The following is a 112,014-nucleotide window of genomic DNA, read 5'->3' as shown; positions in this document are numbered from 1 at the left end:
AAGGCCTCCAGATCGGCCGTCAGCGCGGTGGCGGCCTCATCGAGAAAGCGCGCCCCAGCGGCCGCTGAGGCCAGATAGGGATCGGAGCCCATGCGCCCATCGGGGTGGCGACGCCGGAAATCCTCCGGTCCGTGGATCGGCCCGGCCGGTGCCGGCTCCGGCAGGGGCGTTGCTTGGCCTCCAGGCTGGGCTCCAGGTGCAAGGTGAGGGCGATTTCGCTGGGGGTGGCGTGGTGTCCCTCGCGCTCGCCGTAAAGCTCCCGTGCCGTGTGCATCACCGGGCCGGCCATGAACCAGTTGGCCAGCTTGCAGCGCAGCCGATCCGCGTTGGACAGGCCGCGACTGGCGGCGCTGGCATGGGCCTGGGCAAAGGCCGCCCGGGCGGTGGCGATGTTGCCGCCGTGGCCGTTGATCACATAGATGCGCTCGAAGCCGTGCCGCGCCAGGGACAGCACCACATCGTGGAGCAGGGCCAGCAGGGTGGAGGGTTGGAGGCTGATCGTGCCGGCGAAGCCCAGGTGGTGTTCGGCCATGCCGAAGGCCTGGGTGGGGGTCACCAGCACGCCGGTGCGGCGGCCCACCTCCAGGGCCACCGCCTCGGCGGTGAGGGCATCGGTGCCGATGGCGCCGGTGGGGCCGTGCTGCTCGGTGGAGCCCAGGGGCACGATCACCCCCTTGTGGCGCTCCAGGTAGGACTCCACCTCGGGCCAGCTGCGCAGTTGGAGGCGGATCGTTTCGGTGCTGGAGGGCAGAGAGGGTTCGGGCACGGCAGGTGTGGGGAGCGCGCGGCTGAATCGGGCGCGAATCAGTCCATCATCCCTAGGATCAGATCCGACCGGACTGGATCCGGACGGAGCCGTGCAGGCGCCGGAGGCCCCATGCTTCACCGCAAGCTCCATCGCTTCTGCTGCGAGAAGCGCCCGGTGTGGGTGTTCCTGCGGGACCAGCAGCGCTGGATTGAAAAGGCCCTCGTCGTCGAGCTCGAAGGGGACCTGGTCACCCTGCGCTACGACGCCGAGGAGGACGACGAGCTGCACAGCTGGGAGGAAAGCGTGCGGCTTGATTCGATCGGTGCCGTGAGCACCCGGCTGGCCTTCTTCAGCCGCACGGCCCTGGCCGAGGATCTGGAGACGGCCGAAGACTGCCCGGAATCAGAGCAGCTGCGCAGCCGGGGCTGAGCGCAGGTAATCGGGCGCCGATCAGCAGGCTCCGATCAGTGGGCCGTGCCGTTGCCGTCGTAGTCGTCGGTGTCGTAGTAGCCGCCCCTGGTGCCGAAGTAGACCGTGGCCAGCACGAACAGGCCGCTGCCGGCCAGCAGCACCGTGCCGAGATTGAAGCCGGAGAGGGCGAGAGACACAGAACCTGTAGCGAGGTCACCCCATTCTGGCCCCCACCAGGGGCTGCGGCGGCCCCCCTGGGGTCGGCCTCAGTAGGGGCGGTACGACTTCTCCTCGATCAGGGCTGAACCATGGCGCTCGTTGAGCTGCCGCTTCAGTGCCGCCCGCCGGTCGTTGGTGACATACACGGCACGGGCCAGGGCGATGAAGGCGTCACCGAAATCCTGCCGGCGTTCCTGCTCACGGATCTCGTCTTCGATCCTCCAGAGCTCCAGGTTCACCGCCTTGAGCGCCCCAAGCAAGGCCGGATCGATCGCCAGGCCACTGGCGGCCAGGGTGGCGTTCAGCAGCGCCAGTTCCCGCTCCACATTGGTTTTCCCCGCCCCACCGAGACGCTCGGCCTTGATCTCCAGGATCGTGATCTTGTCGATCAGTTCGCCGATGGAGACGGGAATCGTGATCAGGGCGGGATCAGGAGCTCCCATGCCGATGGCTCCGGGCGCAAGCATCATGGCCCCGTGAGTCGTTCCATCCCCGCCGCTGCTGAACAGGCGCTGCCGCTGGCCTTCTTCGAGCGTGCCGCCGAGCAGGTGGCGCCCGAGCTGGTGGGCTGCCTGCTGGTGCGCCGGCTCGCCACTGGTGACCATTGCTGGGGTGTGGTGGTGGAAACCGAGGCCTATGACCAGAGCGAACCGGGCTGCCACGGCCACCGTCGCCGCTCACCAGGCAATGAGACGCTGTTCGGAGCGCCCGCCCGCTTCTACGTTTACGTGAGTTACGGGATCCATCACTGCGTGAACGTGGTGACCGCCCACAGCGACTGGGCCAGCGGCGTTCTGCTGCGGGCCATTGCCCTGCCGGAGGGGGTGAGCGCCGCGCCGCAGGCCCCGGTCTGCTGGCGCGCTGGTTCGGCTTCGATCGCTCCCATGACGGGCTGCCGGCCACGCTGGCCAGTGGCCTCTGGCTGGCCCCCGCACCGCAGGGTTGCCGCAGCCCCTGGATCTGGTGCAGACCACGCGGATCGGGGTCTCCCGGGGCCAGGAGTTGCCCTGGCGCTGGTACCTGCGGGCGAGCCGGAGTGTCAGTCGCCGCGCTCCGGGGGATCGTCCCCCAGCCCCCTCCCAGGCCTGGAGTGTTCAGGGGGCCATGAACCCATGAGCCGCTGGAGCCACCGCCATGTGCTCGATCTGGCGGCGTTCAGCCGAGACGATTTCGCCACCGTGCTGGAGCTGGCCCAGCGCTTCCGCAACCTGCCGAGCAGCGGCTCCCGCCGGCTGCCGGCCCTGCAGGGGCGTCTGGTGGTGTCCCTGTTTTTCGAAGCCAGCACCCGCACCCGCAGCAGCTTCGAGCTGGCGGCCCGGCGCCTCTCCGCCGATGTGCAGAGTTTCGCTCCCGCCTCCAGCTCCCTCAGCAAGGGGGAGAGCCTGCTGGACACCGCCCGCACCTATGTGGCGATGGGGGCCGATGTGCTCGTGGTCCGCCATCGCTGCGCCCATGTGCCCGCCAGCCTGGCCCGGGCCCTGGAGGCCAGCGGCGAGCGGGTGGCGGTGCTCAACGGCGGCGACGGACTCCACAGCCACCCCAGCCAGGGGTTGCTGGATCTGTTCACCCTGGCGCGTCACTTCGCCCCTGACGAGCCCACCCTTGAGGCCCTCTCGGGTCGCCGGATCGTGATCGTGGGGGACGTGCTCCATTCCCGCGTCGCCCGCTCCAACCTCTGGGCGCTGACGGCCTGCGGCGCCGAAGTGGTGCTCTGTGGTCCGGCCACCCTGCTGCCGGAGTCCTTCGCCGCCTTCGTCGAGGCGCCGCCGCCCGGTCAGGCCGAGGATCCGGTGAGCGGCCGCGGTCGGGTGCGGATCGAGCGTGAGCTGGAGAGGGCCTTGGAGGGAGCTGATGCGGTGATGACCCTCCGCCTGCAGAAGGAGCGCATGCACCAGCACCTGCTCACCAGCCTGGACACGTACCACCGCCAGTTTGGGCTCGACCATGCCCGCCTGGCACGCCTGCGTCCGTCGGTGCCGGTGCTGCACCCTGGGCCTGTGAACCGGGGCGTGGAACTCAGTGGCGCCCTGCTGGAAGACCCCGAGCGCAGCCTGGTGGAGGAGCAGGTGCGCAATGGCATCCCGGTCCGCATGGCCCTGCTCTATCTGCTTGCCGCCGCCGATCAGGAGAGCAGCAGGGAACCGCGCTGACGGGCTCAGAGCAGCTTGAAGCCCTCCAGTAGCAGCCCGTAAAGCAGGCCGATCCGGGCCATGTCAAGCAGTTGCAGAGTGAGGGGATCTCCTCCCGCCTGCAGCAGGGGCCGACGCAGGCGGATGGCAGACTCCACCAGGACCACAGACACCAGGGCCGCCACGGGATCGAGCAGGGCCAGGGCTCCGGTGATCGTGGCAACGGCATTGCCGCAGGCGAAGGCGCTCAGCAGCACGATCAGCAGCAGAGAGGCACGCCGCCAGGGGTTCTGAGCCCAGCGCTGCAGCCGTTGGCCCGATCGGGCCAGGCTCAGGTGCAATCGGGTCTGCTGCGCTCGAACCACGACCCTGGGTGGGAAGAGGGGGCAGGACAGCCCCCAGGATGATCCCCATCACCCGGCCCGGTGCCCTGCCGGCCCTTGTCTACACCATTTCTGGCGTACTGGTGGCCTTCCTCCACCACAGATAGGGGATTCCAATAAAACAGCCCGGGCGAAGCCCGGGCCGGAATGATGGGGACAGCTGCAGAAAAGCCTGGGGGTCTCGCTCAGGCAAGCCGTCAGATGCGGCCGGATTTGTCAAGGGCTGGACGGACGCTTTCAGCCGTCGGCATCCTTGTTCTTGCGGGAGCCCTTGCCCTCGAGCAGTTCCAGCAGCGCTTCCATCTGGGCCATCACACCCCGCACCTCACCGGCCTCCGGCAGCAGCCCGTCGTCCATCACGCCCTGGTGCATCTCGCGCAGCTCCTGACGGATGTAGCGCAGATGGCTGACCACCTGTTCGCGCTTGGACTGCGACATGGAGAAACGGAGCCTCGATCGACCTCTCTTTTACCCCATCGCCGTCCCGGGCCGTTTTGCTGTCGCCCCAACGCCTTCGGCAGGGACCTTCACTTCTGGCCGAACTGACGCTTGGCTGATTCGTAAAAGCTGACGTAAATCAGCTCCAGGCCGGCGTCGCCGGCGAGGGCCTCGATGCGCCGGCGAACCGCCGGACGGACGAAGAAGGGGATCTCCTTGAGCTTGATTTCCGCTTCGGGGGTCCACGGCATGGGCTTTGAGCTGGTCGCATGGGGTGGATCAAAGGATCTCAGCTGGCCGCTGGAAAACCCAGGGGGGCCGACCTTCGCCGGTTTCGGTGCTCACCGCTCCTCCGCAAGGGCATGCTTCCCGATCGCGGAGCCGCCTGGGACGGCGAGGTCTCCCACCTGCACCCGAATCGGCACCTATGGCCGATCCGAAGGCCAGGATTGGGGAGCGCCTCAAGACGGCGATACGTCCCTCGGCCACTGGGTTGTGCGGTCGCTCAGATGGAGAATAGGGGACTCGAACCCCTGACCTCTGCAGTGCGATTGCAGCGCTCTACCAGCTGAGCTAATTCCCCCTGGGCGAAACTTATCACTGAAAACTCACGCCCTCCCGCCTTGGTGGACCCCACTGCCGACTCCTCGGTCCAGATCACCCCTGAGCTCCTGGAGGCGTTCGACGAAGCGGCCACAGCTGAGTTGGCTCAACGTCTTGATGAGGACGACTACCCCACCCCGTTCGGAGCGCTCCAGGACTGGCACCTGATGCGGGCGCTGGCGATCCATCGCCCGGAGCTGGCCCGGCCCTACGTCCACCTGGTGGACCAGGAACCCTTCGATGAGGAGTGAGGCCGAAGGCCCCATCCCGCCACCGGCCGACCCCCTCGCCGGTCGGCGCATCCTGGTGGCGATCACCGGCAGCATCGCGGCGGTGAAACTGCCCTTGGTGGTCAGTGCCCTGGCCCAGCGCGGGGCCGTGGTGCGCTGCGTGCTCACCCCCAGCGCCGAGCGGCTGGTGAGCCCGGTGGCCCTGGCCAGCCTCAGCCGCCAGCCGGTGCTGCTGGACGCGGATCAATGGAGCCACCGGGCGCCGCGGCCGCTGCACATCGAACTGGCGGAGTGGGCCGAGCTGATCCTGCTGGCGCCCCTGAGTGCCACCAGCCTCGCTCGCTGGGTTCATGGCCTCGGAGACACCCTGCTGGCCAGTGTGTTGCTGGCGGCCGAAGCCCCGGTGCTGGCCGCCGCCGCGATGAATACCGCCATGTGGGGCGCCCCCGCGGTGGGGGCCAACTGGCAGGCGCTGCAGGGATTCGATCGGGTGCTGCCCCTGGGGCCCCAGGCCGGCCTGCTGGCCTGTGATCGCCGCGGAGAGGGCCGTATGGCCGAACCCGAGGCGCTGCTGCTGGCCCTGGAATCATTGGCGGTCTGGGGCTGGCGCCGCGACTGGTGCGGCCGGCGCCTGCTGGTGACGGCCGGACCCACCCGGGAGCATCTGGACCCCGCCCGCTGCCTCACCAACCCCAGCACCGGGCGCATGGGGGTGCTGCTGGCCCAGGCCGCTCGCCTGCGGGGGGCCGAGGTGGATCTGGTCCATGGCCCCCTGGCTGTGGAGCCCGCCTGGCTCGATGGATTGGTCTGCCATCGGGTGGACTCAGCGGCCCAGCTGCAGGAGCGCCTGCACCAGCTGCAGCCGGGGGCCGATGCGATCGCCATGGCCGCCGCCGTGGCGGACCACCGGCCCGCCCAGCCCCTGGCTGAAAAGATGGATAAGGGATCCCTGGCGGCGGCCCTGGCCCAGGGCTGGCAGGAGGTGCCCGATCTGCTGATCGAACTGGTGGCCCGGCGCCCGGCTGGTCAGCGGCTGTTGGGATTTGCCGCCCAGAGCGGTGATCTGCTCTCCCAGGCGCGGGAGAAATACCTCCGCAAGGGCTGCGATCTGCTCTTCGCCAATCCGATCGATCGCCCCGGTGCCGGCTTCGGCTCCGCCTTCAACCAGGGCTGGCTGCTGGGTCCAGGCGGGCGGGAGCAGGCGATCGAACCGGCCACCAAGCTGGCGGTGGCCCACCGGCTGCTCTCGGCCCTGGGGGCGCTGCTGCCGGCCTGAGCTCAGGCCGGCAGGGGGCTGTCTTCGTCTGCGGGCTCCCGGTTGAGCAGATCCATGAACGTGCGCAACTGCAGCCGCGGGATGTAGGGCCAACCGCCGCTGCGCTCCATGCTCTGCAGCAGATCGAACAGGCGCTCGCGATGTTCCGGCAGGCTGGTACGAAAGGGTCCGTCCTGGATGGAGCGGTGCAGCCCTTCGAGCTGGCGCAGCAGGGTCAGCAGGGCATAGGAGTCGGAGGCGCGCTCCTGGGCCAGGTTGTCAATGGCTTCCAGCAGGGGTCCCAGCTGGGACTCGAGGCTGTCGTCGAGGCTGTTGGGGGCGGTCGGCGGGTGGCCTGCGGTGGTCATGAAATGGGGGCGGCAAGCTCCCGCATGGCGGGTTGTTGAGAGCCGCGACATGCTACGCGGAATCACGTTTTTGGACCTGTAGGATCCCGCTCGGGCGCACCCCGATTAGAGGTTTTCTCCTGCCTGTGCGGCTCCCCCCCACCATGCGTTTCCGTCCCTTGCTGGCCCTCGCGCTGGCGCTCTGTCTCACCCTGGTCACCGCCTGTGGCGGGGGTGCCAAGGCCGTCGAACGGGCCAACGTCACCTACGACGACATCGTGAACACCGGTAAGGCCAATGATTGCCCGACCCTTCCCGATTCCGCTCGCGGTTCCATCCCCCTCACGTCCGGCAGCCGTTATCAGCTGCGGGAAATCTGCCTCCATCCCACCGAGGTGTTCGTCAAGGGCGAACCGGCCAACAAGCGCCAGGAAGCCAAGTTCGTGGCCGGCCGGATCCTCACCCGCTTCACCTCCAGCCTCGATCAGGTCTATGGCGACCTGAGCGTCAACGCCGACACGCTCTCCTTCAAGGAGCTCGGTGGGATCGACTTCCAGCCGATCACCGTGCTGCTCCCCGGCGGCGAAGAAGTGACCTTCACCTTCTCGAGTAAGGAGCTTGTCGCTGAGGCCCAGGGCTCTGCCCTGAGCACCAGCACGGATTTCTCGGGGCCCTTCCGTGCCCCCAGCTACCGCACGAGCAACTTCCTTGATCCCAAGGGCCGTGGTTTGACCACCGGTGTCGAGTACGCCCAGGGCCTGGTTCCCGCCGGGGATGAGTTCAGAAGCGAGAGCATCAAGCGCTATGTCGATGGCACCGGCACCATGGAGTTCTCGATCACCAAGGTCGACCCGGCCACGGGTGAGTTTGCGGGCGTGTTCACCGCGGTTCAGCCCTCTGACACCGACATGGGCACCAAGAAGGCCGTCGATGTGAAGATCACCGGCCAGCTCTATGGCCGCCTCGAGCAGGGCTGATCGGCCCTCCCACAGGTGCTCAAAGGGGGCCCTTGGGCCCCCTTCTTCATGGGCGCCCGCGTCGGACGGGCCCCCATGGGGCAGGGGTGAAGACGTCCCACCGCCTCGCCAGCGGTCGTTCTGGGAGAATCCCCTGATGGCCTCCAACCGTTCGCCCTCGACTCGATGATCGCCACCGCCAGCCCAGGCCGCTCCCACGATTTGATCGCCCCCCACGGCGGTGTGCTGGTTGACCTGCGCTTGCCGGACGACCGTTGGGAGGAGCTCAGGGCGGGGGTGGATCACACCCTCGAGTGCTCCGACCGCAACGCCTGCGATGTGGAACTGCTGCTGGTGGGTGGCTTCTCGCCCCTGGGCGGCTTCATGCACCAGGAAGACTATGAATCGGTGGTCGAGCAGCACCGCACCAGCTCGGGCCTGCTGTTCGGCCTGCCGATCGTGATGGACACCAACGACGCCCGCCTCGGCGTCGGCGATCGCTTGTTGCTCACCTACCGGGGCCAGGACCTGGCGGTGATGACCGTCGAGAGCCGCTGGGAGCCTGACAAGCCCGCCGAGGCGCTGGGCTGCTACGGCACCACCTCGATCGAGCACCCGGCGGTGCGCATGATCATGGCCGAACGCGGCCGCTACTACCTGGGCGGATCGCTCCAGGGGCTTGAGCTGCCCAAGCGCGTCTTCCCCTGCCGCACCCCCGCCGAGGTGCGCGCCACCCTGCCTCCGGGGGAAGACGTGGTGGCCTTCCAGTGCCGCAATCCGATCCACCGCGCCCACTACGAGCTGTTCACCCGCGCCTTGCACGCCAGCAACGTCAGCGCCGATGCGGTGGTGCTGGTGCACCCCACCTGCGGCCCCACCCAGGGGGATGACATCGCCGGTGAGGTGCGTTTTCAGACCTACGAGCGCCTGGCGGCAGAGGTGGCCAATCCGCGCATCCGCTGGGCCTACCTGCCCTACTCGATGCACATGGCCGGGCCGCGGGAGGCGCTCCAGCACATGATCATCCGCAAGAACTACGGCTGCAGCCACTTCATCATTGGCCGCGACATGGCCGGCTGCAAATCCTCGATCAGCGGCCAGGATTTCTACGGCCCCTACCAGGCCCAGGATTTTGCCCGCGACCACGCCCCCGAACTGGGCATGGAGACGGTGCCGTCCTTGAACCTGGTGTACACGGAGGAGGAGGGCTATGTCACCGCCGAGCACGCCGAGGCCCGGGGGTTGCATGTGAAGAATCTGAGCGGGACCCAGTTCCGAAAGCTGCTGCGCAGCGGTGAAGCGATTCCGGAATGGTTCGCCTTCCGTAGCGTGGTGGAGGTGCTGCGGGCCGCCTGAGGTCCTGAGCGCCGGTTAACATTCCTTTACCTTTTTAGAGCGGAGATCGCAACGTGAAGAAGCGGTGGCGCAATGCCGGTCTGTATGTGCTGCTGGCGGTCGTGATGATCGCCATCGGCACGGCCTTCCTGGACCGGCCCGATCCAGCCACCGCCCCGCGCGTGCTGCGGTACAGCGACTTCGTCGAGGCGGTCACCGACAACCAGATCGCCCGGGTGCTGATCTCTCCGGATCGGGGCACCGCCCAGGTGGTGGAGAACGGCGGCCAGCGGGCCGTGGTCAACCTGGCCCCCGACAAAGACCTGCTCAAGCTGCTCACCGACCACAACGTCGACATCGCCGTGCAACCCAACCGCGAGCCGGCGGCCTGGCAGCAGGCCGTGGGCAGCCTGCTGTTCCCGTTGCTGTTGCTGGGGGGCTTGTTCTTCCTGCTGCGCCGGGCCCAGGGGGCGGCGGCAACCCGGCGATGAGCTTCGGCAAGAGCAAGGCACGGGTGCAGATGGAACCTCAGACCCAGGTCACCTTCGGTGATGTGGCCGGCATCGAGGGGGCCAAGCTTGAGCTCACGGAGGTGGTCGATTTCCTCAAGAACCCCGACCGCTTCACCGCCGTCGGGGCCAAGATTCCCAAGGGTGTGCTGCTAGTGGGCCCCCCGGCACCGGTAAGACTCTGCTGGCCAAGGCGGTGGCCGGCGAGGCGGGGGTTCCCTTCTTCTCCATCTCTGGGTCTGAGTTCGTGGAGATGTTCGTGGGTGTGGGTGCCAGCCGCGTGCGCGATCTGTTCGAGCAGGCCAAGAAGAACGCCCCCTGCATCGTCTTCATCGATGAGATTGACGCCGTCGGTCGTCAGCGGGGCGCGGGCCTGGGTGGCGGCAACGACGAACGGGAGCAGACCCTCAACCAGCTGCTCACCGAGATGGATGGCTTCGAGGGCAACAACGGCATCATCATCGTGGCGGCCACGAACCGCCCGGATGTGCTCGATTCGGCTCTCCTGCGGCCCGGGCGCTTTGACCGTCAGGTGGTGGTCGACCGGCCCGATTTCGCCGGACGCCTCCAGATTCTCGGCGTTCACGCCAGGGGCAAGACCATGGCCAAGGATGTCGACCTCGAGCGGGTCGCCCGCCGCACCCCCGGCTTCACCGGCGCTGACCTCTCCAACCTGCTCAATGAGGCGGCGATCCTGGCCGCCCGCCGCCAGCTCACCGAGATCTCCATGGATGAGGTCAACGACGCCATCGAGCGGGTGATGGCGGGTCCCGAGAAGAAGGACCGGGTGATGAGCGAGAAGCGCAAGCGGCTGGTGGCCTACCACGAGTCGGGCCATGCCCTGGTGGGGGCCCTGATGCCTGACTACGACCCGGTTCAGAAGATCAGCATCATTCCCCGTGGTCAGGCCGGCGGCCTCACCTTCTTCACCCCCAGCGAGGAGCGGATGGAATCCGGCCTCTACTCACGCTCCTATCTGCAGAACCAGATGGCCGTGGCCCTCGGCGGCCGGGTCGCCGAGGAGCTGATCTACGGCGAGGACGAGGTCACCACCGGTGCCTCCAACGACCTGCAGCAGGTGGCCCGGGTGGCCCGCCAGATGGTCACCCGCTTCGGCATGAGTGACCGCCTCGGCCCGGTGGCCCTGGGCCGCACCCAGGGGGTATGTTCCTCGGCCGCGACATCGCCGCCGAGCGTGACTTCTCCGAGGACACCGCCGCTGCGATCGACGATGAGGTGTCCGTGCTGGTGGCCCAGGCCTACAAGCGCGCCAGGGAGGTGCTCTCGAACAATCTGCCGGTGCTTGACGAACTCGCTGATCTGTTGGTGGAGAAGGAAACGGTGGATGCAGAAGAGCTTCAGGAGCTGCTGATCAACCGAGACGTGAAGGTGGCTGAGTACGTCTGAGTCGGCACCGCTGCTGAGCTCCCTGCGGAGTCAGCCCCTGCTGGCGGTACTGCGCTCACCACAGCCCCTCGCGCTCGTGGACCGGGTGGCCCAGCTCAATGGGCTGGGCCTGCGCCATGTGGAGATCGCCTTCAGCGCCCACCCGGCCTGGGCCGAGCAATGCCGTGAACTGCAGTTGCGCTTTCCGCAGGTGCTGTTCGGTGCGGCCTCCGTGCGCTCAGCAGAGGCCCTGGCCAGCGTCGCCGAAGCCGGCCTTGGCTATGCCATGGCTCCTGTGCTCGAGCCGACGCTGATCGAGCAGGCCGGGGATCTCGGCATCCTCCTGGTGCCCGGGGTGATGACCCCCACCGAGGTGCACCAGGCGATCACCCTGGGCTGCGCCCTGGTCAAGCTGTTCCCCGCCGCCAGCGTTGGAGCCACCTACTGGCGATCACTCCTGGGGCCGATGGGGCCGTTGCCGTTCTGCATCGCTGCCGGTGGCCTGAGGGTCGTCGACGTGCCGGAGTGGTTGCGGCAAGGGGTGGATGCGGTCGCCCTTGGTCAGGGTCTCTTTGCCGATCCCCTGGATGGCGCGGCCCAGGAGCCGTTGCTCGATCCCCGCCTGGGCGAACTGATGCGGGGGCTTGAGGAGGGCCAGAAGCCTCCCAGGGGGAGAAGATTTCACGCTGATCGCAACCGCTGCGGTTGTCGATCAGTTGTCAACTCTGAGTCCAGGTGTTAGTTATACGTCAGCCTCGTCACGTACATGTCCCAGATCACCATCAAGCTCAGCGATAAGGCCGACGCCCTGATTGCCCAGCTTCAGAAGGAAATTTTCAACCGGCGTCGCAAGAAGGTCTCTGCCGCCGGGGTGATCGAAACCCTCGTCGAGAGCGGTGCCAAGTCACAGTCCGACAAGCGCTTCGCCACCTCCTGGACCAACCTGGTCGCCGACATCGAAAAGGCGGCGAAGGTCGCCGATGCCCATGGCAGCAAGCCCGCCAACCTCACCGACGCTGAGTGGGCGATTGTGCTCAGCCACCGCACCCGCTCCGGTGGGGCCGCCAGGCCGTCGGCTCGCAAGGCTCCTCTCGCCAAAGCCAAAACCAAGCCGACCGCCAGCAAAGCAGCGGCCAAGCCCTCCGCCGCCAAGTCCACCCGGGCGAAGCCAACCGCCACCAAGACGGCGAAAGCGAAGTTGACGACCACCAGGACCAGCGCCGCCAAAGCGGCGGTCACCAAGACCGCCACCGCGCCGTCGGCGCTCAAGAAGCCTGCCGCCCGCAAAGCCACCTCCACCAAAGTCACCACGACCAAAGCAACGGCTTCCAAGGCAACCGCTTCCAAAGCAACCATGACCAAGCCCGCCGCCGGCAAGACGACAACCCGCAAAACAGCCACAGCCAAGCCCGCTGCCGCCAAGACCGCCCCGGCCAAGACCTCTCCGGCCAAGACCCCCCGGCCAAGACCGTAGGCAAGCCTGGGGCTGCCGCCAAGTCCACGGCCAAGACCGCTCCGCGCAAGGCCAGCCGTTCCTCGGTGGCCCAGCGCATGGCCAAGGCGGTCACCCGACTGGGCAGCACCGGTGCGGCCCCGAGCCCCAATGGCGTCACCGCCGCCAAGATCACGGCGCCCCCTGCTGAGTGAAGGCCTTCAGGCCCGTCTGTTCAGGTGCAATGGCCGGCGGCGATCACCAGAGACTGCACTGACCCTGCTGCCTCAGCAGGTGGTCCGCCAACACCAGGGCCACCATCGCCTCCACCATCGGCACCGCTCGAGGCAGAACACAGGGATCGTGGCGTCCCCTGGCTTCGAGCGTCATCGCTTCACCGGCGGCATTGATCGTTTGCTGGGCCTTGCGAATCGTGGCCGTGGGTTTGAAGCCCACCCGCAGGCGGATCTCCTCGCCGTTGCTGATGCCCCCCTGGATGCCGCCGGAGTTGTTGCTGGCGGTGTGCAGGCGGCCGTCGTCGCTGGGCAGGAAGGCATCGTTGTGTTCACTGCCCTTGAGCAGGGTGCCGCCGAAACCCGAGCCGATCTCAAACCCCTTGGTGGCCGGCAGCGACATCAACGCCTTGGCCAGGTCGGCCTCGAGCTTGTCGAACACCGGCATGCCCAGACCCACCGGGGGCCGCCGGACCACGCATTCGATCACGCCGCCGCAGGAGTCGCCTTCCCGGCCGATCGCCTCGATGCGCTCGATCATCTGATCGGCCACGGCGGCATCAGGGCAGCGCACAATCGTGGCCTCCACCGCCTCGCGGCTCACGGCAGCGGCGTCGATCGCCGCCTCGATGGTGTGGATGCGCTGCACCCAGGCGATCACCTCCGTGCCATGGGCTTTGGCCAGGAGCTGGCGGGCGATGGCGCCGGCGGCGACGCGTCCAATCGTTTCCCGGGCCGAGGCGCGGCCGCCGCCGCTGCTGGCCTGAATGCCGTACTTGGCCTGGTAGGTGGCATCGGCATGGGAGGGCCGGAAGGCGATCTGCATCTCCCTGTAGTCGCCAGGGCGCTGGTCCTTGTTGCGCACCATCAGGGCGATCGGCGTGCCCAGGGTGACCCCGTCCAGCACACCGCTGAGGATCTCGACGCGGTCGTCCTCCTTGCGGGGGTGGTGATCTTGCTCTGGCCGGGTTTGCGGCGATCGAGTTCGGCCTGGATGGCGCCGAGATCGAGTTCCAGCCGGGGCGGGCAGCCATCGACGATCACACCGACACCGCCGCCGTGGGATTCACCGAAGGTGCTGATGCGAAAGAGCTGCCCGAAGCTGCTGCCCATGGCTGAATCCCGTTGGCTGGAGCCTACAAAGTCGGGGCTGTCGAAAAAAAACCTCGCTGCCCCCTGGTGCCGGAGCTCCAAACTGCCGACGCTCCGCCCCCGGCGCCCGCATTTCCCACCGAGGAGGCACCCGGGCCGCCCTGGCGCCTGCGTCACCCCCCCGCACCGCCGGGGAGCCAACACCGCCCACGTGCGCTCGACGGTGCCGCCTCCGTTAGCCACGCGTCTCGGCCGGCGCTCCGGGCGCCCCCCCGTGCGCTCCCTGCCTGCGCGCTCACCGCCGCCGTGCGTGCTCGCACCAGGCAGATGTCGAGATGCACTTCCACCCAGACGATCACCACCATACCTGGGCTTTAGCCGGGAGCTGGCGACAGATGGTGCCAGCAACAGCACGTCCAATCGTTTCCAGACCGGAGGGGGGAGAGAGAAGAAGGAAGAAGGAAGCCCCCCCCCCCCCCCCCCCCCCCCCCCCCCGCGCGCACGCACCCCGCGCGCCGCCCCCCCCCCCCCCCGCTACCACCACCACCCCCCCCCCCCCGTGTGTGTGTGTGTGTGTGTGTGTGTGTGTGTATAATAGTGTGTGTGTGTGTGTGTGTGTGAGCGGGGAGGTGGTGACCCACCGTGCCCCACCCACTACTAAGCACGAATACCATGCACCAACCTAGTAAAATTAACATCCAACATGTCGGAGGGCCCGGAAGGCGATCTGCATCTCCCTGTAGTCGCCAGGGCGCTGGTCCTTGTTGCGCACCATCAGGGCGATCGGCGTGCCCAGGGTGACCCCGTCCAGCACACCGCTGAGGATCTCGACGCGGTCGTCCTCCTTGCGGGGGTGGTGATCTTGCTCTGGCCGGGTTTGCGGCGATCGAGTTCGGCCTGGATGGCGCCGAGATCGAGTTCCAGCCGGGGCGGGCAGCCATCGACGATCACACCGACACCGCCGCCGTGGGATTCACCGAAGGTGCTGATGCGAAAGAGCTGCCCGAAGCTGCTGCCCATGGCTGAATCCCGTTGGCTGGAGCCTACAAAGTCGGGGCTGTCAGGGAGCGCGGCGGTTCCGCTCCCCTGCGGCCCATGAAAAAGCCCCTCTCTCGAGGGGGCCATGCCATCAACCGATAGAGGTCGCGTTGCGAATCAACCGATCGCCGGGGCGGTCAGCGCCACGGGGGTGGCGGTGGCGGCCGCCAGGTCAAGCGGGAAGTTGTGAGCGTTGCGCTCGTGCATCACTTCCATGCCCAGACCAGCGCGGTTCACCACATCAGCCCAGGTGTTGATCACGCGGCCTTGGCCGTCGAGGATCGACTGGTTGAAGTTGAAACCGTTCAGGTTGAAGGCCATCGTGCTCACGCCAAGGGCGGTGAACCAGATGCCGATCACGGGCCAGGCAGCCAGGAAGAAGTGCAGGCTGCGGCTGTTGTTGAACGAGGCGTACTGGAAGATCAGGCGACCGAAGTAGCCGTGGGCGGCCACGATGTTATAGGTCTCCTCTTCCTGGCCGAACTTGTAGCCGTAGTTCTGGGACTCGCTTTCGGTCGTCTCACGCACCAGCGAGCTGGTCACCAGCGAGCCGTGCATGGCCGAGAACAGGCTGCCGCCGAACACACCGGCCACGCCGAGCATGTGGAACGGGTGCATCAGGATGTTGTGCTCCGCCTGGAACACCAGCATGTAGTTGAAGGTGCCGGAGATGCCGAGGGGCATGCCGTCGGAGAAGGAACCTTGACCGAAGGGGTAGATCAGGAACACGGCGCTGGCAGCTGCCACGGGGGCGGAGTAGGCGACGCAGATCCAGGGGCGCATGCCGAGGCGGTAGGAGAGTTCCCACTCACGACCCATGTAGGCAAAGATGCCGATCAGGAAGTGGAAGACCACCAGCTGGTAGGGACCACCGTTGTAGAGCCACTCGTCGAGGCTGGCGGCTTCCCAGATGGGATAGAAGTGCAGGCCGATGGCGTTGCTGGAAGGAACGACAGCGCCGGAGATGATGTTGTTGCCGTAAAGCAGGCTGCCGGCAACGGGCTCACGGATGCCGTCGATGTCGACGGGGGAGCGGCGATGAAGGCAACGATGAAGCAGGTGGTGGCGGCCAGCAGGGTGGGGATCATCAGCACACCGAACCAACCCACGTAGAGGCGGTTGTCGGTGGAGGTGACCCACTCACAGAACTGGTTCCAAGGAGTAGCGCCGGAGCGCTGCTGGATGGTGGTGGTCATAAGAGCGAGAGGGTTGCCCCCGTAAGGGGACGGTTAGGTAGGACGGCACCCGGGGCGGGCGCTGCCTGGGGAAGTGTAACAGAACATTGCGCGATGTGAGGAAAGCTTGAGGGTAAGGATCGGGCGAGGGGGTCGCCGGGGCGGTTGTCCCCCGGCCGCTGCGGCCGGCAGCGCTGGCGGAGTTGTTAGCGTCCAAGCTCGCCTGAGCGCTCGGATGTCGCCGATCGACCCGGCCCAGCGGGTGCTGATCATCCGCCTGCCGTGCAACCCGATCTTCCCTATAGGCCCGGTCTACCTGGCCGACCACCTTCACAAGCGTTTTCCGGAGCTCCCCCAGCGGATCCTGGATCTGGCGGCTCTTTCGGCGCTGGATGTGGAGCGGGTGCTGCTGGCCACGATCGAGGCCTTCCGCCCCAGCCTGCTGGTGTTCTCCTGGCGCGACATTCAGATCTATGCCCCGGTGGATGGCCGCAGTGGCAACCCCCTGCAGCACTCCTTCGAGGTCTTTTACGCCGCCAACCCCCTACGCCGGCTGCGCGGAGCCCTGGGGGGCCTGCGGCTGATGGCAGCCTTCTATGGCGAGCTCTGGCGCAACCTGCGCCTGGTGCGCCGGGGTCTGCGGCGCGCCCGCCGCTTCCATCCCGGGGCCAAGGTGGTGATCGGCGGCGGGGCGGTGAGCGTCTTCTACGAGCAGCTCGGCCAGAAGTTGCCCCGGGGCACGGTGGTGTCGGTGGGCGAGGGGGAGCCCCTGCTCGAAAAGCTGATCCGGGGCGAAAGTCTTGATAGCGAGCGCTGCTTCGTGGTCGGGGAGCCGCCGCGGCCGGGGCTGATCCATGAGCAGCCCGCGGGCCTGGTCAAGACCGCCTGCGATTACCCCTACATCGCCTCGATCTGGCCCCAGCTCGACTGGTACCTCGATGGCGGCGACTTCTACGTGGGCGTGCAGACCAAACGTGGCTGCCCCCACAACTGCTGTTACTGCGTCTACACGGTGGTGGAGGGCAAGCAGGTGCGCGTCAACCCCGTGGAAGAGGTGGTGGCGGAGATGCGTCAGCTCTATGACCGTGGCGTGCGCGGCTTCTGGTTCACCGACGCCCAGTTCATCCCGGCGCGCCGCTACATCGAGGACGCCAAGGAGCTTCTGCGGGCCATCTCAGCCGCCGGCATGGGCGACATCCACTGGGCCGCCTACATCCGCGCCGACAACCTCGATTCCGAACTGGCGCAGCTGATGGTGGCCACCGGCATGGACTACTTCGAGATCGGCATCACCTCTGGCTCCCAGGAGCTCGTGCGCAAGATGCGCATGGGCTACAACCTGCGCACCGTGCTCGAGAACTGCCGCCTGCTGGTGGCGGCGGGCTTCCGCGCCCAGGTCTCGGTGAACTACTCCTTCAACGTGATCGACGAGCGGCCGGAGACCATCCGCCAGACCATCGCCTACCACCGCGAACTGGAGCAGATCTTCGGCGCCGCCAACGTGGAGCCGGCGATCTTCTTCATCGGCCTCCAGCCCCACACCCACCTGGAGCAGTACGGCTTCGAGCAGGGGCTGCTCCAGCCCGGCTACAACCCGATGAGCATGATGCCCTGGACGGCCCGCAAGTTGCTCTGGAACCCGGAACCCATGGGGCGTGTGTTCGGCCGGATCTGTCTGGAGGCCTTCGATCAGGGGGGCAGGATTTCGGCCGCACGGTGATGGCGCTGCTGGAGCGCGACTACGGGGTGGCGCCCCTTGATGAGGCTCTGTCGGCGCCGGTGGAGGGTCGGCGCGCCCTGGCCACGGCCGTGCGCTGAGAAGGTTTAGGCATTCAGCAGCGTGACCCGGCCGGTGGCGATGTCGTAGACGCTGGAGCGGATCGTCAAGCGGCCTTCGCTCACCGCCTGGCGCACCAGGTCGCTCTTGGCGCTGAGCTGTTCGGCGGAGCGCCGCGCGTTGCGGGTGATCGCCTGCTGGAGGTCATCGCCGGGCTGCAGGCTGGCGCGAATCGGCGCCACCAGTTCGCTCAGCAGAGGCGTGAGTGGATCGGAGGCCAAAGCGGCCGTCACCGCTCCGCAGCCGCTGTGGCCCACCACCAGGGCCAGGGGTACCGCCAGGTGATCGATGGCGTACTCCAGGGAGGCGATGGCGTCATCGAAGGCGGTGTTGCCGGCGCTGCGGATCACGAACAGATCCGAAGGGGCCGCATCGAAGATCCATTCCGGGGCCACGCGTGAATCGGCGCAGGCCAGGACCACGGCCCAGGGGGCCTGACCGCCCACCAAGGTGGAGGCAGGCGTGATGCAGTTGTGGCGCCAGAGGTGGTTGAGGGCCCGGCTCCGGGCCAATGGGGTGGTGGCTCGGTCGGCCTGGCTCCAGGCGGCGGCGAAGCGGGCGTTGCCATTGATCAGGGCCTGGAGGGGATCCGCCGGCCGGCAGATCGCCAGGGCATCGCTGGGATCCTCGGCCCCTGCCGCGTCCGCCAAGGCGAACACACCGGCCACGGCCAGGGCGCTCTGGCCAAGAAGCCATCGCCGGCGGGTGATCAAGGGAAGCCTGGATGGGCTTTGGATTCTCGCCCCACCAACGCCGGCGCACAGCCAACAAAGCAGCCAGCCCCAGCCAGCCCAGCAGACCCCCGATCGGGTTGGGGCTGGCGCCTCCAGGGCCCACCAGCCAGAGCGGTGCGCCGGGGGAGAGGCTGATCAGACCGCCCTGGAGCAGGAACCAGCCCCCCACCAGACCGCCATGGAGCCCGACGGCCCCCCAGAGCACACCCCCATCGGAGCGCCGTTGCAGGGCCAGGGCGATCCCCAAAAGCAGCAGGCCGCCCTTGAGGGCCAGCAGCGCCAGCCAGCCCTGGGCCAGGGGGTAGGGATGCACCAGGCTGAAGATCAGCGCTTGGGCCAGCAGGGCCCGCTGGCCGCCAAGACCCAGGGCCAACTCTCCCCAGAGCCAGCCGCGAAAGAGCAGTTCCTCTGCGAAGCCCACCCCCAGCATCAGGGCCAGGGCGTTGGCGAGCTGAGCAGGCGTGATCCCTGGGCCCGTGCGGGCCGCGCCGCCCAGCAGCAGCCCAGCGCACACCAGGGCCAGCAACAGAAGCGCCTTGAGCAGCCCGCGCAGCAGGGCCTGGAGGGCGGCCGGCAGGGGCACAGCCACCCCGAGCCGGCGCCAGGCCCGGGGTTCACCCCAGCGGCGCCGCAGCCAGGCGGGCAGGGTGAGCAGCAGCAGCGCGAAGCTCACCAGCGTGCCTGCCAGGTTCACCTGGTCGGGGCGCAGGCCCGGAGCCAGCAGGGCCAGGGGCCGAGCCAGCAGCCAACCGGAGAGAAGCAACAGCGGCAGGTAGCCCACCGCCAAAAGCCAACCTCCCGGGCGCCGCCCACCGCCATGGGTGACTGGCGCTGGCGGCGGGGTGAGCCCCATTCAGCCCTCGGGCTCGATCGAGCTGGTCAGCCCCTTGGCCTTGAGGCGTTCGCTGTAGAACTCCGCCGGCTCGATGTCACAGACGATCACCAGGCCGATGCCGGTGTTGTGGGCTTCGAGCATCACGGCGATGGCATCCTGCTCGCTGAGCAGGGGCACCACCTCCCGCAGGGTCGAGACCACGAACTCCATGGTGCTGACCGGGTCGTTGTGCAGCAGCACCTTGTAGCGGGGCGATGGCTTGCGCACCCGCTGAAGGTCCTTGTCGAGCACCGTCGCGCCGCCTGGGCTGCGGCTTGGCGTCTCCACCGCCATGGGGTTGAAGGCAATGACGTTCAAAGTCTGACAGCGGCGATGCGGGCCATGGCCTCCTCCACGTTGGCGCGGCTGTTGAAGGCTGAGAGCCGGAAGTAGCCCTCGCCGGCGGCGCCGAAGCCGCTGCCGGGGGTGCCGACCACGTGGGCCTCCTTCAACAGTTTGTCGAAAAAGCCCCAGGAATCGAGGCCTTCGGGTGTTTTCAACCACACGTAGGGGGCCTGCTCGCCGCCATAGACGCTCAGGCCTGCGGCCGACAGCTCCCTTCGGATGATCGCCGCGTTCTCCATGTAGAAGCCCACCAGGGCCTTCACCTGGGCCTGGCCCTCGGGGGAGTACACCGCTTCGGCTCCACGCTGCACGATGTAACTGACGCCGTTGAACTTGGTGCTCTGGCGGCGGTTCCACAGGCCCCAGAGCTCTACCGGTTCGCCCTGGGCCGTGGTGCCCGTGAGGCCCCGGGGCACCACGGTGAGCGCGCAGCGGGTGCCGGTGAAGCCGGCGTTCTTGGAGAAGGAGCGGAACTCGATCGCGCACTGGCGGGCACCCTCGATCTCATAGATCGAATGGGGTAGCTCGGGATCTGAGATGAACGCCTCGTAGGCGGCATCGAACAGGATCAGGGCGCCGTTGGCGAGGGCGTAGTCGACCCAGCGCTTCAGCTGGGCCCTGGTGGCCACGGCGCCGGTGGGGTTGTTGGGGAAGCAGAGGTAGATCAGGTCCACCTGGCCCTCGGGCAGGGGCGCGGTGAAATCGTTGGCGGCGGTGATCGGCAGGTAGGTGAGGCCGCCGTACTGACCGGCGCCGTCGGCGTCGCCGGTGCGCCCCGCCATCACGTTGCTGTCCACGTAGACCGGATACACCGGGTCGGTGACGGCGATGCGGTTGCCCTCGCCGAGGATGTCGAGGATGTTGCTGCTGTCGCACTTCGAGCCGTCGGAGACGAAGATCTCCTCGGCGCTCACGTCGCAGCCGCGGGCCTGGAAATCGTGCTGGGCGATCGCCTCGCGCAGCCACAGGTAGCCCTGCTCGGGGCCGTAGCCGTGGAAGCCCTCGCGGGTGCCGAGTTCATCCACGGCCGCCTTCATGGCGGTTTGGCAGGCCTCCGGCAGGGGTTCGGTGACATCGCCGATGCCCAGGCGGATGATCGGTGCTTCGGGGTGGGCTTCGCTGAACGCCTTCACCCGCCGGGCGATCTCGGGGAACAGATAGCCCGCCTTGAGTTTGAGGTAGTTGCCGTTGACCTGGACCACGGGGGTGCGACGCCGGTTCGGATGGGCGGCATCCTCCTATGGCGCCGCCCCGTCTGGCGGCCCCGGGAGGGCTGCCTAGCATCGGCGTCCGCCCTGCGGCCCTGATCCGATGACTGCCGCAGCCGCTCAGGTCCGCGCCGGTGAGCTGCCCGTGCCGTTCGAGCCGTTGGTGGATCGGGGCATCGCCAAACCCGGTCGCTACCTCGGCAACGAGCGCGGCGTCGAGCCGCGCGACTGGAGCGAGGCCTGGCCGGCGGCGCGGGTGCGCTGGTGTCTCACCTACCCCGAGCTCTACGAGGTGGGGGCCAGCAATCTCGGCCACATTCTTCTGTATTCGATCCTCAACGCCGTTCCTGGGCAGCTCTGTGATCGCTCCTACCTGCCGGCGCCCGACCTGGCCGCTCGGCTGCGGGAGCAGGGACAGCCCCTGTTTGCCGTCGAGAGCCGGCGGGCGCTGGCCGCCTTCGACCTGCTCGGCTTCAGCCTCAGCTACGAACTCGGGGCCACCAACATCCTCGAGATGCTCGATCTGGCGGGGATCCCGATCCGGGCCAGCGAGCGGGGCGATCGTCCCCTCACCGATCCGGCGGCCCCGCCGCTGATCTTCGCCGGCGGTCCCACCGCCACCAGCAACCCGGAGCCTTTCGCCGCCTTCTTCGACTTCATCGCCCTCGGCGATGGCGAGGAGCTCCTGCCGGAGATCGGCCTGGTGGTGGCCGAGGCCAAGGCGGCGGGCCTGGGTCGCCGCGAGCTGCTGCGCGACCTGGCCCAGGTGCCCGGGGTCTATGTGCCCAGCCTCTACGGACGCGGCCCCGATGGGGTGTCGATCGTGCCGCTCGAACCTGATCTTCCCAAGCGGCTGCTGCGGCGGGTGGCCACGCCGATGCCCCACTACGCCATGGGGCTTGTGCCCCACATCGAAACGGTCCACGACCGGCTCACGATCGAGATCCGCCGGGGCTGCACCCGCGGCTGTCGCTTCTGTCAGCCGGGCATGCTCACGCGCCCGGCCCGCGATGTGGAGCCCGAGGCGGTGATCGAGGCGGTGGAAACCGGCATGGAGCGCACCGGTTACAGCGATTTTTCGCTGCTCTCACTCAGCTGCTCCGACTACCTGGCCCTGCCGGCGGTGGGGGTGGAGCTGCGCAATCGGCTGGCGGAGCACAACGTCAGCCTGAGCCTGCCCAGCCAGCGGGTGGACCGCTTCGATTCCAACATCGCCCACATCCTTGGCGGCACCCGCCGCTCGGGCCTCACCTTCGCTCCCGAAGCCGGCAGCCAGAGGCTGCGGGACATCGTCAACAAGGGACTCACCGACGCCGAGCTGCTGCGGGGGATCCGCACGGCGATGGAGAACGGTTACCGCAAGGTCAAGCTCTATTTCATGATCGGCCTGCCGGGGGAAACCGATGCCGATGTGGTCGGCATCGCCAACACATGCCGGCAGCTGCAGCAGAACTGCCGTGATCTGGGGCGGCTGGAGCTCAACCTCACGATCAGCAACTTCACCCCCAAGCCCCATACGCCCTTCCAGTGGCACAGCGTCTCCACAGGCGAATTCCGCCGGCGCCAGGAGCTGCTGCGCCGCGAGCTGCGGGCGTTGCGGGGGCTGAAGACCAATTTCACTGATCCACGTCTTTCGGCGATGGAGGACTTCGTCGGTCGGGGTGACCGGCGGCTGGCGCCGGTGATCGAGGCCGCCTGGCGCGCCGGCGCTGGCCTCGATGCCTGGTTCGAGACGATCGAGCGCACCCACGCCGCCTGGACGGGTGCGATCGAGGCGGCGGGTCTGGGGGGCCGTTACCGGGCCCTGGAGTTGGGGAGCTGGTCGGCCACCGAAGCGCTGAGCGCCGCTGATCTGGCGGCGTTCTGCCGCCAGCCCCTGCCCTGGGATCACATCGACACCGGTGTCGACAAGGCCTGGCTGGCGGATGACCTGCAGCGGGCGCTCGCGGCGGTGGTGGTGCCCGATTGCTCCTTTGACGGCTGCAGCAGCTGCGGGGTCTGTGGCCCTGAGTTCGGCCACAACGTGGTGGTGCCGCCCCCGCCGATTCCAGCCCCTCTGCCGCCACGGGCGCCCGCCAGCGAGCGGCTGCAGCGGTTGCGTTTCCGCTTCGCCAAGACGGGGGATCTGGCCCTGCTCAGCCACCTCGATGGCGTGAGGATGCTGGAGCGCGCCCTGCGCCGCAGCGGCCTGCCTGTGAGCTTCACCGGTGGCTTCCACCCCCTGCCTCGCTTGGAGTTCGCCCTGGCGCTGCCCCTGGGGGTTGAGGCGGCTGGCGATTGGCTGGATCTGGAGATGGCGGCGCCCACCGCCCCCGAGGAGGTGCTCAGGCGGCTCCAGGCCCAGCTCCCGGCGGGGTTTCAACTGTTGTCGGTGCGCGAGGTCCCGTTGGGTGGCGCCAGCCTGTCCCAGGAGTTGGTCGCCTCCACCTGGAGCCTGGAGCTGCTGGATCCGGGCCCGGTCCCGCTGGGGTCGGCCGAATGGCAGCACGCCATGGAGGCGTTATTGGCCGCGTCCCAGTGGATCTGGCAGGACACCGACAAGAAGGGGCGTCCCCGGGAACGGGACCTGCGCCCCTACCTGGAGGAGTTGGCGTGTCTGGAGCCAGGGCCCACGGATCCCCAGGGCACGGTCCGTTTGCGCTACCACGCGCGGATTGATCCCCAGGGGCGCAGCCTGCGGCCGGAGCATCTGCAGGGCTGGTTCGCCGAACGGCTCGCGCGGCCCCTGGCCCTGGGCCGGCAGTGCCGCGAGCAACTGGGGTTGCGGGGCGAGAGCACCCCCGATCAGAGGCCCGTGCTAATTTGACTTCAAGACGGCAGAACGATTGCAGATCACAACCTGCAACCTGCCCTCCGGATCAGCTTTCTTGAATCCACCGTTCCAGAAAGCCGTTTCACTCGGCACCGTTTGGATTTTGGACGCGCAGCTCCTGCTTCTTGCGCCTCATTGATCGATCGAGGGCTCAGGCCATACCGATCGATCCGCTGCGCATGCGGGCTGTCCATTCCCTGGTCCCACCGGCCGTCTTGCTCTGCCGATCAGGCGGGGTTTTCGCAGTCGTCATACCGTCCGGCGTCCACTCTGAGCTTCTTTCCCGCAACGGTTCCCCAGTCCCTCCCCAGCGCCCTCGGAAGCAGCGCTGGGAGAGGGTCAGGTCCGCTTGCATTCCCTCCAGGGGATGTTCCCTCCCGCACGGCAGGGCTCCGCTGAGCCTCCCTCCCTTTCCTCCATGCCCCAGCAGATCGTCATCGCCGAGCAACTGCGCATCGCCGCAGTCCTCAACGACGACCGTGTTGACGAATTGGTCGTGGCCCAGGGGCGTTACCAGATCGGTGACGTCTACCTGGGCACTGTCGAAAATGTGCTTCCCGGCATTGATGCCGCCTTCGTCAACATCGGCGAAGGCGAGAAGAACGGCTTCATCCACGTCACCGACCTGGGCCCCCTGCGGCTGAAGAAGGGCGTCGTCGGCATCACCGAGCTGCTGGAGCCCCGCCAGAAGGTGCTCGTGCAGGTGATGAAGGAGCCCACGGGCACCAAGGGCCCCAGGCTCACCGGCAACCTCACCCTGCCCGGCCGCTTTCTGGTGCTGCAGCCCCACGGCCAGGGGGTGAACATCTCCCGCCGCATCGACAGCGAGAACGAACGCAACCGGCTGCGGGCCCTCGGGGTGTTGATCAAGCCCCCGGCGCAGGTCTGCTGGTGCGCACCGAAGCAGAGGGGGTCAGCGAAGAGTTGCTGATCGACGACCTCGAGAACCTGCTGCGTCAGTGGGAGGGCATCCAGCTGGCGGCTGAAAGCGCCTCACCGCCGGAGCTGCTCAACCGCGACGAAGATTTCATCCACCGCGTTCTGCGCGACCTCTACAGCCCCGATGTGGTGCGCGTCGTGGTCGACAGCGCCGAGGCGGTCGGCCGCGTCAACGCCTTTCTGGGGGCCGACCAGGCCAACCTGCTAGTGGAGCACCACCGCGAATCCAACGAGATTCTCGAGCACCACAAGGTCAATGCGGCGATCCGCGATGCCCTCAAGCCCCGGGTCGATCTGCCGTCGGGTGGCTACGTGATCATCGAGCCCACCGAGGCGCTCACCGTCATCGACGTCAACTCTGGCTCGTTCACCCGTTCGGCCAACGCCCGTGAAACGGTCCTGTGGACCAACTGCGAGGCGGCGGTGGAGATTGCCCGCCAGCTCAAGCTGCGCAACATCGGTGGGGTTGTGATCATCGACTTCATCGACATGGAGTCGCGCCGCGATCAGCTGCAGTTGCTGGAGCATTTCACCCAGGCCGCCCGCGACGACACGGCCCGCCCCCAGATTGCCCAGCTCACCGAGCTCGGTCTGGTGGAGCTCACCCGCAAGCGCCAGGGTCAGAACATCTACGAACTCTTCGGCCGGGCCTGCCCCAGCTGTGGAGGCCTCGGCCATGTGGCCGTTTTGCCGGGCAAGGACACCCTCCAGCCCCTGGCCACCCTCACCGGTCTGGTGCGCTCCGCCGCCTCCGCCCGGGCCGAGGTGCTCAGCCCCTCCGCGGCCACGGAATCCTCGGGCCGCCGCCGCCGCGGCGGGCGTGGGGGCCGCGGCTCCAGCGACGGCTACGACGCCGGTGTCAACCCATTGCCCACCGCCTCGTTCAACAACTCCGACGAGTTCTCCGTCGTTCCGATCCTCACCTCGCTTGAGTCGTCAGCCAACGGGGGCAGCGCCAACGGCGGCTATGGCCATGGCGGCCCCTCCAATGCCGGCGGATCGGAGGGGGGCAGCCGTCGGCCGGAACCTGACCTCGTGGTTGTGCCCATGGATCCCGAGCAGGAGCTTGTCTATGGCTGGCTCGGTCTCAACCCTGCCCTGCTCCTCGATCCCGTCCCAAGCACCGACAACCTGGTGGTGCGCGTGGTGCGTCCGGGCGACGATGCCGAGGCGGTGCTCGAGGAGGCCCGGCAGCAACTGTCCGCCAGCGGCCCCCGCCGCCGCCGCCGCCAACGCGGTGGTGGAGATGGTGCGGCCAACCAAGGTCGTGATGGTGCCACCGAGCCGTTCAGCGGTGGCGATCGCGCCTTCGAGGCCGAACGAGGCGCCTCCCCGGCGGCGCTGGTGGAGATCACCCCGCTGCCGGTGACCAGCTTCGAGCCCACCAGCGCCTACGGTGCCGCCGATTCCAATCTGGCCTCCGTGGTGATCGAACCCGCGGCCGCCCAGCCTTCGCTGCCGGCCTCCAACGGCGCGCCTGCCCCCTCCCGTCGCACCACCACCAAGGTGGTGCCCGCCGAGGAATCCGCCAGCGGTGAGGAAGGTACCGATGGGGAGCCCCGCCGCCGCCGCCGCCGGTCCTCAGCGGCCCGCTGAACGAAGCTCCGCACCCATCGCCATGGGATCCCGGTCTCTGTGCCGGGGTCGACGAGGTGGGTCGAGGGGCTCTGTTCGGTCCCGTTTTTGCGGCGGCGGTGGTGCTGCCTCAGGAGGCGATCGAGCCCCTTCAAGCCGCGGGCCTCACCGACAGCAAGGCGCTCACTGCCCGCCGCCGTCAGCTGTTGGTGCCGCGCATCACGGCCGCCGCCAGCGCCTGGGGGATCGGTCAGGCCTCGGCCCGGCAGATTGATCGGGAGGGCATCCGCGCGGCCACCGAGGCGGCCATGCGCCGGGCCCTGCAGCGGCTGGCGCTGACCCCGACCTTGGTGCTCGTGGATGGAGTTCTGCCCCTTCGGGGCTGGCCCGGTGAGCAACGCACGATCGTGCATGGCGACAGCCGCTGCGCCGCCATCGCCGCCGCCAGTGTGCTGGCCAAGGAGGCCCGCGATGCTCTGATCAAGCGGTTGGCCCAGCGCTACGCGGGTTACGGTCTGGAGCGCCACGTCGGTTATGGCACGCCCCAGCACCGTCAGGCCGTGCTGGGGCGTGGAGCCACCGACCTGCACCGCCACAGTTTCCTGGGCCGGTTGCTCAGTGGATCAGGCACCACTGCTCGAAATCTTTGAGCAGCTGCTTGCTCACCCGGGTCTTCATGCCCTTGAGCAAGCCCCCCAGCAGTGAGCCGCCGGTGGCGCTCAGCACCGAGGCCGGGATCAACTTCAGCAGCGGCGGCCTGCTGACGGTGACGCTCAAGGAGGCTTCCCCTTCCAGGGACCGGCCCGTGGCCATCAACCAGGAGCTCAAGCTGAGCTGGAACTCTTCGATCATCCCGAGGCCCACCAGTTGAGCGTCGATGGCCTCGATGGCGAGTCTTCCCGGAGTCGTTGTCGACTGAAGCTCCACCACCGGCTGGATCTGGAGTTGGAACACCTGCAGATGGGTGACCTCGTAGCGGTAGTGTCCCGTACCGAGGCTGGTCAGCTGAAGGGGATCGAAGAGGGCTTCGATGATCCGCCGCTCATCGGCGAGGTAATCGTTAAGCCGCTCGCTCTGTTCCCTCACCGGGATCACCAAGTGCTGGGAGGCGCTGAAGGTCAGGTTCATCGCCTGAAGGTCGGCGCGGCATGATCCTATCGACCTGAGTCCTGGCCCTCCCCATGCGCCTCGCCTTTCTTGGCCCCGTCGGCACCTACGGCGAACAGGCCGCCGTGCGCCTGGCGGAGCTGAGTGGGGATGTCAACCCGGAGCTGGTGCCCCAGGCAGGCATCCGGGCCGTGATCCAGGCGCTTGCCCGGGGCACCTGTGACGCCGCCGTGGTGCCCGTCGAGAATTCCGTGGAGGGGGCGTCACCGCCTGTCTCGATGCCCTCTGGGAGCATCCGGAACTGGCGGTGGTTCACGCCCTGGTGCTGCCGATCCGCCATGCCCTGCTGGGCAGCGGTCCGATCAGTGGGATCAGCGAGGTGCTCTCCCACCCGCAGGCACTGGCCCAGTGCAGCCAATGGTTGGGCGATCACCTGGGCGGGGCCCTTCAGCTCCCCACCAGCTCCACCGCCGAGGCGGCCCGGATGGTCTCCGGCAGCCGTTTCCGTGGTGCCGTGGCCTCCCTGGAGGCGGCCCAGCAGCATGGTCTGGAGGTGCTGGCGTACCCGATCAACGATGTGGCGGGCAACTGCACGCGCTTTCTGATGTTGCGCCGCGGAGAGCGGGGCCTCGATGGCCCCATGGCCAGCCTCGCCTTCTCGCTCCATGCCAACCGTCCGGGTGCGCTGCTGGAGGCCTTGGGCTGCTTCGCCGACCGCTCGCTGAACATGAGCCGGATCGAATCGCGGCCCTCGAAGCGGGAAATGGGCGAGTACATCTTCTTCGTTGATCTCGAGCCGATCGAGGGTCGCCTGGCCCTGGAGCAGGCGATTCAAGCGTTACGCCCGCTCTGCCAGCACCTGGCGCTGTTCGGCGCCTACCCGCTCACGAACCTGGCCGGCCCTGAGGAGGACACGGCCTGAGGGGCGTTCGGAACCCGGTGATTCAGTCGGCCTTGCGCAGCCGGAACACCCCGAACTGCATCAGTCCGGTGGCGAAGGCCCAATGCATCAGCAACAGGGTGGGGATTTCCCTGAGCCCCTTGAGCACGGCGCTGGGACCGAGGCCCAGGACGGCGCTGGGGCGGCGCACCCCTTCGAGGATCGAATCGATCCAGGAGGGCAGGGTGACAGCGCTCCAGTCGTCGGTGCCCACGGCCGCCGCTGATCCCAGGTGCTCGCTTCGCTCCAGGTGACGCCGGAAGCCATTGATGCTGGCGAATTCCGGGTGGGCCCATTGATCGAGCAGCTGGCGCAGCACCCAGCGCTCGGTGGCCGTGGTGGCTTGGAGCGCGGGATCGCGTCGGTTCCAATCGGCCACAGCCAGGAGACCACCTGGCCTGAGCACCCTCAGCAGCTCATCGGCGTAGCGCTGCTTGTCGGCCATGTGGGGCCCTGCCTCCACGCTCCAGACCGCATCGAAGCTCCCATTGGGAAACTCGAGCGCCAGGGCATCCATCAGCTCGAATCGGCAGGACAGTCCGCTGGGGGTCAGGGACCTGGCCCGCTCGATCTGGCCCGGGCTGATGCTGATGCCCACCACCTGGAAGCCGTAGTCACGGGCCAGGATCCTGGCGCTGCCACCGATGCCGCAGCCCACATCCAGCAGCGTGCTGCCAGGGGGTAGTCGATCGAGGCCGCTCCAGCGCACCAGGGCATGGACGAAGTCCTCCTTGGCGCGGCGAAAATCCACCCGGCGGGGGCTGCCGTAGTGGCCCAGGTGCACGTGCTCGCCCCAGAGGCGCTCAAGCAGCTGGTCGTCTGTCCAGCGGTCGTAGGCCTCCGCCACCGTGGCCGAGCTCTGGAACTGGCGGCCGTGGCGTTGCCACAGCCACAGCGCCAGGGCCAGCGCCAACGCGAGCAGCAGCATGGCCAGCAGGACCTGCCCAGGGAACGCCAATCGCTTGCCTCAGTCGGGGACGGAATCGCCCAGATCCTTGAAGGTGTCCTTCAACACGGTGCGGGCGGCGAGCTGGCGACGGGTGCGATCGAGCAACTCGAACTCCAGCCGCAGCCGTTCACCGGTGTCGGTGATTTCCAGCAACGCCTGCTGGTGGTCGGCCACGGGACCACCCAGGTGGGAGCCGATCCAGAAGGACAGTTCCCGGGGCAGATCGGGCAGGTCGCTGGGCAGGGGTGTGATCTTGCCGAAGAGCTTGCCGGTGAGATCGACCACATCCTGCAGGGCCTGGGTCACCTCCGTAGCGAGCTGCTGGAGATCGTTGTGGCTTTCAGCGGTTTCGTCTTCGATCCAGCTCACCAGGGCCACCCGGAACGGGGCTTCCCGCACCACGTCGAGCACCCGAAAGCGTTGCTGGCCCAGGGTGACGATGTTGCTGCGGTCGTCGTCCTGGGTCTGGCACTGGAGGATCTCGGCGCAGCAGCCCACCTCGGCCATCCGCTGGGTCTGGGGATCCCACCGCACCACACCGAAGCGACGGTCGTTCTCCAGAACCGTGCTCAGCATCATGCGATAGCGCGGTTCAAAGATGTGGAGGGGCAGCACTTCCTGGGGGAAGAGCACCACATCCGGCAGGGGAAAAAGGGGAAGTTCCCTGACGGACAGTTCGGTCACGTGGTCACGCTGCGTGGCTGCAGGACAAAGGAATTGGGCCTGGAGTCAACCAGATGGGAGACCCTGACCAGGCCCTGATGCTAGGAACAATCCAGGCCTTGCAGGGCCGGAGCACGCCTCAGAGCTTCACTTCGATGTCGACGCCGCTGGGTAGATCCAGCTTCATCAGGGCGTCGATGGTTTTCGAGGAAGGGTTGTAGATGTCGATGATTCGCCGGTGGGTGCGAGTTTCGAAGTGCTCGCGTGAGTCCTTGTCAACGTGGGGCGAGCGCAGCACGCAATAGATCTTGCGCTTGGTGGGGAGGGGATGGGTCCGATCGCCGTGGCGGCGGTGTGGTCCGCGGTTTCGATGATCTTTTCGCAGGAGAGATCCAGCATGCGGCGATCGAACGCCTTCAGGCGGATGCGGATCTTCTGCTGGGAGATGGAGGTGGACATGGGGATGGGAGAGAAGCGCGGGGGCGGCACGGCGGCGGTGGCTGCTGAAAGGAAGGGCAGCTGCCGGTCGGCTTGGATTGTCGAGGTGCTGGAAAAGGATCGATCGAAGCGGGGTGGGGATTGGCCCCACCCCGCAAGGCTAGATCAGCCTCACTCGAGGATCTTGGAGACCACGCCGGCACCGATGGTGCGGCCACCCTCGCGGATGGCGAAGCGCATGCCCTGCTCAATGGCCACGGGGCAGATCAGCTCGCCGGTCATCTTGATGTTATCGCCGGGCATGACCATCTCCACGTTGGTGCCGTCATCGGCGGTGAAGGCGGTGATCTGGCCGGTCACATCCGTGGTGCGGATGTAGAACTGCGGCCGGTAGCCAGCGAAGAAGGGGTGTGGCGGCCGCCTTCTTCCTTCTTGAGCACGTAGACCTGCCCTTCGAACTTGGTGTGGGGCTTGATGGAGTTGGGCTTCACCAGCACCATGCCGCGCTCGATGTCTTCCTTCTGCACTCCGCGCAGCAGCAAGCCGACGTTGTCGCCCGCCATGCCTTGATCAAGCAGTTTGCGGAACATTTCCACGCCAGTGACGGTGGTTTCGCGGGTGTCCTTGATACCCACAATCTGGACGGTTTCGCCCACTTTCACCACTCCACGTTCGATACGCCCGGTGGCGACAGTGCCGCGACCAGTAATCGAGAACACGTCTTCGATAGCCATGAGGAAGGGCTTGTCGATTTCGCGCTCGGGCTCAGGGATCGACTCATCGACAGCGTTCATCAGCTCGTCGATTTTCGCCTCCCACTCGGCGTCGCCTTCAAGCGCCTTCAGGCCGGAGACCCTGATGACGGGGATGTCGTCGCCGGGGAAGTCGTAGCTGGTCAGCAGCTCACGCACTTCCAGCTCAACGAGCTCAAGGATCTCCTCGTCGTCGACCATGTCGCACTTGTTGAGAGCGACCACCAGAGCAGGCACGCCCACCTGCTTGGCAAGGAGTACGTGCTCCTTGGTCTGGGCCATGGGCCCGTCGGTGGCGGCGACCACGAGGATGGCGCCGTCCATCTGGGCGGCACCGGTAATCATGTTTTTCACGTAGTCCGCGTGACCGGGACAGTCCACGTGGGCGTAATGACGCTTGACGGTTTCGTATTCGACGTGGGCGGTGTTAATGGTGATACCGCGCTCACGCTCCTCTGGAGCTCCGTCGATTTGATCGTAGGCCTGGGCTTTCGCCATACCTTTCTTGGCCAGCACGTTGGTGATGGCGGCCGTCAGGGTGGTTTTGCCATGGTCAACGTGGCCGATGGTGCCGATGTTGACGTGTGGTTTGTTCCTTTCGAACTTCTCGCGAGCCATGATGAAAAAGAATCGGGGGGTGGATTTAGAGGGTGAAGATCAGGAATTGCCCTGATTCTTGGAGATGATGGCTTCAGCGACGTTCCGAGGGACTTCCTCGTAGTGACTGAACTCCATCGAGAAGATACCCCGACCCTGAGTCATGGATCGGAGCTGGGTGGCGTAGCCGAACATTTCGGCCAGAGGCACCTTGGACTGGACCTTGGACTGTCCATTGTCGATGGACTGGCCTTCGACCTGGCCGCGACGGGAGGAAAGGTCGCCGATCACAGAACCGAGATAGTCCTCGGGGATCTCGACTTCCACCTTCATCATCGGCTCAAGAAGTACAGGATTGCACTTCTTGACGCCATCTTTGAAGGCCAGGGATCCGGCGATCTTGAACGCCATCTCCGAAGAGTCCACATCGTGGTAAGAACCGTCCACCATGGTGACCTTGATGTCGATCATCGGGAAACCTGCGATCACGCCGGATTCGCAGGTTTCCTTCATGCCGTTTTCGGCAGGTCCGATGTACTCCTTAGGAACGATGCCGCCAACGATCTTGTTGACGAAGACAAAGCCTGAACCAGGTTCCCCTGGCCCCATTTCGATCACCACATGGCCGTACTGGCCTTTACCACCGGTCTGGCGGGCGAACTTGCCTTCGCCTTTGGCGCTGCCGCGGATGGTCTCCCGATAGGACACCTGGGGTGCACCGATGTTGGCCTCCACCTTGAACTCCCGCAGCATGCGGTCCACGAGGATCTCCAGGTGCAACTCGCCCATGCCGGCGATCACCGTCTGACTGGTTTCGGGGTTGGTGGAGACCCGGAAGGTGGGATCCTCCTCGGCCAAAGACTGGAGCGCTTTGGAGAGCTTTTCCATGTCGCCCTTGGTCTTGGGCTCCACCGCCACGGAAATCACCGGTTCGGGGATGAACAGCGATTCAAGGATGATTGGATCGCTCTCCACGCAGAGGGTGTCTCCAGTGGTGGTGTCCTTGAGACCGAGCACGGCGCCCAGATCGCCCGCCCGCAGCTCGTCCACTTCCTCGCGGTCGTCGGCCTTGAGCAGGATCAGGCGAGAGATGCGCTCTTTTTGTCCTTGGTGGAATTGAGCACATAGCTGCCTTTCTGAAGCACACCGCTGTAGATGCGCACGAAGGTGAGCTTGCCGTAGGGGTCGGCCATGACCTTGAAGGCAAGGCCGCTGAACGGTGCGCTGTCGTCACAGGGACGGTTGGATTCGGTGCCATCGGGGAGCAGACCGGTGATCGGCGGCACATCGACCGGGGCCGGCAGGTAGTCGACCACGGCGTCGAGCATCAGCTGAACACCCTTGTTCTTGAAGGCGGAGCCGCAGAGGATCGGCACCAGGCCATGCTTGAGGACACCGACACGGATGCCTTTGATCAGCTGCTCATCGGTGAGTTCGCCGTTTTCCAAGAAGGCATCGATGAGTTCTTCATCGGTTTCGGCCACGACCTCCATCAGCTTGTTCCGCCATTGGGCGGCTTCCTCCTTCATGTCGTCGGGGATCTCCGATTCGATGATGTCGGTGCCGAGATCGTTGGTGTAGATGATCGCCTTCTGGCTCACCAGATCGATGATGCCCTTGAGATCGCCTTCGGCGCCGATCGGCAGCTGGATCGGGGCGCCTTTGGCTTTGAGGCGGTCCTTGATCTGCTCGACAACCTTGAGGAAATTGGCACCGGTGCGGTCCATCTTGTTGACGAACACGATGCGGGGCACGTTGTAGCGATCAGCCTGGCGCCACACCGTTTCCGACTGGGGCTGAACGCCACCGACGGCGCAGAAGACAGCGACAACCCCATCGAGCACCCGCATCGAGCGCTCCACCTCGATGGTGAAATCAACGTGCCCAGGGGTATCGATGATGTTGATGCGGTGATCCTTCCAGCTGGTGGAAATGGCCGCTGCAGTGATCGTGATGCCGCGTTCGCGCTCCTGCTCCATCCAGTCGGTGACGGCGGCGCCATCGTGCACCTCCCCCATCTTGTGGACGACACCCGAATAGAACAGAATTCGCTCGGTCGTGGTGGTTTTACCCGCGTCAATATGGGCGGCAATACCGATATTTCTGACACGTTCCAAAGGGTAGGCGCGGGCCACGGGGAGCTTCTCCGAAGGTTGTCAACTAAAATTGCGGAATTGATTCTACAGGGCAGCCCTGCAGAGGCCGGATCCTCGCTTGATCCGGCCGGTTGCGCTCAGTAGCGGTAGTGGGCGAAAGCCTTGTTGGCTTCTGCCATCTTGTGGGTTTCTTCGCGCTTGCGGACGGCGTTGCCGGACTCGTTGGCCGCATCCATCAGCTCGCCAGCCAGTTTCTGGGCCATCGAGCGACCGTTGCGGGCGCGGGAGAAGTTCACCAGCCAGCGCAGGGCCATGGCCGTGCCCCGCTCCTGGCGGACTTCCATCGGCACCTGATAGGTGGCACCACCCACCCGGCGGGCGCGCACTTCCACCAGAGGGGTGGTGTTGCGCACCGCGGTTTCGAACAGCTCAAGCGGGTCGGAACCGGTGCGGTCGTTGATCATGCCGAAGGCGTCGGAAAGGATCCGCTGGGCCGTGGACTTTTTGCCGTGCTTCATCAGCCGGGCCACGATCATCGAGGCCAGGCGGCTGTTGAACTGCGGATCCGGAAGAACCGGGCGCTTTTCGGCGGCATTGCGGCGGGACATAAACCTGGAGGCAGGGAGTCAGGAACGGGTGAGAGAAAAATGCTGGGGAACGGTCGAACCGGACTCAGCCCTTGGGAGTCTTGGCTCCGTACTTGGAGCGGGATTGACGGCGGTCCTTCACGCCTGCGGTGTCGAGGGTCCCGCGGATGATGTGATAACGGACACCGGGTAGATCCTTCACACGGCCGCCGCGGATGAGTACGACGGAGTGTTCCTGGAGGTTGTGGCCGATGCCGGGGATGTACGCGGTCACCTCGAATCCTGAGGTGAGGCGCACCCGGGCCACCTTGCGGAGCGCCGAGTTGGGCTTTTTCGGGGTGGAGGTGTACACCCTGGTGCACACGCCACGGCGTTCCGGGCAGGAGCGCAGGGCGGGGGACTTGGTCTTGCGGGTGAGGCGCTGCCGTTCGGTGCGGATCAGCTGCTGAATCGTGGGCATCGAGGGCCGGAGTGGGGGTCGGACGTCCGACCGTTTCGACAATCCGCCACCTTACTTTGTCGCCGTCCCACCCTCCCCTGATCGGCTGAAGGAGGCACCACAGACGCAGCAACGCACCCCGTCGCCCGGACGGATCAGAAAGCCGCCGCCGCTGAGATCCCCGCGGTAGTCGAGGTTCAGGCCGCTCAGGCGCGTCAGTTGATCAGCGGGGGCATGGAGCGTGATGCCGTCAGCCCGGGCCACGGGCACCCCTGCCAGATGGCCGGGGCGAATGCGCACCACCCAGCGCTCGCAGCTGCCATCCACCAGATCAAGGTGCATCACCCCCGGGGTGCCGGCCACGGCGGCCTGACGTCCAAGCTCCGCGGCGGCGGCCGCGCTCAGGCGCAGACTCTGACCCTTGGGCATGGCGGCATCAACGCAATCCACCCATTCTGACGGGCGGTGTTGGCCAGGTCCCTAGGGCGTCTGAAGCGCCAGGCGCCCTGGGGACCCGTTGAGTTGGGCGGTGCGTCGGGGGATCAGGCCCAGGCCGTTGTGGATCGAGGAGGCCACCCCACGGCCTTTGACGGTGTGGGTCCCGGCGATCACCAAGCCGGTGGAACTGCCACCGTCCAGGTTCAAGGCGTCCTTGAGGCCCATCTGCAGCAGGGCGAGGGCGGTTTCGCCCAGCGTCGGTCCTTCGTGGCCGACTCCCTGCAGGGTGATCAGCCAGAGCTGGCGCCCATCGCTGCCCACCACGGTGCGCGGGGCCCCCTGCTGGAGGAAGGTGGGGCTGAAACCCTCGGCCGTGCCATTGAGCACGAAGCGGCCCTCCAGCAGCAGCAGCGGCCCACCACCGATCACGAAGGGCTGCAGGCCGGTGGGATCCGTCGCTCGGCTGCTGAGCCGCAGGCGCTCGCCCACGCCCCAGGGCAGCAGCGCGCCCGCCCTGCCGATCAAAAGGATGTCATCGCCACCCAGGGGGATGCCCTCGCCGAGCTGCTGGGCTTCGAAGCGCTGCTGAACAACCCCGTTGTTGAGAATCAGACCCGTTTCGGCTCCGCTCAGGGACCGGTAGAACCGCCCCCAGTCAGCGGTGTAGCGGCTGATCCCCCGTTGGACGTAGCCGCTGTTGACACTGCTGATCGGCCAGCGCTGGCCATCTCTGTCAGTGAGGCTTTCATCGAGGCTCAGGCGGCCGAAGCGGGGCAGGTCCGCGTCCTGCCAGGCCATCACCCCCCGGTTGAGGATCGGGCCGGACAGCCAGCGGCCCCCATCGCGGACGGCGCCCAGGGGTAGCCGGTTGACCCGGTTGAAGTAGCCCCCATTGATGGCGACCACCGCCTGGTCCTGCTGGGCCAGCATAGGCAGGCTGGAGAGGCCCTGCATGCCATCGGGACGGGTGAGCGGCCGGAGATCCAAGGGGTCCGGCGCGGATCCAGTCGCACGCTGCTGATCAGCAGGCGCCGCTGGCCCACGCTGCGCAGCTCACGGCTGAGCTGGACCCCTGAGCCCTGCAGGGCCAGCAGGCGCGGATCGCGAGGGTTCGCTTCCGTGGCCGTCTCCGTGGCCGTCGAGCTGCCGCTGCCACCACTGGGGTCCCCTTGGCTGCCCACGGCGACGACCGGCAGGTCGATCACCACCCGGTTCGGACCCCCCAGGGTGGAGATTCGGGTGCCCCCTGCGGAACGGCCGAGGGCCAGGCTGAGGCTGGCTGGTCCCTGACGGATCCCCAGGCCGAGGCGCTGAAGTTGCTGCTGGAGGCCGGCCGTGCTGGCCAGATCGAGGGCCAGCTGTCCATCCCCCTGGCGCAACCAGGTGGGCCCGCTCAGATCCAGCACCACCCTTCGGCCACCGTTGACATCGCGGGAGCGCACCCGCAGCAGTTGCGGTGGCGGCAGGCGCAGGCGCAGCAGGGGGCCCAGCCGCTCGGGCCTCGCTCCGGCCGCCAGCAGGGGACGCGACACCTCAATCGCCACCTCGTCTTGGAGGCTGCGCTGGGCGGCCGCCGGCACCCGCAGGCTCTGGCCGAACCAGTCCAGCTCCAGCTCGCCATCGGGGAGGCTGCGGCTTGAGAAACCCATCTGACCCTGGAGCACTTCCAGGGGGATCCAGAGCTCGGCGGGCTCGGGTCCCTCGCCGTCGAGCCAGCGCCAGCGGGCTTGCAGCCGCTGGCCGTTCAGCTCGATTCCCAGTCCTTCCTGGGCGCCGCGGAATCCTCTGCCTGGGGAGGGGAGCCTTTCGCCGCTGCGCTCGAGGGGCGGCGGTGGCGGTGGGGCCGGCGGCAGGGCCAGGCTCAACAGCGGCAGCGGAAAAAGGCTGCCATTCGGCCCACGGTTCGTGAGCAGCAACTTAGCTCCGATCCATGGATGGTCTGGTTCACGGCCCATGGCGCCGTGGATGCAAGTCCCTAGGATCTGAATCTTCTAGATGCGGCCTGTCCCCTGGCGGGATTGTCCGCGGTTCCAGTTGGTGATCCCGGGCTATGCCACTTCCCTCCCGTCCCGCTTGGCCCCATTGCGACAGCCCTGCTCCGGCGGCGGTCGCTGGCGAAAAGGACGCCTGCGGGGTGGGGTTTTTGGCCCGCTTGAGCGGAGAGGCCAGCCACTGGATCCTGAGCCAGGCCCTGCGGGGCCTCGGCTGCATGGAGCATCGGGGCGGTTGCGGAGCTGACGGGGATTCCGGTGATGGGGCTGGCATCCTCTGCGGAATTCCCTGGTCCTTCCTGGAGGAGGTTTGGCCTGAGGTCGCCGCCGTTCCCCCAGGCCGCAGGGGCCTGGGCATGGTGTTTCTGCCCGCCGACCCGGAGCTGCGGGAGCAGGCCCGCCGTTTCTGCGACGGCGAGGCCCAGCGACTGGGGCTGCGCCCGGTGGGCTGGCGACCTGTTCCCGTCGATCCCGCCGTGCTGGGGCCGTTGGCCCGGACGACGGCACCGGTGATTGAGCAGTGGCTTGTGGAGGGGAGTGAGGGCGGCGATGCGCTCGAAGCCCTGTTGTTTCGCTGCCGCAGGCGCATCGGCGACCGGGCTCGGGAGGCCTGGGGGCCTGGTCCGGTCGACCTCTACTTCGCCTCGATCAGCGGCCGCACCGTCGTCTACAAGGGGATGGTGCGCTCGGAGGTGCTGGCCGCCTTCTACGGCGATCTCCGCGACCCCCGCTTCGAAGTCAGCTTCGCCGTCTACCACCGGCGCTTCAGCACCAACACCTTGCCCCGTTGGCCCCTGGCCCAACCGATGCGGCTGCTTGGCCACAACGGCGAGATCAACACCCTGCTGGGCAACCTGAACTGGGCCAAGGCGGCCGAATCCCACCTCGATGAGGTCTGGGGTGAGGCGGCTCCCGATCTCAAGCCCGTGGTCAACGACGCGTTCAGCGATTCGGCCAACCTCGACGCCACCCTGGAGCTGATGGTGCGCGGCGGCCGTCCGATCACCGACAGCCTGATGACCCTGGTGCCGGAGGCTTTCCGGCTTCAGCCCGAGCTGGAGAACCGCCAGGCCATCCAGGCGTTCTACGAGTACTCGGCCTGTGTTCAGGAGCCCTGGGACGGTCCGGCCCTGCTGGTGTTCAGCGATGGCCGCAGCGTTGGGGCCACCCTCGATCGCAACGGCCTTCGTCCGGCCCGGTACTGCGTCACCAACGACGGACTGGTGGTGATGGGCTCAGAAACCGGCGTGGTGGAGCTCGAGGAGAGTTCGATCATCGAAAAGGGACGCCTCGGTCCGGGCCAGATGCTGGCCGTCGATCTGGAGCAGGGTCGTCTTCTTTACAACTGGGATGTGAAGGCCGAAGCGGCCGAGCGCCATCCCTACGGCACCTGGCTGGCGGAACGCCGCCGCAGCCTGGCACCCCAGCCCTGGGAGGACGAGCGCCACCTGCGTGATCTGGAGCTGCTCCAGCTGCAGACCGCCGTTGGATTCAGCGCCGAGGACCTCGATCTGATCATCGAGGACATGGCCGGAGCGGGCAAGGAGCCCACCTACTGCATGGGCGATGACATCCCCCTGGCGGTGCTCTCCTCCAAGCCCCACCTGCTCTACGACTACCTCAAGCAACGGTTCGCCCAAGTCACCAACCCGCCGATCGACCCCCTGCGGGAAAAGCTGGTGATGACGCTGGAGATGAACCTCGGGCGCCGTGGTTCCGCCCTGCGGCCCCAGGCTGATGGTGCCCAGGTCCTGCACCTGAGCACGCCTGTGCTCAACGAGGCCGAATTGGCGGCCCTCCCCCAGCAGGGCCTGGCCACGGCCACCCTTTCGACTTTGATGCCCGTGCTGGCTGGTCCCAAGGGACTGGAGCAGGCGGTGGGCGAGCTCTGCCACGCCGCGGTGGAGGCGGTGCGCAGCGGCTCCCAGATCCTGATCCTCTCGGACCGTGCCGGGGGGCATCACGGCCGGCACCACCTACATCCCTTCCCTGCTGGCGGTGGGGGCCGTGCATCACCATCTGCTCGATCTGGGACTGCGGCTGCAGTGCTCCCTGGTGGTGGACACAGCCCAGTGCTGGAGCACCCACCACCTGGCCTGTCTGATCGGTTTCGGGGCCAGCGCCGTCTGCCCCTGGCTCACCCTGGAAACCACCCGTCACTGGTTGGTCCACCCCAAGACCCAGGCGCTGATGGAGCGGGGCAAGCTGCCTCCCCTCGATGCGTCCAGCGCCCAGGCCAACGTGCGCAAGGCCCTGGAAGACGGCCTGCGCAAGATCCTCTCCAAGATCGGCATCTCCCTGCTCGCCAGTTACCACGGGGCCCAGATCTTCGAGGCCATCGGCCTGGGGGCCGACCTGATCAAGCTGGCGTTCACGGGCACCACCAGCCGGGTGGCCGGCTTGAGCCTGCCGGATCTCGCCAGTGAAACCCTCGCCTTCCACGCCAAGGCCTTCCCGGAACTGAACCGCACCAAGCTCGAGTTCATGGGTTTCGTGCAGTACCGCACCGGCGGTGAGTTCCACCTCAACAGCCCGGAGATGGCCAAGGCCCTGCATGCGGCCGTGGCCGCTGGCCCCGGCTACGACCACTTCTCCACCTACAAGACCCTCCTGGAGCATCGGCCGGTGACGGCCCTCCGCGATCTGCTGCAACTGCGGCCTGCGCCCACGCCACTGCCCCTTGATCAGGTGGAGAGTGTTGAGAGCATCTGCGCGCGCTTCTGCACCGGCGGCATGAGCCTCGGGGCTCTCTCCAGGGAGGCCCATGAGGTGCTGGCCGTTGCTATGAACCGCATCGGCGGTAAGAGCAACAGTGGTGAAGGCGGTGAGGATCCAGCCCGCTACCACCCCTCAACGATGTGGACGCCAGCGGCCACTCCCCCACCCTCCCCACCCTCAAGGGGCTGCGCAACGGAGACTCCGCCTGCTCGGCGATCAAGCAGATCGCCTCCGGTCGCTTCGGCGTCACCCCCGAATACCTGCGCAGCGGCCGCCAGCTGGAGATCAAGGTGGCCCAGGGGGCCAAGCCCGGGGAGGGCGGCCAGCTGCCCGGGCCGAAGGTGGATGCCTACATCGGCTGGCTGCGCAACAGCAAGCCCGGGGTGGCGCTGATCTCACCGCCGCCCCACCACGACATCTATTCGATCGAAGACCTGGCCCAGCTGATCCACGACCTGCACCAGGTCCATCCGGCCGCCAAGGTGTCGGTGAAGCTGGTGTCGGAGATCGGCATCGGCACGATCGCCGCCGGCGTGGCCAAGGCCAACGCCGATGTGATCCAGATTTCCGGCCATGACGGCGGCACCGGCGCTTCGCCCCTGAGCTCGATCAAGCACGCCGGCAGCCCCTGGGAGTTGGGTCTCACCGAGGTGCACCGATCCCTGCTCCAGAACGGTCTGCGCGATCGCGTGCTGCTGCGGGCCGACGGCGGCCTCAAGACCGGCTGGGATGTGATCCTGGCCGCCCTGCTGGGCGCCGAGGAGTTCGGTTTCGGCTCGGTGGCGATGATTGCCGAGGGCTGCATCATGGCCCGCGTCTGCCACACCAACAATTGCCCCGTGGGCGTGGCCACCCAGAAGGAGGCGCTGCGCAAGCGCTTCACGGGCTTGCCCGAGCACGTGGTGAGTTTCTTCCTGTTCGTCGCTGAAGAGGTGCGGCAGTTGCTGAGCGTGCTCGGTGTGGCGCGGCTGGAGGATCTGATCGGGCGCACCGAACTGCTCGAGCCCCGCTCCATCGCCCTGACCAAGACCCGCTCCCTCGATCTCTCCTGCCTGCTCGATCCGATCGCCGGGGCCGACGATCGCAGCTGGCTCCGCCATGCGCCCGTGGCCCATGGCAACGGGCCGATCCTTGAAGATGACCTCTTGGCAGACATCGACGTGATCGAGGCGATCGAATCCCATGGCCGGGTGAGCCGTTCGCTGGCGATCGTCAACACCGATCGAAGTGTGGGTGCGCGTCTGGCTGGCGAAATCGCCGCCCGCCATGGCAACACCGGCTTCCATGGGGCCGTGAACCTGCGCTTCAAAGGCGCCTCCGGTCAGAGCTTCGGGGCCTTCCTGCTCCAGGGCATGGAGTTGCGCCTGGAGGGTGAGGCCAACGACTATGTCGGCAAGGGGATCAATGGAGGGCGCATCGTTGTGGTGCCACCTCCCGCCGTCAGCGAGGCCGGCCGTCAGGTGATTCTCGGTAACACCTGCCTCTATGGCGCCACCGGCGGCGAGCTGTTCGCCCTCGGCCGCGCCGGTGAGCGTTTCGCCGTTCGCAACAGCGGTGCGCGCACCGTGGTGGAGGGCACCGGTGACCATTGCTGTGAGTACATGACCGGCGGTGTGGTGGTGGTGCTCGGCAGCACGGGCCGCAACGTCGCCGCTGGCATGACCGGTGGTGTGGCCTTCCTGCTCGATGAGCAGGGGGCGCTCTCCTCCCGGCTCAACGGCGAAACCGTCACGCTCCACAGCCTCGAGACCCCCGAGCAGGAGCGCTTGCTCAAGCCCCTGCTGGAGGCGCACCTGGAGCACACCGGGAGCTTGAGGGCGGCCGAGATCCTCGCCAACTGGCCCCAGTGGCGTGGTCGCTTCAAGGTGCTGGTGCCCCCCAGCGAAATCCTGACCGTGGGCCTGGGCCAGCGGGAACCGGTGGTCGCCTGAGGCTGTCGCCCCAGGGGTGCCGGCTTCAGCGGGGGTGTTCGCGCATCAGGCGCTGCACCTCGCCGGCGTGGTAGCTGCTGCGGGTCAGCGGTGAGCTGACCACCTGGAGAAAGCCCAGTTCGCCTTCACCGTGCCGCCGATAGGCGTCGAATTGCTCCGGCGTGGGGAAGCGCTGCACCGCCAGATGTCTGGGTCCGGGGAGAGGTACTGGCCGATGGTGACGATGTCCACCTGATGGCGCCGAAGGTCGGCCAGCACATCCAGCACTTCGCCATCGCGCTCGCCCAGGCCCACCATCAACCCTGATTTGCTGTAAGTGCGCGGCCAGCCCTTACGCACCCGATCGAGCAGTTCCAGCGAGCGCTCGTAGATCCCCTGGGGGCGCACCGAGCGGTAGAGCCGCGGAACGGTTTCGATGTTGTGGTTGAGCACGTCGGGTGCCCCCGCCATCACGGCGGCCAGGGCCTCCCAGTTGCCGCAGAAATCAGGAATCAACAACTCGATCGTGGTGTGCGGGGAGCGTCGCCGCACCGCTTCGATGCAGGCCACGAACTGACGGGCACCGCCGTCGGAGAGGTCGTCGCGGTTCACCGAGGTGATCACCACATGGCGCAGGCCCAGGCGCGCCACCGCTTCACCGAGCCGAATCGGCTCGCTGGGGTCGAGATCTCGCACACTCTTGTCGAAGTCGATGTCGCAGTAGGGGCAGGCGCGGGTGCAGCCCGGCCCCATGATCAGGAATGTGGCGGTGCCGCCGGCGAAGCACTCGCCGATGTTGGGGCAGCTGGCCTCCTGACAGACGGTGTTCAGCTTCAGGTCGAGCAGCAGGTCGGCCACGGCCCCGATGCGTTCACGTTGGGGCGCCTTGACGCGCAGCCAGTCGGGTTTCAGCACGTGCTCAGGGGCTCCCCGGCGGATGGCGTTGGGGCAAGTCTCACTCTAGGAATCGTCGTCCCATGGGTGGCGGCCCCCATCGCCTACACTCCGGCCATCGGGATGTGGCGCAGCTTGGTAGCGCACTTCGTTCGGGACGAAGGGGCCGCAGGTTCGAATCCTGTCATCCCGATTTCTTGTTGATGACTCAGGCCAGCACGGCCCCGGGATAGCCCCGCGGGGTCACCATGCGGCCCTGTTGCACCCTGGTGCTGCTGTTCCCCACCAGCACCAGGGTGAGCATGTCCACCTCCTCGATGGGCAGCTCACCGAGGCTGCTGAGCCGCACCTCTTCTTCGGCACGCCCCAGTTGCCGTGCCAGGGCCACAGGTGTGCTGGCGGGCCGCCCTTCGAGCAGCAGTTCCCGGGCCCGCTCCAGTTGCCACTGTCTCCCCTGGGAGCGGGGGTTGTAGAGGGCGACGACGAAATCACCGCGGGCGGCCCCTTGCAGGCGCGCTTCGATCGTGGGCCAGGGGGTGAGCCGGTCGCTGAGGCTAATGGTGCAGAAATCGTGCATCAGCGGCGCTCCGGCCCGGGCGGCCGCCAGTTGCAGCGCTGAGATGCCTGGATGCACCTGGAAACTTGGCTGTCCATCGACGGGTAGCTCCATCCAGAGCTCAAGGGCCAGCCCCGCCATGCCGTAGATCCCGCTGTCCCCTGACGACACCAGGGCCACGTTCAGGCCCTGGGCGGCCAATTCCAGGGCCTGGCGGCAGCGCTCCTTTTCCTGGGTGAGCACCCCGTCCAGGCGCACCTGATCGGGGCGCCTCAGGGGTTCGAGCAGATCCAGGTAGAGGCCATAGCCCACCCAGACCGTGGCCTCGGCCAGGGCCCGGCGGGCGTCGGGGGTGAGCAGGTCGAGGGAGCCCGGTCCGCTGCCCACCAGATTCAGCGCGCCCTGGTGCGGCGCCTGTTGGCTGGCGCAGAGGGCCACGGCCACCGTGGCAGCGCCCTGCTCGCCCGGTTCGCTTCGCTCGATCCGTTTCTCCACCAGCAGCTGAGCCTCGGCTCCCGCTGCCAGCCGTGCCGCCGCCTCCGCCACGCTGGCGGTGCCCAGTTCCCGCTCGACCACGGCGGAAGGATTGGGTACATCCACCCGGGCCAGCTCGTTGGCCGCGAAGCAGCGCAGCGGCCAGCCCCGCCGCTCGGCCAGGGCCAGCAACGCCGGCTCATCCGCCTTGCGCTCGGCAGTGGCGAGCCCCGCCACCGCCTCCGCTGCCAGCCCATGGGCCTGAAGGCAATGGTCCACGGCCCGCTCCAGCAGGCTGAGGCTCGTGTTCCGTTCGCAGCCCAGCCCCAGCCAGAGGCTCGGGGGATGCCAGCGCAGGCCCTCGCCCAGGCGGTGGCTGATCACCAGCTCGGGGGCCGCCTCGGAGCGGTCAATGTCGATCGGATCGAGCCTCAGGGCCGCCGGCGACTGCCTCCAGAGCCGGGAGCCGCTCTCCTGGCGCAAGCGCAGTCGTTGGCCCTGGCCCATGGACTTCATCAGTCCGCTCCAGTCTCCCTGGCCCCGCTTCCAGCCCCAGGCGGCTCCGAAGCTGTCGAGGGGGAGCCGGCCGCTGGCGGCGCAGGCGCCGGTGAGCACCGCCTCCCCCAGCAGGGCTGCGATCCGCTGGCTGAGTGCTTCGGCGCCGGCGCCGTGGCCACCCAGCACGGGCACCGCATAGCGCCCTTGGGGATCCACCACCACCACCGCCGGATCGAGGGCCTTATCACTCAGCAAGGGCGCGATCAGGCGCACCACGGCGCCGCAGGCGCCCACCACCACAAAGGCGCTGCTCTCCCGCCAATGACAGCGCAGGCTGGCGCCGGCTTCACCGGCCTGGTCGATCACTTCCACCAGGCCCGCCTGCCTGAGCCGCGCCAGCACGGGGTCGGCGGCGGGACTCAGGCCCAGGCCCCGAATCGGTTGGTGATTCATCGGCCGAACTTCGCACGCAGGCGGCCCACCAGGCCCTCGCCTCGGGGCCTGATCAGGGATCCATCGGGGTTGACCAGATCCCGGGCTGCCGTCACTTCTGGCTCGAGCGGCGGGGTCGCCTGGGCTGAAGGTGACTCCTCTCTCTCAATGGGCTCAACATCGGTGGCCGTTGCCGTTGGCGCAGTGGGCGGCTCGGATGGCGGGGCCGAGGCGGCCATCGGGCTTACTCCTTGCTCAGGAGCCAGCGGCGGGGAGAGGGGCGATGCAGGCTGCGGGATCGGGGCCGCAGGTGGGGCTTCAATAGCTGTGCTCGGGACCAGGCCGGTCGGCTCAGGCGAGGGCGCCGCCAGCTCCACCACCACTGGCTCCTCCACCACTGCCTCCACCACCACTGGCTCGGTCTCGGGCGAAGGGCTGGGTGGTTCGGCGTTCACCGCGCTGGGGGTGGCGGCCTCGCCGAGCAGCCGTTGCAGGTCGTCGTCATCGAGGGCACCGAGCTGCCAACCCCTGGGGGGATCGCTCGCCAGCACCATCTCCTGCACCAGGGAGTTGAACGGAGGGTTCAGCGGTTGACCGGCCTGATCCAGCAGCTCCAGCAGCAGGGAGTTGCTGCCGTTGCGCAGCCCACGCAGCCAGAGGGGAGCCTGGCGATCAAGCAGGAAGCTGTCGCCATTGACCGTGACCCTCAGCCGCCAGCGGTCGTCCCCATCACGCAGATGCTGAAGCGGGGCGTCCAGCAGCAACCAGTCGACCAGGGCGGGCTGATCGGCGCTGGAGCGCACCGCCTGAACGGGAACCAGTTGCGGGGTGCCTTCCGCCGGCAGGGCCAGGGGGTTGGGGGCCACCCGGTGCAACTTGATCTGTTGGCTGGCCCCCGGTGCTTTCACGGCCTCACCCCAGGGGAACGCGGCATAGACCGTCAAGCGGTGGCTGCCGGGGGCCAGGGGGCCATGGGCACCTCCAATGGACTGGAGCCGCCTCCCACACGGAGCGGCGGCTCCCCATCGAGCTGCACCACCAGATGGGGGCCGATCCCCAGGGGACCGGCGTCCGCCAGGGGCCAGTCCTCCACGGCGACCCTCAGGGCCCAGGGTCCATCGGGCAGCAGGCTGCCGTTGGCGGGCGCGAGAATGTTCAACCGGGGCTGGCGGCCTAGAAGCTGCTGCTGCAGCTGCAGTACCGCCCCAGGAGGAGCCACTTCCTGCAGGTTGCCGCTGGGGTAGCTGGGGGCCAAGGCAGGTCCCGGGGAGGGGGAGCGGGCCTGGCCCTGGCAGCCTGCGGGCAGGAGGGTGAACACCACCAGCATCAGGACGGTCAGCCCCCGAAGCGCCGCTGCCAGCATGCGGATGTCTCCTCGCGTCAGGGTGACTGTTGGGGGCATTCTGCTGCCCGAGCCGGCCAAGTTCTTGGGCCATTGATTGAGAAGGGCAACTCCTTGACCTGGGTGATAGCAATAGGCCCTAATAAGTCGTTGACTCGCTAACACAAATCCCCACCAAGAGCCCAGTCACAGACTGGGGAAGGGCGGCATTGAACCTTTGTAACTGCCCGCCGATTCGCGTTGGTTTAGCCCCTTATACTTCCGCCAGCGGTCCCCTCATTGGGGCCCCAGCTCCAGTCGTGGCAAGCGTTTTCGGCCTTCGGGCTGCTCCCGCTCCATGCGCTGGTGCCCCATGAACCTCCCGGCTTTTCCGGGGGTTCGTAAGGCCCACCGGCCAGGCCTTCTTGGCCCGGTCGGAGGGGTGGACCTCCACCTCGACTCCGTCCCTCGAGGAACGTCTCGATGACCATCAGCCCACCAGAACGTGGGAAAACGGCGAAGGCCCAAGTTGACCGGAACCCCGTTCCTGTCAGCTTCGAGTTGTTCGGCAAACCCGGACACTTCGATCGCACCCTCGCTAAAGGTCCCAAAACCACCACCTGGGTTTGGAACCTCCACGCCAACGCTCACGATTTCGACAGCCACACGAGCGATCTCGAAGAGGTCTCTCGCAAGATCTTCAGCGCTCACTTCGGCCATCTGGCCGTCATCTTCATCTGGCTGAGCGGCGCCTTCTATCACGGTGCCCGCTTCTCCAACTATTCCGGCTGGCTGGCCGACCCCACGCATGTGAAACCCAGTGCGCAGGTGGTCTGGCCAATCTTTGGCCAGGAAATCCTTAACGGGGATGTGGGTGGCGGTTTCCACGGCATTCAGATCACCTCCGGTCTCTTCCATGTCTGGAGGGCCTGGGGCTTCACCAACGAGTTCCAATTGCTGTGCACCGCCATCGGTGCGCTGGTGATGGCGGGCTTGATGCTGAACGCCGGGGTGTTCCACTACCACAAGGCCGCTCCAAAGCTTGAGTGGTTCCAGAACGTTGAGTCCATGCTCAACCACCACCTGGCTGGCCTTCTGGGCTTGGGATCCCTCTCCTGGACGGGGCACCTGATCCATGTGTCTCTGCCCACGACCGCGCTGATGGATGCGATCGATGCCGGGAAACCCCTGGTGCTCGATGGCAAGACCATCGCTTCGGTGGCGGACATCCCCCTCCCGCACGAATTCCTCAACCAGGACCTGATCGCTCAGCTTTACCCCGGTTTCGGGGCCGGCATCCAGGCGTTCTTCACTGGAAACTGGGCCGCCTACAGCGACATCCTCACCTTCAAGGGTGGGTTGAATCCTGTAACGGGCAGCCTCTGGATGACCGACATCGCCCATCACCACCTGGCGATCGCGGTGCTCTTCATCGTTGCCGGTCATCAGTACCGCACGAACTGGGGCATCGGTCACAGCATCAAGGAGATCCTCGAGGGCCAGAAGGGTGATCCCCTGCTGTTCCCGGCCCCTAATGGCCACGATGGTCTCTATGAGTTTCTGACCACCTCCTGGCATGCCCAACTGGCCATCAACCTGGCTCTATTGGGTTCGCTGAGCATCATCGTCGCTCAGCACATGTATGCGATGCCTCCGTATCCGTACATCGCTGTCGACTACCCCACCCAGCTATCGATCTTCACCCACCACATGTGGATCGGTGGCCTCATCATCGTTGGCGCCGGAGCCCATGGAGCCATCGCGCTCATCCGCGACTACGACCCCGCCAAGCACATCGACAATGTGCTGGATCGGGTGCTCAAGGCTCGGGATGCGCTGATCAGTCACCTCAACTGGGTGTGCATCTGGCTGGGCTTCCACAGCTTTGGCCTCTACATCCACAACGACACCATGCGTGCCCTGGGCCGTCCCCAGGACATGTTCAGTGACTCCGCCATTGAGCTGAAGCCGATCTTCGCCCAGTGGATCCAGGGTCTGCACGCCGCTGCTGCCGGCACCACCGCTCCCAATGCGCTGGCCGGTGTGAGCGAAGTGTTCAACGGTGCCGTCGTTGCCGTCGGGGGCAAGGTGGCCATGGGTCCGATCCCCCTGGGAACGGCCGACTTCATGGTTCACCACATCCATGCCTTCACGATCCACGTCACGGTGTTGATCCTGCTGAAGGGTGTCCTCTACAGCCGCAGCTCCAGGCTTGTGCCCGACAAGGCCAGCCTGGGCTTCCGCTTCCCCTGCGACGGCCCCGGCCGTGGCGGTACCTGCCAGGTTTCGGCTTGGGACCACGTGTTCCTCGGCCTGTTCTGGATGTACAACTCCATCTCGATCGTGATCTTCCACTTCAGCTGGAAGATGCAGAGCGATGTGTGGGGAACGGTGAATGCAGATGGCTCCGTCTCGCACATCACCAATGGCAACTTCGCCCAGAGCGCCATCACCATCAATGGTTGGCTGCGTGATTTCCTGTGGGCTCAGGCCGCACAGGTGATCAACAGCTATGGCTCCTCCTCGAGTGCCTACGGACTGATGTTCCTTGGAGCGCACTTCATCTGGGCCTTCAGCCTCATGTTCCTGTTCAGTGGCCGCGGCTACTGGCAAGAGCTGATCGAGTCCATCGTCTGGGCTCACAACAAGCTGAAGGTGGCACCCGCCATCCAACCGCGGGCGCTGAGCATCACCCAGGGTCGCGCCGTTGGCGTTGCCCACTATCTCCTCGGCGGTATCGCAACCACCTGGGCTTTCTTCCTGGCCCGCATCGTCGCGGTCGGCTGACCTCCACCTGACTTTTCCCAATGGCAACGAAATTTCCTTCGTTCAGCCAGGGTCTGGCACAGGACCCCACAACCCGCCGTATTTGGTACGGGATTGCCACGGCTCACGATTTCGAGAGCCATGACGGGATCACGGAAGAAAAGCTTTACCAAAAGCTTTTCTCCACCCATTTCGGCCATCTCGCGATCATCGGTCTCTGGGTTTCTGGGAACCTGTTCCACATCGCCTGGCAGGGCAACTTCGAGCAGTGGGTCGCCGATCCGCTGCACGTGCGTCCCATCGCTCACGCGATCTGGGATCCTCACTTCGGCCAGGGGGCCATCACGGCCTTCACCCAGGCCGGTGCCTCCTCCCCGGTGAACATCGCCTTCTCTGGTCTGTACCACTGGTGGTACACGATCGGGATGCGCACCAACACCGAGTTGTACCAAGGATCCATCTTCATGATGATCCTCTCGGCTTGGGCCCTGTTCGCCGGCTGGCTCCACCTTCAGCCCAAGTTCCGGCCTTCCCTGGCCTGGTTCAAGAACGCTGAATCACGGCTCAACCACCATTTGGCTGTTCTGTTCGGTTTCAGCTCCATCGCCTGGACCGGTCACCTGGTCCACGTGGCGATCCCTGAAGCGCGCGGTCAGCACGTCGGTTGGGACAACTTCCTCACGGTGTTGCCCCATCCCGCCGGCCTGGCTCCTTTCTTCACCGGTAACTGGGGGGTTTATGCAGCGAACCCCGACGGTCTCAATCAGGTCTTCGGCTCCTCCACTGGATCCGGAACCGCGATTCTCACCTTCCTCGGTGGTTTCCATCCCCAGAGTGAAGCCCTCTGGCTCACTGATATCGCCCATCACCACCTGGCGATCGGCTGCATCTTCGTGATCGCTGGCCACATGTACCGGACCAACTTCGGTATTGGCCATTCGATCCGCGAGATCCTCGAAGCCCACAACCCGCCCAAGGGCACTCCTTTTGGTGGTGCGCTCGGTGCTGGTCACAAGGGTCTCTACGACACCATCAACAACTCGCTCCACTTCCAACTCGGACTGGCCCTGGCCTCTCTGGGTGTGGTGACGAGCTTGGTGGCCCAGCACATGTATGCGATGCCGTCCTACGCCTTCATCGCGAAGGACTACACAACATCGGCTGCGCTTTACACCCACCACCAGTACATCGCCATCTTCCTGATGGTTGGTGCCTTCGCCCACGGTGCGATCTTCTTCATCCGTGATTACGACCCCGAAGCCAACAAGAACAACGTTCTGGCCCGGATGCTTGATCACAAGGAAGCGATCATTAGTCACCTGAGCTGGGTTTCGCTGTTCCTCGGTTTCCACACCCTCGGTCTTTACGTCCACAACGATGTGGTCGTTGCCTTTGGTACCCCCGAGAAGCAGATCCTGGTGGAGCCCGTGTTTGCCCAGTTCATCCAGGCCGCCAGCGGTAAAGCGCTCTACGGCTTTGATGTGCTGCTCGCCAACCCCAACAGTGCCGCCAGCCTGGCCTCGGCCAACATTCCTGGTGATCACTTCTGGTTGGATGCCATCAACGGCAACACGGACGTGTTCCTGCCCATCGGCCCTGGCGACTTCCTGGTCCACCACGCGATCGCGCTCGGACTGCACACCACCACCTTGATCCTGGTGAAGGGTGCCCTGGATGCCCGGGGTTCGAAGCTGATGCCCGATAAAAAGGACTTCGGCTACTCCTTCCCCTGCGACGGTCCTGGCCGTGGCGGTACCTGTGATATCTCGGCCTGGGATTCCTTCTACCTGTCGGTTTTCTGGGCTCTGAACACCGTGGGTTGGGTCACCTTCTACTGGCACTGGAAGCACCTCGCCATCTGGCAAGGCAACGTGGCTCAGTTCAACGAATCCAGCACCTATCTGATGGGCTGGTTCCGCGACTACCTGTGGCTCAACAGCTCCCAGCTGATCAACGGGTACAACCCGTATGGTTCGAACAACCTGGCCGTCTGGGCCTGGATGTTCCTCTTCGGTCACCTGGTCTGGGCGACGGGCTTCATGTTCCTGATCTCCTGGCGTGGTTACTGGCAAGAGCTGATCGAGACCATCGTCTGGGCTCATCAGCGCACCCCGTTGGCCAACCTGGTTGGCTGGCGTGACAAGCCTGTGGCCCTCTCGATTGTTCAAGCCCGTGTGGTCGGTCTGGCTCACTTCTCGGTGGGTTACGTCCTCACCTATGCGGCCTTCCTGATCGCCTCCACATCAGGCAAGTTCGGCTAGACCCATTTCCTCGAGGGACGCACCTCACCTCCCATGCCCCGGCGAAAGCTGGGGCTTTTTTTGGCTCAAGGTTGCAGGTTGGACGTGAGTCTTCCAGCCGGCTGATCGTGGATGGAACCTGCCTTTAGGATTCACCCATGGGGCGAAATCGCGTGAATGCCTGGCTTCCGTAGTCGTGCAGGGTTGGCGGCCATTCGTTGCTCTTCCTTTGGGCTGGTGCGCCGCAGACTGCTGGTTCTCCTGGTGACAGCGGGAGGTGCGCTCACGTTGATCGTTCCCGCCATCTGGCTTCGTGCTTCCGAGGCCGGCATCAACCAACGAACCATCCTGCTGGGACAGTCGGTCCCCTTGACGGGTCCATCTGGACAGCTGGGGCAAGCCTTCGTGGCGGGCTCCTTGGCCTACTTCGATCTGGTCAACTCCCAAGGCGGCGTCTACGGTCGCAGGATTGCGGTCCAAGTGCTTGATGATCAATACGACCCGGTCAAAACCGCTCGCAATGTGCGCGATCTGATTCGATCGCAAAAGGTCTACGCCCTGTTTGGCTTGATCGGTGTTCCCGGTATTCAAGCCGCTTTGCCAGAGATGCGGAGCCAGGGCGTTCCCCTGGTGGCGCCCGTCAGTGGCGCCCAGCTGATTCGGAACCCCACCGATCCGTTGATCTTCAACATACGAGCCAGTTACTACCAGGAGGCCGAGCGGCTTGTTGCTTACCTGGCCCGTTATGGATTCCGTGATGTGGCGGTGTTCTATCAGAACGATGGTTATGGCCGCGATGGGCTGCGTGGGGTTGAGCTTGCCCTTGCTCGGCGCCGGATGAAGCTGGTGAAGACGGCGACTGTGCAACGCAACAGCTTGGAGACCGCAGTGGCGGCACGGCAGATTCATGATGCCAAGCCCGATGCTGTGGTGATGATCTCCACCTATGGAACGGTGGCCAGTTTTGTGCGCAACATCAAGTCACTGGGGTCTGAGGCCCAGCTGATGAGCGTATCGTTCGTCGGTAGTCTTCCCCTGGCCAAGGCCTTGGGACCCCTCGGTCGCAACATCGGCATCACCCAGGTTGTGCCATTCCCCTGGGATGCCACCAAGCCAATCGTTCACGAGTATCAGAGCATTCTGCGCCGCTCGGATCCACGCCTTCGCTTCAGCTTTTACAGCCTTGAAGGCTTTCTTGCGGCTAAGACCACGGTGGAAGCGCTACGTCGGGCAGGGCCTAATCCCACTCGGGCCTCCTTGCGGCGGGGCCTGGAATCGATGAGCAACGTTGATTTTGGGGGTTTTAAACTGTCCTTCTCACCTGCCAATCACAACGGCAGCGACTTTGTTCAACTCACGTTCATGATGGGAGGTGGCGCTAATTTTATTCACTGATCCTGAATCTAGCCATTGCAATCATTTGCCCATTTGAATCATGTTTGCGTTCATCAATCAACTGCTCCCCTTCTTGATCGGAGTGATCCGCATCTACGGAGTCGCCCTGTTGCTGATGTTCCTGGCGCTCAAGCTTGTGTCTTATTTGCGGCGCCGCAAGCTGCTGAGTGACCAGTTCGATCCGATCATGTTGGGACCTCTGGCCAGCATCTACGGATTGGTGACGGCGTTTCTGCTCTCCAATGCCTTCATTCATGTGTTGGAGTTGAATTCCACCGCCACTGCCGAAGCGGTCACCTTGAACAGGCTCGGGGCCCTCGTTTCGGTGCTACCTGAGGAGCAGCGGGTGGAGGCGCGCCGACTGGTCTACGACTACGCCGATTCGATTGCCGAAAGTGAATCCAAGACCATGCGCTCCGGTCAGCGCAGCCCCCAGACCAGTTTGGCCCTTGATGAGTTGCAGCTGTTTTTCTCCTCCAAGGATGCCAATTTACCCAAGATGGCTGATGAGTCACCCTCGGAGACGCTCTACCAGCAGAAGTCTGCGGAGATTCTCTACAACATCATTGATGCCCGGGAAAAGCGCCTATCCCAGGCCAAGCCGAACTTCCAGTCGATTCTTTGGGTTGCAGTTCTTGTGCTCTACTTTGCGATTGCTGTTCTCCTGTTTGCGACCGCCCGAGGCGGGTGGCGCCACAGGCTTAATGGTGGCTCTCTGTTGATCGCCTTGCCTTTGCCGGCTCTTTTCCTTGATTTATTCTCTAATCCATTTACTTCGGGCTTGATTCAGACGGAGTCAATTTTCAGGGCTCTCTTTGAGCGCAATATTTAAATCTCACCCAGGCTGTCGCTGATCTCTCCTCCGCGTTGTGCTGACCGCTGTGCCCCATGCGTACAAAGGAGGATGTTCCTGGTCAACTGGCCTTGCCGAAGTCATGCGACCAGGCCAGATTTCGTGCGCCCATGAAAAAGCCCCAGCTTTCGCCGGGGCCTGTTGATGGGAAGGTGTGAGCCTCTCTCGAGCGACGTGGGCCGATCAACCCAGGGCTTCAGCCACCACTGGCGATCTTCACCAGTGGCGAGATGATGGAGGTGCCGGCCAGCAACCAGGCGAAGGCGGCTCCACCGCAACCACCCAGCCAGAAGCCACTGGCGAACTCGGCCCACCCGGCCTTGGTGAACAGGTCGGCGGGTGGATTGTCGATCGTGGCATCGGGAGGTTGCACGTTGGGGCCGTTGCCGGCGGTCCCGTAGATCGAAAGACAGACCGTGAGGATGGTCACCAGGCCGATGGAGGCGAGAAGGCCGGCTGTGCTGGCGTATTCGGTGGAGCGCAGGGGGCCGGTCAGGGCGAAGGGTCCGTAGAGGAAGAACCCGTGGGCCATGCCCACTTCAAGCCCCCGTCGGTTGGGTGAAAGGGACGGACGGTAGGCCGGCAAGGCGTTGAGGAAGGCCTTGGTGAAGTAGTTGCTGTTGACGGGGTGGCCAGATTGCCGACGCAGGGGTCGGCCACGGGGGTCACGGTCATGGTGGAGGAGGAAGGGTTGAGCGCGAACGGAAGGGCGATCGGGAACGTCAGTCGCTCGCTTCGATCACGTTGAACAGCAGGGCCATCGCCACCGCCGCGCCCAGAATCCCCACAAAGGGAACCAACACCGACGGCAACCAGGCAACGACGAAATCTCCAGTCATCAGCGTGGGCCAACACATCTACCGTCGGTACTGTACGGAGCGCTTCCCAAGCCACTCCAGCCAGCATCGGGCCGCGACATAAAAGTTCAATCCGTCTTGCCGCTGGGACGGCTCTGATCGGTCTTTGACTCCTGACTCGAGCTCGTCCGCCTCTGCTGGCCACCACGGACAACCCTGCCGAGCGGGCCTGCTCCCTGCCGCCCTGACGTCGCGCGGGCCTGGGGGAGCGGAGTTCGCCGTGGCTGACCCTCAGCTACTCAGGCTTCCCCGCAACGTGGCCCGCACCCGGTAGATCGGCCGGCCCTGACTCTCGTGATACGTGCGCATCTGCAGTTCGGCCAGCAGTCCGAAGCAGAACAGCTGCACCCCCGCGAGGATCGCCAGCACGGCGACCATGAGCAGCGGCCGGTTGCCGATGTCCTGGTTCAGCACGACCTTGGCGTAGCTCAGCTGCAGGGCGATCAGCAGGCCGGCGCCGATTCCCACCAGTCCCCCCAGACCGAACACATGCATCGGCCGGGTCAGGAAGCGCTTCATGAAGGTCACCGTGAGCAGATCCATCAGCACCCGGAAGGTGCGATCCAGCCCGTACTTGCTCTGCCCGAAGCGGCGGGCGTGATGCTGCACCTTGACCTCGGTGATGCGCGCCCCCTCGATGAAGGCCAGGGCCGGCAGAAAACGGTGCAGTTCCCCGTAGAGGTTCATGTCGGCGATCACTTCGCGCCGGTAGGCCTTGAGGGAGCAGCCGTAATCATGGAGCTTCACGCCGGTGACCCGGGCGATCAGCCGGTTGGCGATCTTGGAGGGAAGCAGGCGGCTCAGGGCTCCGTCCTGGCGTTGGTGGCGCCAGCCGCTGACCAGATCGAACCCCTCCCCCAGGCGTTCCAGCAGCAGGGGGATGTCGGCTGGATCGTTCTGCAGGTCCCCGTCGAGGGTGACGATCAGCGCTCCGCTGCTGGCGTCGAAGCCAGCGGCCATCGCGGCGGTCTGCCCGTAGTTGCGCCGCAGCAGCACGGCCACCAGTTCGGGCGTCGCTTCCGCTAGCTGCGCGAGCACGCTGGCGGTGGCATCCACTGAGCCATCGTCGACGAACACCAGCTCGAAAGACCGGCCCTGGGGCCGCAGGCTGGCCAGCAACTTCTCAACCAGGAGCGGCAAACTCTCCGCTTCATTGAAGAGGGGCACCACGATGGAGACCTCAGGGCCCTGGGGCACGCTCATGGGTCGAGGTTCAGGGCTGAGGAGGTGTGCAACTTAGGCAAGCGTTGTTCCGTCATGGCAACGCACCACGCGGCCGGCACCGCGCAGCTGTGGGCGGTAGTGGCTCGCCACTGGATGGGTGTCGGCGGGGCTGAGGCCGTCGATGCCCAGCCCATCGCGCCCGTGGTCGCGGCCGGAACTGTGCAGATAGCGGCCACCGCCCAGGTGCAGACCCACGTGGGTGCAGCGCCTGGGTGAGCCGAAGAAGATCAGATCCCCCGCTCTGAGCAGGCGGAACTCGCTGATCCTCACGGCCACCGGCTGGCAGAACCGCTCCTGCTGGTAGGCATCGCGGGGAATCCACACCCCCGCTCGGGCGAAGGCCGATTGGATGAAACCGGAGCAGTCGTAGTCGGGACCGAGGCTGCCTCCCCAGAGGTACTGGTTCGTGATCCTGCTGGCCTGATCTGCCCAGCGCAGCACGGCTGCGATGGCAGCCTCGATCGCCCTTGACTCCAGCAGCCGCGGTTGCCACGGTCCCCGGGCCATGGCGCGGCCGAGCAGATCGGCGGGGTCCACCCAGCAGGGGTAGCCGTCCTCCAGCAGCCGCACCCGCAGCCGACCGCTGTGGGGCTCGGGGCCGGTGAGCACCCGCAGGCCTCGCCCTGCTTCGGCCTGGGTCGCCAGGCCAGGGCCCGTGGGCCGGCTGTAGCCGTTCAGATCCCCCTGCAACTGCCAGTGGCTGCCAGGAATCAGCAGCTCAAGGGCGGCCGGGGTGCCGGGAGGCAGATCCCCCGGTCCAAGGTGCCTAATCTCACCATTGCTTCTGGCCGCTTCGATGGCGTTCTACCGCCCCGACGAGGGGATGGTCTCGATCCTGGAGGCGTTGATCGAACGGCTCGAGCTGGAGGGCCGTCCGGGGCTGGGAGATCAGCTGTCGATCACCTGGCTGCGCTACGAGGGAAGCTTGATCGATCGAGGCGCGGCCCTGGAGCCGGCGGCCTTCTGGGGCCTGCCGGTGCTGGGGGCCAGCTGGGGCGGATCGCGCCAGCGCTATCCCGCCAGCGTGGTGAAGCTGGTCTACATGGTGGCGGTGGAGGCCTGGTTGCAGCAGCAATGGCTGGAGGAGGGGCCGGAGCTGCGCCGGGCCATGGCCGACATGATCCGTGACTCCAGCAACGACGCCACGGGTTTGTTGGTGGATTTGCTCAGCGGCACCACCAGCGGCCCCGATCTGCTCGCCCCGCGGTTGGCGGCCTGGTCGGCCCAGCGCCAACTGGTGAACGGTTGGCTCGCGGAGCTGGGCTGGCCGGAGTTCGAGGCTTGCAATGCCTGCCAGAAGACCTGGGGTGATGGGCCCTTCGGCCGCGAGCGCCAGTTCTATGGGGAGGACCTGGAGAACCGCAACCGCCTGAGCACCGACGCCACGGCGCGCCTGCTGCATGGGGTGATCGCCGGTGCGTTGGTGTCTCCGCCCGCCTGCGTTCGCATGCGCGCGCTCCTGTCCCGCTCGCTCGATCCCGTTGCTCGGCGCGCCGATCCGGAGAACCAGGTGGATGGCTTCCTGGGGGAGGCCCTGGAGCAGGGCTCCCGGCTGTGGAGCAAGGCCGGCTGGATGAGCCAGGCCCGCCATGACGCCGCCTACGTGGAGGCCGAGGGCCAGGCGCCCTTTCTGCTGGTGGTGTTCAGTGAGGGGGCGGATCGAGCCGCCGACGGGGCGCTGCTGCCCTCGATCGCCCGTGCCCTGGGGCAGGTCACGGCCACTTGAACGGGTTTGGAAACGGAGAGGGAGGGATTCGAACCCTCGACAGAAGTTGCCTCCTGTAACTCCTTAGCAGGGAGCCGCTTTCAACCACTCAGCCACCTCTCCAGGGGGCCCAGAAAGCTTATCAGTGCTGCTGCGAGGCCCCTTAGTCGCCCCGGAACACCCGCTGCACCCGGCGGCTGTCGACGTTGACCAGCAACTCGTAGGGGATTGTGCCGGCACTCTGGGCCACCTCCTCGGGCCGCAGTTCCTGCCCTTCGCTGGCACCGAAGATCAGCACCTCATCGCCCACGGCCGCCTCGGGCACAGCCGAGAGGTCGACGGCCATCGAATCCATCGAGATGCGCCCGATGATCCGCACCCGGTGTCCTTGCACCATCACCACGCCGGCCCCGGCCAGGCGCCAGGGCACCCCGTCGTTGTAGCCGGCCTCGACAATGCCCACCCGCAACTCCTCAGCCTCCACCACGTAGGTGCCGCCGTACCCCACCCGCTGCCCGCGCGTCCACAGCGACACCTGGGCCAGGCGGCTGACGAAGGCCACCGCGAGCTGCAGGTCGAGCGCCGCGGCGACGGCGGCCGAAGGGTGGATGCCGAAGAGCCCCAGGCCCAGCCGCACCATGTCGAAGCGGGCCGCAGGGAAACGCACCGCCGCCGCCGTGGCAGCCGCATGGACGATCAGTGGCTCGGTTGGGTCGCCCTCGTAGCGGATCGCCGCCACGGCCTGCTCGAATCGTTCCAGCTGAGCTTGGCTGTGGCCATCTTCGGCGGGGTCATCGGCGCAGGAGAAATGGGTCATCAGACCGCCCAGGCGGGTCACCCCCGAGCCCCGCAGCAAGCGGGCGGCCGCCAGGGCCTCGGCGGGGGCACCCCCAGGCGGCCCATGCCGGTGTCGATCTCCAAATGCACATCGCAGCTGGCCCCCAGAGCCCGCAGGCCCTCGATCAAGGTGCGGGCAAAGGCAAGCGAATAGACGACCGGTGTGAGCCGGTAACGCACCACCTTGTCCACCTCCTCACCGTTCATCAACATCACCAGAACCGGCAGCTGCACCCCTGCGCGTCGCACTACGGCCCCCTCATCGGCGGCCGAGACGCCGATCCAATCGACGCCGCTCTCCTGCAGGGTTACGGCCACCCGCGCGAGTTCGGTGCCGTAGGCCCAGGCCTTGAGCACCGCCAGGATCGCGACCCTGGGCCCGCAGAGGGAACGGAAGCGGGCGATGTTTTCGGCGATCGCCCCCAGGTCCACCAGGAAACGCCTGGGCGCCATCGACTCCCAGAGCGCGCGCGCCGCCGCCGCCAACCCTTCATTGCGGGGGCCTTTGACCAAGAGGGTGTCGCCGGGTTCCGCCAGCTGGCGCACGGTGTCGCGCAAGTCGCTGAGGTTCACCTCCAGCACAGGGGCCTCGGGTTTGACCTCGCGCCAGGCCGCCGCCGTGTGCGCCTGGGAGGGGTGGGGCAGCAGCACCAGATGGGTGAAACCGCGTTCCGCCGCCACCCGCCCGATGATCCGGTGCTCCCGTAGATCGAGTTCCCCCAGTTCGCCCATGCCGCCGAACACGAAGATGCGCTTGCCCGGGCCACCGGGGAGGAGCCCACCGTGTCGAGCGCCGCCTGGACCGAGAGCGGATCAGAGCTGGCGGCATCGTTGATGATCGTGACCCCATCGGGCGTGCGCCAGGTCTCCATGCGCGTGGGACCGAAGGAGTAGTCGTGGAGGGTGGCCGCCACCGCTTCGGGGGTGACCCCCAGGCGGACGGCGGCGGTGATCGCGATCATCAGGTCGGCGATCAGGGGGCGGAGCGGGTGAGCACGGGGAAGCTCACGGAGCTTGCTTCGAAGGCCACCGTCAGCAGGGTGCCGTTGGGGATGGGGCGCTGCTCCACCAGCCGGGGTGCCTGATCCCCCACCCTCAGCCGCTCGCAGGGCAACGGTTGGGCCTCCACCAGCGGGTCGTCCGGGGTGATCACCCAACCTTGGGCCGGCACCGAGGCGAACAGCCGCAGTTTTTCACGGGCCGTGGTCGCCCGCGTGCCGAAGGCGGCGATGTGGGCGAGGCCCACGTTCACGAGCACGCCCAGATCGGGTTGCAGGATCGTCGCCAGGGCCGCCATCTCACCGGGGGCGGAGACCCCCGCCTCGAACACGCCGATCTCCGTGCCCATGGGTGCGTTCAGCACCGCCAGGGGCACCCCCACCTGACTGTTCCAGCTGCCCGGACTGGCGGCCACGGAGTAGCGCGTCGCCAGCAGGGCGGTGAGCGCCTCCTTGACCACGGTCTTGCCATTGCTGCCTGTGATCGCCACCACCCGCCCCAGGGCCCGGCGCCTGTGCCAGGCCGCCAGCGCCTGCAGGGCCGCCAGGGGTGAGTCCACCTCCAGGCGTGGCAGCGGACAGGACGCGGGCCGCCAGCCGCGCCGGACCACCGCCAGGCCGGCACCCGCCGCCAGGGCAGCCTCCACGAAGGCATGGCCATCGTTCTGGAGGCCCGTCAGGGCGAAGAACACATCCCCCGGTCGCACCCGCCTCGAATCAATCGCAGCCGCCCGCAGGCGTCCCCTGGCCTGATCGGTGTCCCAGGCGCCGCGCAGGTCACCCTCCAGCAGGGTCGCCAGCGCGGGGGTCAGGCAACGCCATGGGGACAGGGCCGTTCAGGGGTCGATGGAAGGCGACGGCGCCGATGGCGTCGCTCGACACCAGATCCTGAGCGATGTCCCATTAGCATGCCGCCTAACAGTGGAACTGGCATGCGCCACGTTCTCGTTCTGAACGCCTCCTACGAGCCCCTAAACATCACCACCTGGCGTCGCGCCATGGTGATGCTGCTCAAGGGCAAGGCTGAGGGTCTGGAGCACGATCCCGGGCGGCTGATTCGCGCCGACCATCACCTCCCCACCGTGATCCGGCTGCGGCAGTTCGTTCGCGTGCCCTTCAAGCAATTGCCGCTCACCCGGCGCAACGTCTTCCATCGGGACGGCCACTCCTGCCAGTACTGCGGCTATCAGGGGGAGCAGCTTTCCATCGACCATGTGTTCCCCCGCAGCCGCGGCGGCGGCGACACCTGGGAGAACGTCACCACCGCCTGTCTGCGCTGCAATGTCCACAAGGGCAACCGCACCCCCAGGGAAGCGGGCATGCCCTTGGCGAGGGAACCCAGGCGCCCGATCAGCAGCCTTTACTTCGAAGCCACCCGCCAGATTCGCGCCGGCGCCCACCAGGAGTGGGCCAAGTACGTGATCGGGGCCTGATCGAACCAGGGCCATTCGCCTCATCCCGCGGCGTTCTGGGCCAGCTCCTCCAGTTGCCGGCGCTGGTCCGCGGCGATGCAGCTGCCGATCAGCTCCCCCAGTTGCCCCTGGAGCACAGGTTCGAGCGCGAAGTTGCGCCCCAGGCGGTGGTCGGTGGTGCGGTTGTCCTTGTAGTTGTAGGTGCGGATTTTCTCGCTGCGATCGCCACTGCCCACCTGGGCCCGGCGGGCGGAACTTTCCTTCTCCGCCGCCGCCGCCAGCTGGCGCTCCAGCAGCTTGGCCCGCAGGATCGCCATCGCGCGCTCGCGGTTCTGCAGTTGGGAGCGCTCCTGGGTGCAGAACACCCGGATGCCGGTGGGCTTGTGCAGCAGGTCCACGGCTGTTTCCACCTTGTTCACGTTCTGACCACCGGCCCCGCCCGAACGGGCCGTGCTGATCTGGATCTCGGTGGGGTCGATCTGCACCTCCACGGGATCGGCCTCAGGCATCACCGCCACCGTGGCCGTCGAGGTGTGCACCCGTCCCTGGGATTCGGTGGCCGGCACCCGCTGCACCCGGTGCACGCCGGCCTCGAACTTCAATTGGCTGAACACCCCCTCGCCACGGATCGAGAGGATCAGTTCCTTGAAGCCGCCCATGTCAGCTTCCGAGGCGCTGAGCGGTTCCACCTGCCAGCCCAGTGACTGGGCGTAGCGCTCGTACATGCGGGCCAGATCGCCGGCCCAGATCCCGGCCTCGTCTCCGCCGGCCCCGGCCCGGATCTCCAGCATCACGCTGCGCTCATCGCGGGGGTCCCTGGGCAGCAGCGCCAGGGTGAGCCGCTGTTCCAGATCGGCGATGGTGGTTGCCAGGACGGTCAACTCTTCCTGGGCGAGTTGCTCCATCTCGGGGTCACCGCGGTGGTTGCGGAGCAGCTGGCGCGCTTCGCCCTGTTCGCCCAGCAGCCCGTTGAGCCGCTCGTAGTCGGTGACCAGTGGCTCAAGCCGTGCCCGTTCCCGGGCGATGCGCTCGAGCTGCCCTGGGTTGGCGGCCACATCGGGATCCGCCAGTTGCCGCTCCAGGCTGGCGAAGGTGCGGCAGGCCGTCTCCAGGCGCTCGCTGAGAAAGGTGGCATCCATGGCGATCAGTGCAGCCGCTGCGAACGGCAAAAAGCCGGACGCCTTTCAGCACCCGGCTCAGGCCATCGAGGGAACCGCTGGCTCAGGAGGCCACGGAAACGTCTTCGCTGGCTGCTGCGCTGACTTGCTCACCGGCATCAGTCACTTCGGCGGTAGCAACGCCGCCCATGCCGTATTTGCGCATGAAGCGATCGACGCGCCCCTCGGTGTCGAGGATTTTCTGGGTGCCGGTGTAGAAGGGGTGATTGCCGCTCCACACGTCGACGTGCAGTTCGGGGGAGGTGGAGCCGGTGGTCATGATCACCTCTCCATTGCAGATCACCTTGGCATCGGGATACCAGGTGGGATGGATGTCGGGCTTGGCCATGGTGCGGATCAGCGCTTGGAGAACTGAGGAGCCTTGCGGGCTTTCTTGAGGCCGTACTTGCGCCGTTCCTTGGCGCGGGGATCACGGCTGAGGTGTCCTTCGGTCTTGAGGGGTTTGCGGTTGTCGGGGGACAGATCGCAGAGGGCACGTGCGGCGCCCTGCTTGATGGCATCGGCCTGGCCGGTGAGGCCGCCGCCGCGCACGTTCACCAGCAGGTCGTAGTCGTTGGAGAGCCCCAGGGTCTGGAGGGGTGCCTTGACGGCCGTCAGGTAGCTGGGGTTGTAGTTGAGATAGTTGTCGCCGGGGCGTCCGTTGATGGTGATCGCTCCGGTGCCGGGCACCACCCGAACACGGGCGACGGCGGTCTTGCGACGGCCGGTGCCCCAGTAGACAACGCGGTTGGAGGGAGTGCTCATGAGGCGGAGGTGGCGGGATCGAGCGCGAGCAGCTTGGGTTGCTGGGCAGCGTGGGGATGATCAGTGCCCTTGTAGACCTTTAGCTTGCGGAACAGCTGACGACCGAGGGCGTTGTGGGGAAGCATGCCCTTGATCGCCTTTTCGACCACCCGCTCGGGCAGCCGGGCATGGAGGGCTTCGAAGCTCTCGGTCTTCATGCCGCCCGGACGGCCGGAATGGCGGCGGTAGATCTTCTGGTTGGCCTTGTTGCCACTGACCCGGATCTTGTCGGCGTTGATGATGACGACGAAGTCACCGGTATCGAGGTGGGGGTGAAGTTGGGGTTGTTCTTACCCCGCAGCACCTGGGCCACTTCACTGGCCAGGCGGCCGAGGGTCTGATCCGCTGCGTCCACCAGAAACCACTGGCGCTCGAGGGAATCAATCTGGGGAACGAGGGTCTTGTTCATCGCACCGGTTGGCCGGATCGGTAGCGCACCATCCCGGTGGATGGGGCTGGACAGGGAGTGACGGCAGGGCGCCTGGGGACCAGGGACCGCAAACGCGACTCTGTTGACCCTACCCCTCCGTCGGGGCGGCCCTGAATCAAGGCACACTCCAGGAAGAGAGATGGGGGATCGAAGGCACTCAGGAGTGGGGATCGCTCCCCGGCTCTGGTCCATGGTTCTGCCGGCTCAGAGGCTCCGGCAGACGGGGCAAAAGCTCCGGTGGATCAGGGATTTCCAGCAGATACCGCGGTTGGCAATCATACCACGCAGCTTTTGGGAATACGGGCTCGGGGTAGCCCACCCGCAGCAGGCAGAGGCCCTGGGGTGGAGCCGCTTCTTTGACCTCGCCGCGGGCCCGCTGGCGCCAGCGGCGCTCGAACTCACGGGCGGGGAGCCTTCCTTCACCCACCGCCACCAGTTGGCCCATCAGCAGGCGAACCATGCCGTAGAGGAAGCCGCTGGCCTGGATTTCGGTCACGATCAGATCACCCTGGCGCTCCAGGCTCACCTCCTGAACCGTGGTGCGGGTGTGGGGGCGGCTGCTGCCTGCTCGCTGGAAGGCGGCGAAGTCGTGGTGGCCGAGCAGGCCCCGCAGGCAGGCGAGCATGGCCTGCTCATCCAGCCTCACCTGGTAGCGGTGCCAGCTGAAGGGCGCCATAAACAGATTGGCCCTGCGGGAGTTGTGGATCGTGTAGCGGTAGCGCCGGTGCTCGGCGCTGAAGCACGCATGCCAGTCGGAGCCCACGGCCGCCGCCGCCTGGACTCGGATGCTGGCCGGCAGACGACCGTTGAGGGCAGCAGGCCAGCGCTGGGCGGGGATTGGTCCGGCGCAGTCGAAATGGACCACCTGGGCGGCGGCATGGACGCCCGCGTCGGTGCGACCAGCGGCGAACACACGCGCCGGACCTTCTGGATCCAAGCGGGACATCGCCTCTTCGAGCACCTGCTGGACACCAAGTCCGATGGGTTGGCGCTGCCAACCGCAGTAGGGGGCTCCGTCGTACTGAAGGCAGAGGGCGATCCTGCGCAGGGCCGGAGCCTCGGCCGCTGGCTGAGGGCTGACGTCCTGGGTGCTCAGACCAGCTCGATGATCGCCATTTCGGCGTTGTCGCCGCGGCGGGGCACGGTGCGGATGATGCGGGTGTAGCCGCCGTTGCGCTCGCCGTAGCGCTCCTGGGCCTTGTCGAACAGGGCGTGCACCAGTTGCTTGTCGAAGATGTAGCCGATGGCGCGGCGGCGGGCCGAGAGGCTGCCTTCCTTGGCCAGGGTGATCATGCGCTCGGTCTCATTGCGCAACGCCTTAGCACGGGCCTTGGTGGTGGTCACCCGGCCTTCGCGGATCAGTTGGGTGGTCAGACCACGGAGCAACGCCTTGCGTTGGTCGGCGGGGCGTCCCAGCAGGGGGACTCGGCACTGGTGTCGCATGGTTCTGAGGCTGGGGAAGGGAAACGTTGGGCCGCCGATCAGGCGCTGGTGCGGCTCTGGGGCAGGGAGATGCCGATGCGCTCAAGCGCTTCGATCACCTCATCGGCCGACTTGGAGCCGAAGTTCTTGATCTCCAGCAGATCCTCGTAGCTGAAGCCCATCAGATCGGAAACAGAGTTCACCTGGGCCCGCTTGAGGCAGTTGTAGGCGCGAACGGACAGGTTCAGCTCCTCCAGGGGAATCTGGGCTTCGGCCGAGGGCTCGGGTTCGAGGCCGCCGGGCTCATCCACCAGGCTGAGGGTGGCCAGGGGCTGGAACAGGCCGATCAGTTCGTTGGCCGCCTGGGCCATGGCGTCGTCAGGGGTGACCGAGCCATCGGTGTGGATCTCCAGGCGCAGGCGCTCGCGGGCGGATCCGCCTTCGCCCACGGCCGTTTCATCGACCGTGTAGTTGACACGACGCACGGGCATGAACACCGCGTCGATCTGGAGCAGGTCGATGGCACTGACGTCTTCGTGGTGACGGTCCACCGGGCGGTAGCCGACACCGCGCTCGACGTGAACCTCCAGCTCAAGGCTGTGGCCCTCGGCGACGGTGGCGATCACGCGCTGGCCATCGATCACCTGGACCTGGGGGGAGAACTGCAGGTCGTTGGCCGTGACGGTGGCCGGACCGGTGGCCACCAGACGACCGATCTCCAGGTCACGGCTGCGGCTGTTGACGGCGATTTCCTTGCAGTTGAGCAGGATGTCGAGCACGTCTTCCCGGACACCGGGCACGGTGGCGTATTCGTGGTTGACGCCAGCGATGCGGACGGCGGTGATGGCGCTGCCCTCAAGGCCGCCCATCAGGGCACGGCGCAAAGCATTGCCGAGGGTGATCGCATGGCCCCGGTCGAGGGGGCCGATCACGAACACGCCGGTCTGGGAACGGTCGTCGGCGATCTGGTGTTCGGTCCGATCGATCTGGTACTGCAGCACGGTGCGAAGCTCGAGAGGGTGGGGGAAGCGGGCCTCGACGGGCCGGATGTGGACGATCAGACGCGACGGCGCTTGGCTCGCCTGCAACCGTTGTGGGGCAGAGGTGTGACGTCGCGGATCAGGGTGATCTCCAGGCCGGCCACCTGCAGAGCGCGGATGGCGGTTTCACGCCCTGAGCCGGGGCCGCGAACGAGCACTTCGATCTGGCGCATGCCCTGCTCAAGGGCCCGCCGGGCTGCCGCTTCCGCGGCCGTCTGGGCAGCGAAGGGGGTGCCTTTGCGGGCGCCCTTGAAGCCACTGGCCCCTGCCGAGGACCAGGAGATCACTTCGCCCGAGGTGTCGGTGATCGAGACGATGGTGTTGTTGAAGGTGCTCTGGATGTGGGCCACACCATTGGGCACGTTGCGCTTCGTCTTCTTCGCGCCGGATTTTTGGCTGGCTTCGCCATGGAGGGGGGCCTGGGAAAGGGAAGGGGGAGGAGGAATGCCCCGATGGGGGTTCGGAGGACGGCTTACTTCTTCTTGCCGGCCACGGTCTTGCGGGCGCCACGGCGGGTGCGGGCGTTGGTGCGGGTGCGCTGACCACGGACCGGAAGGCCCATGCGGTGCCGACGACCACGGAGGCAGCCGATGTCCTGGAGCCGCTTGAGAGCCATGCCCTCCTGACGGCGCAGGTCACCCTCGAGGGTGGAAGCCCTCGGCGGCGACCCGCAGCTTCTGGACATCGGCGTCGTCAAGGTCTTTGACGCGGATGTCGGGGTTGACCCCGGTCTTGGCCAGGATCTTCTGGGCCCGGGTCAGCCCGACGCCATAGATGTAGGTGAGAGCAATCTCGACCCTCTTGTCACGAGGGATGTCGACGCCGGCAATCCGAGCCACGAAAGAAACGATCAGTTGAGCAAGGGGTGGCCTGGGATCAGGCCGTTGGACGCACCCCAGGGGGTGAATCCGCCGCCCAGGGGGGCGGTGGGTCGGGGCCTGGTCAGCCCTGACGCTGTTTGTGCTTGGGGTTGGTGCAGATGACCATCACCCGGCCGTGGCGACGAATCACCCGGCACTTGTCGCACATTTTCTTGACTGAGGCACGCACCTTCATGGTGGTGGACTCTCCGAATTTCCAAACAGCGACCCTACCACACGGGTCAATCCAGGGCGGCGCTGATGCGCTCGGCAATCGCCTCCACCGTGCCGCTGGATTCCACGGCAACCAGCAAACCTTGCTGGTTGTAGTGCTCGATCAGGGTGCCGTCTGCTCGGCGTAGACCGAGAGGCGATGACGGATCACGGCTTCGTTGTCGTCAGCGCGACCACGCCCCAGCAGCCGTTGCAGCAGCAGGTCGTCGTCGAGCTCCATCAGCACCACCCGTTCGATCGGCTGAGCCAGTTCGGTGAGCAGGGTTTCCAGCGCTTCGGCCTGGGTCAGGTTGCGGGGAAGCCATCCAACAGCCAGCCGCCTTGGTGGCCGCTCAGGCGGCCACGCACGATCGCCAGCACCAGCTGGTCGCTGACCAGTTCGCCGCGGGCCATCACGGCCTCGGCCTCCTGGCCCAGGGCCGTGCCGGCTTTGACCTCTCCTCGCAGCAGGTCGCCGGTGGAGAGATGCAGCAGCCCGCGGGAGGCGCAGAGGAGTTGGGCCTGGGTGCCCTTGCCGGCCCCGGGGGGCCGAGAAACAGAATGCGTTGGGTCATTGGCGCACCATGCCTTCGTAGCGCTGGGAAATCACGTAGGTCTGGACCTGTTTGGCCGTGTCGATCGCCACACCCACCAGGATCAGCAGCGAGGTGGCACCGAGGCCCTGGAAAGTGCGCACCTGGGTGGCCCCCTCCACGGCCGAGGGGATGATCGCCACCGACCCCAGGAACAGTGCCCCCAGGAGTGTGAGCCGATTCTGAACCCCTGAGAGATAGAGGGCCGTGGCCGAACCCGGCCGCACCCCGGGCACGGCCACACCACTGCGCTTGAGGTTGGTGGCGATGTCGAGGGGGTTGACGGTGAGCGTGGCGTAGAAAAAGGAGAAACCGCAGATCAGGGCGAAGAACACCAGGGCGTAGAGCCAGGGGGTGCTGCTGTTGGGGTTGAGGTAACTCGCCGCCTGGATCAGCCAGGGGGAGCGGGTCACGTTGGCAATGGTCAGGGGAGGAAGATCACCGCCGAAGCGAAGATGATCGGCATCACGCCACCGGCGTTGAGCTTCAGGGGCAGGTAGCTCTGGCGGGCCGCCAGGCTGCTGGTCTGTCCCACCTGGCGCTTGGCGCTGATGATCGGGATGCGCCGGTAGCCCTCCTGCACGAAGATGATCCCGACGATCGTGATCAGGAACACCAGTACCAGCATCACGATGCCGCCCACGGTGCTGCGGTCGCCGCTCTGGGCCAGTTCGATCGTGGAGCCGAGGGCCTTGGGCAGGGTGGCCACGATGTTGACGAAGATCACCAGGGAGGCTCCCTGGCCGATGCCCCGTTCGGTGATCACCTCACTCACCCACATCACCACCATCGAGCCGGTCACCAGGGCCAGGGCGGTCTGAATCACGAACACCGGTTCGCTCAGTCCCGGCAGGGCGTACTGCTTGAGGATGAGCGCGAACACCGTGCTCTGCAGGATGCCCCAGCCCAGGGCCACGTAGCGGGTGATCTGGGCGAGCTTGCGGCGTCCGGCCTCGCCTTCGTTCTTCTGCAGCTCCTCAAGGCTGGGGATGGCCGCCGTGAGCAGCTGGATGATGATCGAGGCATTGATGAACGGCAGGATCCCCAGGGCGAAGACCCCCAGGGTGGAGAGACCGCCGCCGGTGAAGATGTCGAGGAAGCCGATCAACTGGCCGCCCCTGGAGATGAATTCCTGAAAGGCCACCCGATCGATGCCGGGCATGGGCACGTAGATGCCCAGACGGACCATCAACAGCAATCCGAGCGTGATCAGCACCCGGTCGCGGAGGCCTTTGGCCTGGACCATCTGGGTGAGGATTTCCCCGGCACTGGGGTTTCTCCCCCGGCTGATGAGCATGGCTTGTCGCAGTCGAGGGGATGACGAGGACGGACGGCCTGGCCTAGGGGCTGGATGCGGAAGGGATCACCGGGGTGCCCGAGGGACGGGTCAGTCGATGATCTCGCAGCTGCCGCCCGAGGCTTCGATCTTCTCGCGGGCGCTGGCGGTGAAGGCCGCCGCCTGGACGGTGAGCTTCACCTTGAGGTCGCCGTTGCCGAGGATCTTCAGGGGATGCTTGGGACTGGTGACCAGCCCTTCTTTGACCAGCAGATCCAGGTTCACCGTGGTGCCGGCCTTGAGCTCCGACAGCTTGGAGACGTTCAGCACCGTGAACTGCTTCTGGTTCACCAGGGGGAAGTGCTTGAGCTTGGGCAGACGGCGGTAGAGGGGCATCTGGCCCCCCTCGAAGCCCGGCCGGGTGGGGCTGCCGGAGCGGGATTTCTGGCCGCGCATGCCGAAGCCGCAGCTGGCGCCCTGGCCGGCGGCGATGCCGCGACCTTTGCGTGTCTTGCGGCGACGGGCCCCGACCTGGGGCTTGAGGGTATCGAGACGGAGGTTGGTCATGGCGGACTCAGGAGTAGATCTGCTCGAGGGAGATGCCGCGCTCCTTGGCGGTCTCCTTGTGGGTGCGAAGCGCCTGGAGGGCGTCCATGGCGGCGCGGGCGTTGTTGAGGGGGTCTTGCTGCCCAGGCGCTTGGCCAGGATGTTCTTGATCCCCGCCAGCTCCAGCACCGTGCGGATCGAGCCGCCGGCGATCACCCCGGTGCCCGGGGCAGCGGGACGGATCAACACGCTGGCGGCACCGTCACCCCCGCGGCTGAGGGTGGGGATCGAGCTGTGACGGGTGAGGGGCACCTTCACCAGATGCTTCTTGCCGTCGGCCACGCCCTTGCGAACGGCGCCGATGACGTCACCGGCCTTGCCGACGCCCACGCCCACCTGACCGCGCTCGTTGCCGACCACGACGATGGCCCGGAAGCTCATCTTCTTGCCGCCCTTGACGGTCTTGGAGACCCGGCGGATCTGAACCACACGCTCCTGCCATTCGGAGTCGCGTTCCTGACCGCGTCGGTTGTCGCGGCCCCGGCCACCGCCCTTGCGGTCACCGCCCCTGCCCTCGTTGCGGCCACCGCCGCCACCGCGCCGCTGTTCATGCTGGCCTTCGGCCGCCGCAGGAACGTCGGCCGCCGCCGGGATGTCGTTGGACTGAATCTGGTTGTTGGTTTCGGTCATGGTGAGAGCAGGGATCAGAACTGAAGGCCCGCTTCCCGGGCGGCGTCAGCCAGGGCCTTCACCCGGCCGTGGTACAGGTTGCCACCGCGATCGAAGACCACCTGCTGGATGCCCTGGGCGAGGGCACGCTTGGCCACCAACTCACCAACGGCCACGGAGGCATCGGTGGTGTTGCTGGTGGTGAGGGCGATGCGCAGATCCTTGTCGAGGGTCGAGGCGGCGGCCAGGGTGTTCTGGGCGTCGTCGTCGATGACCTGGGCGTAGATGTGGTTGTTCGAGCGGAACACGGCCAGACGCGGACGTTGGGCCGTGCCTGTGAGATGGCGACGCAGGCGGCGGTGCCGTTTCTGGGTCTGCTGTTTGCGGGAAAGGGAGGACATGGCGGTACGGGGTGGGGGCGGTCAGATCGACCTCATTTCTTACCGGTCTTGCCGGCTTTGCGGAGGATCCGCTCGCCCTCGTACTTGATGCCCTTGCCCTTGTAGGGCTCGGGAGGACGAATGGCGCGCACTTTGGCGGCTTCGTTGCCCACCAGCTCCTTGTCGGCTCCGGAGACGAACACCTGGGTGTTGTTCTCCACGGCGAAGGTGATCCCATCGGGGGGACCATCTCCACCGGGTGGCTGTAGCCCGCCAGGACCACAAGGTTGCGGCCCTTGAGCTGGGCCCGGTAGCCCACCCCGATGATTTCCAGTTTGCGTGTGAACCCCTGGCTGACCCCCTCGACCATGTTGGCGACGAGGGTGCGGCTGAGGCCGTGGCGCTCCCGGGAGCGGCGACTCGTGTTGGCGGGAGCCACCACCACGGAGGAATCCTCCTGGCTGATCAACACCCCATCGGGGAGGGTGCGGGACAACTCACCTTTGGGCCCCTTCACGGTGACGGCCAAGCCATTGAGGCTGACGGTCACCTTGGCGGGGACGGGGATCGGGGCTTTACCTATGCGTGACATGAATCAATCTCCCAGGTCAATAGACGTAGCAGAGCACTTCGCCGCCGACACCCTGCTTGCGGGCGTCACGGTCGCTCATCACACCTTTTGAGGTGGAGATGATGGCCACTCCGAGTCCGCCCAGCACCTTGGGGAGCTGGCGGGTGTTCTTGTAGATGCGCAGGCCGGGCTTGCTCACCCGCTGCACGCGGCGGATGGTGGGCTGCCGGTGCTTACCGCTGTACTTCAGCTGGAGGACGAGGTGGCTTTGCACCCCTTCGCCCTCTTCGCTGATCTCGGCGATGAAGCCTTCCTGCTGCAGCACCTTGGCGATGCTGAGCGCCATGCGCGAAGCGGGAACCTTGGTGTTCTCGTGCTTCTTCTCACTCGCATTGCGGATGCGGGTGAGCAGGTCTGAAATTGGGTCGTGGTTGGCCATGGTCGGGTCCGAAGAGGGCTCAGTTGCTGCGGAACGGCATTCCCATCTCGCGGAGGAGGGCCCGGCCCTCTTCGTCGTTACGGGCACTGGTCACGATGGTGATGTCCATGCCGCGGATGGCGTCGATCTTGTCGTAGGAGATTTCAGGGAAGATGATCTGTTCCCGAACCCCCAGGGTGTAGTTCCCCCGGCCGTCGAAACTCTTGGGGCTGACGCCACGGAAGTCGCGGATGCGCGGCAACGCCAGGTGGATCAGGCGCTCCAGGAAGGCGTACATCCGCTCACCCCGGAGGGTGACGGCCACGCCGATCGGCATGCCCTGGCGGATTTTGAAGGCGGCGATCGCCTTCTTCGCCCGGGTCACCACCACCTTCTGGCCGGTGATGGTGGCCAGTTCGGCAATGGAGGCCTCGAGGGCCTTGGCATTCTGGGCGGCTTCCACCGAGGCCCCGGTTGACGGTGACTTTCAGCACCTTGGGGACTTCGTGGACGTTGGAGAGATCGAGATCCTTGAGCAACTTGGGCTGGATCGTCTCCCGGTAGCGCTGTTTCAGTGACATGACGGGGGGAAGGGGTGCGCTTCTGGGCGTGGTCAGAAGGCGGACAGGGACGCGGGAGGGGAAAGAGGGAGGGTGGGGGGTCTGGCGTTCAGTCGATCAGTTCGCCGGTCTTTTTGAGGCGGCGTTTCTTGGAGCCGTCCTTGTCGACGACGATCTCCACCCGGCTGGCCACCTTTTTGTTGGTGGAGTACAGCATCACATTCGAGGCATGCACGGAGGCCTCCTCGGTGACGATGCGGCCGCTTTCGCCCTCCTGGGTGGGCTTGACGTGACGGGTGCGCAGGTTGATGCCCTGCACAATCACGCGGTTTTCGTTAGGCAGGGTGCGGAGCACCTCACCGGTCTTGCCCTTGTCCTTGCCGGCGATCACCTGGACGGTGTCGCCTTTGCGGATGCGCAACTTGATGCGCTGGGTGGGCTTGGCTTTGACGGTGGCGGTAGCCATCTCAGATCACCTCCGGAGCGAGGGACACGATCTTGGTGAAGTTCCGCTCCCGCAGTTCGCGGGCGACGGGACCGAAGACGCGGGTGCCCTTGGGGTTGTTGTCGTTGCCGAGGATCACCGCGGCGTTGTCGTCGAAGCGGATCGAATTGCCCGTGTCACGACGGAGGGTGGCCCTGGTGCGCACCACCACTGCTTTCACTACATCCGATTTCTTGACGCCCATGTTGGGCATGGCGTCTTTGACGGCGGCCACAATCACATCGCCCACGTGGGCGTAGCGACGGTTGGTGCCGAGCACCCGGATGCACTGAATGCGCTTGGCGCCACTGTTGTCAGCGACGTTTAGGTAGGTTTCCTGCTGAATCATTTTGAGAACTCCTCAGCTGGCGCCGTTGGGGGTAAGAACTTCGGCCACGGTCCAGCGCTTGGTGCGGCTGAGCGGTCGGGTTTCGGTGATCCGAACCCGATCGCCGACGCGGCAGGCGTTGGCTTCATCGTGGGCCTTGTAGCGGGTGGTGCGGCTGACGGTCTTTTGGTAGATGGGGTGGGGGAAGCGGTTTTCCACCGCCACCACCACCGTTTTGTCCATCTTGTCGCTGACGACGGTGCCGACCCTTTCCTTGAGTGCCATGGGATCGAGGGGGGTATCAGGTGGAGACGGTGGAGCGCTTGCGCTCCGCCTGCACCGTCTGAAGCTGGGCCAGCTTGATGCGGGCCAGCTTGAAACGGTGGGGTTGCTCCAGTCGGCGGGTGGCCTGCTGGAAGCGCAGGTCGAACAGTTCGCGGCGGGTGCCGTCGATCTGCTCGTTGAGTTCGCCGTCGCTGAGTTTGCGCAGGTCGGCGATGTCGGGGCGTGCCATGGGTCAGGCCTCCACGGGTTGAACGGGGACCGAGGTGGTTTCCGCCTCCTGGTCGGCCAGGGTCAGAAACTTGGTCTTGATCGGCAGTTTGTACTGCGCCAGGCGCATGGCCTCCCGGGCAATCGTTTCGGTGATCTCGGGACCGCCCATCTCAAAGAGAATGCGCCCCGGTTTGATCACGGCCACCCAGAACTCCGGGTTGCCCTTACCGGAACCCATGCGGGTTTCGGCAGCGCGCATGGTCACGGGCTTGTCGGGGAAGATCCGGATCCAGATCTTTCCGCCCCGTTTGACGCTGCGGCTCATGGCACGCCGGCTGGCCTCGATCTGGCGGGAGGTGATCCACCCGCACTCCTGGGCTTGAAGGGCAAACTGACCGAAGGCAACGGTGTTGCCTCGGGTGGCGACGCCGCACATGCGGCCCCGTTGCTGTTTGCGGAATTTGACGCGTTTTGGACTCAGCATGGTTCAGGTCTCCTGATCACTCCTCGTTGGAGCGGTCTTCGAACTGTTGGGGCCGCCGGCTGGCCCTGCGCTTGGGACCGGCACCCACGGGCAGTTGTTCCTGCTGCCCGGGGAGGATTTCACCTTTGAAGACCCAAACCTTGATGCCCAGCACCCCGTAGGTGGTGGTGGCCACCTTGGTGGCGTAGTCGATGTCGGCGCGGAGGGTGTGCAGGGGCACACGGCCTTCGCGAGTCCATTCCGTACGGGCGATCTCAGCCCCGTTGAGGCGGCCGCTCACCTGGATCTTCAGCCCCAGGACCCCAGCCCGCTGGGCGCGCTGAACGGTCATGCGCAGCACACGGCGGAAGGCCACGCGCTTCTCCAGCTGCTGGGCGATGTATTCGGCCAGCAGGTAGGCGTCGGCGTCGACCCGCTCCACTTCCACCACGTTGATGCGCACCTGACGGTGGGTATCGCCGATGGTTTTCTGGATGCCGGCGCGCAGGTCTTCGATGCCGCTGCCCTGGCGGCCCACCAGTACGCCGGGGCGTGCCGTCTTGAGTTCGACCTCGAGTTGGTCGGCCTTACGGGCGATCAGCACATCGCTGATGCCGGCGCTGGCGTACTTCTTGTGGATGAAGGTGCGAATCCGGTCGTCCTCCTGAAGAAGGATCGGATAGGTCTTGCTGGGGGCGTACCAACGGGAGCGGTGGTCCTGGGTGATCCCCAGGCGCAGGCCGGTTGGATGGATCTTGTGTCCCATCGGGCGGTGTCCTCGGGGGTCAGGCGGTGGTGGCTGCCACAGCAATGCTGATGTGGCAGGTTTGTTTCTTGATCGCGTAGGCACGGCCCTGGGCGCGCGGCCGGAACCGCTTCAGGGAGGGGCCCATGTCCGCCGTGGCCTGGCTCACCACCAGGCTGGCGGGGTCGAGCCCCAGGTTGTGCTCCGCATTCGCCACGGCGGACCGCAACACCTTGGTGATGGGGCCCGTGGAGCGGTAGGGCATGAACTCAAGCAGGATCAGCGCTTCCCGGTAGGACCGGCCACGGATCTGATCGAGCACACGACGCACCTTGGATACGGATCCGCGGATGTAGCGGCCGTGGGCAAGGGCTTGGGTGGTGGGGGTGGAATTGGCCATAAGTCGATCCTTAACGGGCACCTTTCTTGTCCTTGATGTGGCCCCGGAAGGTGCGCGTGGGGGCGAACTCCCCAAGCTTGTGACCCACCATCTGCTCCGTCACGTAGACGGGAACATGGGCTTTGCCGTTGTGAACGGCAATGGTGTGGCCGATCATCATCGGCAGGATGGTGGAAGCGCGTGACCAGGTCTTGATCACACCCTTGTCACCGGCGGTGTTCTGGGCCTCGACCTTGCGGAGCAGGCTGTCGGCCACAAACGGACCTTTTTTGAGTGAACGTCCCATGGCGGTTTAAGCAGACAACAAAACGGTGGTGAGCATCAGGAATCCCGTCCGCCACGGCTCCGCTTGGAGGTGCGGCGACGCTTCCGGAGCACGAACCGGTTGCTGGGTTTGTTGCGTTTGCGGGTCTTGAGGCCCAGGGCGGGTTTGCCCCAGGGGGTGACCGGACCGGAGCGGCCGATCGGTGCCCGACCCTCGCCACCACCGTGGGGGTGGTCGCAGGGGTTCATGACGCTGCCGCGCACCTGGGGGCGACGGCCGAGCCAGCGCTTGCGGCCGGCCTTGCCGAGGCTGGTGTTGCGCACTTCGGCGTTGCCGACTTCGCCGAGGGTGGCGTAGCACTCCCGGCGCACCAGACGCACTTCGGTGGAGGGCAGCTTGAGGGCGACATAGTCGCCTTCTTTGGCCATCACCTGGGCACTGGCTCCGGCGGTGCGCACCATCTGTCCACCGCGGCCGGCATAGAGCTCGACGTTGTGGACGCTGGAGCCCAGGGGGATCGCCGAGAGGGGCAGGGCGTTGCCGGTTTCGATCGGGGCCTCGGGCCCGGAAATCACCTGCTGGCCAAGCTCAACCCCTGCGGGGGCCAGGATGTACCGCTTCTCGCCATCGACGTAGAAGAGCAGCGCCAGGCGCGCGTTGCGGTGCGGGTCGTAGTGAATAGCCGCCACTTTGGCGGCCACGCCGTGCTTGTCACGGCGGAAGTCGACCATGCGGTATAGGCGCTTGTGGCCGCCGCCGCGGTGGCGGCAGGTGATCACGCCGCGGTTGTTGCGGCCCTTGCGCCGGTGCTTGGCCTCAACAAGGCTGCGCTCGGGCTTGCGCTCGGTGACTTCACTGAAGTCGCTCGCCACCCGGGTGCGGGTGCCGGGGGTGTAGGGGCGGTACTTACGGATTGCCATAACGGTTCAGACCCCTCAGGACTCAGGGAAAAGCTGGATGGCGTTGCCTTCGGCCAGGCGCACCACCGCCTTTTTCACCTGGGCACGCTTGCCGGCGAAACGGCCCACCCGGCGCGCGCGCCGGGGAGGGTTCATGGTGCTGATGCCGATGACACGCACGTCGAACAGCTGTTCGACGGCGGCCTTGATGTCGGGTTTGGCGGCCCGGTGATCCACCTCGAAGGTGTACTGGTTCTGCTCGAGGGCGCGGGTGGCCTTCTCGGTGATCAGCGGCCGGCGGATGACATCCGCGAGCCGACCTGCGAAACGCTCAGTCATCGCCGTAGACCTCCTGAATCTTTGCGAGGGCTTCTTCGCTCACCACCAAGGTGTTGGCGTGGAGCAGATCGAACACGTTGAGCTGATCGGCGGCGATCAACTTGACGGTTTCGAGGTTGCGCACCGAACGGCGCACCACCTCGCTGGCGCCATCGAGCACCAGCAACACCTTGGAGCCCTCGGCGATGCCGAGACGCTGCAGGGCAGCGGTGATCTCCTTGGTTTTGGGGGTTTCGAGGTCTGCGGCGAAGCCTTTGACCACCACGAGATTCTCGAGGCGGCTCACCAGGGCGGTGCGCAGGGCGAGGCGACGCTCCTTGCGGTTCATCGCCTTGGTGTAGGTGCGGGGCTTGGGCCCGAAGGTCACGCCACCACCGGGGCGCAGGGGGTGCGGATCGAACCCTGGCGGGCCCGGCCCGTGCCTTTCTGCTTGTAGGGCTTGCGGCCACCACCACGCACTTCGGAGCGGGTGAGGGTGCTGGCCGTGCCCTGGCGGGCATGGGCCAGCTGGCGAACGACGGCGCGGTGCACCAGAGCGTTGGCGCTCGATTCCTTGGCGACCCGGAGCTCAAGGCTGGCCTTGCCGGCCTCCTTGCCCTGCCAGTCGCGAATCTGAATGTCAGCCATCACTTCCCTCCGTTGGCAGGCTTGGTACCCACCCGCTTGGCGGGGGAGATGTTCAGCAGGCTGCCGGGCTTGCCGGGCACCGAGCCTTTGACCACCAGCAGGTTGCGCTCGGTGTCCACCTTCAGGATCGTCAGACCTCGGGTGGTGATCTGCTTGCCGCCGTAGCGGCCCGCCATGCGCTTGCCGGGGTAGACCCGGCCGGGCGTGGTGCCGGCGCCGATCGAACCAGGCTCGCGGTGGTTCTTTGAACCGTGGCTCATGGGGCCACGGCTGAAGCCGTGGCGCTTCTGCAGACCGGTGAAGCCGCGGCCCATGGTGTCGCCGCTGACATCGATCTTCTGGCCGGCTTCAAACGCGGCGACGGTGATGGAGGAGCCCAGCTCCAGGCCATCGACGCTGTCGACGCGGTATTCGCGCAGATGGCGCAGGGGCTCGCTGCCGGATTTGGCCAGGTGGCCCCTGGCAGGCTGGTTCACCAGCTTTTCGCGGATGTCGCCAAAGCCGACCTGCACGGCGACGTAGCCGTCGGTGCCGGTGCTCTTGAGTTGGGTGATGCGGCAGGGACCCGCCTCGATCACGGTGACCGGGATGGATCTGCCTGCATCGTCGAAGAATTGGGACATGCCCAATTTCTTCCCGAGGATGCCGATGGACATAGGAGGATGAAAAACGCCAGCGGAACCACCGATCGCCAGGTCCGAAGGGACGGCGAAGGATGTGGGCTGATTCGATCGAACGCAGACGGAACCGGGGCCATCCCGTGAAGGAGGAATCCGGTTGGCTAGCGGGAGGCGAAACAGCAGGCTGGGACTTGAGGAACCGGACCCTTGGGCGCTCACCGATCAAAGATCGGCCGTGCCATTGGGCGCATTCGACAGTTTCCCGACGGACTCCGCTCGGATGAATCCAAGGGGAGAGAACGTACTTGGCCAGGGAAGGTCGTCACCAATGACGACCTGGTGCAGCGCGCTGGAGGCCCGGCTAGCGGACGGGCACAGAACGGTTGCACAAGCAAACAACATACCCTATGGGCCTGAACCATCCCTCATCGACCACCCGCCAGGTTCAGGGTCTTAACTGTCAAACTGACGCCATCTCGAGGTCTGCCCCGATGCCCCTGTTGCTTTCAGGCCGCGGATTTCGCCAGGAGTTGGAGCGTTTTGGAGCCCTGGCGGTCCATGCACCCCTCGAAGGCGGTGCCGAAACGCGCCTGTTGCGTCGGCTGCGGGCGGCGGGCTACCGGGCCCAGATCACCTCGGCCCGGGGGCTCGGTGATCCCCAGGCCTACCTCCTGGAACTGCACGGCATCCGTCCCCCCATCTCGGTCACCACAGCGTTGGCAAGGGGGCCGCGGTGGGCGAGGTGCAGAGGGTGATGCCCCAGCTCGGTGCCCTGCTGGAAGGTGAGGCCCCGATCGTGCTCTGGCTTCTGGAAGGTCAGGTGCTCTCCAACGCTGAACTGCGTTCCCTGATCCAGCTGACCCGCACGGTGCCTGGCCTGCACATGGTGGTGGAAATGGGGGTGCCCGCAGCCTGCGCTGGCAGCCCCTTGAGCAACTCGTTGCTGCCTGAGCAGGCGCTGGCGGCCGGTCACTGGGTCAAATTGATCTGCGGAGCCAGCAACCAGGACCTGCCCGCGATCGAGGACCTCTGCGGCATCTATGCGCTGGCGGGGGTCGATTGCATCGATGTGGCCGCCGATGGGGCCGTGGCGGCGGCCGCCCGACGGGGGATGGCCTGGGCGGCTGAGCGGGGCGCCATGCAGCCCTGGTTGATGGTGAGCCTCAGCGATGGGGCCGATCCCCATTTCCGCAAGGCCTGGTTCGATCCGGAGCGCTGCCCGCCGGAGTGCCCAAGGCCCTGCCAGCGGGTTTGCCCGGCCCTGGCCATCGGTGAGCGTGGCGCTGTGCTGCAGCAGCGCTGCTATGGCTGTGGCCGTTGCCTGCCGGTTTGTCCCCTTGGCCTGATCGAGGAACGAAACCACCAGTTGGCTCCCGAAGCGGTGGCGCCCTTGCTGGCGGAGCTGCGGCCGGAGGCCGTGGAGATCCACACCCGCCCCGGTCGGGGGCGGGCCTTCACTGATCGTCTGGCCCAGGTCAAGGCCTCCGGCCTTGTGTTCAAGCGGCTGGCGGTGAGCTGTGGCCTGGAGGATCTGGTGGGGCCGGGGGCGCCCGGGGCCCTCGCTGATGAACTCTGGGGCCGGTTCATGGCGCTGCGTGCCCTTGGCTTCCGTCCCCTCTGGCAGCTGGATGGGCGGCCGATGAGCGGCGATCTGGGGGCCGGCAGCGCCCATGCCGCCGTCAGGCTGTTGCGGGAACTGCGGGCGATCGCCCCCCCGGTCCGCTTCAGCTGGCCGGTGGCACCAACGCCACCAGCCTGGCTCAGGTGCGGCGCCAGGGGTTGCGCCCCGCGGTGGCCGGCGTGGCCTTCGGGGGGTGGCCCGCCGCCTGCTCCAACCGCTGTTGCAGCGCGCCCAGGAACGGGGAACGGGACTGCTGGCCGATCGGGAGCTGGTGGCGGAAGCCCTGGCCATGGCTCGCTCGCTGCTCGATCCCTGGCGGACCCAGGATGGAGCGAATCCCTGACCCCGAGGCTGGGCCCTTGAACGCCCCGATTCCAGATCCCAGCCCCCTGATCGCGCCCCAGCGGATCACCGACGATCTGGATCGTCTGCTGGAGGTGCTGCCCGAGGGGCTGCAGCTGGCCCTGGCGGAGCCGGCCCGTCGGGAGCAGTTGCTGGAGGTGGTGCTCGATCTGGGCCGCGTGCCCGAAGCCCGTTATCCCGGCCGGGCGCTGACCCTGGGGGAGCGCCCGATCGAGCGCGGGGATCTGGCGGCTGTGGTGGAGCGGCTCGGCCGCTTCGGCGGCGACAACCGGGCCGGGATCGAGCGCACCCTGCACCGCATCAGCGCCATCCGCAACCGGGGCGGTGAGGTGGTGGGTCTCACCTGCCGGGTGGGTCGGGCGGTCTACGGCACCGTGGCCATGGTCAGGGATCTGCTGGACACAGGGCAGTCACTGCTGCTGATGGGGCGCCCCGGGGTGGGCAAGACCACGGCCCTGCGGGAGATCGCCCGGGTGCTGGCCGATGAGCTGGAGCGGCGGGTGGTGGTCATCGACACCAGCAATGAGATCGCCGGCGATGGCGACATTCCGCATCCCGCGATCGGGCGGGCCAGGCGCATGCAGGTGGCGCGGCCGGAGCTGCAGCACCAGGTGATGATCGAGGCGGTGGAGAACCACATGCCTGAGGTGATCGTGATCGATGAGATCGGCACCGAACTCGAGGCCCAGGCCGCCCGCACGATCGCCGAACGGGGCGTGATGCTGGTGGCCACGGCCCACGGCAACGAGCTGGCCAACCTGATCAAGAACCCCACCTTGAGCGATCTGGTGGGCGGCATCCAATCGGTCACCCTCGGGGATGAGGAGGCCCGTCGTCGGGGTTCGCAGAAATCCGTGCTGGAGCGCTGCGCCGAGCCCACCTTCCCCCTGGCGGTGGAGATGCATGCCCGCAGCCACTGGCTGGTGCACCGGGAGGTGGCCCGCACCGTGGATCTCCTGTTGCGGGGACAGCCCCCTCGGCCCCAGGTGCGCGAACTGGCCCCCGATGGGCGGCTGCGGCTGGTGGATCTCGGCGGGACTCCCGGGCTCGATCCACCCCCTCGCCCGGCGCGATCGCGCCCGACCAGTCCGCCAGGGCCCCGACCCCGCCCTGCCCTGGTGCCGGTGCCCATGCCGGCTCCGTTCGAGTCCGCTCCCCTGGCCTACGAATCAGCCGTGCGAGATCCCGAGCGCGGGAGCGCTGGGCCCCTGCGGTTGTTCTGCTGCGGCCTGAGCGAACACCTGGTGGACCAGGCGATGCGCGGCCAGCTCTATTCGGTGGTCCGGGCAGAGGCGGTGGAGCACGCGGACGCGGTGCTGAGCATCCGTCAGCAGCTGGGGCGGGATCCCGAGGTGCGACGGCTGGCCCAGCTCCACGGCGTTCCGATCCTGGTGATCAAGTCCGACAGCCTGCACCAGATCCAGCGGGCCTTCGAGCGCCTCCTGCGCCACCACCCCAGCCAGGTGCTTCAGAGCGCCCCGGCGGCCCAGTTCGATGACAGCCACGGAGCGATGGAGGAATGCCGGCTGGCGGTGGAGCAGGTGGTGTTGCCCCAGGGCCGGCCGGTGGAGCTGCTGCCTCGCAACGATCGGGTGCGCAGCCAGCAGGCCGAACTGGTGGGCCGCTACCGCCTGCGCTGGGCGGAATTCGGCAGCGGCCCCACGCGGCGGTTGCGGGTGTTCCCGGCCTGAGTCCGGGAGCGCCCTGATGGGCCGAAGCCGGCCATCAGCAGGCGGCCTGAACGGAGATTGACGGAGGGCGACCCGCTGTGGGTAACTAGCTAGGCGCTCAGCATTGCGCTGGTGCGATGGGCCGTCGCCAAGTGGTAAGGCAGCGGGTTTTGGTCCCGCCATTCCTAGGTTCGAATCCTAGCGGCCCAGTTTTCAACCCCCTGTGCGTGGTCCTCCCGTGACCCCAGCTCACCCCCGGAGCGGCCCACTGCTGGTCTTCGATTTCGACGGGGTTCTGGTGGACGGAATGAGCGAGTACTGGTGGAGTGCCTGCCGGGCGGCCTGCGAATTGGATCCCGAGCTGGCGGTGAGCGAGCAGGCGCCACCCGCCTTCGTTCGCCTGCGGCCCCTGATCCACAAGGGCTGGGAGATGGTGCTGGTGGCCGCTGAGTTGGCTTGTCCCGGTTTCGATCTGGAGCTGGCCCTTGGCTCCTACGACCGCTGGTTGAGCGGGGCGCTGGCGCGCCGGGGCTGGGAGCCCGAGCGCTTGCAGGCGGCCCTGGAGCGGGTGCGCCGCTCGGCCATCGCCGCTGATCGCGGCGCCTGGCTGGCCCTGCACCGGCCGTTCCCTGGCCTGGCGGAGCGGCTGGGCGCCCTGGCGGCGGAAGGTGCCGACTGGCTCGTGCTCACCACCAAGGGGGCGGCCTTCGCCCGGGAGCTGCTGGAGGGCTTCGGGATGGAACCGCTGCAGGTGTTCGGCCATGAGCACGGCAGCAAGCCGGAGGTGCTGCTGCGCCTCTCCGCCAGCGGGCGTCCGCTCTGGTTCATCGAGGATCGCCGGCCCACGCTTGAGGCGGTGCGGGCCACCCCTGGCCTGGAGCGGGTGCGCTGCTTCCTGGTGTCCTGGGGGTACCTGGGGCCGGGTGATCGGCAGGACCTGCCGGAGGGGATCGCACTGCTGGAGCCGGAGCGACTGGCGGCCCCCTTGGCGGCCTGGCCCTGATCCGCTAGGGTACGCCTGTACTAGCCGATACGGCAGGCGGGAACGGTGGCACTGGCTTCCGTGAAGCCGCCACAGCCCCGCTGGGGGGCCTGCCAACTTGCCCCGCCTGGGGCCTGCTCCGCGGCCCGTTCCATCGCTGACCACCCAGACCATGCCTGCTGATTTCCCCAAGACCACCTCCGCCCGGGCCGGAGACGCCAGAGGGCCTGAGGCCAAGGCCGCCGAGGCCCGAGCCGGCGAGCGCGACAAGGCACTGGGTCTGGTGCTCAACCAGATCGAGCGCAATTTCGGCAAGGGCTCGATCATGCGTCTGGGGGATGCCTCCCGCATGCGGGTGGAAACCTTCTCCACCGGTGCCCTCACCCTCGATCTGGCCCTGGGTGGTGGCTATCCCAAGGGCCGGGTGGTGGAGGTCTATGGCCCGGAAAGCTCCGGCAAGACCACCCTCACCCTCCACGCCATCGCCGAAGTGCAGAAGCGCGGCGGTGTAGCCGCCTTCGTGGATGCGGAGCACGCCCTGGATCCGGTCTATGCCGCCGCCCTGGGCGTCGACATTGAGAACCTGTTGGTGTCCCAGCCGGACACCGGTGAAATGGCTCTGGAGATTGTCGACCAGCTGGTGCGCTCCGCCGCCGTCGACATCGTCGTGGTCGACTCGGTGGCAGCCCTCACCCCCGGGCGGAGATCGAAGGGGAGATGGGGGATCTGTCGGTGGGCGGCCAGGCCCGGCTGATGAGCCAGGCGATGCGCAAGATCACCGGCAATATCGGCAAATCCGGTTGCACCGTGATCTTCCTCAACCAGCTGCGCCAGAAGATCGGCGTCACCTACGGCAACCCTGAGACCACCACCGGCGGCAACGCCCTCAAGTTCTACGCCTCGGTGCGCCTCGACATCCGCCGCATCCAGACCCTCAAACGTGGCACCGAGGAATACGGCATCCGCGCCAAGGTGAAGGTGGCCAAGAACAAGGTGGCGCCCCCTTCCGCATCGCCGAGTTCGACATCCTGTTCGGCCGCGGCATCAGCATCCTGGGCTGCCTGCTCGATCTGGCCGAGGAAACTGGCGTGGTGGTGCGCAAGGGTGCCTGGTACAGCTACGAGGGCGACAACATCGGCCAAGGCCGCGACAACACCATCGGCTGGCTGGAGCAGAACCCCGAGCAGAAGGAGGTGATCGAAGCCCTGTTGCGCCGCAAGCTCACCGAAGGGGCGGACGTCACCGCCAACTCGATGAAGCCCTTGGCGGCGGCCGCCGCCAAGCTGGCCGCCATGCCCGTGCCGGAGGATGATGAGGAGCTGCTGGCCCAGGCCGGTTAAGCGCCACAGCAGGCAAGTATGAGGGCCTTCCACGGCCCTTGGAGTTGTGTGTGGGCTAGGCTGCGGCCGTTGCTATCGGGCCCTGGCCTGGACGGGACGCGCTCAGGGAGGGCCTGAGCTGGCGTGGAGATGGTCTGGGTGTCATCCCGGAGGTGACGATCAGCTGGGGCTGATCGATTGGCTCGAGCCAGGAAGGAATCCTTCCAAGCTCTGCCGCCTGAACCGTAGGGATTTCCCTTGACTAAGGCCTGGGGGCCGTAGGGCTGCGTTGATGGGAGGTGCGGTGTCGATGCCGCTCGCCAGCTTCGGCCCCAGCGGCTCAAGCGGCCGTTACGCCCTGCCTGCGGCTGATTGGGGAAGGTGCTGACAGGTGCCCCAGCCCAGCCAAAAGGCAGCCAAGCCGATGTTCGTGCAGGCGAGTTGACGCTGCTAGGGATTCGGGTTGTGGAAAAGATGAACGATGAACGTTGGTTCAGCTGCCCGTTGCGGCAGTGGCGCCCGGGGCCTGAAGCGAGGCCGCGCTGCTGGCGGTGGATTCGGGCTGGAGGAAGGTGGCCAGGCGCTGCAATTCCTCAATGGCGTCGGCACCCTCCAGCTTCACCAACTCATGGCCGTTGCGGGATTCCACCCAGCTGATGCCGAAGTCGGAGACCAGGAAGCGCACCATGTGCCCCTCGCCCAGGGCGGCCACGAAGGAGGCACCCTGGCCCTGGGCGCCATCTCCGCAGACGTAGCAGGTGGCCGAAAAGCCCTGGCCCTGGAGGCTGACAGCCAAGGCCTGGAGGCTCATCACCAGATCCTGAACGACGGAGCGATAGTGCTCAGCAAGTCGGGGAAACATCGGTAGAACAGGGGCAGTGAACAGACGTTAATGATTTCTTCCGATTGGTGCGCGTAGAAATACTCATTGTCTTTGGACCCTGTCCTGCCGCGGGGCCGTCGTCGGCTGAATCCCGTCAGCCGTCGGCCAGGCTCCACCAGCCTGCGGCCGGGCCGATGAAGCGCACGGTCACCCAGAAAATGGCCAGGGCAGCGATTCCATACCAGGCCCCCTTGGTGGACACCTCCACGAAGCGGCTTGCTTGCCGTTGGCTGAACGGCAACCAGCTCACCAGCCTCGGTGAGTTGTCCTTGGGGGCGGCGGCTTGCTTGCGCTCCCGGGCTGGTAGCCCCTGCTCCGCCCGACGTTTGGCCTCACCCATGCATCCATGCCCTGTCGGATCGCGGCCAGGCTAAGGGTCGCCACGGGCTGGAACGCCTCTGCAGCGAAGTTCCAGGGCGGTTGGTTGCCTTGAGGCCATCAGCGCGGCAACACCGATCAGCGCGGCAACAACGATCAGCGAGGCAACAGCCGTGGCAGGTCCACCCAGGGCTCCAGAGCCTCCAGCACCTGGCGGCCCCAGGTGCGCCGCCGCACCCGGCCATCCAGCAAAGCCAGCCTGCCGCCCCCACGGCGCAGCCCGGCCACGCCCCGCTGCAGTCGACTGACGGCTTCGGGCAGCAGCAGCTCACGGAACCAGTCGCGGCCCCGCAGGCGCAGCGCCCTGACCCGCGCGGCAGTGAGGGGGTCTTCCAGGCTGGCGATCGGCAGCAGCGCGACCACGACCTGGCCGGGTACCGGCAGGCGTTGCTGGTGCTCCAGCCACCAATCCCAGCCGCAGCACAGCACACCGTTGCTCTCTGGAGCCGTGGTCTGGTGCACCACGCGGCTGCCGAATTCAGCGGCCAGGGCACTGCTCAGATCGAGCCGCAACGGCCCGTCATCGATCAACACCACCGTGAGCCCCTCCTGGCCCAGCACCAGCCGGCGGCAGTGCTCCAGCAGGTGCTCGCCGTAGTCGGGGCTGTTGGGCAGGGCCTGTCGCTGGGGCGCATGGATGGGAAGGGGATCCTGCAGCGGGGGATCGCCCAGGTGCACCGTCACCTGCGGAGCAAAACCCAGGGCCGCCTGGGCCGGCGCCGACCAGGGGGTGCCACCGGGCCCCCAAGCTCCGACCCGATCATCAGGGCCCCGCGCTTGCGCAGCAGCCCCGCCATCACCTCAAACGGTTCAAGGGGCTGGCGGTGCAGTGTCCACTGCAGCAGCTGGGGATCCACCGTCGCCCAGCTGGTCCAGCCGGGCCCTTGGCTTTCCAGCCAGCTGGGCCAAGGGGGTGGTAGGGGGCTGAGCAGTTGCAGTAGCTGCCCCAGGGGCGCCTCCTCCTCCGGGCTGAGGGCGATCTGCAGGGAAGGGTTGGAGGGATGGCTGAAGATCCGCCGGCTCAGGCGCTCGTGCAGGGCCAGCAGGCTGGCTTCGGCCGCCGGCAGGCTGCGCCGCAGCAACTCCCAGTGGCGGGTCTCCACCACGATCCCCAGGGACTGCCGCAGGGCCCGCTCCAGCTCGTCCGCCTCCACGATCACCAGTTGACGCTCACCGAGAAGGTTCTGCTGCCAGGCCATCGCCAGTTCGGCCGGACTCAGCAGCCAGAGCCGGGCACCCTGTGGGGCGCTCTCCCCTTCCCAGCAGGGCAGGTTCAATCCCACCGCCTTCAGGCGGGGCAGCTCCTGTTGCAGCAACCGCTGGCGCAGTTCATCGCTGAGCACAAGGGCCACGGGGGCCTCGCTCAGGGCCAGGGGCACCAGCAACCCCACCAGCCAGCTGGGGTCGCTGAGGGCGCTCAGGCGCACCTGGGTCTGGTCCGCGCGCCGCAGGCTGCGGGCCACCAGACGGCTGAGGGTCAGGTGATGGGGCCAACGCGCGGCACCTTCCTGCCGCAGCAGCGCTTTGAGTTGGTGGTGGGCGCGGGCTTCCAACATGGCCGAATCGTAGGAAGCTGGCCCGAGCAGGCCGTACCGGCGATGACAGTGTTGTGGCGGGATCGGCCCGTGGGAATCGTGGGCCTGGGGTTGATCGGGGGCTCCCTGGCGCTGGACCTGCGCGCGCGCGGCGCCACGGTCCATGCCCTGGTGCACCGCCAGGCCACCGCCGAGCGGGCCTGGCAGCGGGGTCTGGCCGACCGCATCGCTACAGACCCCCAGGTGCTCGAGGGTGCGGCCTGGTGGTGTTGGCCCTTCCCCTTGATCGGCTGTTGGACCCCCCAGGCGCTGCTGGACGCCCTGCCTCGGCAGGCGGTGCTCACGGATGTGGGCTCGGTCAAGGCTCCGGTGCTGGCCCAGTGGCAACCCCGCTGCCCCCGCTTTGTCGCGAGCCATCCGATGGCGGGCACGGCCGAAGCCGGTGTGGAGGCGGGTCAACCGGCGTTGTTCCAGGGCCGCCCCTGGGTGGCGACCCCAACCGAGGCCACCGACCCCGAGGCCCTCGAACAGGTGAGGGCCCTGGCGGAGGCGGTGGGGGCCCGCTGGCTCACGTGCTCCGCCATCGCCCACGACCGGGCGGTGGCGCTGATTTCCCATCTACCGGTGCTGGTGAGTGCCGCCCTGCTGCTGGTCGCTGATCGCGCCGCCCCGGATCCGGAGCTGGCTGAACTGGTGCGGGCCCTGGCCTCCAGCGGTTTTGCCGACACCACCAGGGTGGGTGGCGGCAACCCCGAACTGGGCACCCTGATGGCCACCCACAACCGGCAAGCCCTGGGCGAAGCGCTGGCGGCCTACGGCCAGCAGCTGGCGGCCCTGCAGGCGCTGGTGGAGCAGGGGCACTTCGACCAGCTCGAGGCCGCTCTCACCCGGGCCCGGGAGCTTCGCCCCCCTTCCTCTGACTCCCGGGAGCCTTCAACGGGCCAGCGTGAGCGATCGGCCGCGGCTGGCCAGCAGCTGGCGGCAGGCCATCAGCGCCGATTGGCTCACCCCGGCGGTGCCCTCTCCGGGAAAAATCGAATCGCCGCAGAGCCACAGACCCGCCAGGGGGCTGCGACTGGCCAGGCCGAAGGGGCCGAAACGGCTGGGGGCCTGGCCGAGCCCGCCCACGAATCCGAAGGGCCGGCCCGTCCAATGCAGGAAGCCCCGGGGCGTGGCCAGCTCCCCGTGCCTGAACGGTTCGGGGGGCAGATGGAGGAGCTGGATCAGGCCTGCCTCGATGCCCTGCTGAGCGGCCCGCTTGCGCTCCTGGTAGGCAGGCTCCTCCAGCGCGCACCAGGGGCGGGCGGGGCTGAACACGCTGGCGATCACGGTGGCCTGGCCCGCGGGGGCGCGGCCATCCCCCTCCGCGCTGATCGACACGAACAGGGGGCCGGGATCACCCCAATCGAGCTGCAGGTGCAAGGGGTGTTCAGCGGGCAGAAGATCGCGATCGATCGCCCCGTAGAAGACCAGGGCGCCGGAGGGATCGTCGAATCCGGCCAGCCGCCGCCGGAGCTGCTGGGGCAGGGCCTCCCCCAGCAGCTCCGGCAGGGCCTGGACCGGCGCCGTGCAGATCACGTCGTGGGCGGCGATCTGGAACGGGGCGCCCCCGCGGGCGTGGCCTTCCACCACCCAGAGTTCCGGGGCCAGGCCAGGGACTGGGGGGCTCAGCCGCTTCACTCTGTGGCCGAGCTTCAAGCCCCCGCCCGCCTGGGCCAGGCCCCGCTCAAGCGCCGTGCTGAGGCTCTGCATGGAACCTTGCAGGTGCCAGAGACCAAGGGGCTCCTGGGCCATGGCCAGCACCGTGGCGCCATAGAGGGCGGCGGTGCGCTCCGCTGGTTCCTGGGAATAGAGCCGCAACTGCAGATCCAGAAAACGCCGCAGGCGCTGATCGCCGCCGCAGCCCGTGAGCCGCAGCAGGTCGAACACGGTGGCGCCGCTCAGCAGACCGCTGGCCAGCTGGGCCGGCCCCAGGGCGCCCAGCGCCGTGGCCAGATCCCATGGGCTGCGGGGCGGCAGGATCGGATCGCGCTGGTTGAAGGCCCAGTTCGACTGGTGCAGGGCGCCGCAGAGCCGCCAGAAGCGCTCGCTGCCGGGAAACTGCCGTTGCCTCTCCTGGGCCCAGCGCTGGGGGTCTCGCCAGAGCTGGATCGGTGTGGTTTCCCCGCCAGCAGCACGCTGCACCCAGGGTCCAGGGGGCTGGCTGCTGGCGGCTCCACCCCCAGGTGCCGAAAAAGCCGCTCATGGATCCCCCCGGCTCCAGGCCGGCCACCTGGGTGGCGCCCACATCAAAGGTGTAGGGGCCGCGGCGGAAGGTGCCGGCGCAGCCACCGCTCTGGTGGTGGGCCTCCAGCAGCTCCACAGTCAAACCCGCCTCGGCCAGCAGGGCCGCCGCTGTCAGGCCGGCGATCCCGCCCCCACCACCACAGCGTCGCAGGCGTCAGCGGTGAGACCGGCCTCAGGCGTCAAGCACGGCAGGACAGGGCCTTTGCATGCTGGCAGCCTGGGTTGGTCAGCGCGGAGCCAGCAGCGATGCCGCCAGCCCACAGGCCGCCCGTGGCCGCGATCGCCGCATTGCTGGGCTCGGAAGTGATGTCGTGGCAGCCGGTGGGGGGCGGCTGCATCCACAGCGCCTGGAGCCTGCAGATGGGCGATGGCCGCCGCCTGTTCGCCAAGACCAACCGCCCCGATCAGCTGCCGGTGCTCTTGGCTGAGCAGCAGGGACTGGCGGCCTTGACCGCGGTGGCCGATGAAGGGTTGGTGATTCCCGAGCCCCTGCTCTGCGGCGAATGGGAGGACCAGGCCCTGCTGGTGATGACCTGGCTGCCCCTGGGCGGGGGCGGGCAGGCCGGATCCTGGGGCTCCCTGGGCGCGGGCCTGGCCCGGTTGCACCGCCGCAGCCTGGAGAGCGGTTCAGAGGGTTTTGGCTGGGCCAGCGACAACTTCATCGGTTCAGGGCCCCAGCGCAATGGCTGGCTGGCCGATTGGGGCTCCTTTTTCGCCGATCGTCGTCTGGGGGTGCAGTTGGCCTGGGCGGAGCGCCAGGGCCAGCGTTTCGAGGGGGCCCGGGAGCTGCTGGAGCGGGTGCCCCGTTGGCTGGCGCGGCACCCGGTTGAGCCCTGCCTGGTGCATGGCGATCTCTGGAGTGGCAACGCCGGTGCGCTGACGACCGGTCGGGGAGCCCTGTTCGATCCCGCCGTTCACCGCGCCGATCGGGAGGTGGATCTGGCCATGGCCCAGCTGTTCGGGGGCTTTCCGAGCAGCTTCTTCGCGGGTTATGAGGCCGAATGGCCCTTGCCCGACGGTCATGGGGAGCGATCAGGCCTGTACAACCTGTACCACCTGCTCAACCACGCCAACCTCTTTGGCGGTGGCTACCGCAGCCAGGCCCAGCGGCGGATCTTCGCGTTGATGGGGGATTCGACGGCGTGGGGCTGAGCCCTGCGCTCAGCCCAGGTACTCGCTGCGGAGACCCTGCAGGCGGCTCACCACGGCGCTGCGCTTGTCACTGGTGGTGAGGTTCTGCCAACTCCATTGGCCCACCACCACCAGGCCCAGCAGTTCGAGCAGGCCCGGCACCACTGGAAGCAGGTTGATGGTGTCGAGCACCCCTTTGATCAGCACCTGGGCGACAATCACCGCCAGCAGGATGCCGGCGGCCTTGCCGACGCGGCCCATCTGGGTCCAGTCCACCTGGTCGAGGGCGGTGTTCACCTTGCCGAGGATTTCGCTGTAGCGCTCCGTGAAGCCGGCACCGGCTTCCTCGGTGGTGGAAGAGCTGGCGGAAAACACGGAAGGCTCCTTCACGTCAGTTGTCTCGTCGCTCATGAATCTGATTGGGCAACTGGGTCGTGCGCCCTAAGGTATCGGGGTGAGCCTTGCCGTGCCAGAGCGCTTGTGGCTTGGCAGACATTGGTCTGCGGTGCTTGAGGCCGTGCTCCTGGCCGCGGCACCCGAAGAAGGCTGCGCTCTGCTGCTGGGGCGGCAGCAGGGTTCCTCCCTGGCCATTGAGGCCATCTGGCCCTGCCTCAACGTCTGGGTCGAGGGTTGGCCCGGGGCCGGGCCCGGGCCGACGGACGATGACGCGGCCGCAGCACCCAGCCGCCGCAACCGCTTTGCCATCGACCCCCGGGAGCAGTTGCTGGCGCAGAAATGGGCGCGCCTCCGGGAAATCGAGGTGATCGGCAGCGCCCACAGTCACCCCGATGGCGGAGCGATCCCATCGGCCATCGATCGCGCTTGGGTGCTCCCACCGACGCTGATGCTGATTCGCTCACCTTGGCCCGGCCCCAGCGGTGGGCTGGGGGCCTGGTGGTTGCCCGAGCCCCCTGACGAGCCCCGACGGCTCAGCTTGGATGGCGCTGCGGAGGCTGATGCGCAGATGGGCGGGGTCGGGGATTTGGGCGGGGTCGGGGATTTGGGAGAGTAGGGAGCACGGACCGATCACGGCCCCCCAACGGCGGCTCCCTGCCCATGCTTCCCCCTGACACCACTGGCATCCAGCTGAGCCCCGACGAGGTGGCCCGCTTCTCGCGCCATCTGATCCTTCCCGAGGTGGGGATGGAGGGCCAGAAGCGGCTCAAGGCCGCTTCGGTGCTGTGCGTGGGCACCGGTGGCCTGGGGTCACCGTTGCTGCTCTATCTGGCCGCCGCTGGCGTGGGCCGCCTTGGCATCGTCGATTTCGACGTGGTCGACACCAGCAACCTGCAACGTCAGGTGATCCACGGCACCAGTTGGGTGGGCAAGCCCAAGATCGAATCGGCCAAGCACCGCATCCACGAGATCAACCCCCACTGCCAGGTGGATCTCTACGAAACGGCGCTCACCAGCGAGAACGCCCTGGAGATCATCCGCCCCTACGACATCGTCTGCGACGGCACCGACAACTTCCCCACCCGTTATCTGGTCAACGACGCCTGCGTGTTGCTGGGGAAACCCAACGTCTACGGCTCGATCTTCCGTTTCGAAGGCCAGGCCACGGTCTTCAACCTCGATGCCGAAAGCCCCAATTACCGCGACCTGTTCCCCGAGCCGCCGCCGCCGGGCCTGGTGCCCTCCTGCGCCGAGGGTGGTGTGGTGGGTGTGCTGCCGGGGATCATCGGCCTGATCCAGGCCACCGAAGCGATCAAGATCCTCACCGGCATCGGCACCAGCCTCAGCGGCCGGTTGCTGCTCTTCGATGCCCTGCAGATGAAGTTCCGCGAGCTCAAGCTGCGGCCCAGCCCCGAGCGTCCGGTGATCGACAAACTGATTGACTACCAGGAGTTCTGTGGCGTCGGCGGCACGGCGCCGGGCCAGGAGGAGGCGGGCACCCTGGAGGCGATCAGTGTGATCGAGCTCAAGCAGCTGCTGGATGGAGACCGCAGCGAGCTGTTGCTGCTGGATGTGCGCAACCCCCGGAGGTGGCGATTGCCGCGATCGATGGCGCCGTGCTGATTCCCCTCGATCAGATTGAGGGGGCCAGGCGATCGAGCAGGTGCGGGAGCTGACGGCGGGCAAACGGCTCTATGTGCACTGCAAGATGGGTGGCCGCTCCGCCAAGGCCCTGATCGCGCTGGGGCGCCACGGCATCAACGGTGTGAATGTGAGTGGCGGCATCGACGCCTGGAGCCAGGAAGTGGACCCAACGGTTTCGCGCTACTGAATCCGCCCAAACGGCGGGATCAGTAGTCGACGCCGCGTTTGAGATCGACGCCCCGCTCGGCGTAGTGCTTGTGGCACACCATTTCCGAGTGCACGCTGGCCAGATCGAAATAGGCGGGGGGTTCTTGCAGCGGCCGGTGAGGATCACCTCGGTTTCGGCGGGCTTGCGCAGCAGGGTCTGCACGATCGGCTCCACGGGCAGTAACTCCAGGTCCACCGTGGGGTTGATCTCATCGAGAATCACGGTTTTGTAGAGCCCGCTGGAGATGGCGGCACGGGCAATCTCCCAGGCCCGCTCGGCCTCCACGTAGTCGATCGGCTGCTGCTGGCCTCGCCAGACGATGGCATCACGACCGGAGCGCAGGTGATCGACCAGATGCGGGTAGCTCTCGCGCAGGGCGGCGATGGCCGCGTCCTCGGTGTAGCCGCTGCCGCCCTTGAGCCACTGCAGGATCAGCACCCGGTGACTCTTGTCCTGGCTGATGCCGCGGCCGATGGCCTGCAGGGCCTTGCCCAGGGCACTGGTGGATTTGCCCTTGCCTTCGCCGGTGTAGATCTCGATCCCCTCCAAGCCGATGGCATCACCGTCAGCGCGGCGGTGGGCGCGCATCTCCGAGTGCAGGTCCGCCAGCTGCACCAGCTTCTGGGGGCGCCGCGGCCCGTGACGATCACCTCCATGTCGTCGGGCTTGGTGGCCAGGGTGCGCACCACATCGTCGATGTCGAGCAGCCCCAGATCAAGCACAGGCGAAAGCTCGTCGAGCACCACCACGGAGTAGAGGGCACTGGCGATGGCGCCCTTGGCGATGTCCCAACCCCGTTGGGCCTCCTGGCGATCGAAGCGGGTGGCCTCGGCGGCGGTGAAGAAGTCGCCCCGTCCGGTGCGCACCTGGTCGATCAGATGGGGGAATCCCTGCTGCAGCGCTTCGATCGCGGAGTCCTCGTCGTAGGCGCGGCCGGGACCCTTGAGGAAGCGCAGCAACAGCACCCGGGTGCGTTTCTGCTCGCAGATACCCAGGCCGATGGTGCGCAGCACAACGCCAAGGGCCGCCTGACTTTTGCCCTTGCCGTCGCCGTCATAGACATGCAGTTGGCCGCGGCTGCGCTCGTTGCTGCCGGCGGCGGTGCGAATACCGATGCCCCGGCCCGTGCCTGCGGTGCGCTCAGCGCTGCTGGGCGGTGTCATCGCCGGGCCCCTTACCGTTGGATCCTAACGACCGCCCACCGCCCGTTGGCCCCGATCCAGTCCGCTCTTGCCCCCCATCGCCTCGGCGAAACCCTGCCGGAGCAGCTTGGGCTGGCGCTGCAGGATCTGCGCCTGTGGCTCGCGGCCCAGAACCAGCTGGTGGTGGCCTATTCCGGCGGTGTGGACAGCGCCCTGGTGGCGGCCCTGGCGGCGGAACAGTTGGGGGACCGGGCCCTGGCGGTGACCGGTGTGTCATCGGCCCTGGCGCCGCACCTGCGCGAGGAGGCCCGCCTGCAGGCCCGCTGGATGGGCCTGCACCACCGGGAGATTTCCACCGCCGAACTCGACGATCCGGCCTACACCGCTAACCCGGAGGATCGCTGCTACGCCTGCAAGCGGGAGCTCCACGGCCTCTTGGCACCCCTGGCGGCAGCCCTGGCTGCGCAGCCTGAGGCAGCGGCGGCCCTGGTGGTCGATGGGGTGAACCTCGACGACCTCGGCGATCACCGCCCGGGCCTCCGCGCCGCCCGCGAGCAGGGGTGCGTTCGCCCCTGGTGGAATGCGGTCTTGACAAGCAGGCGGTGCGCCAGATTTCCCGGGCGCTTGGCTTCCCCTGGTGGGACAAACCCGCCCAGCCCTGCCTTGCCTCCCGCTTCCCCTACGGCGAGCCGATCAACGCCCCGCGGCTGCGGCGGGTGGCCGCTGCCGAGGACTGGCTGCGGGGCCAGGGCATTGCCGAGCTGCGGGTGCGCAGCCAGGGGGAAACCGCCCGGATCGAAGTCCCCCGGCACCAGCTCGATGGGCTGCTGGAGCGGTTGGGGGATCCGGCAGGGTGGCGCGAAGAGTTGGTCGAGGCCTTTGCAGGCCTCGGTTTCTCAGCGGTGAGCCTGGATCTTGAGGGCCTGGTGAGTGGCAAGCTCAACCGCGACAGATCCGCTCTCTGAGGCCTCAGGCGGCGAGAGGGGTCCGTTCAGCCTCGGCTAAGGACTGGGGCGTTTCCCGCCGGAAGCTGGTGAGCTTGTGATGGGCGGCCCCCAGCTCGGCGCTGAGCACATGGCAGGCCCGCTCGGGCATGGTGTGGTCACCGCAGGTGAACACATCGACGGCCGCGTAACCCGACTCGGGCCAGGTGTGGATGGAGATATGGGATTCGGCCAGGAGGGCCAGCCCCGTCACCCCCTGCGGTTCGAACCGGTGGGTGATCAGATTCAGGAGTGTGGCGCCCGCACGCTTGGCTGCTGTCGTGATGGCGGTCCTGAGGAAGGCTTCGTCGTCGAGCTTCTCGCTGTTGCAGTTGTAGAGCTCGAGGATGCAGTGTTTGCCCACCGCATCGGTGGCACTGGAGGTTTGGGGGCTTTCGGAAAGGGGGCTTGGAGCTCCATTCCATCCCGGGTTGGGGTGGAGGCTGGGCAGGGTCTGGGTCATCAGATCCATGTGAACAGCTCATCACCATAACGCCCAGGGCCGTAAAAACCCGCGCAGGGTTGCCTTTGTGGTCCGGCCTGGTGCGCCAGGCCAGCGCTCAGGGGGAGTCGTCTCGGTCGCGATCGCTCCGGCTCGCACCTGAACCAGTTGGGAACGGTTGCGCCAGCCAGCGCTGAACGCCCCCAGATGGGTGGCGCTCACCAGGCATTGATGGCCCTCACCGACCGCCTCCAGCAGCAGTTGCTGGCGGCCGGGGTCCAGTTCGGCCAGCACGTCGTCGAGCAGCAGCAGGGGCGGAGCGCCGCAGAGCTGATGCACCAGCTCGAGCTCGGCCAGCTTGAGGGCGAGCACCAGGGTGCGCTGCTGGCCTGCCGAGCCATAGCGCCGCGCCGGCTGGTCCGCCAGGCGCAGCTCCACCTCATCGCGGTGCGGGCCGACGGCGCAGTGGCCCAGTCGCAGTTCCTCCTCCCGCTGGGCCAGCAGCTGGGCTTCGAGGGCCTCGCGCCAGGGGCCTCGGCCTCCTCTCCCTCCAGCAGGCTGCCGGGCTGGTAGCGGAGTTCGAGCCGTTCGCGGCCGCCGCTGAGCCGTTCCTGCCAGGCGGCCGCCAGGGGCTGCAACCGTGCCAGGGCCCGGCGACGGCGGCGGTGCAGCCGGGTGCCCACCAGGGCCATCTGCTGATCGAAGGCATCCAGTAACTCGGAGCGGTGGGAGCGGTCCAGGCCCCGGCGCAACAGCTGGCTGCGCTGGCGCAACAGGCGCCCGTAGCGGGCCAGCAGGTCGGTGTAGATCGGCTCGAGTTGCAGCACCACCCGATCCAGCCACTGGCGCCTCAGGGCGGGCTCCCCGCGCACCAGTTCCAGGTCGAGGGCGCTGAAGCCCACACAGCGCAGGGGGCCCAGCAGATCCAGGTGGCGCTCCAGGGTCTTGCCGTTGCGCCTGGCCTGGCGGCCCCCACCCGGCGCAACTCCAGCTCCAGGTGCTCGCCATCGGCGCACCAGCCGCCCAGTCGGCTCTGGCCCTGATCCTGCTGAATCAGATCCTGGTCGCGGCTGCAGCGATGGGAGCGCAGGCTCCCCAGCAGCTCCACCGCCTCCAGCAGATTCGACTTGCCTTCGCCGTTGTCACCGATCACCAGCAACCGTGGGGAGTTCAGCTCCAGGCTGAGGGAGGTGTAGTTGCGGAACTGCAGCAGCTCCAGGCGATGCAGCCGAATGGGTCCGGGGCGGCGTGCGGTTAAGGTAAACCCATCGCCCGGGGGTCTGCTTCCGGTCGGTAGCCATGGCCCCAGGCCACGGCGAGGGCATGTAGCTCAGTTGGATAGAGCATCAGATTCCGATTCTGAGGGTCGGGGGTTCGAGTCCCTCCATGCTCGTGTGTTCAGTCCACGCTCTCCACCGGATCGGTGAGCGTGAGCCCCATGGCTCGGATGCCGCCGGGGTCCACCACGAAGCCATGGCGCCGCAACGCCTCTAAAGCCTCCGGTGGCGCCGAGAGCGAAATGCTGCAGCCCGCCATCTCCCGGCGCAGTCGACTCAGGGCCCCGTGCACCAGAACCTCCAGCACCGTGGCACGGGCAGGATCAGCCGGGGCGGCGGACAGGTCCCAGAGGTTGGCATTGAGGGCCAGATCGCTGGTGGCGCGCACGAACCCCACCAGCTGCCCTTGGGGGTCACGCACCAGCAGGTGCCAGATGCTGCGCGAGAGCACCCGCTCGATCAGCTCACTCTGGCGGGATCGGTCGCCGCAACTCACCAGCAGGGCATCCAGCTCCTGGGCGGTCGGGGCGGGTGTGGTCTCCAGTCGGTAGCCCTCCGGAAGGCGGGGTTGGGTGACGGAGCTGCGAAAGGAAATCAAGGGCTCCTCAGCCGGTGTTGCGCAAGCCGGCGGCAATTCCGTTGATGGTCAGGAGGGCACCACGCAGCAGCTCACTGCGGCTGTAGGTGCGGCCGTCGGCCGAGGGGCTGGCTCCTTCACTCATCGGCGGCTGGCGGTTCTGGTCCCGCAGGCGCCGCAGCAGGGCCACCTGCAGGAATCCCAGGGGAATGATCGTGCGGTTGCGCAGATCGACGGACAGTTGCAGGGCGGGATCGCCATCCAGCAGCCGCCGGTGGCCGGTGATGGTGAGCACCAGATCCCTGGTGAGCACGTATTCAGCTGCGATCGCTTCGAAGATCTGCTCGAACGACTCCCGGTGGCTGGGGCGCCCGAGGGCCTGCACGTAGTGGTGGGCCAGATCCAGATCGACTTTGGAGAGGGTCATTTCCACCTTGGAGATCAGCATCCGGAAGAAGGGCCAGCGCTGGTAAAGCAGCCGCAGCAGTTCCTCCTGCTCCCCGTCCCGCTCCACTTCCTCCTGCAGGGCCGCCCCGACGCCGTACCAGCTGGGCAGCAGGAAACGACTCTGGGTCCAGCCGAACACCCAGGGGATCGCCCTCAGGCTGGAGAGGTCCTTGGCGCCGCTCTTGCGCCGGGCCGGCCGGCTGGAGATCTGCAGCTTGCTGATCTCCTCGATCGGCGTGACCTGCTGGAAGAACTCCACCAGGTCGGGGTTGTCGTGCACCAGGGCGCGGTAGTGGGTGCGGGAGCGGGCCGCCAGGCGGCCCATCAGTTCGTTCCAGCTGGGGGTGTCATCGAGGTGGGTGCTCACCAGGCTGTTCTGCAGCACCGCCGTGGTGACCGTTTCCAGGTTGTAGAGGGCCAGCTCCGGCAGGGAGTACTTGGAGGCCAGCACCTCCCCCTGTTCGGTGATCTTGATGCGGCCGTTGAGGGTGCCGCTGGGTTGGGCCAGGATCGCCTGGTAGGCGGGACCGCCGCCCCGGCCGACGGAGCCACCGCGGCCGTGGAAGATGCGCAGGGCCACACCGTGGTCAGTGGCCAGGCGCTGGAGGGCGATCTGGGCCCGGTGGATTTCCCAGTTGCTGGAGAGGAAGCCCGAGTCCTTGTTGCTGTCGGAGTAGCCGAGCATCACTTCCTGCAGGGGCAGCTCGGCGGGGCTGCTGCTGGCCAGCAGCTGGCGGTAGAAGGGCTCGGCGAAGAGTCGCTCCATCACCGCCGGTGCCCGCTGCAGATCCTCCACGGTTTCGAACAGGGGCACCACCAGCAGATCGGAGGAGACGAGCTTGGGGTCCACCAGTCCGGCTTCTTTGGCCAGCAGCAGCACCTCCAGGATGTCGGACACCGTGTGATTCATCGAGATCACGTAGGTGCCGCAGATGCGGGGCCCGAACTCCTGCTGCAGGCGCTTGAGCATGCGGAAGACCGCGAAGGTCTCGCCGCTGGCGGCCGACCAGCGGGCCGAGGCCGGGGCCAGGGGCCGGCGGGTCTGGAGTTCCTGCAGCAGCCAGCCGATCCGTTCCTCTTCCTCCAGTTCCCCGTAGGGCTTGGGCAGCAGCAGGTAGCGGGTGAGTTCGTCGAGGGCTTCGCAGTGGCGGGTGCTCTCCTGGCGGATGTCGAGGCTGGCGAGGGTGAAGCCGAAGATGTGCACCTGACTGAGCAGGGTCAGGATCGGTTTGCAGCTCAACCCGGTGGCATCGAGGCTGTCGCGGATCAGCTCCAGGTCGGTGCGGAACTCATCGACACCGCCGTAGTGCAGCTCCTGGGGGGCCTGGGGGCTGAGGCCGCCGAGGGGGGCTGGCCCGCGGGGTCGAAGGGGGATTCCCAGCCTGCTTCGGACAGTTGCTGGTTGCGCTCCTGGGTGAGACGCAGGCGCTCGAGGATGTAACTGAGTTTGAGCCTGTAGGGCTCGAGTCGGTAGCGGGCAGCCCGTGCCTCGTAGATCTCCGGAAAGCGCAGCCGGTCCATCTCCAGGGACTCCAGCAGCGGTGCGCTCACCTGACTCCACTGCATCGAGATGCTGAGCTGGTCGCGCAGGTCGTTGACGGCATGGACGTAGCGATCCAGCATCAGCCGCCGCTGGTAACAGGCGGTGCGCCAGGTGATCTCGGGGGTGACTGAGGGATTGCCATCCCGGTCCGCCCCCACCCAGGAACCGAAGGTGCAGAAGGCGTCCCGGGGGATCACATCGGGGTAGCTCAGCTGCAGGGCGCTGTGGAGCCGCTGGCGCAGCTGGGGCAGGGCGTGAAACAGCACCTGCTGGAAGTAATGGAGGGCGTAGTCGACCTCATCAAGCACCGAGGGCTTGAACTGGTGCAGTTCGTCGGTGCGCCACCACAGCCGGATCTCTTCCTCCAGCTGCAGGCGCAGGCTGCCCTGGTCGTCCAGTTCATGCAGATTGCTGTGCTGCAATTGCTGGATCAGCCCCGCCACCCGCCGCTGCTTGTGGCGCACCGTGTGGCGCACGATTTCGGTGGGATGGGCGGTGAACACCAGGCGGATGTCTAGCTCCCGCAGCAGGGATTCCAGCGTGGCGGGGGCAGGTTGAGCCCCCGCAGCCGACCGAACAACTCCCGGAAGGTGGCGGGATCGGTCTGGTTGGCCAGGGCCGGAATGAACGGGTCGCTGTCGACCTCCTGGTGGATGGCCTTGAGGCTCGCCAGGTAGCTGTCCTCCTCGATGTGCTGCTCGAGGATGTTGACCAGTTGGAAATAGAGGGAGAAGGCCCGGGCCGCCGAGATCGCCTCGGAGAGGTCCATGGCGCTGATCAGGCCGACGATCGCCGCCGCCGCTTCCCCTCCAGTTCTTGCTCACTGGTGTCACTGAGGCGCTTGAGGCGCAGCAGGCGTTCGGCGTGGGTGGGTGGACACTCGCTGCGCAGCACGGTCTGCCACAGGTCTTCCACCAGCTCGAGCCTCTCCCCCAGGAGCCGGCTGACCTGGGGGGCAGGGGACTGGGCCACGCTGGCGGTGCTCGCTTCAGGGAGGGTCACGGGCTGCCGCATGGGGGCGGACACGGTGGGCAAGGCACCATGATCATCCCAAAGGATGCGCGGCGACTGTCGCCAAGCGTGCGTCCAGGGCATTTTCCCCGGCGGCCATCTCGGCGATCGCGGCGCTGAGGATGCTGGCGATGCTTTCTCCCTGGCGCTGTCTCTCCAACCAGCGCATGGCCTGGTTGCCGTGGCTGAGGATCTCCGCCAGCGGTGCGAGCACGGCGGTGAGGCCCGTCGCCTGGGCTAAGGGGGCGAGCGCTTCGAGTTCCCGCTGGATCCACGAACGCGCCATCACCGGCTCCCCCGTGCGCCAATCCAACAGTTCAGCCTCCAGGCTGGAGCGGGCCGCGGCCCGGTCGTTCTGGTCGGCCAGGGCGGCCAGGGCCGCTGGATCGAGGCAGCTGGCCCGCAGTGGGTCGTGGGCGGCGGGATCCGCCAGCAGTTGCATGAGCCGCAGCTCCGCGAAGGCGGTGATTGCCAGCAGCGCTTCAGGGTCGCTGATCAGGTCGCAGATGCGCAGCTCCAGGCGGTTGAGGCCGTAGGGCCGGTCATCGCCGTTGGGGCGCACGGAGGTCCAGAGGTGGCGCACGTTCTGCATCGATCCCGCCGCCAGCTCCTGGAGCATCCAGTCGATGTAGTGCTGGTGGGAGAGGAACAGGGGCACCTGCGGGGGCGTGAGCGGGAACTGCAGCCAACGCTGGGAATGGGCTCCGGTGGCCTGCCCATCGAGGAAGGGCGAACTGGCGCTGAGGGCCAGCAGCAGGGCCGCCTCGCAGCGGATCAACCGGCAGGCGGCGAACAGCTCCTCCATGGCCGTGATCCCGAAATTGATGTGGACACTGGCGGTCACCACCCGGGTGCCGTAGCTGGCCTCGATGTAGCCGTGGTAGTCGTTGGCCGGGTCGGAGCGCTCGAAGCGGCGGCTGTCCCCGAGGCTCAAGGTGCTGCCCGGCAGCAGGGTGAGGCCGCGGCCGGCAAGCCAGGCGCGCAGGGCGCGGCGTGGGGCCAGCAGCAGGGCGAGCTGGTGGCCGTAGTCGGCATCGGGGGGTCGTGTATTCGAGGTTGCGGTGATCCGGCTCGGTCACGAAACCCTCCAGGCTGGCGGCCGCCGCCTCAGCCACTCCCACGACCGTGCCATCGCTCTGGCCGGTGAAGAGCTCCACCTCGAAGCCCTTGAGCAGCGGAGCGACGCTCATCGTCCTGACTCTGCCTGGGTTGAGACGGCCGCCTTGGGCGCTGGCGCATCGGACTCGAGGCAGGCCAGGGCCTTGAGCAGGCCCCGGGCCTTGTTGAGCGTTTCCTGGTACTCGGCTTCCGGCTGGGAGTCGGCCACGATGCCTGCACCGGCCTGCACCTTCACGCTCCAGCCGCCCTCGCTGGCCGGCTGCACCACCATGGTGCGGATGGTGATGGCGGTGTTGAGGGCCCCACCCAGGTCGACGGCGCCGTAGACGCCGGAGTAGGGCCCGCGGGCATCGGGTTCCAGTTCATGGATGAGTTGCATGGCCCTGATCTTGGGGGCTCCGCTCACGGTTCCGGCCGGGAAGGCCGCCATCAGCAGATCCCAGATGTCGCGTCCGTTCTCCAGTACGCCCTCCACGGCGCTGACGATGTGCATCACGTGCGAGTAGCGCTCAATCACCATCAGCTCCACCACCTTGACGCTGCCGGCCCTGCAGACCCGCCCCAGGTCGTTGCGCCCCAGGTCCACCAGCATCACGTGCTCGGCCCGTTCCTTGGGATCGGCCAGCAGGTCTTGTTCATAGGCCAGATCCTGGGCGTCGCTGTCGCCCCGGGGGCGGGTGCCGGCGATGGGACGCAGGGAGGCCTTGACGCCGCCTTCTCCCGGCTCAGCCTTGACCATCACCTCCGGGCTGGAGCCGATCAGGTACCAGCCTCCGAAATTGAAGAAGGCCATGTAGGGGGATGGGTTCACCATCCGCAGGCTGCGGTAGAGGTCGAAGGGATCCCGGTCGATCCGGGTCTCCAGCCGCTGGCTGAGCACCAACTGGAAGACGTCGCCGGCGGCGATGTGCTCCCGGGCGCTGGCCACCGCCGCCTTGAAATCCTCGGGCGTGCGGTTGCTTTGGTTGGGGAGCTCGCGTGCCGGTGTGGGGTTCCAGGCCAGGGGGCGATCCCGGGGGCAGGGGCTGGTGCATCTGCCGCTCCAGGGAAGCCAGCCGGGCAAGGGCGGCGTCATGGGCCTCGCCCGGATCGGCGCCTTCGCTGAGGTCGCCGTAGACCACCGCCGTGATCTGGCGCTTGACCTGGTCAAACACCAGCAGGCTGTCCGCCAGCATCCAGCAGCCATCGGGCGGGCCACCGGGATCGCTGGGGTGGATGGGCACGCTGGGCTCGATCCACTGGATCAGCTCATAGCCCCAGAAGCCGAACAGGTGACCCAGGGGCGGCATCCCACTCACCGGGGCGCTGGCGTAGGGCGCCAGGCATTCGCGCAGCAGGTTGAACGGGTTGCCCCGCTGCTCGATCAGCCGCCCATCGCGCCAGCGTTGCTCAGCCAGCTCGCCTCGCACCGTCAGGGTCCAGAGCGGATCACTGACCACGTAGCTCCAGCGGCCCACCTGCTCGCCCCCTTCCACCGACTCCAGGAGCACGCCATGGCTGGCGCTGGCACCCACCTTCAGCCAGGTGGTGAGGGGGTTTCCAGATCGGCGGGCCAGCAGCTCCAGACCGGCAGAAAATTGAGCCCTGCCGCCGCCTGTTCCAGAAAGGCCGTGCGATCAGGGAAGGGCATCTCGGTGTCGGGCGGGCAAAAAAACGGGGCGCCACGCACCCCGCCTTTCTAGGTGGTGACCCGAAGGATCAGGTGTCGAAGGTGTTGCGACCAGAGAACTTGAGGTTGGCCGGATTGGGGTTGTCGCCGATGCGACGGGGGTTGTGGCCCACGATCGAACGACCTTCGTTGACTTTTTCGGGGAAGACTCCGTCTTTGGGGTGGAGGTACTCGGTGTCGCCTCCTGGGAAGATCCGGTAGATCTTGTAATCCTCGATGCGGGGCTTGAACTTGGTGCGCAATTGGGTGCCGAGGGCCAGGCACTGCTCCTTGCGCGCGAAATACATGATGTTCTCCCCTTCGTTCATCTCGGCGGCACCGCCGGTGGGGAGTTCAAACGCCTGGGCTTTGGAGCTGGTCCAGGTGATGGCGTACTTCTCCTCGGTCTCAGCCGAGTTCAGCAAGCCGCCCGTGCTGCCGATGTACTTCGGAAGTTGACCGCTCAGCGCCGTTGCTGTCATGGCTGTTCCTTTGGTGGGGGTGTCGGCAGGCCGTTTCGGCTGGAAGCTAGCACTGGGTTTTGGCACCTCCCCAGGCGAGCCGGGCTGTCTTCACACCCGTCAACAAACCTCAGCGGGAGGGGCCGGCGCCAGCCACCGGGAAGAACACCGTCAGCCCCCGGTCGCCCCGTTCGGTCAGGCGGCCGCCGAGGCTGTGGAACAGCCGCTGGGTGGCCTGGCGGCTGAGCTGCAGGCTGCCCGTTTCCGGGTTCCAGCTCAGCACCGGCCCGATCGCTTCACTGCTCGATCCATCGTCGCCGGAGACCGCCGCCTGGGGCAGCTCAGATCGACCCACCCCATGGAGCCGCAGCTTGAGGCGCGAGCCTGCCGGCTGGAGACTGATCTGCACGGTCGCGCCCCCGGAAGGCGCCGGCTGAAGCGGTCGATCAGGCCCCCGAGCATGGTCTCCAGCCGGCTTGGATCGCTTAGCACCGGCGGCAGGCCAGGGGCGATGTCCAGCTCGAGCTGCAGGCCGCGGCGCCGCAGCTGCTGCTGCCAGAGCTCCTCCAGACGGATCAGCAGCTGGGCCAGGTCGGTGCGGGCCAGGGGCTGCTCGCTGCGGGGGAGCCGTTGCAGCTCAGCCGCATGGAAAATCAGTCCGAAGCGGTCGATCTGTTCGCTGCATTCCCCGTCGATGGCGTGCAGGCGCTGGCGCACCAGGGCGGGCAGATCGCTGCGGTGCAGAAGGGAGCGGATCAGCGTGCGGATCGTGGCCAGGGGGTGCGCACCTCATGGGTGAGGGCCTCCAGCAGGGCCAGTTCGCTGCTGGCCCTGTTCGTCTCGCCCATGCCCCCATGGACCATGGGCTGCAGGGTGACGCTCGGGGCCATGGACGCCAGCCGCTCCGCCAGCCTCGGCCAGAAGGTCGAGGCGAAGTTCCCATCCCCGTGCAGTTCACCAAGGGCACCGATGGCCTTGCGCAGTCTCTGGCCCGCCGCCGGGTTGGTGCGCCGGAGCCGCTGGTCCAGCAGGGTGAGGGTGGCTGAAAGGGTGGCCGGATCGAATCGCACCACCAGCTGGCGGCCATCGGGGGGCCGTGCAGGGCCAGAGCGACCTGCAACCTTGGGGTGATCACCAGCAGCAACGGATCGGTGCCGTCCTGCCCCTCGAGGGTCAACCGTTCGCAGCTCTCGCCGGCCGCCAGCGGTGCCCCCGGCCCCGGGGTGGCCCCCGGCAGCAACGGCGCTCGGTGGCCCAGCAGGGTGCCAAGTTCCTCAGGGGCCCAGACCCAGCCCCGCATCTGGCGCAACAGCTCGGGCTCGTGGAGGGCCGGTAGGGGGAGGCGATCCAGACGCCTTCCATCGCTGGGCGGGGCAGCAACAGCTCCTCCTGGAGGGTGGCCAGGGCCGCCCACCACTGGCGGCGCGCGGCATCCTCGTCGCAGCGGCCCGGGGGCACCCCTGCGGCCAGCAATCGGCGCAGGGCCTCCAGGCTGGTGTCGCTCACCAGCGCCCCTGGACCGCCTGGCTGCGGTGTTGGACCGAGGCACACAGCCCCAGGGAGATGAAGTTCACAAGCATCGCGAAGCGGCCATAACTCATCCAGGGCAAGGGGATGCCCGTGACGGGCCCCAGGCCGATGGTCATCGAGATGTTCACCACCACCTGAAACATCAACATGGCGCCGATGCCGACCACCACCAACGATTCGAAATCGGTGCGCGCCCGGCCGGCGATCTGCAGCAACTTCCAGCAGAGCAGGGCGTAGCCGATCACCAGCAGGATCGAGCCGACGAAGCCTGTTTCTTCCCCAAGGGCGCTGAAGATGAAGTCGGTGTGCTGCTCCGGGATGAAGCGCAACTTGGTGAGGTGCCCCTGCATCAGGCCGGTGCCGAACAAGCCCCCGAGCCGATGCCGATCTTGCTTTGCAGCAGGTGGTAGCCGCCACCGAGGGGATCCTTGGAGGGATCGAGGAACAGCACCAGCCGATCCCTCTGATAGTCCTTCAGGCCATGCATCCAGAGGTAGGGGGTGAGCAGGGCGAACAGGCCCTGCACGGCCAGGGTGATCACCACCCCCAGCCGCTTCCAGGGCAGGGAGCGCCAGGCCAGCAACCCCATCAGCGGCACCCAGGCCGCCAGGGCGAGGGGCAGAACGCCGGCCAGGATCGCCGCCACCAGAGGTGAGAGCAGCAGCACTACCCAGGCCAGGGGCATGCCGGCCCAGAAGAGCATCGGCAGCAGCACGGCTCCGAACACCAGCGAGGTGCCCAGATCGGGCTGGATGAACACCAGCAGCCAGGGCAGGGCGATCAGGGCGGCGGGCCGGTTCAGGTCGACGGGCCGCTCGATCGGGTAGCGAGCCAGCACCCCAGCCAGCAGCAGGATCGCCGCCAGCTTGGCGAACTCCGAGGGCTGCACGTGCACCCCGGCGATGTTGATCCAGCGCTGGGCCCCCAGGGCGGAGGTGCCCACGAAGCGCACCCCCAGCAGGCTCACCACGGTCAGGGCATAGAGCGGTTTCAGCCAGCGCTCCAGGCGCTCCAGGGGCAGGCGGCGCAGCAGCAGGGCCAGGGCGATGCCGATGGCGGCGGTGATCCAGTGCTGGTACCAGTCGGCGTAGTCGGCCTGGCGCTGGGTGCTGGCGATCAGCACCCCGGCCACCAGGGTCATCGCCAGGGGGACGCCCCAGAGGATCAGGTCCACCCCCTCCAGCACGTGGCGGCGGGCGGGTTTGCTGGCGGAGAACACGCTGCGCCGGCGCCCGATCCTGAGGATGGTCATCCGGCCGGCGTCGGGATCGGCAGGCCCAGGGCCAGCTCGAGGAAGGCCCGGGCACTGGCGGAGTCGGGCTGGGCCAGCACCACGGGCCGACCGCCATCGCCGCCATCCACCACCGCCAACTCCATGGGGATCTGAGCCAGCAGCGGCACTCCGGCCTCCTCGGCCAGCAGGGCACCACCGCCGGAACCGAACAGCGCGTAGCTGATCTCGGGGCGGTCGGGAGGGATGAAGGCGGTCATGTTTTCGACGACCCCCAGCACCGGCACCCCCAGCTGCAGAAACATCGCCAGCCCGCGGCGGGCATCCTGGAGCGACACCTTCTGGGGGTGGTCACAATCAAGACCCCTGCCATCGGGACGGCCTGGGCGAGGGAGAGCTGGGCGTCACCGGTGCCCGGCGGCAGGTCGACCACCAGCACATCCCGTTCACCCCAATCGACTTGATAGAGGAACTGGCGGATGATCCCGTTGAGCATCGGCCCCCGCCAGATCACCGGTTGGTTCTCCTGGATCAACAACCCCATCGAGACCATGGCGATGCCGCAGGCTTCGACCGGCGTCAACATCTGTTGATCACCGCTGCCACGTACCTCGGGGGTGCGATCGGCCACCCCCAGCATGGTGGGTGCATTCGGGCCGTAGATGTCGGCATCCAGGAGGCCCACCCGCAGGCCCGAGCTGGCCAGGGCGCAGGCCAGGTTGACGGCCACGGTGCTTTTGCCCACCCCACCCTTGCCGCTGCTGACGGCGATCACCTGCTTCACGCCAGGGATCGCCTGGCGCTCTGCTCCCCCTGACCATGACCCGCCTGGCCGATCGGGGCCGCCGGCGCCTGGGCGAGTTCGATCTGCACATCGTTGACACCCTCGAGCTCCAGCAGGGCCGCGCGGGCTTCGCTGGCGATGCGCTCCCGCTGGGCGTTGGCGTAGCCCGGCAGGGCAAGGCGGAAGACCATGCGCTGGCCCTCGGCGCGCACCTGATCAATCCAGGCCAGCTCCAGCAGGCTGCGTCCACTGCCGGCGTCCTTCAGGGGCGCCAGGGCGCTGAGGGCCTGTTCAGCGGTGGCCATGCACTGGGGCAGAGAGGGCCTGGATCCTAGGAGTGACGCCGCGCCCCGGGGCGAAGCAGCCCCCAGCCGATGACAGTCCCTCTCGAAGGCTTGTGGCCTGGGGTGGGAGGCTGGAAAGGTGAACACGTTTCCAGCGCCGTACGGGCGCGGCTTGCAGTGGCGGATTCAGCAGTGGCAGCACAGGGTGTGACGGCCGGAGCCCCGGCCCCGGAAGCGCCCCCCGCCGATTCGCGCCAGCGGGCCAAGGCCCTGCTGATGGGTCTCCAGGAGAGCATCTGCGCGGGCCTGGAGACCCTCGATGGCGAGGGACGTTTTCAGGAGGAGAGCTGGATCCGCGACGAGGGGGCGGCGGGCGCTCGCGGGTGATGCGCGAGGGCCGGATCTTCGAGCAGGGTGGCGTGAACTTTTCCGAGGTGGAGGGGGACAACCTGCCTGCCTCCATCCTCAGCCACCGGCCCGAGGCTCAAGGGCAGCGTTGGTTCGCCACCGGCACTTCGATGGTGTTGCACCCCCGCAACCCCTACGTGCCCACCGTGCACCTGAACTACCGCTACTTCGAGGCGGGGCCGGTGTGGTGGTTCGGCGGCGGGGCTGACCTCACTCCCTTTTACCCTTTCCTGGAGGATGCGCGCCACTTCCACCGCACCCTCAAGGGCGCCTGCGACAGCGTCGATCCGGCCTATTACCGGGTGTTCAAGCCCTGGTGCGACGAATACTTCTTCCTCAAGCACCGGGGCGAAACCCGGGGCGTGGGCGGCATCTTCTACGACTACCAGGACCCCGCCGGTCGGCTCTACAAGGGCCAGGACCCCGAGGGTCTGGCGGCGGCGGCTGGAGCGGCCGAAGGCGACCGGCCCCGCAGCTGGGAGCAGCTGTTTGCTCTTGCAGGGGCCTGCGGCAACGCCTTTCTGCCCAGCTACGTGCCGATCGTGGAGCGGCGTAACGATCTGGCCTACGGCGATCGCGAGCGCCAGTTCCAGCTCTACCGGCGCGGTCGCTACGTGGAGTTCAACCTGGTGTTCGACCGGGGCACGATCTTCGGGCTGCAGACCAACGGCCGCACCGAGTCGATCCTGATGTCGTTGCCGCCGCTGGTGCGCTGGGAGTATGGCTACGTCCCCGAGCCGGGCAGCCGCGAGGCCCTGCTCACCGACCTGTTCACTCGGCCCCAGAACTGGCTGGACGACCCCAGTCTTGACGAGCGCTGTCGGCCGCACCAGGCGGTTGGCTGAGGCCCTGCTCCAGGGCGCTCACCACCCGCTCGGCGATGGCGGCCAGGGCTGCCTGCCGGTGGGCGGGGCTGCGCAGGGAGGCCTCCAGGGTGCCTTCCAGCTTGCCAATCTCCAGGATGGCGATGCCCCGTTTAGGGCCCCCGAGGCCATTCCGGTAATAGAAGGGGTAGGCGCCAAAAGCCAGGGCCAGGCTTTCATCCAGGCGGCTGGGCTGGGCCTGGAGCGGTGGGATTAGGCCGGAGCCGTAGCCATCGGGTCCGTAGGCATCGAAGTGGATTTCCATGGCGTAACCTCCGGCGGCCACGAACTCACGACCCACGCTCCAGGTGGTGCGCGGGTCGTCGCCACTGGCGATGCTGCGCAAGGGCGGGTCGTAGTAGCGGATGTTCAGGCCCCGTCGTTGGCCGAGGACCACCACGGCCTGGGCCGTCTGCAGGTTCCAGTAGAGCTCGTCGGTCATCGAGGGGTCCATGGGCGCCCAGCGAGCGAGGGCCACCGCCGCCCCCGGCGTACCGGCACCGCCGAGGCCCTGGGAATCGGCGTGGCCCGCCATCACCAGGATCGGGGTGCCCGTGGGCAAGGGCCTTAGGCCCACCCAGTCCTTGGCCAGGGGTGTGCGCGGTCCGGTGAGCGGATCGCGGCTGGGGAGATAGGGGGCCTGGGCCACAGCGCCCGTCGCCACGCCAATCACCAGGGAGAGGGCGAGAAGGGGATGGATCGCTGACTTCATGGCGACGGCTCTCAGATAGGGGATTGCATCAGGGCGCCGTCGCTGGCCAGCTCCAGGCGGGGGCCCAGTTCCAGCTCGAGGGCGATCAGTTCATCGCGGTGGGCGCGCAGGCGCAGGGTGCTGCCTGGGGCGTCATCGGCGCTGAGCAACCGCAATTCCACCCGTTCCTGGCGGCGGGCCCGCCGCTGGTAGAGCACCCCGGCCAGCGGGCCCAGGGCGGTGAGCAGCAGGGGCCACCAGCCGAGGGCCGGCAGCAGCTGGCGCAGCACCAGGCCCAGGCTGGCGGCCCCCACCCCGCCCAGCAGCGAGAGCAGCAGGGCCAGGCCGTTGCTGGCTCCCACGGTTCCGGTGAAGCTGAGCAACCGGCGCTCGGGGTTGCCGGTCTCCGCCTGCCAACCACGGTCCTGCAGCCACTGGCTGAGGCCTCCGAGCACCTCCAGGGGCGGCCGCGGCGAGTGCACCTCCACCACGGTGGTGCGGTCCTTGCTGGCGGCCCGCAGGAAGAACACCAGGCCTATCGCCATCAGCAAGGTCAGCAGCAGGGTGGAGGCCAGGGTGGGGGCCATGCGGTGGGGTATCGCGATGGGACCCATTCTCCCCCACATCCCCGGGCCGGCGCGGGGGGCTCGTACGAGGCTTTGCCACCATGGCCGCAACTGCCTTGCTGCCATGGCTCCCTCCTCCGCCCCCGCCGCCGCGCCCGCCCGCTTCGCCGTCTTCGATGGTGACCTCGACGCGGAGTGGCAGGCCCTGTTCTCCGCTTCCGGCTCGCTGGCGGTGGACACCGAGGCGATGGGCCTGATCCATGGCCGCGATCGGCTCTGCCTGGTGCAGATCGCCGACGACCAGGACAACGTCTGCTGCCTGCGCATCGCCCGGGGCCAGAGCGAGGCCCCTTTGCTCAAGCAGGTGCTGGAAGCGCCCGGGATCGAGAAGGTGTTCCACTTCGCCCGCTTCGATGTGGCCGCCCTGGCCGAGGGGCTGGGGATCGCCGTGCAGCCGATCTTCTGCACCAAGGTCGCCAGCCGCTTGGGCCGCACCTACGCCCCGCGCCATGGGCTCAAGGATGTGGTCCAGGAGCTGGTGGGGGTGGAGCTCGACAAGCAGGCCCAGAGCAGTGACTGGGGCCGGGTGGACGAGCTCAGTGAGGCCCAGCTGGCCTACGCCGCCAACGATGCCCGCTACCTGCTGGCGGCCCGGGACCGCTTGGCGGCCATGCTCGAGCGCGAGGGGAGGCTGGAGCTGGCCCGCCGTTGCTTCGCCTGCATTCCGGTGTTTTCGGATCTGGATCGGGGGCGCTTCGGCTCGGTGTTCGAGCACTGATGTTCGAGCGACCCCTTGTCAGTCCTCGTCCATGTAGTTCATCTCGCTCGCGACGGCGGTGAGCAGGGAATTCAGCATCTGGCCGTGGGCGGCGCTGCCGGCGCGGGCGTCCTCGGCCATCCGCTCGGCGAGTTCGATCTTGGCCTCGATCGCCCGCAGACCTTCCTGGGCCGCCCGCAGATCCACCCTGCGGCGGGCTGAGGCGAGGCTGATGTTCAGCAGGCTGGCCAGCTGGCCATAGGCCGCGGCATACGCCTGGTTGGTGGGGGCGGCCATGGCGTTGGATCAACTGGTCCCATCTTGACCCGGAGCCCGCAGCAGCTCCCGCTCGATGGCGGCGGCGATCCGGGCACTCCCGCCCGGTGGTCCCATGCGACGGCGGCCGATGGCTCCCAGTCGTTCCCTCAGCGCGCCATCGGCCAGCAGATGTTCCACTCCCTCCGCCAGCTCCGCCGCGTTCATGCAGACCCGCACGGCCCCTCCGAGCAGGCGGCTCTGGCGGCGGGCGAAGGGGGCCTTGAACTGGGGCCCGGGACCCGGCAGCGACAGGGCCGGGCAGCCCAGTCCCACCACCTGCTCGGTGGCGGTGCCGGCCGTGGCCACCGCCAGGTCGGCGGCCCTGGCCCAATCCGCCAGCTTCCCAGGGCCCAGAAGCAGCCGTAGGGGGCGCTGGTGATGCCGCCAGGCGGCCACGGCGCCGCTGCCGTTCGGCAGGGGGCTGCGCTCCAGGCCGAGCCGTTCCAGGATCGCTGCGATGGCCTCCTCCCCGGGCTGGCCGCCGGTGGCCGCCAGCACCTCCAGGGGCTGCCGGCAGCGCAGCAGGGCCTCGATCAGACGTTGAAGGTTGCCGATCGCTTCAGGGCTCCGGGAGCCCATCAGCAGCAGCACGCGCCTGGCTCCGCCACTGGGGGGCAGCGTGTCTGCCGATGCGCCGAGGCCGTCCATCATTGGATTTCCCGGGGCCAGGGCCCGCACCCCGTGGCGCCGCAGTCCCCGGGCGGTGAGCTGGTCGCGGACGGCCACCAACCGGCAGCGCCTCTGGCCCATCAGCGCCCATTCCCAGGGATCCCACTCGCTGCCCTTGAGCCGGTGGTAGGCATCGGCGAACAGCTGGTGGCCTGGACCGCTGCGCCAGGTGTAATCGCTCTTGGGGGTGCCGATGAAGCCAAAGGGGGCGCCGCTGGCGCCCGCCAGCAAAGGGGCAGCAGGTCGCCCACCGCCAGCAGCGGCTGACCGCTCGCCCCCCAGCGCCGCACCAGCCTCCATTGGCGCAGGCTCAGCAGCGGCAGACCCGCCGCCAGATCACGCCCCAATCCCCGCAAGCTCTGGTTGCTGAAGCCGCCGCTGGGCAGGCGCTGGCGGGGGCCAACCCTTCGCAGCGCTCCCGTGGCTTCGAGTCCGGCAAAGGCGTCTCCTTCACCCACCAGGGGCAGCACGGCCAGCTGCAGTTCGGGTTGCCGCCGGCGCAGGGCGAGGATGAGGCGAAGGGCGATCTGATCCTCCCCGTGGCCGTTGCTCAGAACCAGCAGACGGGAAGGCATGTCATGGCTGATACGATCCGCTGCAGGGAGTTTGCTCCCCACCGGCGGCATGGCCAAGTGGTAAGGCAGAGGATTGCAAATCCTTTACCCCCAGTTCGAATCTGGGTGCCGCCTCTTCGTTGAGGGCTGGGGCCGCTCCGGTCAGAAGCTGGCCTGGGCGCGCCAGCGCTCGCCGCTCAGGGCCTTGGCCTCACAGCTCACTTCGCTGGGGCCCACCTGGCAGCTGCCATCGGCGGGCCACGCCTTGGGCAGTCCTTCGGCCAGCCCGCGTCCATCGAAGGAGCTCTCGCTGACGCTGCTCAGCTCGGCGCGCACCGGAGCCACCGGCTCGCATTTCCCCTGGCGGCAGCGCATCGGTTGTTGGCCCTTGGGCAGCACCCCGACGAACACGAGCAGGTTGCTGCCGTCCCGCTTCGGGCCACTGGCGATGAAACGGATCGTGAGCAGCCCTTCGACGGCCTGGTCCACCTGCACCCGGCCGCAGCGGGAGGGCTCCTGGCCCTCCAGGTTGCGCTCGCACTTGCCTACGTCCCACTGCCAGCGTCCGAAGCCCTCGGCCCCGTCGCCGGCGAACGAGGGCCCCAGGGGGCCAGGGCTGCAAGCAGGACAGCCACTGCCAGGGAGGCGAAGGCATGGCGGCCTGAAGGCGGGTGCACCGTTCTGGTCGCCCGCTTCGCTGTCCCGACGGGCGAGCCCGGAGTCACCATCGCGTTCGGCTGAGGAGTAATCCCATTGTGGTTCGCCAGGTGCGGACTCAATAGCCCCCATCGGCCACGCACATCCCCTGGCAGCGAAGACCATTGCTGGCTGTGCGCAGGCAGTGGAGGCAGAGGATGGGGTCCGATCCGACGGGCTCAGGCGTGGAGATGGAATCGGGCGCGGGGCTGGTCACCGAGCAACCCGGGATTGGAGTGGGGACTTGGTCCTGGGGCAACCGTTTCCTCTGGGGGTATGAGCCGGAGCTCCATGATCCCACTCTCCGCGCCACCTTCCTGCGGGCGGTGGCGCTCGGTCTGCGCTTTTTCGACACCGCCGATTCCTATGGAACGGGCCGTCTGGCGGGCCGCAGTGAGACGCTGCTGGGCGCCTTCGCCGCCGCCTTGCCCGAGCAGCGCCGGCAGGAGCTCACCCTCGCCACCAAGCTGGCACCGTTCCCCTGGCGCCTGGGCCAGGGCGGCTTCGATCGGCCCTTTGCGGCCTCACGGGAGCGCTTGCAGGGCCGGCTCGATCGCGTGCAGTTGCACTGGAGCACAGCTCGCTACGCCCCCTGGCAGGAGGCACCGCTGCTGGATGGTCTGGCCCGGCTGGTGAGTGACGGGGCCGTGGCCAGCCTGGGCC

85 protein-coding genes, 6 tRNA genes and 42 pseudogenes (2 of these 133 cut by a window edge) are annotated in these 112,014 nt (G+C 67.2%); 41 read left to right on the top strand and 92 right to left on the bottom strand.

The genetic code is table 11. The annotated features are described in order from the left end of the window. Positions 1-766 (bottom strand): annotated as a pseudogene (locus AAF143_RS04120) (creatininase family protein) (it extends 31 nt beyond the left edge of the window). 111 nt (positions 767-877) lie between these two features. On the opposite strand from AAF143_RS04120, the gene AAF143_RS04115 reads away from it, so the two are divergent. Then, positions 878-1,177, top strand: a complete 300-nt coding sequence (locus tag AAF143_RS04115; protein WP_414026533.1) for a DUF6679 family protein — start codon at positions 878-880, stop codon at positions 1,175-1,177. A 35-nt stretch (positions 1,178-1,212) separates the two neighbouring features. Here AAF143_RS04115 and AAF143_RS04110 read toward each other — a convergent pair whose 3' ends face one another. After that, positions 1,213-1,356, bottom strand: a complete 144-nt coding sequence (locus AAF143_RS04110; protein WP_255008262.1) for a hypothetical protein — start codon at positions 1,354-1,356, stop codon at positions 1,213-1,215. Between the two features lie 69 nt (positions 1,357-1,425). Next, the gene (locus AAF143_RS04105) at positions 1,426-1,821 is read right to left on the bottom strand and encodes a DUF6165 family protein (RefSeq protein WP_255008260.1); all 396 of its coding nucleotides are present in this window, start codon (positions 1,819-1,821) and stop codon (positions 1,426-1,428) included. A gap of 33 nt (positions 1,822-1,854) precedes the next feature. Here AAF143_RS04105 and AAF143_RS04100 point away from each other — a divergent pair. Continuing rightward, positions 1,855-2,494, top strand: a pseudogene (locus AAF143_RS04100) (DNA-3-methyladenine glycosylase). Further along, a complete protein-coding gene (locus tag AAF143_RS04095; RefSeq protein ID WP_255008256.1) occupies positions 2,491-3,528 on the top strand; it encodes an aspartate carbamoyltransferase catalytic subunit in 1,038 nt (345 codons plus the stop codon). The pseudogene AAF143_RS04100 and the gene AAF143_RS04095 overlap by 4 nt, the downstream one beginning before the upstream one ends. A 5-nt stretch (positions 3,529-3,533) precedes the next feature. Here AAF143_RS04095 and AAF143_RS04090 read toward each other — a convergent pair whose 3' ends face one another. From AAF143_RS04090 to AAF143_RS04075, 4 genes are all read right to left on the bottom strand, one after another. Then, the gene (locus tag AAF143_RS04090) at positions 3,534-3,848 is read right to left on the bottom strand and encodes a DUF565 domain-containing protein (protein ID WP_261358939.1); all 315 of its coding nucleotides are present in this window, start codon (positions 3,846-3,848) and stop codon (positions 3,534-3,536) included. A gap of 279 nt (positions 3,849-4,127) precedes the next feature. Next, positions 4,128-4,328, bottom strand: a complete 201-nt coding sequence (locus AAF143_RS04085; protein WP_255008253.1) for a hypothetical protein — start codon at positions 4,326-4,328, stop codon at positions 4,128-4,130. An 89-nt stretch (positions 4,329-4,417) separates the two neighbouring features. Next, positions 4,418-4,579, bottom strand: a complete 162-nt coding sequence (locus AAF143_RS04080) for a PCP reductase family protein (protein WP_255008251.1) — start codon at positions 4,577-4,579, stop codon at positions 4,418-4,420. A gap of 259 nt (positions 4,580-4,838) precedes the next feature. After that, positions 4,839-4,911 (bottom strand) — tRNA-Ala (locus tag AAF143_RS04075). Between the two features lie 43 nt (positions 4,912-4,954). On the opposite strand from AAF143_RS04075, the gene AAF143_RS04070 reads away from it, so the two are divergent. Both AAF143_RS04070 and coaBC read left to right on the top strand, forming a co-directional pair. Further along, complete coding sequence (locus AAF143_RS04070) at positions 4,955-5,182, top strand: DUF2555 domain-containing protein (RefSeq protein WP_255008249.1); 228 nt, start codon at positions 4,955-4,957, stop codon at positions 5,180-5,182. Next, positions 5,172-6,437, top strand: a complete 1,266-nt coding sequence (coaBC, locus tag AAF143_RS04065) for a bifunctional phosphopantothenoylcysteine decarboxylase/phosphopantothenate--cysteine ligase CoaBC (protein WP_255008248.1) — start codon at positions 5,172-5,174, stop codon at positions 6,435-6,437. Before AAF143_RS04070 ends, coaBC begins: the two co-directional genes overlap by 11 nt. 2 nt (positions 6,438-6,439) lie before the next feature. On the opposite strand, the gene AAF143_RS04060 is transcribed toward coaBC, so the two are convergent. Beyond that, the gene (locus tag AAF143_RS04060; RefSeq protein ID WP_255008246.1) at positions 6,440-6,784 is read right to left on the bottom strand and encodes a hypothetical protein; all 345 of its coding nucleotides are present in this window, start codon (positions 6,782-6,784) and stop codon (positions 6,440-6,442) included. A 143-nt stretch (positions 6,785-6,927) separates the two neighbouring features. On the opposite strand from AAF143_RS04060, the gene AAF143_RS04055 reads away from it, so the two are divergent. The 5 genes and pseudogenes from AAF143_RS04055 (at position 6,928) to AAF143_RS04035 (ending at position 12,423) form a co-directional block, all read left to right on the top strand. Beyond that, positions 6,928-7,740: a photosystem II manganese-stabilizing polypeptide gene (locus AAF143_RS04055; RefSeq protein ID WP_255008244.1), complete on the top strand. Its 813-nt coding sequence runs from the start codon at positions 6,928-6,930 to the stop codon at positions 7,738-7,740. 165 nt (positions 7,741-7,905) lie between these two features. Further along, on the top strand, positions 7,906-9,075 hold the full coding sequence (gene sat, locus AAF143_RS04050) for a sulfate adenylyltransferase (RefSeq protein WP_255008242.1): 1,170 nt from the start codon (positions 7,906-7,908) through the stop codon (positions 9,073-9,075). 53 nt (positions 9,076-9,128) lie between these two features. Further along, positions 9,129-10,970 (top strand): annotated as a pseudogene (ftsH3, locus tag AAF143_RS04045) (ATP-dependent zinc metalloprotease FtsH3). After that, positions 10,957-11,691, top strand: a complete 735-nt coding sequence (locus AAF143_RS04040) for a bifunctional 4-hydroxy-2-oxoglutarate aldolase/2-dehydro-3-deoxy-phosphogluconate aldolase (RefSeq protein ID WP_414026887.1) — start codon at positions 10,957-10,959, stop codon at positions 11,689-11,691. The pseudogene ftsH3 and the gene AAF143_RS04040 overlap by 14 nt, the downstream one beginning before the upstream one ends. A gap of 24 nt (positions 11,692-11,715) precedes the next feature. Next, positions 11,716-12,423, top strand: coding sequence for a hypothetical protein (locus tag AAF143_RS04035; protein ID WP_255008239.1), 708 nt, complete (start codon positions 11,716-11,718; stop codon positions 12,421-12,423). Between the two features lie 216 nt (positions 12,424-12,639). On the opposite strand, the pseudogene aroC reads toward AAF143_RS04035, so the two are convergent. The 3 pseudogenes from aroC to psbA form a co-directional block, all read right to left on the bottom strand. After that, positions 12,640-13,727: pseudogene (aroC, locus tag AAF143_RS04030) on the bottom strand (chorismate synthase). A 694-nt stretch (positions 13,728-14,421) separates the two neighbouring features. Further along, positions 14,422-14,726, bottom strand: a pseudogene (locus AAF143_RS04025) (chorismate synthase); the annotation flags it as partial. A 135-nt stretch (positions 14,727-14,861) separates the two neighbouring features. Beyond that, a pseudogene (gene psbA, locus AAF143_RS04020) lies at positions 14,862-15,940 on the bottom strand (photosystem II q(b) protein). Positions 15,941-16,154: 214 nt separating this feature from the next. On the opposite strand from psbA, the pseudogene AAF143_RS04015 reads away from it, so the two are divergent. Beyond that, positions 16,155-17,737: pseudogene (locus AAF143_RS04015) on the top strand (photosystem II high light acclimation radical SAM protein). Positions 17,738-17,743: 6 nt separating this feature from the next. Here AAF143_RS04015 and AAF143_RS04010 read toward each other — a convergent pair. From AAF143_RS04010 to AAF143_RS03995, 4 genes are read right to left on the bottom strand one after another with little or no spacing between them, the layout of a single operon-like run. Next, positions 17,744-18,151: a carbonic anhydrase gene (locus AAF143_RS04010; RefSeq protein WP_414026532.1), complete on the bottom strand. Its 408-nt coding sequence runs from the start codon at positions 18,149-18,151 to the stop codon at positions 17,744-17,746. Next, a complete protein-coding gene (locus AAF143_RS04005) occupies positions 18,072-19,343 on the bottom strand; it encodes a CPBP family intramembrane glutamic endopeptidase (protein WP_414026531.1) in 1,272 nt (423 codons plus the stop codon). The genes AAF143_RS04010 and AAF143_RS04005 overlap by 80 nt, the downstream gene beginning before the upstream one ends. Beyond that, complete coding sequence (clpS, locus tag AAF143_RS04000) at positions 19,344-19,658, bottom strand: ATP-dependent Clp protease adapter ClpS (protein WP_255009695.1); 315 nt, start codon at positions 19,656-19,658, stop codon at positions 19,344-19,346. A gap of 20 nt (positions 19,659-19,678) precedes the next feature. Continuing rightward, positions 19,679-20,911, bottom strand: a complete 1,233-nt coding sequence (locus tag AAF143_RS03995; RefSeq protein ID WP_255009655.1) for an LL-diaminopimelate aminotransferase — start codon at positions 20,909-20,911, stop codon at positions 19,679-19,681. 109 nt (positions 20,912-21,020) lie between these two features. On the opposite strand from AAF143_RS03995, the gene AAF143_RS03990 reads away from it, so the two are divergent. The 3 genes and pseudogenes from AAF143_RS03990 to AAF143_RS03980 all read left to right on the top strand — a co-directional run bounded on the left by AAF143_RS03990 (position 21,021) and on the right by AAF143_RS03980 (position 26,893). After that, positions 21,021-23,723 carry a TIGR03960 family B12-binding radical SAM protein gene (locus AAF143_RS03990; RefSeq protein WP_255009654.1) on the top strand — a complete coding sequence of 901 codons (2,703 nt, stop codon included), beginning with the start codon at positions 21,021-21,023 and terminating at the stop codon, positions 23,721-23,723. 424 nt (positions 23,724-24,147) lie between these two features. Further along, a pseudogene (locus tag AAF143_RS03985) lies at positions 24,148-26,264 on the top strand (Rne/Rng family ribonuclease). Then, the gene (locus tag AAF143_RS03980) at positions 26,261-26,893 is read left to right on the top strand and encodes a ribonuclease HII (RefSeq protein WP_255009693.1); all 633 of its coding nucleotides are present in this window, start codon (positions 26,261-26,263) and stop codon (positions 26,891-26,893) included. Before AAF143_RS03985 ends, AAF143_RS03980 begins: the two are co-directional and overlap by 4 nt. Here AAF143_RS03980 and AAF143_RS03975 read toward each other — a convergent pair. Continuing rightward, complete coding sequence (locus AAF143_RS03975; protein WP_255009651.1) at positions 26,859-27,371, bottom strand: DUF1997 domain-containing protein; 513 nt, start codon at positions 27,369-27,371, stop codon at positions 26,859-26,861. The two genes, AAF143_RS03980 and AAF143_RS03975, sit on opposite strands and share 35 nt — an antisense overlap. Positions 27,372-27,424: 53 nt before the next feature. Here AAF143_RS03975 and pheA point away from each other — a divergent pair. Beyond that, positions 27,425-28,272: pseudogene (pheA, locus tag AAF143_RS03970) on the top strand (prephenate dehydratase). A gap of 22 nt (positions 28,273-28,294) precedes the next feature. Here pheA and AAF143_RS03965 read toward each other — a convergent pair. From AAF143_RS03965 to AAF143_RS03915, 11 genes and pseudogenes are all read right to left on the bottom strand, one after another. Further along, positions 28,295-29,218: a methyltransferase domain-containing protein gene (locus AAF143_RS03965; RefSeq protein WP_414026530.1), complete on the bottom strand. Its 924-nt coding sequence runs from the start codon at positions 29,216-29,218 to the stop codon at positions 28,295-28,297. Positions 29,219-29,257: 39 nt separating this feature from the next. Next, positions 29,258-29,923, bottom strand: a complete 666-nt coding sequence (locus tag AAF143_RS03960; protein WP_255009648.1) for an LON peptidase substrate-binding domain-containing protein — start codon at positions 29,921-29,923, stop codon at positions 29,258-29,260. A 118-nt stretch (positions 29,924-30,041) separates the two neighbouring features. After that, a pseudogene (rpsJ, locus tag AAF143_RS03955) lies at positions 30,042-30,361 on the bottom strand (30S ribosomal protein S10). A gap of 150 nt (positions 30,362-30,511) precedes the next feature. Then, positions 30,512-30,759, bottom strand: a pseudogene (gene tuf / locus AAF143_RS03950) (elongation factor Tu); the annotation flags it as partial. Beyond that, a complete protein-coding gene (gene tuf / locus AAF143_RS03945; protein ID WP_414026529.1) occupies positions 30,697-31,710 on the bottom strand; it encodes an elongation factor Tu in 1,014 nt (337 codons plus the stop codon). The gene tuf (AAF143_RS03945) and the pseudogene tuf (AAF143_RS03950), both read right to left, overlap by 63 nt. A 39-nt stretch (positions 31,711-31,749) precedes the next feature. Next, positions 31,750-33,824 (bottom strand): annotated as a pseudogene (gene fusA / locus AAF143_RS03940) (elongation factor G). 98 nt (positions 33,825-33,922) lie between these two features. Further along, complete coding sequence (gene rpsG, locus AAF143_RS03935) at positions 33,923-34,393, bottom strand: 30S ribosomal protein S7 (RefSeq protein WP_255009641.1); 471 nt, start codon at positions 34,391-34,393, stop codon at positions 33,923-33,925. Between the two features lie 64 nt (positions 34,394-34,457). Then, a complete protein-coding gene (gene rpsL / locus AAF143_RS03930; protein ID WP_255009639.1) occupies positions 34,458-34,832 on the bottom strand; it encodes a 30S ribosomal protein S12 in 375 nt (124 codons plus the stop codon). A gap of 51 nt (positions 34,833-34,883) precedes the next feature. Continuing rightward, positions 34,884-35,240 carry an AIR synthase gene (locus AAF143_RS03925; RefSeq protein ID WP_255009638.1) on the bottom strand — a complete coding sequence of 119 codons (357 nt, stop codon included), beginning with the start codon at positions 35,238-35,240 and terminating at the stop codon, positions 34,884-34,886. A 51-nt stretch (positions 35,241-35,291) separates the two neighbouring features. Continuing rightward, on the bottom strand, positions 35,292-36,155 hold the full coding sequence (locus AAF143_RS03920) for a phosphodiester glycosidase family protein (protein WP_414026528.1): 864 nt from the start codon (positions 36,153-36,155) through the stop codon (positions 35,292-35,294). Continuing rightward, positions 36,047-37,165 carry a hypothetical protein gene (locus tag AAF143_RS03915; protein ID WP_414026527.1) on the bottom strand — a complete coding sequence of 373 codons (1,119 nt, stop codon included), beginning with the start codon at positions 37,163-37,165 and terminating at the stop codon, positions 36,047-36,049. The genes AAF143_RS03920 and AAF143_RS03915 overlap by 109 nt, the downstream gene beginning before the upstream one ends. Positions 37,166-37,299: 134 nt before the next feature. Here AAF143_RS03915 and gltB point away from each other — a divergent pair. After that, a pseudogene (gltB, locus tag AAF143_RS03910) lies at positions 37,300-41,889 on the top strand (glutamate synthase large subunit). A gap of 25 nt (positions 41,890-41,914) precedes the next feature. On the opposite strand, the pseudogene lipA reads toward gltB, so the two are convergent. Then, positions 41,915-42,783 (bottom strand): annotated as a pseudogene (lipA, locus tag AAF143_RS03905) (lipoyl synthase). Positions 42,784-42,881: 98 nt separating this feature from the next. Here lipA and AAF143_RS03900 point away from each other — a divergent pair. Then, positions 42,882-42,955, top strand: a tRNA-Pro gene (locus tag AAF143_RS03900). Between the two features lie 15 nt (positions 42,956-42,970). On the opposite strand, the gene cobJ is transcribed toward AAF143_RS03900, so the two are convergent. From cobJ to AAF143_RS03885, 3 genes are read right to left on the bottom strand one after another with little or no spacing between them, the layout of a single operon-like run. Beyond that, complete coding sequence (gene cobJ, locus AAF143_RS03895; RefSeq protein ID WP_414026526.1) at positions 42,971-44,743, bottom strand: precorrin-3B C(17)-methyltransferase; 1,773 nt, start codon at positions 44,741-44,743, stop codon at positions 42,971-42,973. Further along, complete coding sequence (locus AAF143_RS03890; protein WP_414026525.1) at positions 44,740-45,666, bottom strand: hypothetical protein; 927 nt, start codon at positions 45,664-45,666, stop codon at positions 44,740-44,742. The genes cobJ and AAF143_RS03890 overlap by 4 nt, the downstream gene beginning before the upstream one ends. Beyond that, entirely contained in the window at positions 45,663-46,124 is a 462-nt protein-coding gene (locus AAF143_RS03885) for a hypothetical protein (protein WP_414026524.1), read from the bottom strand. Before AAF143_RS03885 ends, AAF143_RS03890 begins: the two co-directional genes overlap by 4 nt. Before the next feature lie 402 nt (positions 46,125-46,526). Here AAF143_RS03885 and psaA point away from each other — a divergent pair, with 402 nt between their 5' ends. The 4 genes from psaA to AAF143_RS03865 all read left to right on the top strand — a co-directional run bounded on the left by psaA (position 46,527) and on the right by AAF143_RS03865 (position 53,276). Further along, complete coding sequence (gene psaA, locus AAF143_RS03880) at positions 46,527-48,830, top strand: photosystem I core protein PsaA (RefSeq protein WP_255009626.1); 2,304 nt, start codon at positions 46,527-46,529, stop codon at positions 48,828-48,830. Positions 48,831-48,850: 20 nt separating this feature from the next. Continuing rightward, positions 48,851-51,070, top strand: coding sequence for a photosystem I core protein PsaB (gene psaB, locus AAF143_RS03875; protein WP_255009625.1), 2,220 nt, complete (start codon positions 48,851-48,853; stop codon positions 51,068-51,070). Positions 51,071-51,253: 183 nt separating this feature from the next. Continuing rightward, positions 51,254-52,444: an ABC transporter substrate-binding protein gene (locus tag AAF143_RS03870; RefSeq protein ID WP_414026523.1), complete on the top strand. Its 1,191-nt coding sequence runs from the start codon at positions 51,254-51,256 to the stop codon at positions 52,442-52,444. A gap of 40 nt (positions 52,445-52,484) precedes the next feature. Continuing rightward, entirely contained in the window at positions 52,485-53,276 is a 792-nt protein-coding gene (locus AAF143_RS03865) for a DUF4239 domain-containing protein (protein WP_255009621.1), read from the top strand. 217 nt (positions 53,277-53,493) lie between these two features. On the opposite strand, the pseudogene AAF143_RS03860 reads toward AAF143_RS03865, so the two are convergent. The 4 genes and pseudogenes from AAF143_RS03860 to AAF143_RS03845 form a co-directional block, all read right to left on the bottom strand. Further along, positions 53,494-53,972: pseudogene (locus tag AAF143_RS03860) on the bottom strand (photosystem I reaction center subunit XI). A gap of 47 nt (positions 53,973-54,019) precedes the next feature. Next, on the bottom strand, positions 54,020-54,136 hold the full coding sequence (locus AAF143_RS03855; RefSeq protein ID WP_255009689.1) for a photosystem I reaction center subunit VIII: 117 nt from the start codon (positions 54,134-54,136) through the stop codon (positions 54,020-54,022). 249 nt (positions 54,137-54,385) lie between these two features. Then, on the bottom strand, positions 54,386-55,357 hold the full coding sequence (locus tag AAF143_RS03850; RefSeq protein ID WP_255009619.1) for a glycosyltransferase family 2 protein: 972 nt from the start codon (positions 55,355-55,357) through the stop codon (positions 54,386-54,388). Between the two features lie 33 nt (positions 55,358-55,390). Then, positions 55,391-56,068, bottom strand: a complete 678-nt coding sequence (locus tag AAF143_RS03845; RefSeq protein ID WP_414026522.1) for an NlpC/P60 family protein — start codon at positions 56,066-56,068, stop codon at positions 55,391-55,393. A 106-nt stretch (positions 56,069-56,174) separates the two neighbouring features. Between AAF143_RS03845 and AAF143_RS03840 the strand changes: the two genes are divergently transcribed. Beyond that, a complete protein-coding gene (locus tag AAF143_RS03840; RefSeq protein ID WP_255009617.1) occupies positions 56,175-57,104 on the top strand; it encodes a serine hydrolase in 930 nt (309 codons plus the stop codon). Between the two features lie 13 nt (positions 57,105-57,117). Here the strand turns inward: AAF143_RS03840 and AAF143_RS03835 are convergent. The 3 genes and pseudogenes from AAF143_RS03835 to AAF143_RS03825 form a co-directional block, all read right to left on the bottom strand. Then, positions 57,118-57,206 (bottom strand) — tRNA-Ser (locus tag AAF143_RS03835). A 40-nt stretch (positions 57,207-57,246) separates the two neighbouring features. Continuing rightward, positions 57,247-58,373 (bottom strand): annotated as a pseudogene (gene alr, locus AAF143_RS03830) (alanine racemase). A gap of 520 nt (positions 58,374-58,893) precedes the next feature. Then, complete coding sequence (locus AAF143_RS03825; protein ID WP_414026886.1) at positions 58,894-59,640, bottom strand: Mur ligase family protein; 747 nt, start codon at positions 59,638-59,640, stop codon at positions 58,894-58,896. A gap of 210 nt (positions 59,641-59,850) precedes the next feature. Here AAF143_RS03825 and AAF143_RS03820 point away from each other — a divergent pair, with 210 nt between their 5' ends. Further along, positions 59,851-60,351 (top strand): HNH endonuclease, encoded by a 501-nt coding sequence (locus AAF143_RS03820; RefSeq protein WP_255009615.1) that lies wholly within the window; start codon positions 59,851-59,853, stop codon positions 60,349-60,351. 20 nt (positions 60,352-60,371) lie between these two features. Here the strand turns inward: AAF143_RS03820 and prfA are convergent, their stop codons facing one another. The 30 genes and pseudogenes from prfA to rplC all read right to left on the bottom strand — a co-directional run bounded on the left by prfA (position 60,372) and on the right by rplC (position 76,970). Next, the gene (gene prfA, locus AAF143_RS03815; RefSeq protein ID WP_255009614.1) at positions 60,372-61,469 is read right to left on the bottom strand and encodes a peptide chain release factor 1; all 1,098 of its coding nucleotides are present in this window, start codon (positions 61,467-61,469) and stop codon (positions 60,372-60,374) included. An 82-nt stretch (positions 61,470-61,551) separates the two neighbouring features. Further along, complete coding sequence (gene rpmE, locus AAF143_RS03810) at positions 61,552-61,836, bottom strand: 50S ribosomal protein L31 (protein ID WP_255009613.1); 285 nt, start codon at positions 61,834-61,836, stop codon at positions 61,552-61,554. 8 nt (positions 61,837-61,844) lie between these two features. Next, positions 61,845-62,252: a 30S ribosomal protein S9 gene (gene rpsI, locus AAF143_RS03805; protein WP_255009612.1), complete on the bottom strand. Its 408-nt coding sequence runs from the start codon at positions 62,250-62,252 to the stop codon at positions 61,845-61,847. After that, a pseudogene (gene rplM, locus AAF143_RS03800) lies at positions 62,249-62,700 on the bottom strand (50S ribosomal protein L13). Before rplM ends, rpsI begins: the two are co-directional and overlap by 4 nt. A 178-nt stretch (positions 62,701-62,878) precedes the next feature. After that, a complete protein-coding gene (gene truA / locus AAF143_RS03795; protein ID WP_409995657.1) occupies positions 62,879-63,817 on the bottom strand; it encodes a tRNA pseudouridine(38-40) synthase TruA in 939 nt (312 codons plus the stop codon). Further along, complete coding sequence (gene rplQ, locus AAF143_RS03790; protein ID WP_255009609.1) at positions 63,814-64,164, bottom strand: 50S ribosomal protein L17; 351 nt, start codon at positions 64,162-64,164, stop codon at positions 63,814-63,816. The genes truA and rplQ overlap by 4 nt, the downstream gene beginning before the upstream one ends. A 38-nt stretch (positions 64,165-64,202) precedes the next feature. Then, on the bottom strand, positions 64,203-65,144 hold the full coding sequence (locus AAF143_RS03785; RefSeq protein WP_255009685.1) for a DNA-directed RNA polymerase subunit alpha: 942 nt from the start codon (positions 65,142-65,144) through the stop codon (positions 64,203-64,205). Positions 65,145-65,200: 56 nt separating this feature from the next. Then, the gene (gene rpsK / locus AAF143_RS03780) at positions 65,201-65,629 is read right to left on the bottom strand and encodes a 30S ribosomal protein S11 (RefSeq protein ID WP_414026885.1); all 429 of its coding nucleotides are present in this window, start codon (positions 65,627-65,629) and stop codon (positions 65,201-65,203) included. 26 nt (positions 65,630-65,655) lie between these two features. Next, positions 65,656-66,022, bottom strand: a pseudogene (gene rpsM, locus AAF143_RS03775) (30S ribosomal protein S13). A 103-nt stretch (positions 66,023-66,125) separates the two neighbouring features. Continuing rightward, positions 66,126-66,239, bottom strand: coding sequence for a 50S ribosomal protein L36 (gene rpmJ / locus AAF143_RS03770; RefSeq protein WP_006173336.1), 114 nt, complete (start codon positions 66,237-66,239; stop codon positions 66,126-66,128). Positions 66,240-66,285: 46 nt separating this feature from the next. Next, positions 66,286-66,831, bottom strand: a pseudogene (locus AAF143_RS03765) (adenylate kinase). Next, positions 66,828-68,146, bottom strand: a pseudogene (gene secY, locus AAF143_RS03760) (preprotein translocase subunit SecY). Before secY ends, AAF143_RS03765 begins: the two co-directional pseudogenes overlap by 4 nt. Before the next feature lie 90 nt (positions 68,147-68,236). Next, complete coding sequence (gene rplO / locus AAF143_RS03755) at positions 68,237-68,692, bottom strand: 50S ribosomal protein L15 (RefSeq protein ID WP_255009600.1); 456 nt, start codon at positions 68,690-68,692, stop codon at positions 68,237-68,239. A 7-nt stretch (positions 68,693-68,699) separates the two neighbouring features. Next, positions 68,700-69,160, bottom strand: a pseudogene (rpsE, locus tag AAF143_RS03750) (30S ribosomal protein S5). 215 nt (positions 69,161-69,375) lie between these two features. Then, positions 69,376-69,741, bottom strand: coding sequence for a 50S ribosomal protein L18 (gene rplR / locus AAF143_RS03745; protein ID WP_255009597.1), 366 nt, complete (start codon positions 69,739-69,741; stop codon positions 69,376-69,378). Positions 69,742-69,773: 32 nt separating this feature from the next. Continuing rightward, positions 69,774-70,312: pseudogene (gene rplF, locus AAF143_RS03740) on the bottom strand (50S ribosomal protein L6). A gap of 16 nt (positions 70,313-70,328) precedes the next feature. Continuing rightward, complete coding sequence (gene rpsH / locus AAF143_RS03735) at positions 70,329-70,730, bottom strand: 30S ribosomal protein S8 (RefSeq protein ID WP_255009592.1); 402 nt, start codon at positions 70,728-70,730, stop codon at positions 70,329-70,331. A 19-nt stretch (positions 70,731-70,749) separates the two neighbouring features. Continuing rightward, positions 70,750-71,290, bottom strand: a pseudogene (gene rplE / locus AAF143_RS03730) (50S ribosomal protein L5). A gap of 88 nt (positions 71,291-71,378) precedes the next feature. Continuing rightward, a complete protein-coding gene (gene rplX / locus AAF143_RS03725; protein ID WP_255009590.1) occupies positions 71,379-71,735 on the bottom strand; it encodes a 50S ribosomal protein L24 in 357 nt (118 codons plus the stop codon). Between the two features lies 1 nt (position 71,736). Continuing rightward, positions 71,737-72,102, bottom strand: a complete 366-nt coding sequence (rplN, locus tag AAF143_RS03720; protein ID WP_255009589.1) for a 50S ribosomal protein L14 — start codon at positions 72,100-72,102, stop codon at positions 71,737-71,739. Positions 72,103-72,114: 12 nt separating this feature from the next. After that, a complete protein-coding gene (rpsQ, locus tag AAF143_RS03715; protein WP_255009587.1) occupies positions 72,115-72,366 on the bottom strand; it encodes a 30S ribosomal protein S17 in 252 nt (83 codons plus the stop codon). A gap of 16 nt (positions 72,367-72,382) precedes the next feature. Beyond that, complete coding sequence (gene rpmC / locus AAF143_RS03710; RefSeq protein WP_255009585.1) at positions 72,383-72,595, bottom strand: 50S ribosomal protein L29; 213 nt, start codon at positions 72,593-72,595, stop codon at positions 72,383-72,385. 3 nt (positions 72,596-72,598) lie between these two features. Beyond that, the gene (gene rplP, locus AAF143_RS03705) at positions 72,599-73,060 is read right to left on the bottom strand and encodes a 50S ribosomal protein L16 (protein ID WP_255009577.1); all 462 of its coding nucleotides are present in this window, start codon (positions 73,058-73,060) and stop codon (positions 72,599-72,601) included. 16 nt (positions 73,061-73,076) lie between these two features. Beyond that, a complete protein-coding gene (gene rpsC, locus AAF143_RS03700) occupies positions 73,077-73,805 on the bottom strand; it encodes a 30S ribosomal protein S3 (protein ID WP_255009575.1) in 729 nt (242 codons plus the stop codon). Positions 73,806-73,824: 19 nt separating this feature from the next. After that, positions 73,825-74,184 (bottom strand): 50S ribosomal protein L22, encoded by a 360-nt coding sequence (gene rplV, locus AAF143_RS03695; RefSeq protein WP_255009573.1) that lies wholly within the window; start codon positions 74,182-74,184, stop codon positions 73,825-73,827. A gap of 10 nt (positions 74,185-74,194) precedes the next feature. Continuing rightward, positions 74,195-74,470, bottom strand: a complete 276-nt coding sequence (gene rpsS, locus AAF143_RS03690) for a 30S ribosomal protein S19 (RefSeq protein ID WP_255009571.1) — start codon at positions 74,468-74,470, stop codon at positions 74,195-74,197. Positions 74,471-74,505: 35 nt separating this feature from the next. Further along, positions 74,506-75,369 carry a 50S ribosomal protein L2 gene (gene rplB, locus AAF143_RS03685; protein WP_255009569.1) on the bottom strand — a complete coding sequence of 288 codons (864 nt, stop codon included), beginning with the start codon at positions 75,367-75,369 and terminating at the stop codon, positions 74,506-74,508. Between the two features lie 15 nt (positions 75,370-75,384). Then, a complete protein-coding gene (locus tag AAF143_RS03680) occupies positions 75,385-75,687 on the bottom strand; it encodes a 50S ribosomal protein L23 (RefSeq protein WP_255009567.1) in 303 nt (100 codons plus the stop codon). Further along, positions 75,680-76,314, bottom strand: a pseudogene (gene rplD / locus AAF143_RS03675) (50S ribosomal protein L4). Before rplD ends, AAF143_RS03680 begins: the two are co-directional and overlap by 8 nt. Then, positions 76,314-76,970 (bottom strand): 50S ribosomal protein L3, encoded by a 657-nt coding sequence (rplC, locus tag AAF143_RS03670; protein WP_255009563.1) that lies wholly within the window; start codon positions 76,968-76,970, stop codon positions 76,314-76,316. Before rplC ends, rplD begins: the two are co-directional and overlap by 1 nt. A gap of 455 nt (positions 76,971-77,425) precedes the next feature. Between rplC and ndhN the strand changes: the two are divergent. The 8 genes and pseudogenes from ndhN (at position 77,426) to AAF143_RS03630 (ending at position 82,910) form a co-directional block, all read left to right on the top strand. Beyond that, positions 77,426-77,885: pseudogene (gene ndhN / locus AAF143_RS03665) on the top strand (NAD(P)H-quinone oxidoreductase subunit N). Further along, positions 77,830-78,898: pseudogene (locus tag AAF143_RS03660) on the top strand (LdpA C-terminal domain-containing domain). Before ndhN ends, AAF143_RS03660 begins: the two co-directional pseudogenes overlap by 56 nt. 49 nt (positions 78,899-78,947) lie before the next feature. Further along, positions 78,948-80,609: an AAA family ATPase gene (locus AAF143_RS03655; protein ID WP_255009683.1), complete on the top strand. Its 1,662-nt coding sequence runs from the start codon at positions 78,948-78,950 to the stop codon at positions 80,607-80,609. Positions 80,610-80,726: 117 nt separating this feature from the next. After that, positions 80,727-80,798: transfer RNA gene (locus AAF143_RS03650), tRNA-Gln, on the top strand. Between the two features lie 28 nt (positions 80,799-80,826). Beyond that, positions 80,827-81,591, top strand: a complete 765-nt coding sequence (locus AAF143_RS03645; protein ID WP_409995654.1) for an HAD family hydrolase — start codon at positions 80,827-80,829, stop codon at positions 81,589-81,591. Positions 81,592-81,742: 151 nt separating this feature from the next. Beyond that, positions 81,743-82,518, top strand: a pseudogene (gene recA / locus AAF143_RS03640) (recombinase RecA); the annotation flags it as partial. Positions 82,519-82,658: 140 nt separating this feature from the next. Continuing rightward, positions 82,659-82,733 (top strand): annotated as a pseudogene (locus AAF143_RS03635) (hypothetical protein); the annotation flags it as partial. A gap of 30 nt (positions 82,734-82,763) precedes the next feature. Next, entirely contained in the window at positions 82,764-82,910 is a 147-nt protein-coding gene (locus AAF143_RS03630) for a hypothetical protein (RefSeq protein ID WP_414026924.1), read from the top strand. 472 nt (positions 82,911-83,382) lie between these two features. Here the strand turns inward: AAF143_RS03630 and AAF143_RS03625 are convergent, their stop codons facing one another. The 3 genes from AAF143_RS03625 to AAF143_RS03615 all read right to left on the bottom strand — a co-directional run bounded on the left by AAF143_RS03625 (position 83,383) and on the right by AAF143_RS03615 (position 84,834). Then, on the bottom strand, positions 83,383-83,751 hold the full coding sequence (locus AAF143_RS03625) for a DUF1815 family protein (RefSeq protein WP_255009555.1): 369 nt from the start codon (positions 83,749-83,751) through the stop codon (positions 83,383-83,385). 115 nt (positions 83,752-83,866) lie between these two features. Beyond that, complete coding sequence (locus AAF143_RS03620) at positions 83,867-84,112, bottom strand: DUF2839 domain-containing protein (RefSeq protein WP_255009553.1); 246 nt, start codon at positions 84,110-84,112, stop codon at positions 83,867-83,869. Positions 84,113-84,246: 134 nt separating this feature from the next. After that, complete coding sequence (locus AAF143_RS03615) at positions 84,247-84,834, bottom strand: hypothetical protein (protein WP_414026521.1); 588 nt, start codon at positions 84,832-84,834, stop codon at positions 84,247-84,249. Positions 84,835-85,151: 317 nt separating this feature from the next. On the opposite strand from AAF143_RS03615, the pseudogene AAF143_RS03610 reads away from it, so the two are divergent. Next, a pseudogene (locus AAF143_RS03610) lies at positions 85,152-86,534 on the top strand (prephenate/arogenate dehydrogenase); the annotation flags it as partial. A gap of 84 nt (positions 86,535-86,618) precedes the next feature. Here AAF143_RS03610 and crtD read toward each other — a convergent pair. Further along, positions 86,619-88,122, bottom strand: a pseudogene (gene crtD, locus AAF143_RS03605) (C-3',4' desaturase CrtD). A gap of 119 nt (positions 88,123-88,241) precedes the next feature. Between crtD and AAF143_RS03600 the strand changes: the two are divergent. Next, positions 88,242-89,123 carry a fructosamine kinase family protein gene (locus AAF143_RS03600; protein ID WP_414026520.1) on the top strand — a complete coding sequence of 294 codons (882 nt, stop codon included), beginning with the start codon at positions 88,242-88,244 and terminating at the stop codon, positions 89,121-89,123. 9 nt (positions 89,124-89,132) lie between these two features. Here the strand turns inward: AAF143_RS03600 and AAF143_RS03595 are convergent, their stop codons facing one another. Next, positions 89,133-89,513, bottom strand: coding sequence for a CAAD domain-containing protein (locus tag AAF143_RS03595; protein ID WP_255009538.1), 381 nt, complete (start codon positions 89,511-89,513; stop codon positions 89,133-89,135). Positions 89,514-89,607: 94 nt separating this feature from the next. Between AAF143_RS03595 and AAF143_RS03590 the strand changes: the two genes are divergently transcribed. Further along, a complete protein-coding gene (locus tag AAF143_RS03590) occupies positions 89,608-90,114 on the top strand; it encodes a M67 family metallopeptidase (protein ID WP_414026519.1) in 507 nt (168 codons plus the stop codon). A gap of 44 nt (positions 90,115-90,158) precedes the next feature. Continuing rightward, a pseudogene (moeB, locus tag AAF143_RS03585) lies at positions 90,159-91,329 on the top strand (molybdopterin-synthase adenylyltransferase MoeB). 19 nt (positions 91,330-91,348) lie between these two features. Here the strand turns inward: moeB and AAF143_RS03580 are convergent. Then, positions 91,349-92,513, bottom strand: a pseudogene (locus AAF143_RS03580) (cob(I)yrinic acid a,c-diamide adenosyltransferase). Positions 92,514-92,606: 93 nt separating this feature from the next. On the opposite strand from AAF143_RS03580, the pseudogene larE reads away from it, so the two are divergent. After that, positions 92,607-93,457 (top strand): annotated as a pseudogene (gene larE / locus AAF143_RS03575) (ATP-dependent sacrificial sulfur transferase LarE). A gap of 4 nt (positions 93,458-93,461) precedes the next feature. Here larE and speD read toward each other — a convergent pair. Both speD and recF read right to left on the bottom strand, forming a co-directional pair. Further along, entirely contained in the window at positions 93,462-93,938 is a 477-nt protein-coding gene (gene speD, locus AAF143_RS03570; protein WP_255009677.1) for an adenosylmethionine decarboxylase, read from the bottom strand. A 138-nt stretch (positions 93,939-94,076) separates the two neighbouring features. Further along, positions 94,077-95,130 (bottom strand): annotated as a pseudogene (recF, locus tag AAF143_RS03565) (DNA replication/repair protein RecF); the annotation flags it as partial. Positions 95,131-95,236: 106 nt separating this feature from the next. On the opposite strand from recF, the gene AAF143_RS03560 reads away from it, so the two are divergent. Beyond that, positions 95,237-95,310 (top strand) — tRNA-Arg (locus AAF143_RS03560). A gap of 5 nt (positions 95,311-95,315) precedes the next feature. Here the strand turns inward: AAF143_RS03560 and AAF143_RS03555 are convergent. The 10 genes and pseudogenes from AAF143_RS03555 to AAF143_RS03510 form a co-directional block, all read right to left on the bottom strand. Beyond that, the gene (locus tag AAF143_RS03555; protein ID WP_255009531.1) at positions 95,316-95,792 is read right to left on the bottom strand and encodes an N-acetyltransferase; all 477 of its coding nucleotides are present in this window, start codon (positions 95,790-95,792) and stop codon (positions 95,316-95,318) included. Between the two features lie 7 nt (positions 95,793-95,799). Next, entirely contained in the window at positions 95,800-97,485 is a 1,686-nt protein-coding gene (locus tag AAF143_RS03550; protein ID WP_414026884.1) for a phosphoenolpyruvate carboxylase, read from the bottom strand. Continuing rightward, a pseudogene (locus AAF143_RS03545) lies at positions 97,485-98,530 on the bottom strand (phosphoenolpyruvate carboxylase). Before AAF143_RS03545 ends, AAF143_RS03550 begins: the two are co-directional and overlap by 1 nt. A gap of 8 nt (positions 98,531-98,538) precedes the next feature. Next, on the bottom strand, positions 98,539-98,796 hold the full coding sequence (locus tag AAF143_RS03540; RefSeq protein ID WP_414026518.1) for a hypothetical protein: 258 nt from the start codon (positions 98,794-98,796) through the stop codon (positions 98,539-98,541). 10 nt (positions 98,797-98,806) lie between these two features. Next, a pseudogene (gene gshA, locus AAF143_RS03535) lies at positions 98,807-99,962 on the bottom strand (glutamate--cysteine ligase). After that, positions 99,959-101,521: pseudogene (locus AAF143_RS03530) on the bottom strand (anthranilate synthase component I family protein). The pseudogenes gshA and AAF143_RS03530 overlap by 4 nt, the downstream one beginning before the upstream one ends. A gap of 68 nt (positions 101,522-101,589) precedes the next feature. Further along, positions 101,590-102,021, bottom strand: a complete 432-nt coding sequence (locus tag AAF143_RS03525) for a photosystem I reaction center subunit II PsaD (RefSeq protein WP_255009525.1) — start codon at positions 102,019-102,021, stop codon at positions 101,590-101,592. Positions 102,022-102,130: 109 nt separating this feature from the next. Further along, positions 102,131-103,506 (bottom strand): annotated as a pseudogene (locus tag AAF143_RS03520) (sensor histidine kinase). Then, positions 103,503-104,782, bottom strand: a pseudogene (gene rodA, locus AAF143_RS03515) (rod shape-determining protein RodA). The pseudogenes AAF143_RS03520 and rodA overlap by 4 nt, the downstream one beginning before the upstream one ends. Continuing rightward, positions 104,779-105,850: pseudogene (locus AAF143_RS03510) on the bottom strand (P-loop NTPase). Before AAF143_RS03510 ends, rodA begins: the two co-directional pseudogenes overlap by 4 nt. Before the next feature lie 255 nt (positions 105,851-106,105). Between AAF143_RS03510 and hemF the strand changes: the two are divergent. Beyond that, positions 106,106-107,082, top strand: a pseudogene (gene hemF / locus AAF143_RS03505) (oxygen-dependent coproporphyrinogen oxidase). Here hemF and AAF143_RS03500 read toward each other — a convergent pair. Both AAF143_RS03500 and AAF143_RS03495 read right to left on the bottom strand, forming a co-directional pair. Then, positions 107,009-107,764, bottom strand: coding sequence for a dehydrogenase (locus tag AAF143_RS03500; RefSeq protein ID WP_414026517.1), 756 nt, complete (start codon positions 107,762-107,764; stop codon positions 107,009-107,011). The pseudogene hemF and the gene AAF143_RS03500 sit on opposite strands and share 74 nt — an antisense overlap. 59 nt (positions 107,765-107,823) lie before the next feature. Further along, positions 107,824-108,378, bottom strand: coding sequence for a cofactor assembly of complex C subunit B (locus AAF143_RS03495; protein WP_255009517.1), 555 nt, complete (start codon positions 108,376-108,378; stop codon positions 107,824-107,826). 103 nt (positions 108,379-108,481) lie between these two features. On the opposite strand from AAF143_RS03495, the gene AAF143_RS03490 reads away from it, so the two are divergent. Then, complete coding sequence (locus AAF143_RS03490; protein WP_255009515.1) at positions 108,482-109,135, top strand: ribonuclease D; 654 nt, start codon at positions 108,482-108,484, stop codon at positions 109,133-109,135. 18 nt (positions 109,136-109,153) lie between these two features. Here the strand turns inward: AAF143_RS03490 and AAF143_RS03485 are convergent, their stop codons facing one another. The 3 genes from AAF143_RS03485 to AAF143_RS03475 are packed head-to-tail and all read right to left on the bottom strand — an operon-like array spanning position 109,154 to position 110,676. Beyond that, the gene (locus AAF143_RS03485) at positions 109,154-109,411 is read right to left on the bottom strand and encodes a hypothetical protein (RefSeq protein WP_255009513.1); all 258 of its coding nucleotides are present in this window, start codon (positions 109,409-109,411) and stop codon (positions 109,154-109,156) included. A gap of 9 nt (positions 109,412-109,420) precedes the next feature. Further along, positions 109,421-110,296, bottom strand: a complete 876-nt coding sequence (locus AAF143_RS03480; protein ID WP_414026883.1) for a lipid-A-disaccharide synthase-related protein — start codon at positions 110,294-110,296, stop codon at positions 109,421-109,423. Next, positions 110,182-110,676 carry a hypothetical protein gene (locus AAF143_RS03475; protein ID WP_414026516.1) on the bottom strand — a complete coding sequence of 165 codons (495 nt, stop codon included), beginning with the start codon at positions 110,674-110,676 and terminating at the stop codon, positions 110,182-110,184. Before AAF143_RS03475 ends, AAF143_RS03480 begins: the two co-directional genes overlap by 115 nt. A gap of 43 nt (positions 110,677-110,719) precedes the next feature. On the opposite strand from AAF143_RS03475, the gene AAF143_RS03470 reads away from it, so the two are divergent. Further along, positions 110,720-110,790 (top strand) — tRNA-Cys (locus AAF143_RS03470). Positions 110,791-110,817: 27 nt separating this feature from the next. Here AAF143_RS03470 and AAF143_RS03465 read toward each other — a convergent pair. Beyond that, positions 110,818-111,444, bottom strand: a complete 627-nt coding sequence (locus AAF143_RS03465; protein ID WP_414026515.1) for a hypothetical protein — start codon at positions 111,442-111,444, stop codon at positions 110,818-110,820. A 98-nt stretch (positions 111,445-111,542) separates the two neighbouring features. Here AAF143_RS03465 and AAF143_RS03460 point away from each other — a divergent pair. Continuing rightward, positions 111,543-112,014: pseudogene (locus AAF143_RS03460) on the top strand (aldo/keto reductase); it runs 516 nt beyond the window's last position.

Source organism: Cyanobium sp. ATX-6F1, from assembly GCF_047395825.1.
Classification (GTDB): domain Bacteria; phylum Cyanobacteriota; class Cyanobacteriia; order PCC-6307; family Cyanobiaceae; genus ATX-6F1.
Note: the sequence above shows the minus strand (reverse complement) of the source record. Positions and strands in the feature narration are given on the sequence as shown.

What these genes read in the sequence shown, in the direction of transcription:
- AAF143_RS04115 (WP_414026533.1), top strand. Translation starts at nt 878, where the DNA reads ATGCTTCACCGCAAGCTCCATCGCTTCTGCTGCGAGAAGCGCCCGGTG.
- AAF143_RS04105 (WP_255008260.1), bottom strand. Translation starts at nt 1,821, where the DNA reads ATGGGAGCTCCTGATCCCGCCCTGATCACGATTCCCGTCTCCATCGGC.
- AAF143_RS04095 (WP_255008256.1), top strand. Translation starts at nt 2,491, where the DNA reads ATGAGCCGCTGGAGCCACCGCCATGTGCTCGATCTGGCGGCGTTCAGC.
- AAF143_RS04085 (WP_255008253.1), bottom strand. Translation starts at nt 4,328, where the DNA reads ATGTCGCAGTCCAAGCGCGAACAGGTGGTCAGCCATCTGCGCTACATC.
- AAF143_RS04080 (WP_255008251.1), bottom strand. Translation starts at nt 4,579, where the DNA reads ATGCCGTGGACCCCCGAAGCGGAAATCAAGCTCAAGGAGATCCCCTTC.
- coaBC (WP_255008248.1), top strand. Translation starts at nt 5,172, where the DNA reads ATGAGGAGTGAGGCCGAAGGCCCCATCCCGCCACCGGCCGACCCCCTC.
- AAF143_RS04060 (WP_255008246.1), bottom strand. Translation starts at nt 6,784, where the DNA reads ATGACCACCGCAGGCCACCCGCCGACCGCCCCCAACAGCCTCGACGAC.
- AAF143_RS04055 (WP_255008244.1), top strand. Translation starts at nt 6,928, where the DNA reads ATGCGTTTCCGTCCCTTGCTGGCCCTCGCGCTGGCGCTCTGTCTCACC.
- sat (WP_255008242.1), top strand. Translation starts at nt 7,906, where the DNA reads ATGATCGCCACCGCCAGCCCAGGCCGCTCCCACGATTTGATCGCCCCC.
- AAF143_RS04035 (WP_255008239.1), top strand. Translation starts at nt 11,716, where the DNA reads ATGTCCCAGATCACCATCAAGCTCAGCGATAAGGCCGACGCCCTGATT.
- AAF143_RS04005 (WP_414026531.1), bottom strand. Translation starts at nt 19,343, where the DNA reads ATGGGGCTCACCCCGCCGCCAGCGCCAGTCACCCATGGCGGTGGGCGG.
- clpS (WP_255009695.1), bottom strand. Translation starts at nt 19,658, where the DNA reads ATGGCGGTGGAGACGCCAAGCCGCAGCCCAGGCGGCGCGACGGTGCTC.
- AAF143_RS03990 (WP_255009654.1), top strand. Translation starts at nt 21,021, where the DNA reads ATGACTGCCGCAGCCGCTCAGGTCCGCGCCGGTGAGCTGCCCGTGCCG.
- AAF143_RS03975 (WP_255009651.1), bottom strand. Translation starts at nt 27,371, where the DNA reads ATGAACCTGACCTTCAGCGCCTCCCAGCACTTGGTGATCCCGGTGAGG.
- AAF143_RS03965 (WP_414026530.1), bottom strand. Translation starts at nt 29,218, where the DNA reads ATGCTGCTGCTCGCGTTGGCGCTGGCCCTGGCGCTGTGGCTGTGGCAA.
- tuf (WP_414026529.1), bottom strand. Translation starts at nt 31,710, where the DNA reads ATGGCTCGCGAGAAGTTCGAAAGGAACAAACCACACGTCAACATCGGC.
- rpsG (WP_255009641.1), bottom strand. Translation starts at nt 34,393, where the DNA reads ATGTCCCGCCGCAATGCCGCCGAAAAGCGCCCGGTTCTTCCGGATCCG.
- rpsL (WP_255009639.1), bottom strand. Translation starts at nt 34,832, where the DNA reads ATGCCCACGATTCAGCAGCTGATCCGCACCGAACGGCAGCGCCTCACC.
- AAF143_RS03925 (WP_255009638.1), bottom strand. Translation starts at nt 35,240, where the DNA reads ATGCCCAAGGGTCAGAGTCTGCGCCTGAGCGCGGCCGCCGCCGCGGAG.
- cobJ (WP_414026526.1), bottom strand. Translation starts at nt 44,743, where the DNA reads ATGAATCACCAACCGATTCGGGGCCTGGGCCTGAGTCCCGCCGCCGAC.
- AAF143_RS03885 (WP_414026524.1), bottom strand. Translation starts at nt 46,124, where the DNA reads ATGCCCCCAACAGTCACCCTGACGCGAGGAGACATCCGCATGCTGGCA.
- psaA (WP_255009626.1), top strand. Translation starts at nt 46,527, where the DNA reads ATGACCATCAGCCCACCAGAACGTGGGAAAACGGCGAAGGCCCAAGTT.
- psaB (WP_255009625.1), top strand. Translation starts at nt 48,851, where the DNA reads ATGGCAACGAAATTTCCTTCGTTCAGCCAGGGTCTGGCACAGGACCCC.
- AAF143_RS03865 (WP_255009621.1), top strand. Translation starts at nt 52,485, where the DNA reads ATGTTTGCGTTCATCAATCAACTGCTCCCCTTCTTGATCGGAGTGATC.
- AAF143_RS03855 (WP_255009689.1), bottom strand. Translation starts at nt 54,136, where the DNA reads ATGACTGGAGATTTCGTCGTTGCCTGGTTGCCGTCGGTGTTGGTTCCC.
- AAF143_RS03850 (WP_255009619.1), bottom strand. Translation starts at nt 55,357, where the DNA reads ATGAGCGTGCCCCAGGGCCCTGAGGTCTCCATCGTGGTGCCCCTCTTC.
- AAF143_RS03840 (WP_255009617.1), top strand. Translation starts at nt 56,175, where the DNA reads ATGGCGTTCTACCGCCCCGACGAGGGGATGGTCTCGATCCTGGAGGCG.
- AAF143_RS03820 (WP_255009615.1), top strand. Translation starts at nt 59,851, where the DNA reads ATGCGCCACGTTCTCGTTCTGAACGCCTCCTACGAGCCCCTAAACATC.
- prfA (WP_255009614.1), bottom strand. Translation starts at nt 61,469, where the DNA reads ATGGATGCCACCTTTCTCAGCGAGCGCCTGGAGACGGCCTGCCGCACC.
- rpmE (WP_255009613.1), bottom strand. Translation starts at nt 61,836, where the DNA reads ATGGCCAAGCCCGACATCCATCCCACCTGGTATCCCGATGCCAAGGTG.
- rpsI (WP_255009612.1), bottom strand. Translation starts at nt 62,252, where the DNA reads ATGAGCACTCCCTCCAACCGCGTTGTCTACTGGGGCACCGGCCGTCGC.
- rplQ (WP_255009609.1), bottom strand. Translation starts at nt 64,164, where the DNA reads ATGCGACACCAGTGCCGAGTCCCCCTGCTGGGACGCCCCGCCGACCAA.
- rpmJ (WP_006173336.1), bottom strand. Translation starts at nt 66,239, where the DNA reads ATGAAGGTGCGTGCCTCAGTCAAGAAAATGTGCGACAAGTGCCGGGTG.
- rplO (WP_255009600.1), bottom strand. Translation starts at nt 68,692, where the DNA reads ATGACCAACCTCCGTCTCGATACCCTCAAGCCCCAGGTCGGGGCCCGT.
- rplR (WP_255009597.1), bottom strand. Translation starts at nt 69,741, where the DNA reads ATGTCCTCCCTTTCCCGCAAACAGCAGACCCAGAAACGGCACCGCCGC.
- rpsH (WP_255009592.1), bottom strand. Translation starts at nt 70,730, where the DNA reads ATGGCCAACCACGACCCAATTTCAGACCTGCTCACCCGCATCCGCAAT.
- rplX (WP_255009590.1), bottom strand. Translation starts at nt 71,735, where the DNA reads ATGGCTACCGCCACCGTCAAAGCCAAGCCCACCCAGCGCATCAAGTTG.
- rplN (WP_255009589.1), bottom strand. Translation starts at nt 72,102, where the DNA reads ATGATTCAGCAGGAAACCTACCTAAACGTCGCTGACAACAGTGGCGCC.
- rpsQ (WP_255009587.1), bottom strand. Translation starts at nt 72,366, where the DNA reads ATGGCACTCAAGGAAAGGGTCGGCACCGTCGTCAGCGACAAGATGGAC.
- rpmC (WP_255009585.1), bottom strand. Translation starts at nt 72,595, where the DNA reads ATGGCACGCCCCGACATCGCCGACCTGCGCAAACTCAGCGACGGCGAA.
- rplP (WP_255009577.1), bottom strand. Translation starts at nt 73,060, where the DNA reads ATGCTGAGTCCAAAACGCGTCAAATTCCGCAAACAGCAACGGGGCCGC.
- rpsC (WP_255009575.1), bottom strand. Translation starts at nt 73,805, where the DNA reads ATGGGACACAAGATCCATCCAACCGGCCTGCGCCTGGGGATCACCCAG.
- rplV (WP_255009573.1), bottom strand. Translation starts at nt 74,184, where the DNA reads ATGGCCAATTCCACCCCCACCACCCAAGCCCTTGCCCACGGCCGCTAC.
- rpsS (WP_255009571.1), bottom strand. Translation starts at nt 74,470, where the DNA reads ATGGGACGTTCACTCAAAAAAGGTCCGTTTGTGGCCGACAGCCTGCTC.
- rplB (WP_255009569.1), bottom strand. Translation starts at nt 75,369, where the DNA reads ATGGCAATCCGTAAGTACCGCCCCTACACCCCCGGCACCCGCACCCGG.
- AAF143_RS03680 (WP_255009567.1), bottom strand. Translation starts at nt 75,687, where the DNA reads ATGACTGAGCGTTTCGCAGGTCGGCTCGCGGATGTCATCCGCCGGCCG.
- rplC (WP_255009563.1), bottom strand. Translation starts at nt 76,970, where the DNA reads ATGTCCATCGGCATCCTCGGGAAGAAATTGGGCATGTCCCAATTCTTC.
- AAF143_RS03625 (WP_255009555.1), bottom strand. Translation starts at nt 83,751, where the DNA reads ATGTTTCCCCGACTTGCTGAGCACTATCGCTCCGTCGTTCAGGATCTG.
- AAF143_RS03620 (WP_255009553.1), bottom strand. Translation starts at nt 84,112, where the DNA reads ATGGGTGAGGCCAAACGTCGGGCGGAGCAGGGGCTACCAGCCCGGGAG.
- AAF143_RS03595 (WP_255009538.1), bottom strand. Translation starts at nt 89,513, where the DNA reads ATGAGCGACGAGACAACTGACGTGAAGGAGCCTTCCGTGTTTTCCGCC.
- speD (WP_255009677.1), bottom strand. Translation starts at nt 93,938, where the DNA reads ATGACCCAGACCCTGCCCAGCCTCCACCCCAACCCGGGATGGAATGGA.
- AAF143_RS03525 (WP_255009525.1), bottom strand. Translation starts at nt 102,021, where the DNA reads ATGACAGCAACGGCGCTGAGCGGTCAACTTCCGAAGTACATCGGCAGC.
- AAF143_RS03495 (WP_255009517.1), bottom strand. Translation starts at nt 108,378, where the DNA reads ATGGCCCCCACCCTGGCCTCCACCCTGCTGCTGACCTTGCTGATGGCG.
- AAF143_RS03490 (WP_255009515.1), top strand. Translation starts at nt 108,482, where the DNA reads ATGGCTCCCTCCTCCGCCCCCGCCGCCGCGCCCGCCCGCTTCGCCGTC.
- AAF143_RS03485 (WP_255009513.1), bottom strand. Translation starts at nt 109,411, where the DNA reads ATGGCCGCCCCCACCAACCAGGCGTATGCCGCGGCCTATGGCCAGCTG.
- AAF143_RS03475 (WP_414026516.1), bottom strand. Translation starts at nt 110,676, where the DNA reads ATGCCTTCCCGTCTGCTGGTTCTGAGCAACGGCCACGGGGAGGATCAG.
- AAF143_RS03465 (WP_414026515.1), bottom strand. Translation starts at nt 111,444, where the DNA reads ATGGGGGCTATTGAGTCCGCACCTGGCGAACCACAATGGGATTACTCC.